108 protein-coding genes are annotated in these 106,453 nt (G+C 69.3%); 64 read left to right on the top strand and 44 right to left on the bottom strand.

Annotated elements, in window-relative coordinates:
• From AruCF_RS29930 to AruCF_RS14665, 3 genes are all read right to left on the bottom strand, one after another.
• Nucleotides 1-450: phospholipase D-like domain-containing protein (locus tag AruCF_RS29930; protein WP_254431131.1), on the bottom strand; the 450-nt coding region annotated here is incomplete at its 3' end.
• Nucleotides 447-1,202 (bottom strand): endonuclease/exonuclease/phosphatase family protein, encoded by a 756-nt coding sequence (locus tag AruCF_RS14670; protein ID WP_049073797.1) that lies wholly within the window; start codon nt 1,200-1,202, stop codon nt 447-449. The genes AruCF_RS14670 and AruCF_RS29930, both read right to left, overlap by 4 nt.
• A 61-nt stretch (nt 1,203-1,263) precedes the next feature.
• Entirely contained in the window at nt 1,264-2,349 is a 1,086-nt protein-coding gene (locus tag AruCF_RS14665; protein ID WP_049073794.1) for a calcium:cation antiporter, read from the bottom strand.
• Between the two features lie 116 nt (nt 2,350-2,465).
• Between AruCF_RS14665 and AruCF_RS14660 the strand changes: the two genes are divergently transcribed.
• The 7 genes from AruCF_RS14660 to AruCF_RS14635 all read left to right on the top strand — a co-directional run bounded on the left by AruCF_RS14660 (nt 2,466) and on the right by AruCF_RS14635 (nt 7,078).
• Nucleotides 2,466-2,936: a low affinity iron permease family protein gene (locus AruCF_RS14660; RefSeq protein WP_080977426.1), complete on the top strand. Its 471-nt coding sequence runs from the start codon at nt 2,466-2,468 to the stop codon at nt 2,934-2,936.
• A complete protein-coding gene (locus AruCF_RS29195) occupies nt 2,933-3,235 on the top strand; it encodes a hypothetical protein (protein WP_144419134.1) in 303 nt (100 codons plus the stop codon). The genes AruCF_RS14660 and AruCF_RS29195 overlap by 4 nt, the downstream gene beginning before the upstream one ends.
• Nucleotides 3,236-3,304: 69 nt before the next feature.
• Nucleotides 3,305-3,805 carry a DUF421 domain-containing protein gene (locus tag AruCF_RS14655; RefSeq protein WP_049073792.1) on the top strand — a complete coding sequence of 167 codons (501 nt, stop codon included), beginning with the start codon at nt 3,305-3,307 and terminating at the stop codon, nt 3,803-3,805.
• Between the two features lie 135 nt (nt 3,806-3,940).
• Nucleotides 3,941-4,447: a YciE/YciF ferroxidase family protein gene (locus AruCF_RS14650; protein ID WP_049073791.1), complete on the top strand. Its 507-nt coding sequence runs from the start codon at nt 3,941-3,943 to the stop codon at nt 4,445-4,447.
• Between the two features lie 27 nt (nt 4,448-4,474).
• A complete protein-coding gene (locus tag AruCF_RS14645; protein WP_049073790.1) occupies nt 4,475-4,729 on the top strand; it encodes a hypothetical protein in 255 nt (84 codons plus the stop codon).
• A 117-nt stretch (nt 4,730-4,846) separates the two neighbouring features.
• Nucleotides 4,847-6,550, top strand: a complete 1,704-nt coding sequence (locus tag AruCF_RS14640; RefSeq protein WP_158324578.1) for a phosphoglucose isomerase-related protein — start codon at nt 4,847-4,849, stop codon at nt 6,548-6,550.
• A gap of 120 nt (nt 6,551-6,670) precedes the next feature.
• Nucleotides 6,671-7,078: a hypothetical protein gene (locus AruCF_RS14635; RefSeq protein ID WP_049073789.1), complete on the top strand. Its 408-nt coding sequence runs from the start codon at nt 6,671-6,673 to the stop codon at nt 7,076-7,078.
• A 26-nt stretch (nt 7,079-7,104) separates the two neighbouring features.
• Here AruCF_RS14635 and AruCF_RS14630 read toward each other — a convergent pair whose 3' ends face one another.
• Nucleotides 7,105-8,184, bottom strand: a complete 1,080-nt coding sequence (locus tag AruCF_RS14630; RefSeq protein ID WP_049073788.1) for a mechanosensitive ion channel family protein — start codon at nt 8,182-8,184, stop codon at nt 7,105-7,107.
• A 124-nt stretch (nt 8,185-8,308) separates the two neighbouring features.
• On the opposite strand from AruCF_RS14630, the gene AruCF_RS14625 reads away from it, so the two are divergent.
• The 16 genes from AruCF_RS14625 (at nt 8,309) to AruCF_RS14555 (ending at nt 25,187) form a co-directional block, all read left to right on the top strand.
• Entirely contained in the window at nt 8,309-9,019 is a 711-nt protein-coding gene (locus tag AruCF_RS14625) for a PIG-L family deacetylase (RefSeq protein ID WP_049073786.1), read from the top strand.
• Between the two features lie 6 nt (nt 9,020-9,025).
• Nucleotides 9,026-9,904: a glycosyltransferase family 2 protein gene (locus AruCF_RS14620; protein ID WP_049073784.1), complete on the top strand. Its 879-nt coding sequence runs from the start codon at nt 9,026-9,028 to the stop codon at nt 9,902-9,904.
• Between the two features lie 30 nt (nt 9,905-9,934).
• On the top strand, nt 9,935-10,414 hold the full coding sequence (locus AruCF_RS14615) for a hypothetical protein (RefSeq protein WP_049073782.1): 480 nt from the start codon (nt 9,935-9,937) through the stop codon (nt 10,412-10,414).
• 78 nt (nt 10,415-10,492) lie between these two features.
• Nucleotides 10,493-13,207 (top strand): ATP-binding cassette domain-containing protein, encoded by a 2,715-nt coding sequence (locus AruCF_RS14610; RefSeq protein ID WP_049073780.1) that lies wholly within the window; start codon nt 10,493-10,495, stop codon nt 13,205-13,207.
• 210 nt (nt 13,208-13,417) lie between these two features.
• A complete protein-coding gene (locus AruCF_RS14605) occupies nt 13,418-14,125 on the top strand; it encodes a BON domain-containing protein (RefSeq protein WP_053086007.1) in 708 nt (235 codons plus the stop codon).
• Nucleotides 14,126-14,174: 49 nt separating this feature from the next.
• Nucleotides 14,175-15,446 carry a glycosyltransferase family 4 protein gene (locus AruCF_RS29190; protein ID WP_049073778.1) on the top strand — a complete coding sequence of 424 codons (1,272 nt, stop codon included), beginning with the start codon at nt 14,175-14,177 and terminating at the stop codon, nt 15,444-15,446.
• A 15-nt stretch (nt 15,447-15,461) separates the two neighbouring features.
• Nucleotides 15,462-16,190 (top strand): SDR family oxidoreductase, encoded by a 729-nt coding sequence (locus tag AruCF_RS29185; RefSeq protein WP_049073776.1) that lies wholly within the window; start codon nt 15,462-15,464, stop codon nt 16,188-16,190.
• On the top strand, nt 16,181-16,762 hold the full coding sequence (locus AruCF_RS14595; RefSeq protein ID WP_049073774.1) for a D-glycero-alpha-D-manno-heptose-1,7-bisphosphate 7-phosphatase: 582 nt from the start codon (nt 16,181-16,183) through the stop codon (nt 16,760-16,762). Before AruCF_RS29185 ends, AruCF_RS14595 begins: the two co-directional genes overlap by 10 nt.
• A complete protein-coding gene (locus AruCF_RS14590) occupies nt 16,762-17,877 on the top strand; it encodes a glycosyltransferase family 9 protein (protein WP_053086006.1) in 1,116 nt (371 codons plus the stop codon). Before AruCF_RS14595 ends, AruCF_RS14590 begins: the two co-directional genes overlap by 1 nt.
• Nucleotides 17,865-19,604: a carbamoyltransferase family protein gene (locus tag AruCF_RS14585; protein ID WP_049073772.1), complete on the top strand. Its 1,740-nt coding sequence runs from the start codon at nt 17,865-17,867 to the stop codon at nt 19,602-19,604. Before AruCF_RS14590 ends, AruCF_RS14585 begins: the two co-directional genes overlap by 13 nt.
• Nucleotides 19,601-20,596, top strand: coding sequence for a glycosyltransferase family 2 protein (locus tag AruCF_RS14580; protein WP_049073771.1), 996 nt, complete (start codon nt 19,601-19,603; stop codon nt 20,594-20,596). Before AruCF_RS14585 ends, AruCF_RS14580 begins: the two co-directional genes overlap by 4 nt.
• Nucleotides 20,593-21,651 carry a glycosyltransferase family 9 protein gene (locus tag AruCF_RS14575; protein ID WP_049073770.1) on the top strand — a complete coding sequence of 353 codons (1,059 nt, stop codon included), beginning with the start codon at nt 20,593-20,595 and terminating at the stop codon, nt 21,649-21,651. The genes AruCF_RS14580 and AruCF_RS14575 overlap by 4 nt, the downstream gene beginning before the upstream one ends.
• Entirely contained in the window at nt 21,651-22,616 is a 966-nt protein-coding gene (locus AruCF_RS14570) for a glycosyltransferase (protein ID WP_049073769.1), read from the top strand. The genes AruCF_RS14575 and AruCF_RS14570 overlap by 1 nt, the downstream gene beginning before the upstream one ends.
• The gene (locus tag AruCF_RS14565; protein ID WP_080977423.1) at nt 22,613-23,653 is read left to right on the top strand and encodes a UDP-glucuronic acid decarboxylase family protein; all 1,041 of its coding nucleotides are present in this window, start codon (nt 22,613-22,615) and stop codon (nt 23,651-23,653) included. Before AruCF_RS14570 ends, AruCF_RS14565 begins: the two co-directional genes overlap by 4 nt.
• 52 nt (nt 23,654-23,705) lie before the next feature.
• Nucleotides 23,706-24,911 (top strand): zinc-dependent alcohol dehydrogenase, encoded by a 1,206-nt coding sequence (locus tag AruCF_RS14560; RefSeq protein WP_049073768.1) that lies wholly within the window; start codon nt 23,706-23,708, stop codon nt 24,909-24,911.
• Between the two features lie 96 nt (nt 24,912-25,007).
• On the top strand, nt 25,008-25,187 hold the full coding sequence (locus AruCF_RS14555) for a hypothetical protein (RefSeq protein WP_049073767.1): 180 nt from the start codon (nt 25,008-25,010) through the stop codon (nt 25,185-25,187).
• A gap of 465 nt (nt 25,188-25,652) precedes the next feature.
• Here AruCF_RS14555 and AruCF_RS14550 read toward each other — a convergent pair whose 3' ends face one another.
• From AruCF_RS14550 to AruCF_RS29925, 7 genes are all read right to left on the bottom strand, one after another.
• A complete protein-coding gene (locus AruCF_RS14550; protein ID WP_049073764.1) occupies nt 25,653-25,913 on the bottom strand; it encodes a hypothetical protein in 261 nt (86 codons plus the stop codon).
• Between the two features lie 28 nt (nt 25,914-25,941).
• The gene (locus tag AruCF_RS14545; protein WP_235432657.1) at nt 25,942-26,145 is read right to left on the bottom strand and encodes a DNA-3-methyladenine glycosylase; all 204 of its coding nucleotides are present in this window, start codon (nt 26,143-26,145) and stop codon (nt 25,942-25,944) included.
• Between the two features lie 90 nt (nt 26,146-26,235).
• Nucleotides 26,236-26,781 (bottom strand): DUF4142 domain-containing protein, encoded by a 546-nt coding sequence (locus AruCF_RS14540; protein ID WP_053086005.1) that lies wholly within the window; start codon nt 26,779-26,781, stop codon nt 26,236-26,238.
• A 174-nt stretch (nt 26,782-26,955) separates the two neighbouring features.
• Nucleotides 26,956-27,801: a UTP--glucose-1-phosphate uridylyltransferase GalU gene (galU, locus tag AruCF_RS14535; RefSeq protein ID WP_049073762.1), complete on the bottom strand. Its 846-nt coding sequence runs from the start codon at nt 27,799-27,801 to the stop codon at nt 26,956-26,958.
• Between the two features lie 144 nt (nt 27,802-27,945).
• Nucleotides 27,946-28,134, bottom strand: a complete 189-nt coding sequence (locus AruCF_RS14530) for a CrpP-related protein (protein WP_049073760.1) — start codon at nt 28,132-28,134, stop codon at nt 27,946-27,948.
• Between the two features lie 105 nt (nt 28,135-28,239).
• Nucleotides 28,240-28,806 carry a hypothetical protein gene (locus AruCF_RS14525; protein WP_049073759.1) on the bottom strand — a complete coding sequence of 189 codons (567 nt, stop codon included), beginning with the start codon at nt 28,804-28,806 and terminating at the stop codon, nt 28,240-28,242.
• Nucleotides 28,803-29,210 (bottom strand): hypothetical protein, encoded by a 408-nt coding sequence (locus tag AruCF_RS29925; protein ID WP_235432656.1) that lies wholly within the window; start codon nt 29,208-29,210, stop codon nt 28,803-28,805. Before AruCF_RS29925 ends, AruCF_RS14525 begins: the two co-directional genes overlap by 4 nt.
• A 220-nt stretch (nt 29,211-29,430) precedes the next feature.
• Here AruCF_RS29925 and AruCF_RS14515 point away from each other — a divergent pair, with 220 nt between their 5' ends.
• Nucleotides 29,431-31,812 carry a catalase gene (locus AruCF_RS14515; protein ID WP_049073758.1) on the top strand — a complete coding sequence of 794 codons (2,382 nt, stop codon included), beginning with the start codon at nt 29,431-29,433 and terminating at the stop codon, nt 31,810-31,812.
• Nucleotides 31,813-31,962: 150 nt separating this feature from the next.
• Here AruCF_RS14515 and AruCF_RS14510 read toward each other — a convergent pair whose 3' ends face one another.
• Nucleotides 31,963-32,421 carry a universal stress protein gene (locus AruCF_RS14510; RefSeq protein ID WP_049073756.1) on the bottom strand — a complete coding sequence of 153 codons (459 nt, stop codon included), beginning with the start codon at nt 32,419-32,421 and terminating at the stop codon, nt 31,963-31,965.
• 27 nt (nt 32,422-32,448) lie between these two features.
• Entirely contained in the window at nt 32,449-33,282 is an 834-nt protein-coding gene (locus AruCF_RS14505) for a universal stress protein (protein WP_049073755.1), read from the bottom strand.
• A 259-nt stretch (nt 33,283-33,541) separates the two neighbouring features.
• Here AruCF_RS14505 and AruCF_RS29515 point away from each other — a divergent pair, with 259 nt between their 5' ends.
• From AruCF_RS29515 to AruCF_RS14490, 3 genes are all read left to right on the top strand, one after another.
• Complete coding sequence (locus AruCF_RS29515; RefSeq protein ID WP_049073753.1) at nt 33,542-33,967, top strand: universal stress protein; 426 nt, start codon at nt 33,542-33,544, stop codon at nt 33,965-33,967.
• A gap of 103 nt (nt 33,968-34,070) precedes the next feature.
• A complete protein-coding gene (locus tag AruCF_RS14495; protein ID WP_049073751.1) occupies nt 34,071-34,871 on the top strand; it encodes a L,D-transpeptidase in 801 nt (266 codons plus the stop codon).
• Entirely contained in the window at nt 34,868-37,249 is a 2,382-nt protein-coding gene (locus AruCF_RS14490) for a phosphoketolase family protein (RefSeq protein ID WP_049073749.1), read from the top strand. Before AruCF_RS14495 ends, AruCF_RS14490 begins: the two co-directional genes overlap by 4 nt.
• 6 nt (nt 37,250-37,255) lie before the next feature.
• Here the strand turns inward: AruCF_RS14490 and AruCF_RS14485 are convergent, their stop codons facing one another.
• On the bottom strand, nt 37,256-38,629 hold the full coding sequence (locus tag AruCF_RS14485) for an MBL fold metallo-hydrolase RNA specificity domain-containing protein (RefSeq protein ID WP_049073746.1): 1,374 nt from the start codon (nt 38,627-38,629) through the stop codon (nt 37,256-37,258).
• 167 nt (nt 38,630-38,796) lie between these two features.
• Between AruCF_RS14485 and AruCF_RS14480 the strand changes: the two genes are divergently transcribed.
• The 6 genes from AruCF_RS14480 (at nt 38,797) to AruCF_RS14455 (ending at nt 43,147) form a co-directional block, all read left to right on the top strand.
• A complete protein-coding gene (locus AruCF_RS14480) occupies nt 38,797-39,282 on the top strand; it encodes a CBS domain-containing protein (RefSeq protein ID WP_049073744.1) in 486 nt (161 codons plus the stop codon).
• Entirely contained in the window at nt 39,279-39,800 is a 522-nt protein-coding gene (locus tag AruCF_RS14475) for a flavodoxin family protein (protein ID WP_049073743.1), read from the top strand. The genes AruCF_RS14480 and AruCF_RS14475 overlap by 4 nt, the downstream gene beginning before the upstream one ends.
• A gap of 142 nt (nt 39,801-39,942) precedes the next feature.
• Entirely contained in the window at nt 39,943-41,031 is a 1,089-nt protein-coding gene (locus AruCF_RS14470; protein WP_049073741.1) for a PAS domain-containing sensor histidine kinase, read from the top strand.
• Nucleotides 41,028-41,681: a response regulator gene (locus tag AruCF_RS14465; RefSeq protein WP_049073740.1), complete on the top strand. Its 654-nt coding sequence runs from the start codon at nt 41,028-41,030 to the stop codon at nt 41,679-41,681. Before AruCF_RS14470 ends, AruCF_RS14465 begins: the two co-directional genes overlap by 4 nt.
• A gap of 180 nt (nt 41,682-41,861) precedes the next feature.
• Nucleotides 41,862-42,590, top strand: coding sequence for a helix-turn-helix domain-containing protein (locus AruCF_RS14460; RefSeq protein ID WP_063568918.1), 729 nt, complete (start codon nt 41,862-41,864; stop codon nt 42,588-42,590).
• Between the two features lie 110 nt (nt 42,591-42,700).
• Nucleotides 42,701-43,147, top strand: a complete 447-nt coding sequence (locus tag AruCF_RS14455) for a hypothetical protein (RefSeq protein ID WP_049073738.1) — start codon at nt 42,701-42,703, stop codon at nt 43,145-43,147.
• Here the strand turns inward: AruCF_RS14455 and AruCF_RS14450 are convergent.
• Nucleotides 43,132-44,364 carry an MgtC/SapB family protein gene (locus tag AruCF_RS14450; protein WP_049073736.1) on the bottom strand — a complete coding sequence of 411 codons (1,233 nt, stop codon included), beginning with the start codon at nt 44,362-44,364 and terminating at the stop codon, nt 43,132-43,134. The genes AruCF_RS14455 and AruCF_RS14450 overlap by 16 nt on opposite strands.
• A 205-nt stretch (nt 44,365-44,569) precedes the next feature.
• Here AruCF_RS14450 and AruCF_RS14445 point away from each other — a divergent pair, with 205 nt between their 5' ends.
• Both AruCF_RS14445 and AruCF_RS14440 read left to right on the top strand, forming a co-directional pair.
• The gene (locus AruCF_RS14445) at nt 44,570-45,028 is read left to right on the top strand and encodes a universal stress protein (RefSeq protein ID WP_049073734.1); all 459 of its coding nucleotides are present in this window, start codon (nt 44,570-44,572) and stop codon (nt 45,026-45,028) included.
• A gap of 32 nt (nt 45,029-45,060) precedes the next feature.
• The gene (locus AruCF_RS14440; RefSeq protein ID WP_080977421.1) at nt 45,061-46,362 is read left to right on the top strand and encodes an NRAMP family divalent metal transporter; all 1,302 of its coding nucleotides are present in this window, start codon (nt 45,061-45,063) and stop codon (nt 46,360-46,362) included.
• On the opposite strand, the gene AruCF_RS14435 is transcribed toward AruCF_RS14440, so the two are convergent.
• Nucleotides 46,359-46,985, bottom strand: a complete 627-nt coding sequence (locus AruCF_RS14435; RefSeq protein ID WP_049073731.1) for a lipid-binding SYLF domain-containing protein — start codon at nt 46,983-46,985, stop codon at nt 46,359-46,361. The two genes, AruCF_RS14440 and AruCF_RS14435, sit on opposite strands and share 4 nt — an antisense overlap.
• 189 nt (nt 46,986-47,174) lie before the next feature.
• Between AruCF_RS14435 and AruCF_RS14430 the strand changes: the two genes are divergently transcribed.
• Nucleotides 47,175-48,953 (top strand): adenosylcobalamin-dependent ribonucleoside-diphosphate reductase, encoded by a 1,779-nt coding sequence (locus AruCF_RS14430; protein WP_049073730.1) that lies wholly within the window; start codon nt 47,175-47,177, stop codon nt 48,951-48,953.
• 10 nt (nt 48,954-48,963) lie between these two features.
• Here AruCF_RS14430 and AruCF_RS14425 read toward each other — a convergent pair whose 3' ends face one another.
• Nucleotides 48,964-50,013: a CHAD domain-containing protein gene (locus AruCF_RS14425; protein WP_049073729.1), complete on the bottom strand. Its 1,050-nt coding sequence runs from the start codon at nt 50,011-50,013 to the stop codon at nt 48,964-48,966.
• A gap of 238 nt (nt 50,014-50,251) precedes the next feature.
• On the opposite strand from AruCF_RS14425, the gene AruCF_RS14420 reads away from it, so the two are divergent.
• The gene (locus tag AruCF_RS14420; RefSeq protein ID WP_049073728.1) at nt 50,252-50,899 is read left to right on the top strand and encodes a BON domain-containing protein; all 648 of its coding nucleotides are present in this window, start codon (nt 50,252-50,254) and stop codon (nt 50,897-50,899) included.
• Between the two features lie 79 nt (nt 50,900-50,978).
• Here the strand turns inward: AruCF_RS14420 and AruCF_RS14415 are convergent, their stop codons facing one another.
• The 7 genes from AruCF_RS14415 to AruCF_RS14385 all read right to left on the bottom strand — a co-directional run bounded on the left by AruCF_RS14415 (nt 50,979) and on the right by AruCF_RS14385 (nt 57,001).
• On the bottom strand, nt 50,979-51,962 hold the full coding sequence (locus AruCF_RS14415) for a zinc-binding alcohol dehydrogenase family protein (protein WP_049073726.1): 984 nt from the start codon (nt 51,960-51,962) through the stop codon (nt 50,979-50,981).
• Nucleotides 51,963-51,984: 22 nt separating this feature from the next.
• Nucleotides 51,985-52,632, bottom strand: a complete 648-nt coding sequence (locus AruCF_RS14410) for a BON domain-containing protein (RefSeq protein WP_049073724.1) — start codon at nt 52,630-52,632, stop codon at nt 51,985-51,987.
• Nucleotides 52,633-52,718: 86 nt separating this feature from the next.
• Nucleotides 52,719-53,144, bottom strand: a complete 426-nt coding sequence (locus AruCF_RS14405; RefSeq protein WP_049073722.1) for an Hsp20/alpha crystallin family protein — start codon at nt 53,142-53,144, stop codon at nt 52,719-52,721.
• A 115-nt stretch (nt 53,145-53,259) separates the two neighbouring features.
• The gene (locus tag AruCF_RS14400; RefSeq protein ID WP_144419133.1) at nt 53,260-54,402 is read right to left on the bottom strand and encodes a hypothetical protein; all 1,143 of its coding nucleotides are present in this window, start codon (nt 54,400-54,402) and stop codon (nt 53,260-53,262) included.
• Between the two features lie 225 nt (nt 54,403-54,627).
• On the bottom strand, nt 54,628-54,933 hold the full coding sequence (locus tag AruCF_RS14395) for a membrane protein (protein ID WP_049073719.1): 306 nt from the start codon (nt 54,931-54,933) through the stop codon (nt 54,628-54,630).
• Between the two features lie 70 nt (nt 54,934-55,003).
• The gene (locus AruCF_RS14390; protein ID WP_049073717.1) at nt 55,004-56,230 is read right to left on the bottom strand and encodes a hypothetical protein; all 1,227 of its coding nucleotides are present in this window, start codon (nt 56,228-56,230) and stop codon (nt 55,004-55,006) included.
• A 141-nt stretch (nt 56,231-56,371) separates the two neighbouring features.
• Nucleotides 56,372-57,001, bottom strand: a complete 630-nt coding sequence (locus tag AruCF_RS14385) for a glutathione S-transferase family protein (RefSeq protein WP_049073715.1) — start codon at nt 56,999-57,001, stop codon at nt 56,372-56,374.
• Nucleotides 57,002-57,195: 194 nt separating this feature from the next.
• Between AruCF_RS14385 and AruCF_RS14380 the strand changes: the two genes are divergently transcribed.
• Nucleotides 57,196-57,819, top strand: a complete 624-nt coding sequence (locus tag AruCF_RS14380) for a LysE family translocator (RefSeq protein WP_049073714.1) — start codon at nt 57,196-57,198, stop codon at nt 57,817-57,819.
• A 1-nt stretch (nt 57,820) separates the two neighbouring features.
• Here AruCF_RS14380 and AruCF_RS14375 read toward each other — a convergent pair whose 3' ends face one another.
• Nucleotides 57,821-58,438, bottom strand: coding sequence for a TetR/AcrR family transcriptional regulator (locus AruCF_RS14375; protein WP_049073713.1), 618 nt, complete (start codon nt 58,436-58,438; stop codon nt 57,821-57,823).
• A 149-nt stretch (nt 58,439-58,587) separates the two neighbouring features.
• Between AruCF_RS14375 and AruCF_RS14370 the strand changes: the two genes are divergently transcribed.
• The 7 genes from AruCF_RS14370 to AruCF_RS14340 all read left to right on the top strand — a co-directional run bounded on the left by AruCF_RS14370 (nt 58,588) and on the right by AruCF_RS14340 (nt 67,292).
• Nucleotides 58,588-59,661: an MBL fold metallo-hydrolase gene (locus AruCF_RS14370; RefSeq protein WP_049073711.1), complete on the top strand. Its 1,074-nt coding sequence runs from the start codon at nt 58,588-58,590 to the stop codon at nt 59,659-59,661.
• A 398-nt stretch (nt 59,662-60,059) separates the two neighbouring features.
• A complete protein-coding gene (gene mqo, locus AruCF_RS14365) occupies nt 60,060-61,769 on the top strand; it encodes a malate dehydrogenase (quinone) (protein ID WP_049073710.1) in 1,710 nt (569 codons plus the stop codon).
• Between the two features lie 169 nt (nt 61,770-61,938).
• On the top strand, nt 61,939-62,904 hold the full coding sequence (locus AruCF_RS14360) for a hypothetical protein (protein ID WP_049073707.1): 966 nt from the start codon (nt 61,939-61,941) through the stop codon (nt 62,902-62,904).
• 239 nt (nt 62,905-63,143) lie between these two features.
• Nucleotides 63,144-64,469 (top strand): MFS transporter, encoded by a 1,326-nt coding sequence (locus AruCF_RS14355; RefSeq protein ID WP_049073705.1) that lies wholly within the window; start codon nt 63,144-63,146, stop codon nt 64,467-64,469.
• Complete coding sequence (locus AruCF_RS14350) at nt 64,466-65,485, top strand: histone deacetylase family protein (RefSeq protein WP_049073703.1); 1,020 nt, start codon at nt 64,466-64,468, stop codon at nt 65,483-65,485. Before AruCF_RS14355 ends, AruCF_RS14350 begins: the two co-directional genes overlap by 4 nt.
• A 64-nt stretch (nt 65,486-65,549) precedes the next feature.
• A complete protein-coding gene (locus tag AruCF_RS14345; protein WP_049073701.1) occupies nt 65,550-66,521 on the top strand; it encodes a LysR family transcriptional regulator in 972 nt (323 codons plus the stop codon).
• A gap of 144 nt (nt 66,522-66,665) precedes the next feature.
• On the top strand, nt 66,666-67,292 hold the full coding sequence (locus AruCF_RS14340; RefSeq protein WP_049073700.1) for a glutathione S-transferase family protein: 627 nt from the start codon (nt 66,666-66,668) through the stop codon (nt 67,290-67,292).
• 126 nt (nt 67,293-67,418) lie between these two features.
• On the opposite strand, the gene AruCF_RS14335 is transcribed toward AruCF_RS14340, so the two are convergent.
• A complete protein-coding gene (locus tag AruCF_RS14335; protein ID WP_049073698.1) occupies nt 67,419-67,886 on the bottom strand; it encodes a DUF6389 family protein in 468 nt (155 codons plus the stop codon).
• Nucleotides 67,887-67,964: 78 nt separating this feature from the next.
• Between AruCF_RS14335 and AruCF_RS14330 the strand changes: the two genes are divergently transcribed.
• The 3 genes from AruCF_RS14330 (at nt 67,965) to AruCF_RS14320 (ending at nt 70,333) form a co-directional block, all read left to right on the top strand.
• A complete protein-coding gene (locus tag AruCF_RS14330) occupies nt 67,965-68,495 on the top strand; it encodes a GbsR/MarR family transcriptional regulator (protein WP_049073696.1) in 531 nt (176 codons plus the stop codon).
• A gap of 111 nt (nt 68,496-68,606) precedes the next feature.
• Nucleotides 68,607-69,863 (top strand): SDR family oxidoreductase, encoded by a 1,257-nt coding sequence (locus tag AruCF_RS14325; RefSeq protein WP_049077810.1) that lies wholly within the window; start codon nt 68,607-68,609, stop codon nt 69,861-69,863.
• Nucleotides 69,860-70,333: a DUF2269 family protein gene (locus tag AruCF_RS14320; protein ID WP_049073694.1), complete on the top strand. Its 474-nt coding sequence runs from the start codon at nt 69,860-69,862 to the stop codon at nt 70,331-70,333. Before AruCF_RS14325 ends, AruCF_RS14320 begins: the two co-directional genes overlap by 4 nt.
• Before the next feature lie 90 nt (nt 70,334-70,423).
• On the opposite strand, the gene AruCF_RS14315 is transcribed toward AruCF_RS14320, so the two are convergent.
• The 10 genes from AruCF_RS14315 to AruCF_RS14270 form a co-directional block, all read right to left on the bottom strand.
• Nucleotides 70,424-71,404: a Bug family tripartite tricarboxylate transporter substrate binding protein gene (locus tag AruCF_RS14315; protein ID WP_049073692.1), complete on the bottom strand. Its 981-nt coding sequence runs from the start codon at nt 71,402-71,404 to the stop codon at nt 70,424-70,426.
• Between the two features lie 101 nt (nt 71,405-71,505).
• Nucleotides 71,506-72,306, bottom strand: a complete 801-nt coding sequence (hpaH, locus tag AruCF_RS14310; protein WP_049073691.1) for a 2-oxo-hept-4-ene-1,7-dioate hydratase — start codon at nt 72,304-72,306, stop codon at nt 71,506-71,508.
• A gap of 49 nt (nt 72,307-72,355) precedes the next feature.
• Entirely contained in the window at nt 72,356-72,763 is a 408-nt protein-coding gene (locus AruCF_RS14305) for a nuclear transport factor 2 family protein (RefSeq protein WP_235432655.1), read from the bottom strand.
• A 22-nt stretch (nt 72,764-72,785) separates the two neighbouring features.
• Complete coding sequence (locus AruCF_RS14300; protein ID WP_049073689.1) at nt 72,786-74,012, bottom strand: NAD(P)/FAD-dependent oxidoreductase; 1,227 nt, start codon at nt 74,010-74,012, stop codon at nt 72,786-72,788.
• Nucleotides 74,009-74,329: a non-heme iron oxygenase ferredoxin subunit gene (locus tag AruCF_RS14295; RefSeq protein WP_049073688.1), complete on the bottom strand. Its 321-nt coding sequence runs from the start codon at nt 74,327-74,329 to the stop codon at nt 74,009-74,011. The genes AruCF_RS14300 and AruCF_RS14295 overlap by 4 nt, the downstream gene beginning before the upstream one ends.
• A 2-nt stretch (nt 74,330-74,331) precedes the next feature.
• Nucleotides 74,332-75,600 carry an aromatic ring-hydroxylating dioxygenase subunit alpha gene (locus AruCF_RS14290; RefSeq protein WP_049073685.1) on the bottom strand — a complete coding sequence of 423 codons (1,269 nt, stop codon included), beginning with the start codon at nt 75,598-75,600 and terminating at the stop codon, nt 74,332-74,334.
• Nucleotides 75,601-75,622: 22 nt separating this feature from the next.
• Nucleotides 75,623-76,114: an aromatic-ring-hydroxylating dioxygenase subunit beta gene (locus AruCF_RS14285; protein ID WP_049073684.1), complete on the bottom strand. Its 492-nt coding sequence runs from the start codon at nt 76,112-76,114 to the stop codon at nt 75,623-75,625.
• Nucleotides 76,115-76,142: 28 nt separating this feature from the next.
• Nucleotides 76,143-77,243, bottom strand: coding sequence for a cupin domain-containing protein (locus AruCF_RS14280; protein WP_049073682.1), 1,101 nt, complete (start codon nt 77,241-77,243; stop codon nt 76,143-76,145).
• 67 nt (nt 77,244-77,310) lie between these two features.
• The gene (locus AruCF_RS14275) at nt 77,311-78,309 is read right to left on the bottom strand and encodes an ornithine cyclodeaminase family protein (RefSeq protein WP_049073680.1); all 999 of its coding nucleotides are present in this window, start codon (nt 78,307-78,309) and stop codon (nt 77,311-77,313) included.
• A gap of 16 nt (nt 78,310-78,325) precedes the next feature.
• Nucleotides 78,326-79,177, bottom strand: a complete 852-nt coding sequence (locus AruCF_RS14270; protein WP_049073678.1) for a fumarylacetoacetate hydrolase family protein — start codon at nt 79,175-79,177, stop codon at nt 78,326-78,328.
• A 218-nt stretch (nt 79,178-79,395) separates the two neighbouring features.
• Between AruCF_RS14270 and AruCF_RS14265 the strand changes: the two genes are divergently transcribed.
• Nucleotides 79,396-80,130 carry a GntR family transcriptional regulator gene (locus tag AruCF_RS14265; RefSeq protein WP_049073677.1) on the top strand — a complete coding sequence of 245 codons (735 nt, stop codon included), beginning with the start codon at nt 79,396-79,398 and terminating at the stop codon, nt 80,128-80,130.
• 113 nt (nt 80,131-80,243) lie between these two features.
• Here AruCF_RS14265 and AruCF_RS14260 read toward each other — a convergent pair whose 3' ends face one another.
• Entirely contained in the window at nt 80,244-80,591 is a 348-nt protein-coding gene (locus AruCF_RS14260; protein ID WP_049073675.1) for a hypothetical protein, read from the bottom strand.
• A gap of 10 nt (nt 80,592-80,601) precedes the next feature.
• Nucleotides 80,602-81,135 (bottom strand): hypothetical protein, encoded by a 534-nt coding sequence (locus AruCF_RS14255; RefSeq protein ID WP_144419132.1) that lies wholly within the window; start codon nt 81,133-81,135, stop codon nt 80,602-80,604.
• 284 nt (nt 81,136-81,419) lie between these two features.
• Here AruCF_RS14255 and AruCF_RS14250 point away from each other — a divergent pair, with 284 nt between their 5' ends.
• The 12 genes from AruCF_RS14250 to AruCF_RS14195 all read left to right on the top strand — a co-directional run bounded on the left by AruCF_RS14250 (nt 81,420) and on the right by AruCF_RS14195 (nt 94,879).
• The gene (locus AruCF_RS14250; protein WP_049073671.1) at nt 81,420-82,565 is read left to right on the top strand and encodes an NAD(P)/FAD-dependent oxidoreductase; all 1,146 of its coding nucleotides are present in this window, start codon (nt 81,420-81,422) and stop codon (nt 82,563-82,565) included.
• Between the two features lie 11 nt (nt 82,566-82,576).
• Complete coding sequence (locus AruCF_RS14245; RefSeq protein WP_049073670.1) at nt 82,577-82,969, top strand: RidA family protein; 393 nt, start codon at nt 82,577-82,579, stop codon at nt 82,967-82,969.
• 50 nt (nt 82,970-83,019) lie between these two features.
• Nucleotides 83,020-84,465 carry a M81 family metallopeptidase gene (locus AruCF_RS14240; protein WP_049073668.1) on the top strand — a complete coding sequence of 482 codons (1,446 nt, stop codon included), beginning with the start codon at nt 83,020-83,022 and terminating at the stop codon, nt 84,463-84,465.
• Nucleotides 84,466-84,514: 49 nt separating this feature from the next.
• Entirely contained in the window at nt 84,515-86,092 is a 1,578-nt protein-coding gene (locus AruCF_RS14235) for an ABC transporter substrate-binding protein (protein ID WP_167385878.1), read from the top strand.
• A gap of 106 nt (nt 86,093-86,198) precedes the next feature.
• Nucleotides 86,199-87,134, top strand: coding sequence for an ABC transporter permease (locus AruCF_RS14230; protein WP_049073665.1), 936 nt, complete (start codon nt 86,199-86,201; stop codon nt 87,132-87,134).
• Between the two features lie 13 nt (nt 87,135-87,147).
• On the top strand, nt 87,148-88,023 hold the full coding sequence (locus AruCF_RS14225; protein ID WP_049073663.1) for an ABC transporter permease: 876 nt from the start codon (nt 87,148-87,150) through the stop codon (nt 88,021-88,023).
• Nucleotides 88,024-88,031: 8 nt separating this feature from the next.
• Nucleotides 88,032-89,045 carry an ABC transporter ATP-binding protein gene (locus AruCF_RS14220; protein WP_049073661.1) on the top strand — a complete coding sequence of 338 codons (1,014 nt, stop codon included), beginning with the start codon at nt 88,032-88,034 and terminating at the stop codon, nt 89,043-89,045.
• Nucleotides 89,042-90,034: an ABC transporter ATP-binding protein gene (locus tag AruCF_RS14215; RefSeq protein WP_049073659.1), complete on the top strand. Its 993-nt coding sequence runs from the start codon at nt 89,042-89,044 to the stop codon at nt 90,032-90,034. The genes AruCF_RS14220 and AruCF_RS14215 overlap by 4 nt, the downstream gene beginning before the upstream one ends.
• A gap of 12 nt (nt 90,035-90,046) precedes the next feature.
• Entirely contained in the window at nt 90,047-91,501 is a 1,455-nt protein-coding gene (locus AruCF_RS14210; protein WP_049073656.1) for an N-acyl-D-amino-acid deacylase family protein, read from the top strand.
• 77 nt (nt 91,502-91,578) lie between these two features.
• Nucleotides 91,579-92,229, top strand: coding sequence for a helix-turn-helix domain-containing protein (locus AruCF_RS14205; protein WP_049073654.1), 651 nt, complete (start codon nt 91,579-91,581; stop codon nt 92,227-92,229).
• Between the two features lie 439 nt (nt 92,230-92,668).
• A complete protein-coding gene (locus tag AruCF_RS14200; RefSeq protein WP_049077801.1) occupies nt 92,669-93,970 on the top strand; it encodes an APC family permease in 1,302 nt (433 codons plus the stop codon).
• 42 nt (nt 93,971-94,012) lie between these two features.
• A complete protein-coding gene (locus AruCF_RS14195) occupies nt 94,013-94,879 on the top strand; it encodes an SAM-dependent methyltransferase (RefSeq protein WP_049073652.1) in 867 nt (288 codons plus the stop codon).
• Here AruCF_RS14195 and AruCF_RS14190 read toward each other — a convergent pair.
• The 5 genes from AruCF_RS14190 to AruCF_RS14170 all read right to left on the bottom strand — a co-directional run bounded on the left by AruCF_RS14190 (nt 94,876) and on the right by AruCF_RS14170 (nt 100,526).
• Nucleotides 94,876-96,024 (bottom strand): zinc-binding metallopeptidase family protein, encoded by a 1,149-nt coding sequence (locus AruCF_RS14190; protein ID WP_049073650.1) that lies wholly within the window; start codon nt 96,022-96,024, stop codon nt 94,876-94,878. The two genes, AruCF_RS14195 and AruCF_RS14190, sit on opposite strands and share 4 nt — an antisense overlap.
• 35 nt (nt 96,025-96,059) lie before the next feature.
• Nucleotides 96,060-97,187 (bottom strand): S66 peptidase family protein, encoded by a 1,128-nt coding sequence (locus AruCF_RS14185; protein WP_235432654.1) that lies wholly within the window; start codon nt 97,185-97,187, stop codon nt 96,060-96,062.
• Between the two features lie 181 nt (nt 97,188-97,368).
• Nucleotides 97,369-98,094: an RNA pseudouridine synthase gene (locus AruCF_RS14180; RefSeq protein WP_049073648.1), complete on the bottom strand. Its 726-nt coding sequence runs from the start codon at nt 98,092-98,094 to the stop codon at nt 97,369-97,371.
• A gap of 201 nt (nt 98,095-98,295) precedes the next feature.
• On the bottom strand, nt 98,296-99,402 hold the full coding sequence (ydiK, locus tag AruCF_RS14175) for an AI-2E family transporter YdiK (RefSeq protein ID WP_049073647.1): 1,107 nt from the start codon (nt 99,400-99,402) through the stop codon (nt 98,296-98,298).
• Nucleotides 99,403-99,476: 74 nt separating this feature from the next.
• Complete coding sequence (locus tag AruCF_RS14170; RefSeq protein ID WP_049073645.1) at nt 99,477-100,526, bottom strand: DNA-binding protein; 1,050 nt, start codon at nt 100,524-100,526, stop codon at nt 99,477-99,479.
• Between the two features lie 228 nt (nt 100,527-100,754).
• On the opposite strand from AruCF_RS14170, the gene AruCF_RS14165 reads away from it, so the two are divergent.
• The 3 genes from AruCF_RS14165 to AruCF_RS14155 all read left to right on the top strand — a co-directional run bounded on the left by AruCF_RS14165 (nt 100,755) and on the right by AruCF_RS14155 (nt 103,420).
• Nucleotides 100,755-101,114 (top strand): Rap1a/Tai family immunity protein, encoded by a 360-nt coding sequence (locus AruCF_RS14165; protein ID WP_049073643.1) that lies wholly within the window; start codon nt 100,755-100,757, stop codon nt 101,112-101,114.
• Between the two features lie 109 nt (nt 101,115-101,223).
• A complete protein-coding gene (locus tag AruCF_RS14160; RefSeq protein WP_049073641.1) occupies nt 101,224-101,850 on the top strand; it encodes a DUF6985 domain-containing protein in 627 nt (208 codons plus the stop codon).
• Nucleotides 101,822-103,420, top strand: coding sequence for an SEL1-like repeat protein (locus AruCF_RS14155; protein WP_080977418.1), 1,599 nt, complete (start codon nt 101,822-101,824; stop codon nt 103,418-103,420). The genes AruCF_RS14160 and AruCF_RS14155 overlap by 29 nt, the downstream gene beginning before the upstream one ends.
• A 119-nt stretch (nt 103,421-103,539) precedes the next feature.
• On the opposite strand, the gene AruCF_RS14150 is transcribed toward AruCF_RS14155, so the two are convergent.
• On the bottom strand, nt 103,540-106,266 hold the full coding sequence (locus AruCF_RS14150; RefSeq protein ID WP_157130043.1) for an autotransporter family protein: 2,727 nt from the start codon (nt 106,264-106,266) through the stop codon (nt 103,540-103,542).
• Between the last annotated feature and the right edge of the window lie 187 nt (nt 106,267-106,453).

Genomic DNA, 106,453 nt, shown 5'->3' with positions numbered 1-106,453 from the left:
ATAGTCCTGCTTGGCCTCCGGCCCATAGTCCCGCAGGTGGTCGGCCGAGAAATTCATGCCGCCGATGAAGGCGCAGGCGCCGTCCACCGCCACGGTCTTGCGGTGCATGCGCCGGAACAGGTTGGTGCGCACGCCCAGCAGGCGCGGGCGCGGATCGAACAGATGCACGCGCACGCCGGCGTCGGTCAGCGGCGCCAGGAACGCATCGGACAGCGCGTCCGACCCATAGCCGTCGACCAGTACATCCACGCTGACGCCGCGCCGCGCGGCGGCGATCAGGCCGCGTTGCAGATCGCGCCCGACCGGGTCGTCGAACAGGATGAAGGTCTCGACCAGGATTTCACGGCCGGCGGCGTCCACGGCGGCGCGCACCGCCGGAAAATAGGCCTCGCCGTTTTCCAGCAAGGTGTAGCGGTTGCCGTCGCGCCAGCCCAGCGGCGGGGGCGTCATAGCGCGATCTCCGCCGCGATCGGCACGTGGTCGGACAGGCGCGACCAGACCCGCGAGGCCAGCGGCACCGGCCGCCAATCCCGCACGTCGCGCACGTAGATGCGGTCCAGCCGCAGCAGCGGCCAGCGCGCGGGAAAGGTGCGGGCCGGCCGGCCCAGGCGCGAGGTGAAGACCTCGCGCACCCGGCAATCCCGCAGCAGGCCATCGGCATTCAGGCGCCAGTCGTTGAAATCGCCGGCGATCAGCAGCGCCTCGCCGGCGGGCACGTCGCGCGCCACCAGGCGGCACAGACTGGCGATCTGGCGCCGGCGATGGCCCTCGCGCAAGCCCAGGTGGACGCAGATCGCGTGCAGCGCGCGGGCGCTGCCAGGTATTTCCAGCACGCAATGCAGCAGGCCGCGGCTTTCATGGCGGCCGATGCTGACGTCATGGTTCTCGAAGCGCGTGATCGGATAGCGCGACAGCACCGCGTTGCCATGGTGGCCGGCCGGATAGACGGCGTTGCGGCCGTAGGCGAAATCGCGCCATAGCGTGTCGGCCAGGAATTCGTACTGCGAGGCGGCCGGCCAGCCCTGCGGACGGCGCGCCGCCATGCCCTGGTGTTCCCCCACCACCTCCTGCAGGAACACCAGGTCAGGCGCCGCCGACCGCAGCGCGTCGCGCAGGTCGGGCAGCATGAATCGGCGGTTGAAGCTGGTGTAGCCCTTGTGGGTATTGACGGTCAGCACCGTCAAGGTGGCGGGGGCAGGCATGGCGTCTCCAGGCGCGGTAATCCTCGCCCGGTAGCAAGTGCCGTGCCTGGCGCCAGTAGCGCTACAGTCCCAGCGCCAACAGCATCAGGAAGGCGCCGAACAGCACGAAATGGGTCATGCCCTCGATCGCGTTGGTCTGGCCGTCATTCAGGTTGATGGCGGCCACCAGCAGGGTCACGAGCATCATCAGGGTCTGCAGCGGCGTCATTGCGATGTCGATGCGCTGCCCGGAGAACAACGCCAGCGCCTCCATGGCGGGCACGGTCAGGATCACCGTGGACAGCGAAGCCCCCAGCGCGATATTGACGACCGACTGCATGCGATTGGCCAGGGCGGCGCGCAGGGCGGTCAGCATCTCCGGCGCGGCCGAGATGCCGGCCACGATCAGCGCCACCAGGCCGGCGGGCACCGCCATGCCCGCCAGGCCGCGATTGAGGGAATGCGACATCAGCTCGGCCAGCGCGCCCACCGCGGCAATGCCAACCGCCATGACGACGATCGACTGGCGCCGGCTCGGGTAGCCGGAGGGCGGCGACGGCTGGCGCGTCTTCTTGTCCGGATAGCTGTAGCTGAAGAAGTAGCTGTGCGGGCCGGTCTGCATGCGCAGGAACACGCCGTACAGCAACAGCATCGCCACGATGGTGAAGCCGCTGTAGGCGCGCCAGCCTGCCTGGGGCACGAATTCGGGGATGATCATCGACACCGTCACGGCGGTCAGGATCATGACGCTGTAGGTGCGCGCGGAATCGTCGTTGTAGGCCTGCTCGCCGTGCTTGAAGCCGCCGATCAGCGCGGCCACGCCCAGGATGCCATTGATGTCCAGCATGACGGCCGAATAGATGCTGTCGCGCACCAGCGTCGGCGAGCCCGCCTGGGACGAGACGATGGCCAGCACGATCACCTCGACCAGTACCGCCGACAGCGTCAGGATCATGCTGCCATAGGGGTCGCCCAGCTTGCGGGCGATGCGCTCGGCGTGGCGCGCCACGCTCAGCGACGCGGCCAGGATGGCGCCGATCAGCACCGCGCTTTCCAGCAGGCTGGACAGGCGGCCGTAACCGCCCAGGCGGGAATCGAGCGCGAATCCGGCGATCGCGACGGCGCAGGCCAGGAGCAGGAACTTCTCTGACTGCAGAATGGATTTCATCGGGACTGGGGCAGGCCGCAATAGTGCGAGCCTAGCACGGCCGGGCCGCCGGCGGCGCGCGCGGCGGGCACGCGGCTTGCTGGATCAACGGTTTCGTCGGACCGGAAACAGACCCCATGCCCATCACCCGCGTACCCAGGCGGCCATCATCGTCGAAGCGAACGTCCCCCGAGCAGGGGGGCGGCCGTGGCAATCCCGTCTCCCGTTTCTTCGACCATTTCGCCGCGCATGTGACCCGAGGGGCGGGTTCGCCCGTCGCCTTCGGGCTGGCGTTGATCGCGGTCGTGGTGTGGGGACTTTCCGGTCCGGCGTTCGATTATTCCGAAACCTGGCAGTTGGTCATCAATACCGGCACGACCATCGTCACCTTCCTGATGGTGTTCGTGATCCAGCAGAGCCAGAACAAGGACAGCGAGGCCGTGCACCTGAAGCTGGACGAGTTGCTGATCGCGCTCCAGGGCGCCGACGAGCGGCTGGTCGACGCCGAGCGCCTGGACGAAGACAAGTTGCTGGCGCTGGCGGCGGCCTGCACGGCGCGCGCCCGCACGCAGCGGCGCAAGCGTGCCCGGACCCGGAGGCGGCAATGAGCCATGCCACGCCGACCGTCCGCAAGGGTCAGTACGGCGGCCCGCCGGATCGCGACACCGTTCGCGATCGCTTCATGCGGCGTTTCCAGGATCCGGCATTCGCGGCGGAGCGCGGGGCTGGAGCGCGATACCGGTCACTACCGGCCTACGCCACCCGCCATGAGGAGCTGGACTGCGATGCCGCGGTTTGGCAGGGGGCACGCAACGTGTCGCGGGTGCTGGCCAATTTGCTGCCACGCCCGCGGCATGGCGATCTGGTGGAAAGGGATCACGGTATCCACGATCCCCGGCCGAAATGAGCGCGCGCCGTCGCCGCCGGCCCGCTGGGTCCGGCGCGACCGCCGCCGCTCCAATCTGGGAGGCAGGTCATGAGTCCTGACTGGTCGGAGATGTTCTCCTTCTCGATCGCCCCGGTCGAGATCATCATCCGCGGCAGCATCGTCTACTGGTTCATCTTCGTTCTGCTGCGGCTGGCGGGCCGGCGTGACATCGGCTCCTTCGGGGTGGCTGACATGCTGGTGCTGGTACTGATCGCCGACGCGGCCCAGAACGCCATGGCGGGCGAATACAAGTCCATCGTCGACGGCCTGGTGCTGGTGTCCACCATCGTCGGCTGGACGGTCGTGGTGGACCGCGCGGGTTATTTCTTCAAACCGGTCGGTCGGTTGCTGGCCGCCGATCGTGTATGCCTGATCCATGACGGCGTCATCGCTCGGCGCAACCTGCGGCGCGAGTACATCACCGAAGACGAACTGATGAGCGAGCTGCGGCTGAAAGGCGTGAGCGACTTGAGCGAGGTGCGCCGCGCCTACATGGAGGCGGACGGCAATATCAGCGTGCTCAGGAAAAAGGGCGGCAAGGATACGTAAAGCGGACGCGTGACGCGCGAACGGCGCGGTCCGCGGCGCCTTCGGCACGGCGGTTGCTGGAGAGAGCCGGCGGCATCAGCCGCGACCCACCGATCACGCCGCGGCAACCCCGCCGGAAACACACAGGAGTCAACCATGACGCAAAAGACTTTGCAGGATCTCTTCATCCACGAACTGTCGGACATCTACAGCGCCGAGAAGCAACTTACCCGCGCCTTGCCCAAGATGGCGCGCGCGGCCAGCGAGGCCAAGCTCGCCGAGGCCTTCACCGCGCACCTGGAGGAAACCCGGGGCCAGGTGGAACGGATCGACAAGATCGTCGAGGCAACGGGCCTGCGGCTCAAGCGCGTCAAGTGCGCGGCGATGGAGGGCTTGGTGGAAGAGGGCCGCGACGTCATCGAGGAAGTCGAAAAAGGCCCCGTGCTGGATGCCGCGCTGATCGCGTCGGCGCAGAAGGTCGAGCACTACGAGATCGCCAGCTACGGCACGCTGTGCACCTTTGCCAAGCAGCTGGGACATGGCGATGCGCTGGCGCTGCTCAAGGAAACGTTGGCCGAGGAAAAAGCCGCCGATGAAAAGCTGACCACGCTGGCGCTGGAGCAGGCCAATGCCAAGGCGGCGCGGGCCGGCAAGGCCGCGTGATATCGACACGACGATCAGGAGACCGCCATGGGCAATGCCATCACGCATCCGGAGGCGCCAGACCCGGGCCGCAAGGCGCCGGCCCGGCCCGATCAATCGCCCGCCGAGTCGCCCGACCCGCCCGCGCGCGATGAAAAGGCGGACCGGCGCGGCCGCTGGCCGCCCGACAGCCTGCCCAATCCGATGCCGGAAGTCGATCCGCAACAGACGCCGGGCATCGATCGACTCGGCGATACCGGCCCCGAACAGCAAGTATGGGCGCGCAGTGGACGCGCACTCTAGGAAACCGCCATGGACATGTACGCACCGCCGACAGCCATACCCACCCCTTCCGCGCGCCGCGCGCCGCCCTCCGCGATGGCGGCCGGACGCCCGCCCGCGCGGCGGGCGACCCCGCGCGTGCCGTTGAACGGCTTCTCGCATGTCTTGCCCGCCACCCTGGCGGCCAACCTGGAGCGGCGTCTGGCAACGGCCACGCAAGAGGCGTGGGCGCAACGCCTGTGGGCCGGGGACGCCACCCTCTGGAGCGGTGGCGACGAAAGCGAATGGCTGGGCTGGCTGCGGCCTGGCACCGCCCCGACGGACCTTGGCCGCCTCGCGGCCGCTTGCCGCCGGCTGTGCGTGGCGGGCTTTACCGATACGGTATGGCTGGGCATGGGCGGCGCCACGCTGGGCGCCGAGGCGCTGGCGCACATCCTGGGCGTGGCCGGCGGCGGCTTGCGCCTGCACGTGCTCGATTCCACCGACGTGGCGCAGATCCTGGCGCTGCAGGCGCGGCTGGACTTGACCCGCACGCTCTTCGTGGTCGCCAGCAAATCGGGCACTACGTTGGAGTCCGGCATGCTGGCCGCCTACTTCCAGCAGTGCGTGGCGCGGCGGCTGGGCCGGCAGGAAGCCGCCCGCCGCTTCGTCGCCATCACCGATCCCGGCACGCCGCTGCATGCGCGCGCGCTCCAGGAGGGCTACGCGGCGATCTTCCTGGGCAATCCCGCCGTGGGCGGCCGCTATTCGGTGCTGTCCGCGTTCGGCCTGGCGGCGGCGGCGCTGATGGGACATGATCCGGCCCGCCTGTTGCGCGCCACCCAGCCCATGCGCCGCGCCTGTTCCGCGCGCCGCGACCCGAGGCGCAATCCCGGCCTGGTGCTGGGCGCCCTGCTGGGCGAGGCGGCGCTCGCCGGCCACGACAAGGTCACCTTGCTGGCCGACCCGGGCCTGGAAGCGCTGGCCTGCTGGCTGGAGCAACTGCTGGCCGAATCCACCGGCAAGGACGGCAAGGGCCTGATTCCGATCGCCCAGGAACCCCTGGCCGAGCCGGCGGACTATGGCCGCGACCGGCTCTTCGTCCACCTGTCCAACGGGCAATCCGCCGGGCTGGAGGCCAGGGTGCGGCAATTGGCCGCCGCAGGCCATCCCGTGGTGACCTGCCACAGCGGCGCGGCGTTATCGGTGGGGCAGGAATTCTTCCGCTGGCAGGCGGCCACCGCCATCGCCGCCGCCGTGCTGGGCGTCAATCCCTTTGACCAGCCCGACGTCGAGGCCAGCAAGGCGCGCGCGCGCAGCCTGGCGGCGGCGCCGGATGGCACGGCCGGCGCGCAGACGTGCGCATTGCTGCGGGTGCAAGGGCCGCTGGCCTTCCACGGTGCGCCCACGGCGGCGCCGGCGTCGTTCGCGCGGCTGGCGGCGCACCTGGACGCGGGCGGCTACGTGGCGCTGCTGGCGTATTTGCCGCGCGACGCAGACTGCGAACGCTGGTTGGCATCGGCGCGCGACTGCGTGCGTGGCGGCACCGGCGCGGCCACGGTGGGCGGCTTTGGTCCGCGTTACCTGCATTCCTGCGGGCAACTACACAAGGGGGGAACCGCGGGCGGCGTGTTCCTGTTCATCACCGCCGATGCGCCGCAAGCGCTGGCCGCGCCGGGCCATGGCGCAAGCTTTGGCGCCACGCAGGTCGCCCAGGCGCGCGCCGACATGGAAGAACTGATGGCGCGAGGCCGGCAATGCCTGCGCATCCACATTTCGGGGGATCTCGACGCCGGCCTGGCGCGGCTTGCCGCGCTGCTGCGCCAGGACCTGGCTCACGGCGCGGGCGTCCGCGCCGCCTGAGGCAATTTGCCCGAGGCGCTTTACCCGATGTTCTTCACACCCGATGCTCCCCCACCTCAGGCCGTGCAACGCCCGGCCGCGTCCGGCCCGGACCGGGCCGTACCTTATTGGAGATATCCCATGAAGCTTTCCCGACTCATCATCAGCGCCGCCGCGCTCGGCGCCCTGGCCACCGCCTCCGCGTGGGCCCAGGGCAGACAGCCGGACGGCAATGCGACGCCGCCCGCGACCACCGCGCCGGCCCCCAAGCCGATGCCCAAGGCGCAGCCCGGGCAGGCGAGCCCGCAGCCGCAACCCAAGGCGCAACCGGGACAAGGCGATTCGCGCGCCGTGCCCAAGTCGCAGTCGCCGCAAGGCGAGCCGCGTCCGGCCAAGGATGACCGTCCGGCCCGGCGCCTGGAAGGCGAAGGCGGCACCGATAGCCGCGGCCCGGCGCGTGGCCAGGGCGGCACGGGCTCCACGGGGCAGGGCGGCATGCCGGGCTCCGGCGCGTCGGCCGGTTCCGGCGGCACCACCGACACGCGCTGACGCAGCGCCGGGCGGCGGCGCGGAACTCACGCCGCCGCTTCCTCCCCGCGCGCCGCGCGCCGTGCCAGGTGCAGGATGCTTTCGGGCAGCGCCAGCGCGATATCGGCGGCCTGCAGGTCGCGCATCACGCCCAGGTAGATGGCCTGTTGCAGATCCATGTAGCGGTTGTAGTCGGCGCTCATGACGTAATACACCGCCTCGAATTCCAGCGCGCTCTCGCCCAGCCGCGCCAGGTGGGCGCGGTCGTAGCGGGTGTCCGGCTGTTCCTCGATGCGCGCGCGGATGATGGCGGGGATGGCGGCCACCTGGTCGACCGGGGTGCGATACGCCACCCGGATCGAGAACACAATGCGCCGTTGCTGCATGCGCTTGTAGTTCTGGATTGTCTGCTTGAGCAGCTCGGTGTTCGAGCACACGATCTGTTCGCCGCCCAGGCTGCGGATGCGGGTGGTCTTGAGGCCGACGTGCTCGATGCTGCCGGCCACGGCGCCGAAGACGATGAAATCGCCGGCCTCGAATGGCTTGTCCAACCCGATCGAGATCGACGCGAACAGATCGCTCAGGATGGTCTGCACCGCCAACGCCACCGCCACGCCGCCGATGCCCAGGCTGGCGACCAGCGCGGTGATGTTCACGCCCACGTTGTCCAGCATGGCCAGCAGCACGATCACCCAGACCAGCGCCCGCAGCAGGAACGACAGCAGCGTGGCGGTGATGGAGCCGGTGCGCCCGCGCGCCGCCACGGCGTGGGCCAGGCCCACGTCGATGCCGCGATCCAGCCACAGCGCCAGTTGCAGCGCGATCAGGACGAACCACAGGTGGCCCGGGCCCGCGCGTCCTGGCAGCGGCGCGCCCACCAGGTCCGCCGCCAGCAGCAGCGAGGCCAGCGCCAGGATCACCCAGTTGGTGCGCAGCAGGATGCGCGACGCCGCGCCGGCGATCCCCTGGCCGGGGGATCGCGCCAGGCGATCCAGGCGTGCCCGCGCCAGGCGCAGGACCAGCATCAGCAGGCCGCACAGCGCGGCGCCCGTCGCCAGCGCCGCGAGCCACAGCGCGACGGGATGATCGGCGAGCAGGGTGGAGAAGGAAAACCAGGGGGAGGGCATGTCGTCTCCGGGGGAAGGGGATGCCGCCACGCAGCAACTGCCGTGCCGCCGGCCGGCCTCTGGCGGTGCGGTGGCACGGCAGTTGCTGGATGCGTTTCATCCCTACCAGACAGGATCGCCTCCCATGCCGGCCAATCCCGCCTCCCGGCCACTGTCCCTGGACGACGCCGCCGCATTGCCCCGCCTCGTCATCCTCTCGCCCCATCTGGACGACGCGGCGCTCAGCTGCGCGGGCCTGCTGCGCGCGCGGCCCGGCAGTGTCGTCGCGACGGTGTACAGCGGCCTGCCGCCGGACGCAGGCATGCTGACCGACTGGGATCGCCGCTGCGGCTTCGCCAGTGCCGGCCAGGCCATGCGGACCCGCGCCGGCGAGGATGATCGCGCCCTGGAAGAGGTCCGGGCCGAGCGCATGACGCTCGATTTCATCGACAGCCAGTACCTGCCTTGCGCGGACGCCGACATGCCGGCGCTGACGGAACGATTGCTGCGGCTCGTGGCGGACCTGCGGCCCGACGGCGTGCTGATCCCGATGGGCCTGCTGCACCACGACCATGTGCGCGTCAGCGACGCCGCCTTGCTGGTCCGCGAGGCGCGCCGCGAAGCCGTGTGGTTCGCCTATGAAGATGTGCCTTACCGGGACCTGCCGGGCCAATTGCAGGAACGCTTGGGGCGCCTGCATGCGCGCGGCGTGCGCATGGCGCCGCTGGACTGGCGTCCGGATGTGGCGGGCAAGGCGCGAGTGCTCGCGGCTTATGCGTCCCAGCTCAAGGGCCTCGGACGGCAGGCAGACCAGTTGGGCCGCGACGAGCGCTATTGGCGCCTGCTCGACGGGTGAACCGCTGTGGCGACCGCCGATTCCCGCATCTCCATCGTGGTGCTGACGCGCAATCGCCGCGACGAGGTCTGCCGCACGCTGCGCAACCTGCTGGCGCTGCCGCTGCGCGCTGCCATTATCGTGGTCGACAATGGCAGCGAGGATGACAGCGCCGCCACCATCATGCGCGACTTCCCGCAGGTCACGTTGTTGCGGGCCGGCGCCAACCTGGGGGCCGCCGGCCGCAACCTGGGCGTTGCGCGGGTGACGACGCCGTATGTGGCGTTTTGCGATGACGACACCTGGTGGGCGCCCGACGCGCTGGCCCGCGCCGCCGACATCCTCGACCTGAATCCGGCGATCGCGGTGCTGAACGCGCGGGTGCTGGTGGGCCCGGAGGGCCGGACCGACCCGGCTTGCGCGGCGATGGCGCGCAGCCCGCTGCCCGGGGTTGCCGGAGTCGGGCCGGGGCTGGTCGGCTTCATGGCCGGCGCCTGCGTGCTGCGGACTGCCGCCTTTCGGCGGGCCGGCGGCTACTGGCCGCTGTTCTTCATCGGCGGCGAAGAGGCGTTGCTGGCGCTGGATATCCGCGCCGCTGGCGGCCGCATCGTCTATGCGGCGCACGTGTGCACACATCATTGGCCGTCGTCCCGGCGCAATGCGCCGCTGCGCCGCCGGCTGCTGGCCCGCAATGCCCTGTGGACGGCCTGGCTGCGGTTGCCGGCCCGTCTGGCGTGGCGGCGTAGCCGCGCCGTGCTGCAAAGCCTGCCCGGCTGGCGCGAGCGCGGCCGCGCCTGCCTGGACGCCGCGGCGCAGTGGCGCCTGATCCAGCGCCATCGGCGCGTTGTGCCGCCCGCGCTGTGCGCGGAACTGCGGCAGGTCTGGCGCGCCGACGCGGGCCCCTGATTGCCCATCCCTGAAACAGGAGAACCAACCATGAAGTCCCTGCCTTTGGCCGCCTATTGGGAGCGCGACGCGGCCGCGCGCGCCGTGAAGCTGGCCTTGCCGATGCTGGAAGCGGCGCGCGTCGACACCCTGGTCGGCGAAAGCGGCTTCCTGCACGTCGTGGTGATGAACCCCTTGGCCCGGCACGGTGAATGCGACTTCGCCAGCGCCATTCTGTACGAGGAAAGCGTCGGCGACCCCCGCCGCTGGGATGCCGATTACGGCGCCTTCGCGCGCGGCAAGGCACGGTTGAGCTGGCGCACCGGCCTGTCCAGCCACGAAGTGCTGATGTCGCGCCCGCATCTGTTGCAGGCCAAGGACGCGCCGGTGTGGGGGAGCGTATGCATCGATGGCATCGTGGTGGCCGCGAGCGGCGCCAACCCCTGGTTCGACGAGGCCTTTGCGGCGGCGGTGGCCCATCTTTTCAAGGCGGTGGTGCGGGGCCGGCGCGAGGCGGCTGTCGCATCGTAGCCTGACGGGGAAGGGGCTGGGCCGTCGTGGAACGCGGGTTGCTGGCCGCAGTGCGCAAATCGGCCAGGAGGCAAGACCATGAACGGAACCGGTACCCAGGAGGCGCGCGCCGCGCGCAGGGAAGTGACCCGCACCATCATCCAGGCATTGTGGAAATATCGCCGCCGCACCGGCGCCGCGCTGGCCCTGCTGGTCGCCGCCAAACTGCTGATGGTGCTGGTGCCCGTCCTGCTCAAGCAGATCGTCGATACCTTGAGCGCGCCGGGGCTGCTCACCTTGCCGGCCTTCCTGCTGCTGGGCTATGCCGTGGTGCGCTTTGGCGGCAGTGTCTTCACGGAGCTGCGAGATGTGGTGTTTTCGCGAGTCGTGCAGCGCACCGTGGCTGAATTCACCGTCGCGGTGTTTTCCAGGCTGCAGCGGCTGGGCGCGCGCTTTCACGGCGCGCGCCAGACGGGCGCGCTGGCCCGCGATGTCGAACGCGGCACCAACGGGGTCGGATTCCTGCTGGGCACCGGGCTGTTCACGTTGCTGCCGACGCTGGTGGAGATCGTATCGGTGGTCCTGATCCTGGTGATGGGCTACAGCGCCTGGTTCGCCGTCATTGTGGTGCTGACTTTCATCGCCTATTCGGCCTACACCAGCGTGCTGGTGCGCAAGCGCATGGCCTATCAGCGGCGCTTGAACGACCTGGACTCCAAGGCCAGCGGTCGCCTGGTCGACAGCCTGCTCAATTACGAAGCGGTCAAGCTCAACGCCAACGAGGGACTGGAGTCGGAGCGGTTGACGCGGGTGCTGCACGATTGGGCCGATGTGGGCGTGCGCAACCAGCGCTCGTTGTCGCGCCTGCATGTCGGGCAGAGCGGCATCATCGCGTGCGGCGTGGCGGCGGTGATGGTATTGGCCGGCCAACAGGTTGTGGGCGGCGCAATGACGGTGGGCGATCTGGTGCTGGTCAATGCCTACATCATCCAGATCTGCCTGCCGCTGAACACCCTCGGTCTGATCTTCCGCCAGGCCAAGGAGGCATTCGTCAATGCCGAGCGCGTGTGCGAACTACTGCGCCATCCGATCGAGACGGGGGACGATCCCGGCCTGCCATCGCTGGAGCCGGGCGCCGGCGAGATCCGTTTCGAGGATGTCGGCTTTGGCTATGAGCCGGGCCGGCGGATCCTGTGGAACATCGATTTCACGGTGCCAGCGGGCACCACGCTGGCGGTGGTCGGCGGCAGCGGCTCGGGAAAGTCGACGCTGGCGCGCCTGCTGTTCCGGTTCTACGACGTCGACAGCGGGCGCGTGTCGATCAACGGCCAGGACCTGCGCGCCGTCAATGTGCGCAGCATCCGCCGCGCGCTGGGCATCGTGCCGCAGGACACGCTGCTGTTCAATGAGACCATCGCCTACAACATCGGCTACAGCAGGCCGCAGGCCACCCATGACCAGATCGTGCAGGCCGCGCGCGGCGCGCGCGTACACGACTTCATCGAGAGCCTGCCCGCGGGCTATGAGACGCCGGTGGGCGAGCGCGGCGTAAAGCTGTCAGGCGGTGAACGCCAGCGCATCGCCATTGCCCGCGCGATCCTGAAGAATCCGGCGATCATGGTGTTCGATGAAGCCACCTCGGCGCTCGACACGCGCACGGAACGCGCGATCCAGGCCGAGCTGCAGCGCCTGTCCACTGGCCGGACCACGCTGATCATCGCGCACCGCCTGTCCACCATCGTGCACGCTCACAACATCCTGGTGCTGGATCACGGCCGCATCGTTGAACAAGGCCGGCACGAAGAATTGCTGGCGCGTCAGGGGATGTATGCGCAGATGTGGGCCTTGCAGCGGCAGCAGTCCGCGCTGGAGGCGGCGCAGGGCCGTTCGACGCGCCAGCCGGTCAACCTGGTCGCGGTGGTGGCGGGCGTGCTGGATGCCTCGCGCGAAGCCGCGCAGCAGAAGGGCGTCAACCTGTTCACCCAGATCGGGAGCGAGGCCGCGCGCATCACGGGAGATCCGAGCGACCTGCAGGAACTGGTGTGGAACCTGATCCTGCATGCCATCGCCGTGACGCCGCCCGGCGGGCGTGTCGGCATCCGGCTGCAGCGCGAGGGCCCGATGACGCGGCTGACAGTGACGGACGGTCGTGGGGAATCTGGCCAGGAAAGCGGGGGGGCTGTAACTGACTTGGCGCTGAATCCGACGGATGCCCTGCGCGCCGCGGTTGCCCTCGACCCGGCGCAATTGGCGGCACAGGCGCAACGGCAGGGCGGCACGTTCCATAGCATGCCGTCGGCGGCGGGCGGGCAGGGCTGTTCCGTGGACTTCCCGGTGCGTGCGGTGGAGGCGGCCGCATTGCGCACCGATATGAATCTGCCCGACCTGCACGGGGTCAATGTGGTGCTGGTCGATGATCAGGCCGAGGCGCGCGAGATGGTGGCGGAGATCCTTAAAACGCAAGGCGCGAACGTGTCTCAGTATCCCGATGGGCGGCAGGTATTGGCCGCACTGGAGGCGGCCGCCGCGGCGCAATGGCCACAAGTATTGATCTGCGACCTGTCGCTGGGAGACATCGACGGCTACGAGGTCATAGACCGCATCCGCACGCTGGAAGCGGAGCGCGGCGCGGCCCTGGCGCATCGGCTGCCGGCCATCGCGCTGTCGGGCCATGCCAGTCCGGACTACCGCTTGCGCAGCCTGCTGGCGGGTTTTCAGGTTCATCTGGCCAAGCCAGTGGATCCCAACGAGCTGTTGGCGACGGTGGGAACCCTGTTGCCAGGCGCGGCTTCGCGCGCGGGACCGGTGGCCTGAGGCGATTCCCGCACTTGATTCCCGCACTTCTTACATGCCGGAAGTAAGAAGTACCGCATACCCGTTTGCTTCAGCAGCGCCGGGAACCGCTCGAATCGTTGACGCTTGCTCGTGCGCCACGACGCGTCGGCATAGCACTTGCGACATGGAGACATCCGCGCGGGACTTCGCTCCCCGCGATGTTTCGAGAACCGCGACAGGAGCACCGACATGCCCAATCCGCCCAGATACAACCCCCATCGCTCGGACCAGGATAGCGACCGCGAGCCATGGCGGGATCCCGCGCCTTCGTACGGCTACCAGAACGAAGCGATCCGCCGTGGTCCCGGCACGCGCGACACCCGCGCCGGCCTGCGCAGTCGCAGCGCCGATCCGGGCCAGAGCAGCTATGGGGGCTTCAGCAACGAAGACCCCGCGTACCAGCGCCAGCACACTTATGGCCGCGAGTCGTCCCGCCCGTCATCGCCGCCATCCGGGTCGGGCCCCGATTCCTATGGCGCGGAGGATGGCGGTTTCTATGGCAACCGGCCGCCCTGGCGCGACGATGCCGAAATGATGTCGTTCGCCACCGCTGAACGCGGCGAGCCGCTGGGCGGCATGACGTCGTGGCGCGACCGCGTCGCCGGACGCACCGACCCTAAAGGGTATGTCCGCTCGGACGAACGCGTGCGCGAAATCGTCTGCGAATACCTGGCGCACAGCGGCCTGGACGTGAGCGATGTATCCGTGGACGTGGCCGATGGCTGCGTGACCTTGACGGGCACGGTGGCGGACCGGCGCGCCAAGCACCGCATCGAGGATTGCGCCGACAGTTGCGCCGGCGTGCGGGACGTGGACAACCGCATCCGCATTGCCGGCACGCGACAGGGCGGCGGCGATGCGCCCGCCGACACCGCTATCGGCGGCGGCAAGGAATGATGGCGCGCCGGCGCCGCCGGCCGCAGGCCTCCCTTATTGGAGCTGGAACATGAAAAAGATCGCCATCATCAGTGAACATGCGTCGCCGCTGGCCGTGGCCGGCGGCGTCGACAGCGGCGGACAGAATGTCTATGTCGCGCAGGTGGCGCGCGAATTGGCGCGCGCCGGCCTGCAGGTCGACGTCTTCACCCGCAAGGACAATCCGGCGCTCGAGGCCGAGCACGCCTGGCTGCCGGGAATCAAGGTGGTGCACGTGCCGGCCGGACCGGAGGTCTATCTGCCCAAGGAGCGGATGCTGCCGTACATGGATGACTTCGCGCGTTACCTGTTGCGCTACGTCGGCGCTCAGGCGCGCGCCTACGACGTCATCCACGCCAATTTCTTCATGTCCGCCTGGGCCGCCTTGCCGGTGGCGCAGCGCTACGGCATTCCACTGGCCGTGACCTTCCACGCCTTGGGCAAGGTGCGGCGCCAGCACCAGCGGGAGGCAGACCTGTTTCCTGACAGCCGTTTCGATATCGAGACCGAAATCGCCCGACGCGCCGACCGCGTCATTGCCGAGTGCCCGCAGGACCGCCATGACCTGATGGCCCTTTACGGCGCCGACCCCGGACGCATCGAGGTCGTGCCCTGCGGCTACGACGCGGCCGAGATGGCGCCGCGGCCGATGGCGCAGGCGCGGGCGGCGCTGGGCTGGGACCACCAGGATTTCACCTTGCTGCAATTGGGGCGCATGGTGCCGCGCAAGGGCGTCGACAACGTCATCCGTGGCCTGGCGCGCCTGCGCCAACGCCATGGGGTGGCGGCGCGCTTGTGCGTGGTCGGGGGCAATTCCGACGATGCCGACGTGGCCGCCACCCCGGAGATCGGCCGGCTGCGCCAGGTCGCGGTGGACGAGGGCGTGGCCCCGTGGGTGCATTTCACCGGCCGCCGCCATCGCGACCAGCTCGCCGCCTACTACAGCGCCTGCGACGTGTTCGTGACCACGCCCTGGTATGAGCCCTTTGGCATCACGCCTGTCGAGGCCATGGCATGCGGCCGGCCGGTGGTCGGCGCGGACACCGGCGGCATCCGCAGCACGGTGCTGCACGGCAGAACCGGCTTCCTGGTGCCGCCACGCGATCCCGACTGCCTCGGCGAGCGCTTGGCGCTGCTGGCCGCCGACCCGGTCCTGTGCGCCCGGATGGGCGAGGCCGGCCGGCTGCGCGCCCGCCGCCTGTACACCTGGAAGCGGGTCGGACAGGACCTGTTGTCGGTCTATCGGCGGATGGCGGCGCAGGCCGCGCGCCAGGATCGCCACGCCGCGCGGATGGCGGCCTGAGATAAGGAGCACGACATGCTGGAATGTGAAAGCTTGAAAGGGCGGGTGGTGCTGGTCACGGGCGGCGGCAGCGGCTTGGGCCAGGCGCTCTGCGCCATGCTGGCCGCGCAGGGCGCGCGCGTGGCGCTGGCCGACATCGAGGAGCGGCGCGCGCAGCAAGTGGTGGACAGGCTGCGGGCCGAGGGCGCCGACGTGATGGGCTGTGTCATGGACGTGGGCGTGGCGCGCGACGTGCAGGACGGGCTGGACGCGGTGGTGCGCCATTTCGGCCGGCTTGACGCCGTCGTCAACAGCGCGGGCATCGACATGACCGCGCCCATCGACACGCTCGACACCGACGTCTGGGAGCGGGTCTTGCGCACCAACCTGACCGGGCCGTTCCTGATGGCCAAGCTGGCCAAGGGCCGTCTCAGCGCGGGCGGGCACATCGTTAATGTGGCCTCGACCGCCGCGCGCCGCGCCTGGCCCAATGCCAGCGCCTACCATGCCAGCAAGTGGGGCCTCATGGGCTTGTCGCATGCCTTGCATGCCGAACTGCGGCCGGCAGGATTGAAGGTGAGCGCGGTCATCGCCGGCGGCATGCGCACGCCGTTCCTGCTGGACCGCTTTCCCGATATCGATGTGGACACGCTGCAGGACCCCGCCAACGTGGCGCGAGCGGTCTGCTTCGTCCTCACCCAGCCGGCCGAGACCGTGGTGCCCGAAGTCATGGTGCTGCCGATGAAGGAAACGTCATGGCCCTGAGGCCCGCCGTGTTCCTCGACAAGGACGGCACCGTGCTCGCCGACGTGCCGTACAACGTCGACCCTGCGCGCATGGTGTACGCGCCCATGGCGTTTGCCGCGCTGAACCGCCTGGGCGCGGCGGGCGTGGCGCTGGTAGTGGTCAGCAACCAGTCGGGCGTCGCCCGGGGACTGTTTCCGGTGGCCGCCCTGGAGGCGGTGCGCGTCAAGCTGGCCGCCATGTTCATGGCGGCGGGCGCCTGGTTGGAAGGGTTCTACTGGTGTCCCCATCATCCCTCGGGGCGGGTGGCCGGCTACGCCATCGAATGCGATTGCCGCAAGCCGCGCCCGGGCCTGTTGCTACGGGCCGCCGGCGAGCTCGGGCTGGACCTGTCCCGTTCGTGGTTCATCGGCGACATTCTCGATGATGTCGAGGCCGCCAACCGCGCCGGATGCCGCAGCCTGCTGCTGGACGTCGGCCACGAGACCGAATGGCGCACCGGGCCGGATCGCACGCCCGATGCGCGCGCCCCGGACCTGGACGCCGCGGCGCGGCGCGTGCTCGCGGACTGGCCGGCGCAGAGGGGCGGCTGATGGAACGGCCCTGGCACGATTGCGCGCACGTGCTGTGCATCCGCCTGGACAACATGGGCGATGTGCTGATGTGCACGCCGGCCTTTCGCGCGCTGCGCCAATCCGGCGCCGCGCGCCTGTCGCTGCTGACCTCGACCTCGGGCGCGCGGCTGGCGCCATTCCTGCCGGACGTGGATACCGTGCTGGCCTACGACGCCGCCTGGGTCAAGAACGACACTGTCGGCAACGGCCGCGATCGCGACGCCATTGCCCGCCTGCGTGCCTTGCGTCCCGACGCGGCCGTGATCTTCACCGCCTACAGCCAGAGTGCGCTGCCGGCGGCGTTGTTGTGCCACCTGTCCGGGATACCGCGCGTGCTGGCCTACAGCCGCGAAAACCCCTATCGCCTGATCAGCGACTGGGTGCGCGAGACCGAACCGGCCGGCGGTATCCGCCACGAAGTGCGCCGGCAACTGGATCTGGTGGGCACTGTCGGTGCGCGCGCCGACCGCGCGGGACTGTCGTTCCGGGTGCGTGATGCGGATCGCGAGTCGCTGGCCTGGAAGCTGCACCGGCATGGGGTGACCGAGACGGGCGGCTGGATCTGCGCGCACGCCGGCGCCACGGCTCCGTCGCGCCGCTATCCGGCGGGCCTGATGATGGGCGCGTTGACCGGACTGCGAGGCGAAGGCCGCCGCGTGCTGCTGCTGGGCGGCCATGAGGACCCGGCGCTGGCCGCCGCGCTCGCGGCGGCGCGTCCCTTGTTGCCGGGCCTGGTGGACCTGTCGGGCGAGCTGGGCCTGGGGGAGCTGGGCGCGGCGCTGGAGTCCGCCGCCGTGCTCATCTGCAACAACAGCGGGCCGGCGCACCTGGCCGCCGCGCTCGGCGTGCCGGTGGTCGATCTGTATGCCTTGACCAATCCGCAGCACACACCCTGGATGACGGCGGCGCGCGTGCTCAATCAGGACGTGCCCTGCAAATACTGTTATCGCAGCGTTTGTCCCCAAGGACATCACGCCTGCCTGGCCGGGGTCGACCCGGAACGCGTCGCGGCCGCGGCGCGGGACCTGCTGCGCGCCACGGGCGCCGGGGTCGATCATCGTCCCGCCAAGGAGGAATTCCCATGTATACCCTAGGAATCAATGCCGCTTACCACGACTGTTCCGCCACCCTGGTACGCGACGGCGTCGTGCTGGCGGCGGCCGAGGAAGAACGCTTCACCCGCGTCAAGCATGGCAAGCGGCCGGTGCCTTTCACCACCTGGCAGCTGCCATACCATGCCATCGATTATTGCCTCTCGGTGGCGGACCTGCGGCTGCGCGACGTGGACCACATTGTGTATTCGTATGATCCGGCGCTGCTTGCCGGCTGCCGGCAGCGCGCGACAGACATCACCTTGCCGCTGGAGCCTTCGCGCGCCGGCGTCGGCAGCGAAGGCGAGTCGCCGTGGGAGCCGCTGTTCCTGTCCTATCTGGTCAACGCGCCGCGCCAGCTGCTGGACGGCGCCCCGCACCATCTGAAGTCGCCGCGCTGGGACGATCTGACGCTGGCGCACATCATGGAGCGCTGGGTGTTCCTGGATCATCATCTCTGCCACGAGGCCAGCGCCTATCTGGCCGCGCCGTGCGACGAATGCGCCGTGCTGACCATGGACGGGCGGGGCGAACGCACCACCACCAGTTACGGCCATTTCACCGAGGGCGAGTACGGCCGTCTCAAGCAGATCGACCTGCCGCATTCGCTGGGCCTGCTGTACGAGGAAGTGACACGTTATCTGGGGTTCCTGCATTCCTCGGACGAATACAAGGTGATGGCGCTGGCGTCCTTCGGCGAGCCAAGGTTCCGCAAGGAGTTCCGCGACATCCTGCGTCTGGAGGAGGAGGGCGGCTATTCCCTGCGGCCGGCGCGGCTGGTCGAACGCTTCGGCCCGGCGCGCCATCGCGGCGCGCCGTTCGAGGACCGGCACAAGCACATCGCCAGTTCGCTGCAATACGTGCTGGAGGAGACCGCACTGCACATGGCGCAATGGCTGCACCAGAAGACGGGCGCCCGCCATCTCAGCATGGCGGGCGGGGTGGCGCTGAACTGCGTGATGAATGCGCGTATCGCCCGCGATGGACCTTTCGACAGCGTGTGGGTGCAACCGGCCGCCGGCGACGCCGGCACATCGCTTGGGGCGGCGCTCTACGTCGACTATCACCGGCGCGGCGGTCAGCGCGCATGGACGATGGACCACGCGTATCTCGGGCCTTCCTACGGCGACGAGGAGATCGAGCGTTTCCTGTATGCGAGCCGGCAGGATTTCCGCCGGCTTGACGATGTGGCCGGAGAAACCGCCGCGCTGCTGGCGCAGGAGAAGATCATCGGCTGGTTCCAGGGGCGCATGGAGTTCGGGCCGCGCGCGCTGGGCGCCCGTTCGATCCTGGCTTCGCCGCTGGACAGCGCCATGCAGGCGCGCCTGAACGGCCTGAAAGACCGCGAGGATTTCCGGCCGGTGGCGCCGGTGGTGATGGAGGAGCGCGCCACGCAATGGTTCGACAGCCACGGCGCGGACGTGATCTGCGCGCCATTCATGCTGTTCGTCTACGACATCCTGCCGCATTGCGCCGGCCGCATTCCGGCGGTGCGCCACATCGACGGCACGGCGCGGGTGCAGACCGTGCGCCGCGACCAGAATCCGCGCTATTACGACCTGCTGGCCGCGTTCGAGCAGCGCACCGGCGTTCCGGTGCTGGTCAATACCTCGTTCAACACACGCGGCGAACCGGTGGTGTGCTCGCCGCGCGACGCGCTGGAGTGCTTCTGGACTTCGCCGCTGGATGCGCTGGTCATCGGCGCCTACCTGGTGGAGAAGCCGCGATGAATCGGGTTCCCGTGCCCTGCGTGTCGGTGGTGGTGCCGACCTTCAAGCGGCCGCTGCTGCTGGCACGTTGCCTGGCGGCGCTGGCGCGCCAGGATATCCCACGCGACCGCTACGAGGTGCTGGTGTGCGACGATGCGGCCAGCGCGGCCACCCGCCGCCAGGTGGAGGCCCTGCGGCGCGAATGGCAGGGGTTGCCATCCTTGCGCTATCTGGAGGTATCAGGCACGCGGGGGCCGGCAGGCGCCCGCAACCTGGGGTGGCGCAGCGCCAAGGCCGAACTCATCGCTTTCACCGATGACGACACCATCGTCCACCGCGACTGGCTGCGCCGTGGCCTGCACGCGCTGGGCACCGCGGGTGCGGATACCGCCGCGGTGAGCGGGGCCACCGACATGCCGCTGCCGGACCCGCCCAACGACTACGAACGCGACGCCGCCGGGCTGACCCGGTCGGAGTTCATCACCGCCAATTGCTTCCTGCGCCGATCCGCGCTGGTCGCGGTCGGCGGCTTCGATCCGCGCTACACCATGGCCTGGCGCGAAGACTCCGATCTGCATTTCGCCTTGTTGGATCAGGGCCTGGCGGTACGGCGCGCCGAAGAGGCGCGGGTGACCCATCCGCTGCGGCCGGTGCGCTTCGCCGCCGGGCTGGGCATGCAGAAGAAGGTGATGTTCGACATGCTGCTGCGCAGGAAGTACCCCTTGCTCTATCGCAGCCGGATCCGGCCGCATGCGCCGCGCTTCTATCTGGCGGTGAGCGCCAGCCTCCTCGCGGCCGCCGCGCTGGCGGCGCTGGGGCACTGGACGGGCGCGGCCATGGCGGCCGCCTTGTGGCTGGCGCTCAGCATTGTCTTCTTCCTGCGCCGGCTGCGCGGCACCCGGCGCACGCCGCGCGATGTGGCCGACCTGGCCGTCACATCGGCCTGCATTCCGGTTCTGTCCATCGCCTGGCGCACGGTCGGCCTGCTGCGTTTCGCGCGGGTGCGGCCATGAACGCGCCCACGCTGGGCGCTGGCACGCCGCGGCGCATCGTCGTGTTTCGCGCGCTGCAGCTGGGCGACATGTTGTGCGCGGTGCCGGCACTGCGGGCCCTGCGGCAAGCGTTTCCGCGGGCCGGGATCACGCTGCTCGGCCTGGCCGGGGCGCGCGAGTTCGTCGACCGCTTCCAGGCCTATGTCGACGACCTGATCGAGTTTCCGGGCATTGCGGCGTTTCCGGAACAGCCCAGCCGCCCGGCGGAACTGCCCGGCTTCCTGCGCCGGGTGCGCGCCTTGCGGCCCGACGTGGCCCTGCAGATGCACGGCAGCGGCACGCACTCGAACCGCATCGTCGATGCGCTGGGCGCGGCCTGGCGGGGCGGATTCGTCGCGCGCCGCCAGGCGCAGGAAGCCGGCCGCTACTTGCTCTGGCCCGACACGCTGCCCGAGCCGCAGCGCTACCTGGCGTTGCTGCGCTTCCTGGGCCTGCCTGTCGGCGACGACCGGCTGGAGTTTCCTGACCGCCCGGCCGACGCCATCCAGGCCCAGGCCCTGCTGCGGCGCCATGCCCTGGATCCCGCGCGGCTGGTATTGATGCACCCCGGCGCGCGGTTGGCTTCCCGGCGCTGGCCGCTGGCGCGCTATGCGCAGGTGGCGCGAGAATTGCATGGGGCCGGCTGGCAGGTCGCCCTGACCGGCACCGGCGCCGAGCGTCCCATGATCGATGAGCTGCGCCAGCGCGCGAACCTGCCGCTGCCGGACTTGTGCGGCGCCACTACGCTGGGCGGGCTGGCGTCCTTGCTGCGCGCCTGCCGCCTGCTGGTCTGCAATGACACCGGCGTGTCGCACCTGGCCGCGGCCGTTGGCGCGCCAAGTGTGGTGATTGCCTGTGGCAGTGACGCGCGGCGCTGGGCGCCGCGCGACCGGCGGCGGCATATCGTGCTGGCCGCCGCGGTGCCGTGCCGGCCGTGCGCCTACGAAATCTGCCCGATCGGCCATCCCTGCGCGCTGGGGGTGGGCGTGGCCGATGTGCTGGACCGGGCGCGGCGGCAACTGGCGGAGACGGCGTGATGAATCCGACCGAATTGCCGGCCCGGCGCCTGCGCATCCTGACCTGGCATGTCCACGGCAATTATCTCTATGCGCTCGGCCATGTGCCGCATGATTTCGTGGTGCCCCGGTTGCCCGGAGATCGGCCTGGCTATGGCGCGCTCGGCAACCGGATTCCGTGGGGGGCCAACATGGCGCAGGTGCCGGCCACCGAGCTGCAGCGGCAGCATTTCGACTGCGTGCTGTATCAATCGCGCCAGAACCTGGACGATGCGCGCCTGTTGTTGAGCGACGCCCAGCGCGCGCTGCCTTGCGCGTATCTGGAGCACAACCCGCCCGAACCCCATCCCACCGACACGCCGCATCCTTTCCGCCACGACCGCGGCCTGCTGGTGCATGTGACGCCCTTTAACGCGGAAATGTGGGACAACGGCGCCATGCCGGTGCGGGTGGTCGAACATGGCGTGCCGCCACCGGATGTGGTCTATGACGGCAGCCTGGCGCGCGGCATCGTGGTGGTCAACCATCTGGCGCGCCGTGGCCGGCGCATCGGACGCGATGTGTTCGAACGGATGCGCGCCCGGACGCCGCTGGATCTGATCGGCATGGGGTCGGCGTCGCTGGGCGGATTGGGCGAAGTGCCCAACATGGAGGTCGCGGCCTGCCTGGCGCGCTACCGTTATTTCTTCAGCCCGGTGCGCTACGCCAGCCTGGGCCTGTCGCTGGTGGAAGCAATGCTGTGCGGCGTGCCGGTGGTGGGTTTTGCCACGACCGAACTGCCCACGGTCATTACCAATGGTCGCGACGGCTACGTGGACACGCGCCTGGATGGATTGGTCGAGGTGGCGCGGCAATTGCTGGATGAACCCGCGCTGGCCCGCGCCTGGGGCGCGGCCGGCCGCCAGACCGCCTTGCGGCGTTTCGGCATGGCGCGTTTCGTGGCCGACTGGCTCAACGTATTCGACACCTTGATGGAGGCGGCATGAACATCACTACTGCGGGCAAGGGCCGCGCCCTGGTCGCGGGCGGCGCGGGATTCCTCGGATCCAATCTATGCGGGTATCTGCTGGCCGCCGGCTGGGAGGTGGTGTGCCTGGATAATTTCCAGACCGGACGGGCACGCAATGTGGCGCCGCTGGCCGCGCATCCCCGCTTTACCGTCCTGCGCCATGACATCGTCGAGCCGTTGGACGGGATGCGTGTTGATCGCATCTACAACCTGGCATGCCCCGCCTCTCCGGTGCACTACCAGGCCGATCCGCTGAAGACCCTGCGCACCTGCGTGCTCGGGGCCATGCAACTGCTGGAGCTGGCGCGGCGCTGCGGCGCCCGGGTGCTGCAGGCATCCACCAGCGAAGTCTATGGCGACCCGCTCGAGCATCCGCAGCGCGAAGCCTATTGGGGCCATGTCAATCCGGTGGGGCCGCGCTCCTGTTACGACGAGGGCAAGCGATGCGCCGAAACCATCTTCATGGAGTACGCGGCGCGCGAAGACGTCGATGTCCGCATCGCCCGCATTTTCAATACCTACGGCCCGCGCATGGCGCCCGACGACGGCCGCGTGGTATCGAATTTCATCGTCCAGGCGCTGGCCGGGCAGCCGTTGACGGTCTATGGCGATGGCACCCAGACCCGCTCGTTCTGCTATGTGGATGACCTCATCGACGGCCTGGTACGGCTGATGGAGTACCCGGGGCGCGATGTGCGGCCCGTTAACCTGGGCAACCCCGCCGAACTGACCATGCTGGAGATCGCCGACATGGTCCTCGCGCTGACCGGCGCCAGTGTGCCGCTGGTGCATCGCGCGCTGCCGGTGGATGACCCGACCCATCGTTGCCCGGATATTTCGCTGGCGCGCGACCGCCTGGGCTGGGCGCCCCGTATCGATCCCTATGAGGGCATGGCGCGCACGGTGGCCTATTTCTCGACGGAATCAGGGTGCGGCGCCGATGACGCGCGACGTCCGCGCGGGTTGCGCCAGGCGCGGGGGAATGTGACTTGCTGGGATCAGGCTTCCCGCTGATCCGAGGCGTGGCCCCGCCGCGCCACGGGTGGGCCTCACGAAGGAGTCAATCATGAAAGCTGTCGTATTCCATGGCATCGGCGATATTCGCCTGGACACGGTGCCGGATCCTGAACTGTTGGAGGACACCGACGCCATCGTGCGCCTGACCGCCAGCGCCATCTGCGGCACTGACCTGCATTTCGTGCGCGGCACGATGGAGGCGGTCAAGCCGGGCACGATCCTGGGCCACGAAGGGGTGGGAGTGGTCGAGCGCCTCGGGCCCGCCGTGCGCAATCTCAACCTGGGTGATCGCGTGGTGATTCCTTCCACTATCGCCTGTGGTTACTGCGCCTATTGCCGTGCCGGCTATTACGCGCAGTGCGACAACGCCAACCCCAACGGCCGCGACGCCGGCACGGCATTCTATGGCGGGCCCCAGGCCACGGGGCCGTTCGACGGGCTGCAGGCCGAACTGGCTCGGATTCCCTTCGCCAACGTGAACCTCGTCAAGATCCCGGACGGCGTCAGTGACGAACAGGCCTTGATGTTGTCGGATATTTTTCCCACCGGCTATTTCGGCGCCGACCTGGCAGGCATCAAGCCGGGCCATACGGTGGCGGTGTTCGGCTGCGGCCCGGTTGGCCAGTTCGCGATCGCCTCGGCGCGATTGATGGGCGCGGGGCGGATTTTCGCGGTCGACGCGGTTCCAGACCGGCTGGCGATGGCACGTGCACAGGGCGCCGAGGCCGTGGACTTCAATGCGGAAGACCCGGTGGCCTGCATCCGTGGCCTGACCGGCGGCATCGGCACCGATTGCGCCATCGACGCCGTCGGGGTGGACGCCGTGCATGCGCATGACGGACCCGCCGCCGTCGACTCCGCCGCGATGGAGCACGAGGCGCGCCAGACCGCCCCGAACGCCCGGCCCGACCAGGAGGGCAATTGGGTGCCGGGCGACGCGCCTTCGCAAGCGTTGCAATGGGCGGTGCAGGCGTTGGCCAAGGCCGGGACCCTGGCGATCATCGGCGTCTATCCGCCCAACGATCGCACCTTTCCGATCGGCGAGGCGATGAATAAGAACCTTACCGTGCGCATGGGCAATTGCAACCATCGCAAGTATGTGCCGCCGCTGATGGAACTGGTGCGCACCGGCGCCATCGACCCGGCGGCGATCCTTACGCGGCAGGAACCCCTGACCGGCGCGGTGGACGCCTACAAGGCCTTCGACCGGCGCCAGCCAGGCTGGATCAAGGTTGAACTGGCGCCCGCCCGCTGATGCGGATAGCGCAGGGGCCGCAAGTGGCATCCGACCGGGCACGGGGATTGCTGCCGGGAGGGTGTCGACCCCCCCAATCCCCCAACGAGGCCCGCCATGAAATCGAAAGACGCCCATACCCGTTCCTCCCTGGACGATACGCCCCGCACCAGCCAGGCCAGTCATCGCGACACGCAGAATCGGACCAAGAAGGAAGGTCACGCCACGCAGATCGGCACCGGGCAGGATCAGCAAAGTCAGCGCAATCGCGGCGCCGGCGCTCGCAGCAAGTCGTGACGCGAGAGCCGGTTCGACGGCACGCCGGTGCGTGCCGGCACGTTCGCGGGAGAAGATCACCATGAAACTTGCTCAAATGCGTCACTGCCGGCTCGTCATGGCCTGCGCCGCCATGGCGTTGGCTCTGGGCGCGGCCGTATCCGCCACCGGGGCCGAGCCGGGCCCCAAGGGCGCGACTGGCCAGGGCCGGGAAGGCCCGGCCAGTCCGCCGGCCGCGCCAGACAAAGGGCCGGCGGCACCCGCCAAGAGAGACCCGACCGCGCCGCCGCCGACCATTCCCCGGACCGCGCCATCGGACGACAGCGCCCAACCCACGCGAGGGCAGGGCACCGTAAATGGGTCGCGCGCCAATCCGGCGTCCGACGGCCACATACCGGGCGGCCGGGCGGGATCGGGCGGCGGCAAAAGCAACGCGTTCGGTCGTTGACGCGCCCCATACCATTCCCGGTGCGCGTCATGGACGCTTCAGGCCAGCCGCCCCGACGCCAGGTTCAGTAGCACCAGCAGCACGGTGCCGAGGGACCAAAGCAGCAATGTCAGCCACAAGCCGATCCTGAGCAGCGGGCGCGACCGTGCCCGGGCGGGCGTCGACGCGGGGGTGTCGGCCTGCGCGCGGTCGGCGTTGGCCGCGCACAGCCGGACAGAGGCCGGCGGGGCGGGCGCGGTCAGTGAAACCGCCGCGTTGCCGATCAGGGTGGTGGAGGCAGTCGGCTCGGGAGTGATCATGGCTTATCCTGTCATCAGGGCCCTGCGCTCAAGGTGGCGTGTTCCAGACTGACGCCTGCCGATACTGTTCCGCCCGCGCCAGCGTGCGATAGAAATCGGCGCCGGCGCAGACAAGGGCCTCCATTTCCCGCGGCGTCAGCTTGTGCTGCAACTGCGCCAGGCACTGGGCATAGTCGGCCAGTACCTCCGGCCAGTCGTTCACTTGCCGGTCGGAGACGGAGGTGGCCAGCATGCGGGCGAGTAGCTCGTCATGGTCCATTACGGGCCTGTGGCGAATGGGCCTGCCATCACGGAGAGCCAAGCGCGCTCGTATCCGACATTTTCATTGCTTGTCCGTGCCCTGCTTGAGCGCCTTGGCCATCTGCAGATGCTGCTGCAGCGTGGGCAGCGTCTGAATCGCGAATTGTTTGATGTCGGCGTCCTTGACCTCGTTCGACGCTTTCTCGAACAGCGTCACGGCGTCTTCATGCGCTCCCACGCCGATCTCATCGGCGTACGCCTTGTCAAAGCCCTCGTCGCGCAGGCCCAGCGCCTTCAGCCGCGCCTTCTGCATCAGCGAAGGTTCCGTTGGCACTTCATAGCCCTTGCCCTTGGCAAGCGCCGCCAACTGTTGCCCCGCCTTGCCGTGGTCATCGATCATCTTCTGCGCGAACGTCTTCACATCGGCGCCATGGGCCTTTTCCAAAGCCAGTTGGCTGCCCTGGACTTCCAGGTGGCCAGCCTGGGCGGCATTCTCCAGGAATTCGCGATCAGCGCTATCCAGCTTGGTGGCGGCGGGCGCGGTCGGCGCGGCTTGCGTCATGCCTGCCTGCGGGCCGGCCAGCGCGACCAGCAGCAGGGAGAGTGTGGTGAGACGGCGGATAGACATGGCTAGCTCCCGAAGTGGGGTAAGGGTGGGTGCGGATGCACTGGTTGCGGCGGATCGGATGCGGTCCGGCGGCCATCCAGCAATCCATGTTCCTGGCATCGAAGCCGGCCGGAACCCGGTGGCGTGGGCGGGTGCCCCAGCGGTCGCGCCGCTGCCGGCCGCGCTGTGCGGATATCAGGCCGGCCCGGCGCCAAGCTGGTGGTACTTTTTACCGATCTCCATCGTGGCCTGGTAAAAGCCCGCCTTGCTGCCGCAGTCGTACCGGATGCCCTCGTATTCGTGGCCGTACACCCGCCGTTCCCGCAGCAGGGCCGCGATACCGTCGGTCAATTGGATCTCGCCACCCACGCCGGCGGCCGTGCGACGCAAGCAGGAAAAAATCTCGGGCTCCAGCACATAGCGCCCGACCACTCCCAGATCGGACGGCGCGTCGGCGGGGTCCGGCTTTTCGACCATTCCGCGCAGGCGCATCACACCGTCCGAGACCGGCTCGCCGGAGACCATGCCATATTGGCGACAGTGCTCGCGCGGAATGCGCTGCAGCGCCAGGGTGCTGCCTTCGAACTCCCGCGCCACCTTGATCATCTCGCCGATGACGGGGAAGGGCGCATCGATCAGGTCGTCGGCCAGCAGCACGGCGAAGGGTTCGTTGCCCACGATCGGCTCCGCGCACAGTACCGCGTGGCCCAGGCCCAGCGGCGCGGACTGACGCGTGTAGACGCAGTTGACGTTGGGGGGCAGCACGTTGCGGATCGTCTCCAGCAACGCGACCTTGTTTTTGGCTTCCAGATCCAGCTCCAATTCCGGCACCCGGTCGAAATGGTCTTCGATGGCGCGCTTGTTGCGGCCGGTGACGAACACCAGCTCGGTGATGCCGGCCGCGATGGCTTCCTCGACCGCATACTGGATCAGGGGCTTGTCCACCACGGGAAGCATTTCCTTGGGCATCGCCTTGGTGGCGGGGAGGAAGCGGGTGCCGAGTCCGGCGACCGGGAAAACCGCGATTCGGATGGGTTGCATGGCAGGTCTCGTTGGGAAGGAGATTGCCATGAAGCAAGGCGCGTGCCCGGCCGCAACCGCAATGAGGCCTGGCAGGCGAGTCACGAGGCTGGCAGCGAGCGGGGCGCGCGCATGCCGGGCGGAATTTTCATTACATGCGGGTCATTACATGCGGGCGCGCGTGCGCTGCTCGTCACGCCAGCCGCTTTCCCAGGCACGCACCTTCTGCAGCCATTGGGTCAGGGGCTCGTGCGTCCTGGAGGGCAATAAATCCAGCCTGAAGTAGGGGCAGTCCAGCAGCCACGCGCCTCCGACCGCGGCCGTCGCCCCTTGCTTTCGGATATCTTCATACATGAGTCTCTCCAAAAGGATGGGTGAACCTCCAGCTTGCGCGCGCGCGACTGCGGCGTCGATGCTTCTTACCTCGCGACACACTGTTGCTGTTGCGTGGGCCCAGCGTTACTTCGTGTTTCCTGGCGCGCCGGTCGGGCGCGCGCGCAGGCCCTGGCGCAATTCCAGCGCGTACGGCAGCAGCGCCAGGCATGCGGACGCGCCCAGCAGCGTCGAGACATACGCAATCGGCACGGTTGGCCAGCGCGGACGCGGGGTCCAGTCGGCCGGGAGATCGCCCAAGCCGAAAAGGGACAGAAAGGCCTGCCAATGGCGCGCAGCCAGCATCAGTCCCGCGGCCAAAGGCAGGATTTCCAGGAAACTGTGCACATGCTGTTCCAGCGGCGAGACGTGCCGCCGCTTCACCGCGTACGACACGTCCCACAACGCGGTGGCTTCATGCAGGAAGAAAAGGCCGATCATCAATGCGAACACCAAGGCATTGATTTCGAGGAACAGGCATGCCAGCAGCGCGATCCCGATTTCGCCGAACATCAGCAGGTGCAACACCGACTCCCTCGGGCCCGCGGTTTCGGCGATATGACTGGCGCGGTGGCACAGCCAATCCGCGAAACCGGCCAGCAGCCACAGGGGCAGAATGAGGTACCAGAGAATGATGGAAAGCGGATCGCTCATGGTTGCCAGCGCCGCAGCGCCCGCGCGATTCGGGCAATGCCGCCGGTGCCGCTGGCGGCGCGCCCGACCAGCGTGGAGCCCGCCAGCGTCAGCAGCACGCGGCCCAGCGGCGTGCGCCCCCGCATGCCGCGCAGCAGAAGCCAGCCGCCCAGTCCCAATGCCAACAGATGCTCGCCGGGCAGGCCGGGCCGGCCGGCGTCGATCTCGCGCAGCCGGCGCCACAGCGGAGCGCGGGTCACGGGTCCGTCGTCTGGCCGTGGGTCGAGCGCGGTGCTGTCCGCGGGTTCGATGTCCTCGTCCGGGACCGCGCCAGCATCGGGCCGGGCGATCGCGGCGGGCGCGTTGGCGGACGAGGAGGGCGCGCGCGGCGGGCGGGGGGACGGGGCAGTGGGGTTATCGGACATGGGGGGCTCCTGGTGACGGGCTGGCGCGGATGGCCAATGTCCGCCCGCAGCAAGTGCCGCGCCTGGAACCCGTCGCGGGCCGCCTTTCAATGCAGGGCGGGCAGGCGGCTGGCTGGGACGCGCCGGCGGCGCGGGTACGGGACTTGCTTGCCGGATCCCACTCAGCGAATCCCGTCGCTGCCGGCCGACTCCGGCCGGCCCGACGCACCAGGAGATATCCATGGCAAGCAAGAAACCCAGCAAGGCCAAGGCCCAGGGCCCTGTCGATACCGCTTTCAACAATACGGACAGCGGCCCCGGCGCGCCGCCCGCCGGCGCCGCCACGCCGGCCATGCGGCGCGCCGCCGCGGTGGCCGAGACCGTGCAGGCCTTGCCGCACCACGCCGACAAGGCCAACGAGTATGGGGAAGAGGGCGCGCGCTGCCCGTACCTGGGCGCCCAGGTCGAGCCGCCCGATGCCGTCGTGGGCGCCAGCACCCTGTCCGAGCGCGAGGGAAACGCCAAGACGGGAGAGGGCGCCGCGCCGGGCGTGAACGCGGTCGATGGCCAGCTCGCGCGGGTGCGCGCCGATGCCCAGGGGCAGGCGTTGACCACGAACCAGGGCGTGCCCGTGAGCGACAACCAGCATTCGCTCAAGGCGGGCCTGCGCGGCCCCGCGCTGCTGAAGGATTTCATCCTGCGCGAAAAAATTACGCACTTCGACCATGAACGCATTCCGGAACGCATCGTGCACGCGCGCGGTTCGGCCGCGCATGGTTATTTCGAATGCTACGAGCCGCTGACGGACCTGACGCGCGCCTCGTTGTTCGCGGAAAAGGGCAAGCGCACGCCGGTCTTCGTGCGGTTTTCGACGGTGGCCGGCGAACGGGGCTCGAAGGACACCGCGCGCGACGTGCGCGGGTTTGCCGTCAAGTTCTATACCGACGAGGGCAATTGGGACCTGGTTGGCAACAATATGCCCGTCTTTTTCATCCAGGACGCCATGAAGTTTCCCGACCTGGTGCATGCCGTCAAGCCCGAGCCGCATCACGGCATGCCGCAGGCGGCCTCGGCGCACGACACCTTCTGGGACTTCGTGTCGCTGATGCCGGAATCGACCCACATGCTGATGTGGCTGATGTCGGACCGCGCCATTCCGCGCAGCTACCGCATGATGCAGGGCTTTGGCGTGCACACCTTCCGTTTCGTCAACGAGCGCGGCGAGTCGCGGTTGGTGAAATTCCACTGGAATCCCGTGGCCGGCACGCACTCGCAGGTCTGGGACGAGGCCGTGAAAGTGTCGGGCGCCGATCCGGACTTTCACCGCCGCGACCTGTGGGAAGCCATCGATTCGGGCCATGGCCCGGAATGGGAGCTGGGCGTGCAGGTCTTCACCGAGGAAGAGGCGGAGCGCTTCAGTTTCGATGTGCTCGACGCCACCAAGATCGTGCCCGAGGAACTGGTGCCGGTGCGGCCCATCGGCCGCATGGTGCTGGACCGCAACCCGGACAATTTCTTCGCTGAAACCGAGCAGGTCGCGTTCTGCGCGGCCCACGTGGTGCCGGGCGTCGATTTCACCAACGATCCGTTGCTGGCGGGGCGCATCCATTCCTACGTGGATACGCAGATTTCGCGGCTCGGGGGACCGAACTTCCACGAAATCCCGATCAACGCGCCGCTGGCGCCGGTGCACAACAATCAACGCGACGGCATGCATCGGCAGGCGGTGCATCGCGGGCGCGTGGCCTACGAGCCCAATTCGCTGGCGGGCGGCTGTCCTTTCCAGGCCGGGATGACCGGCTACGTGTCGTTCCCCGAGCCGGTGGCCGGCGATGAATTGCGCGGCCATCCGGAAAAATTCGCGGAGCACTACAACCAGGCGACCCTGTTCTACAACAGCCAGGCGGATTGGGAACAGCGGCACCTGGCGGATGCCTTCGCGTTCGAGCTGAGCAAGGTCACGGTCGCCGCCATCCGCCAGCGCATGGTGGCGTCACTGCGCAACGTGTCGGATGACCTGGCGCGGACGGTGGCGGACAAGCTGGGCATGACGCTGCCCGAGCCCATGCCACGGGCCTTGCGTCAGCCGCCCAGCCCGGAAGTCGAACAGTCGCCGTCCTTGTCGCTGACGGCGCGGCCGAGCGAACAAGGCGTCGCCACCCGCAAGGTCGCCATCCTGGTGGCCGAAGGCGTGGATGGCGCCGCCGTGACGACGGTGGCCCAAGCCTTGATCAAGGCCGGCGTCGTGGTGCGCCTGGTCGGCCAGCGCATCGGCCCCGTGGACACCGCCGATGGCGGTTCGCTGGATGCCGACGCATCGCTGGACAACCAGCCGTCCGGGCTGTTCGACGGCGCGGTGGTGCCGTCCGGTGGCGCGGCCAGCGAGCGCTGGCTCGGCGACGGCCGGGCATTGGAGTTCGTGCGCGACAGCTACCGCCATGGCAAGACCTTGCTAGCGCTGGGCGAAGGCGCCGACGTGCTGGGAGCGGCCGGCATCGCGCCGGCGGAAGACGACGGCGGGTTGATCATCGGCGAGGCATCGCAGAAGGTCGCGGCGGGATTTCTCGAGGCGTTGGCACGGCATCGCCATCCTGAACGGGAGCGCACCCCGCCGCTCGTTTGAAAATACGCATAATGTATATTATGTAAAGTAAGAAATGGGCCGGTTTCGAGGACCGGCCTGCTTCTTCCCGGATGTTCCGTCGACGCCAGCAACCCTTTCGACGCCTTTATCCCTTAGCCCCCTGGTAATCCTCCCCTCGGACCGCCGCGTTCAGGCCGCACGAACCAGCAACACCGGCACCGAGGCGGCGCGCACCACGCCTTCCGCGCAACTGCCCAGCAAGGCGCGGTCGACACCGCGACGCCCGTGCGTGCCCATCACGATCAGGTCGGCCGGCCAGCTCCGGGCGATTTCCAGGATGCGCTCCCGCACCGGCAGGCCCAGATCGTCGTACAGCGCGGTCTGGACCACGGCGCCCGCGGCGCTGGCGCGCGAGGCTGCCCGCGCCAGCAACTGGGCGCCGTCCTGGCGCAGCTGGCTGATCAGTTCGCCGGTGTAATAGCCCGCATAGGGATTGAACGCCATTGAAATGGACAGATCGTCCAGGACGTGGATGATGCGCAATTCGGCATGTGAAAGCCTGGCGAGGCCGATGGCCTCGTCCAGCGCGCGATCCGACGCGTGGCTGCCGTCGATGGCCACGAGAATGCGCCGATGTTCGGTTGGCATGGCCGTCTCCCGGATCCTGGCGCCCGGCTAGTGCGAAAACAGCACCGGCACGGTCATCGCCGATAGCAACGAACGCGTGGCGCCGCCCAATATCCATTGGCGGGCGCGGCTATGTCCGTACGCGCCCATGACGATGAGATCGGCGCCGAAGTCGGCGGCGGCGTCCAGGATGGCGTCGCCGATGCCCGCTTCGCGCGCGTCGCGCGTCTCGGATTCCAAGGGCGGAAAGCCGTGGCTGGCGCAGTACGCCGCCAGATCCTCGTAAGCGGCCTGCCGCTCGGGATCTTCCTCGGCGCCTTGCAGCGTCAGGACGCGCAGCGCGACGGCGCTGCGCAGCATGGGCGCGGCGTCGGCCAGCGCCCGCGCCGCCTCGCGGCCCCGGTTCCAGCAATACAGCGCCCGAATGCCGATGGTCTCGAACGTGCCCGCCGTCGGCAGGACGATGACGGGACGTCCGGCGGCAAGCAGGGTCTGCGGCACGAAATCGTCACCGGTGGCCGCTTCGATGTCATAGCCGTTTTCCTGGCTGACGATGACGACATCGGAATAGCGCGCATGGCGCGCCAGGCAGTCGGCCGGCGTGTCGTCGCCCTGCCGCCAGGAGATCGCCACGCCGGCCTGCGCGGCGGCCTGACTGAACGCCTGCTGCGTGGCCGCGCGCCCTTTCGTATTGATTTCCTTGATGATTTCCATTGAGCGGGCCCACAGGCCGCCCTCGTCGTAGAAATAGCCAGGCTGCATGTGGCTGGCGAAGATGCCGGTGAGATGGGCGTCATGCGCCTTGGCCATCCGCAAGGCGATATCGATACGGCGTCTGCAATCGACGCCATTGTCCAGGTGCACGGCGATACGGCGGAACATGGCGGAGCCTCCAGGAGGATGCGGCGTTGTCCGGCCGGCGGGCGGCGAGCCCGCGGCGCCGGCCGGGATGTTCCGCCATCTTGCGCCGCCGACGGCGTGGGACGTTGACCTTTGTCAACCCCCGCCAGCCGGCGAACCCGATCGGTTGCCGCCGCCGCAAGACCGGAAAGAATCGTGCCGGCTTGACCCGCGTCAATGGCCGGCGGACGCGCGGCGCGATGATGACAGCTGCCGCTCCCCTTCCCCGCCAGGAGGTTCCATGAAAAACGTGCTTATCCCGGTCGACGGATCCGCCAATTCGCTGCGCGCCGTGCGCTACATGATCGACCATGTCCGCGAACACGGCGCGTGCAACCTGCATCTGCTGAACGTACAGCCGCCTATCGTCTCCGGCGCGGTGCTGGCATTCGTGTCCCATGACATGATCCAGCAATACTACGAGGACGAAGCCAGGACGGCGCTCGCCGATGCCAAGGCGGCGCTGGACAAGGCGGGCATCATGTATCAATCGAACCTGCGCGTGGGCAATGTCGCCGAGTCCATCCAGGCATACGCGGCCGAACACCAGTGCGACCACATCGTGATGGGCTCGCGCGGGCTGGGCGCCGCCGGCAGCCTGATGCTGGGCTCGGTGGCCCTGAAACTGCTGCATGCCGTGCACGTGCCGGTGGTCATGGTGAACTAGCGGCGAGCCCATCATGACAAGCGCGCAGCCCGCACCGCGCCAGGCAGGCGCCTTGCCCGCGCCCGGCCGTCCGGCAAGACGGCGCCCGTCGCCGCGCGCCGTCATGGCCTGGCGCCTCGCGCTGGCCGCCCTGCTGCCGGCGGCCGGCGCGGCGGCGCAGCCTCTCCCGCCGGCCCCCGCCGCGCAAGTGGCCCGCGCCTTCGGCGAGCAGGTCACGCCGACGCTGACGCCGCCCGCCGACGAACAGGCGCGCTACGGAGAATTGGCGGCGCAGGCCCTGCGGGCGGCCGGCATCACGCCGCTCGGTCCGCAGTTCGTCATCGTGGTGGATCGGGATATCCGGGTGCAGGCGGCGTTGCTGTACTGGCTGGCGCAGCCGCCGCTGTTCCTGGGGGCTACGCCTGTGTCCACCGGCCGGGTCGGCCAGTTCGACCATTTCGAGACGCCCACGGGCGTTTTCAGCCACACGCTCGCCAACCCCGATTTCCGCGCCGAAGGCACCCGCAACGCCAACGGCATCCTCGGCTATGGGGCCAAGGGCATGCGGGTCTACGACTTCGGCTGGCAGACCGCCAACAAGGGATGGGGCGACCGCGCGCCCGCGACCATGCGCCTGCAGATGCACGCGACCGACCCGTATGTATTGGAACAGCGCCTGGGCACGGCCCAATCGAAAGGCTGCATCCGCATCCCGGCGACATTCAATCGCCTGATCGACCGTCTCGGGCTGCTGGATGCCGACTACGAGCTGGCCGCCGCGCTGGTGACGCCTCCCTGGGTGCTGCTGCGTGACCGCGCGCCGGTGACCGGCGCCGGCCGCTACCTGATCATCGTCGACAGCGGCCGTTCGACGCGTCCGGCATGGGCGGTACCCGCCGCGCCCGCCAAAGGAAAACCGCCATGACCTCCCTGCCCTCCCATGCCGAGGTGCAGCGCCTGCACGCCTACTGGCAGGCCAGCAATTACCTGTGCGCCGGGATGCTGTACCTGCGCGACAACGCCCTGCTGCGCCAGCCGCTGGCGCCGGCGCACATCAAGCGGCGAATCCTGGGGCACTGGGGCACCTGCCCCGGCCAGACCTTCACACTCACCCACCTGAATCGCCTGATCCGCGAGCACGACCTGGACCTGATGTATGTATGCGGTCCCGGCCACGGCGCCGCCGCGGTGCTGGCGCACGCCTATCTGGACGGCCATTATTCGGAACGCTACCCCGAATGCTCGCGGGACGAAGCCGGCATGACGCGCCTGTTCCAGCGGTTTTCGGCCCCGGGCGGCATCGGGTCGCACTGCTCGCCGCATGTGCCGGGCTCGATCCACGAGGGCGGCGAACTCGGTTACAGCCTCGCGCATGCCTTCGGCGCCGCGTTCGACAATCCCGCGTTGATCGTGGCCGCCATGGTCGGCGACGGCGAGGCCGAAACCGGACCGCTGGCCGCGTCGTGGCAGTCGGCCCGCTTCCTGAACCCGGCGCGCGATGGCGCGGTGCTGCCCATCCTGCACCTGAACGGCTACAAGATCGCCAATCCGTCCCTGCTGGCCCGCATTTCCCACGCCGAACTGCGCGCGCTGTTCGAGGGCCATGGTTATCGCCCTTGTTTCGTCGAAGGCGACGACCCGCCCGCGATGCACCGGAAGATGGCGCGGGCGCTGGAGCAATGCCTGGCCGAGATCCGCGCGATCCAGGCGCGCGCGCGCGGCGGTGAACGGACCCCTATCCGCTGGCCCATGATCGTGCTGCGCACCCCGAAAGGCTGGACCGGGCCGCGCCAGATCGATGGTCACGCGGTGGAGAACTCGTGGCGTTCCCATCAGATCCCGCTGCCCGATCCCGCCGGCCGGCCGCAGGATCTGCGCGCGCTGGAGGCCTGGATGCGAGGCTATCGGCCAGAAGCGTGGTTCGATGCGGATGGCGCGCTGGCGGCCGAACTGCGCGCGCTCGCCCCGGTCGGGGACCGGCGCATCAGCGCCAACCCCCACGCCAATGGCGGCTTGCTGCGGCGCGCGCTGGACCTGCCAAGCCCCGAGGCCTATAGCCAGCCGGTGCGCGCGCCCGCCGCCGCCGATGCCTCGCCCACCCAACTGCTGGGCAATTACCTGCGCGACGTCATGCGGGCCAATGCCGACCGGTTCCGCCTGTTCGGGCCGGACGAGACCGCCAGCAACCGCCTGGCGGCGGTTTTCGAAGCCAGCGGCAAGACCTGGATGGCCCGTCTGCTCGATAGCGATGCCGATGGCGGGCACCTGGCGGCCGACGGACGGGTCATGGAGGTCCTGAGCGAACACCTGCTGCAGGGATGGCTTGAGGGATATACGCTGACCGGCAGGCACGGCCTGTTGGCCACCTACGAGGCGTTCGCCCATGTGATCGATTCAATGTTCAACCAGCACGCCAAATGGCTGGACAAGGCGCGCCGGCAAGGCGCCTGGCGCGCGCCGGTGCCGTCGCTGAACCTGCTGCTGACCTCCGTGGTCTGGCGCCAGGACCACAACGGCTTCAGCCACCAGGACCCGGGATTCGTGGATGTCGCGGCCAACAAGCGTCCCGAGGTGGTTCGCATCTACCTGCCGCCGGATGCCAATTGTCTGTTGAGCGTGGCCGCGCACTGCCTGCGCTCGGTCGGCTACGCCAACGTGATCGTGGCGGACAAGCAGCGCCACCCCGTCTACCTGGATGCCAGCGAGGCCGCGCGGCATTGCCAGGCCGGCGCCAGCGCCTGGGACTGGGCCGGCACCCATGTGTCGCACGAGCCGGACGTGGTGCTCGCCTGCGCCGGCGATGTTCCCACGGGGGAAGCGCTGGCGGCGGTGGCGCTGTTGTCGTCGCGGTTCGGCGGCCTGAAGATCCGCTTTGTCAACGTGGTCGACCTGTTCGCCCTGGCGCCGCCGACGGTTCATGCGCACGGCCTGACCGACGAGGCGTTCGACGCCCTCTTCACGCGCGACAAGCCGGTGATCTTCAATTTCCATGGCTATCCGGCCCTGATCCACCGGCTGTGTTACCAGCGCCGCAACCATGTCAATTTCCATGTGCATGGCTACCGCGAACAGGGCGATGTCAATACACCCTTCGAACTGGCCGTGCTCAATGGCATCGATCGCTACAGCCTGGCGATCGACGTGCTGGCACGCGTGCCGCGCCTGCGCCACTGCGGCGCCGCCGTCCGCGAGCAGTGGCTGGCAAGGCGCGAGCAGCAGGTGGCGCAGGCACGCGCCGAAGGCATCGACAGCGACGACATCCGCGACGGCAGATGGCCGACTTACGAGGCGCGGCGCGATTGATGCCGGTCAGGCCAGTTCAACCCTGTCGTTCTGTTCCATGACCCGGCAGCGCCAGCCCAGTTCGTCCTTGATCCGCAGACGCAGCGCATCGGCGGCGTCGGGTTCGCCGTGCACGATGAAGGTCTCGCGGGGCGGCTGCGTAAAGCCGCCCAGCCAGCGCAGGATCTCGTCGGCGTCGGCGTGCGCCGACAGCATCGACAGGTTGTCGATTTCCGCGCGCACGGGAATGTAGCTGCCGTGGATCTTGACTGTCGCCGCGCCATCCAGCATGGCGGCGCCCCGGGTGCCCATGGCCTGGAAACCGGCGAACAGGACCGTGTTGCGCGGATCGGGCAGATAGTGCTTGAGATGGTGGATCACGCGGCCGCCGGTGGCCATGCCGCTTGCCGACACGATGATCTTCGGCATGGGCGAGGCGTCGAGCGCCTTGGACTGCTCCACGTCGGTGACGCAGGTGGCCATGCCGAAGGCCGCGCGCGCGTCGGCCAGCGTCAGCCGCTGGTCGGCCAGGTGCCGCAGGTACACGTCCACCGCGCCGCTGGCCATCGGGCTGTCCAGGAATACCGGCAGGTCGCGCGGCAGGCGCCCCGCCTGCCTGAGCTGCCACAGGTAATACAGCAACGCTTGCGCCCGGCCCACGGCGAACGACGGAATCACCACCGTGCCACCGCGCCTGACCGTGCGCAGGATGATGGCCTCCAGGGCGACCAGCACGCTTTCCTTGCTGTGGGCGCGGTTGCCGTAGGTGGATTCGAGCACCAGATAGTCGGCCTGCGGGATCGGCAGCGGCGCCGGCATGAGCGGATCGCCATGGCGTCCGAGGTCGCCGCTGAAGACCAGGCGGCCGCCCGGGTACTCGAGTTCGACAATGGAGGCCCCCAGGATATGGCCGGCCCGGTGCAGCCGGGCCCGACAGCCGCCGGGCAGTTCGACCGAGGTTTCGAAATCCTGGGGCCGCAACGCCGCGATCGCGCGTTGCGCGTCCGCCACCGTATAGAGTGGCAGCGCGGGCTTGTGGCTGGATAGATTGTGCCGGTTCAGGTAATCGGCATCGGCTTCCTGAAGGTGGGCGCTGTCGAGCAGCAGCAGGCGGCACAGGTCGAGCGTGGCGTGGGAACAGTGGACCGGCCCCTGAAAACCGTCTCGCACCAGGCGCGGCAGGTAGCCCGAATGGTCCAGGTGCGCATGCGACAGGACCACGGCGTCGATGTCGGCGGGCGGCACCTGGAACGGCGCCCAATTGCGCAGCCGCAAGGTCTTCACGCCCTGGAACAGGCCGCAATCGAGCAGGATCCGCCGGCCGTCGATCTCCAGCAGGTGGCGCGAGCCGGTGACGGTGCCGGCGGCGCCCAGGAAACACAGCATCGGATGGTTCGACATGGTTCCTCCTTGCGGATGCGCTGCCAGCATCGCACGGCGCGCGCCCATGGGAAATGGCGCGCGGCGCGCGGCTTGACCTAGATCAAGACCGCGCCCGGCGGGCGGATCAAGATGAAGACAAGGCGCCCCGCCAGCCAGGGTACGCCCCTTTTCCCCTGGAGAACAGCATGCTCGCGAGCGAACTCATGACCCCGAATCCCTATTGCGTCAATGCCAGAACGCCCGTCTCCCAGATCATGCGCGCGATGGTCGAGCGGGAAATCAGCGCCGTCATGGTCGTCGGCGACGACGGCACCTTGATCGGCCTGATCAGCGAAGGCGACCTGGTGCGCCGGCAGGACAGCGCCCACCAGAAAAAACTCGACCACTGGCTGGCGCAACTGGCCGAAGGCGAACCCTTGAACCTGGAATTCCTGCACAGCCTGCAACTGGGCGAGCGCGCCGCCGCCAGCGTCATGAGCAGCCCGGTGATCACCGTCGATGAATCGGCGCCCCTGTCGCGGATCGCCGACCTGTTGCTCAAGCACGCCATCAAGCGCGTGCCGGTCACGCGCGACGGCAAGCTGGTGGGCGTGGTCAGCCGCCGCGATATCCTGCGCGCCCTGCTGGCCCAGGATGAGCGCGATTCTCCCGCCCGCAAGGAGGCATCATGACCCGCATCGGCATCGTGTTCTATTCGCGCAGCGGCACCGCGCGCTCGGTGGCCGAACGCCTGGCCGCCATGACCCACTGGCCGGTCCATGAGATCCGCGACCCACAGCCCCGGCTCGGCTTGCGCGGGGACCTGCGCTGCATCGTCGACGTGCTCTTCAAGCGCAGCCCGGCGTACCGCTACGATGGGCCGGCGCTCGACGCCTATGACCACGTGGTGCTGATCGCGCCGGTGTGGCTGCGATCGCTGGCCGCGCCCATGCGCGCATTCCTGCGCAGTGCGCGCCAGGGAATCCGGGCCTATTCGGTGATCTGCGTGATGTCCGGATATGGCGGCTTTCGCGCGGTCGACGACATGGCCAGCGCGATCGGCGCCAAGCCGCGCTCGATCCTGCTGCTCAAGCAGTTCGACGTGCTGGCCGGCGAGAGCGACGCGGCGCTGTGCCGTTTCAAGGCGCAGTTGCAGGCCTTCGGCGGCGCGGGTGATTGGGACGACCCGGTGCTGCCCGCCGTCGACTGACCGTCGGGGGGAACAAAAAGGGGACGGCTCGTGCCCGGCCCTTCAGGCCCCGTGCATCGCGACTATGGCGCACGGCGGGGAACTGTGCTGCAATCAATCCAGACCCCCGTTCGGTCCTGGAACGCGCACATCCCACCCGCCCATGGAGCCCTCGGCCAACGCGCCACCGCTTCTCGATATCATCCAGTCCGCCACGGAACCCATCATCACGGTCGACGCGCAACAGCGCATCGTGATGTTCAACCCGGCGGCGGAGCGCGTTTTCCTGCGCCAGGCCGACCAGGCCATCGGCGCCAGTCTCGACATCCTGATACCCGTCCGTTTTCGCGCCGTGCATGCCCGGCATGTCGAGCGCTTTCGCCATACCGGCATTTCCGAACGCAAGATGGGGCTGGGCGCGCCGCTGTGGGGCCTGCGCGCCAATGGCGAGGAATTTCCCATGGAAGCCTCGATTTCGCAGACACAGGGCGAAGCCGGCGTGTTCCTGTCGATTTTCCTGCGCGACATCACCGAGCGGCAGCGGGTCGACCAGGCCCTGCTGGCCTCGCGCGACGAACTGACGCGGCTGTCCAATGCCCTGTTGCACGTACGCGAGCAGGAAAAAAAGCACATTGCGCGGGAATTGCACGATGACCTCGGCCAGAGCCTGACAGCGCTGACCATGGAACTGTCGCAGCTGGCCGCGCGCCTGTCGCCGCACGACCAGGACCTGCATGATCGGGTCGAGGCCATGCGCCGCCTCATCAAACTGACTTTCACCTCGTTGCGGCGCATCGCCGCCGACCTGCGGCCGGTCATGCTCGATGACCTCGGGCTGGCCGCGGCGATCGAATGGCTGGTGTCGAATTTCGTGTCGCGCTATGGCATCGCCACCGACGCGCATATCGACATCGGCGCCGGCGAACCCGCCAAGCAGGTGGCGACGACACTGTATCGCGTGGTCCAGGAGGCCCTGACCAATATCGCCCGGCACGCGCAGGCCAGCCAGGTGCAGGTGCGGTTGTCCTGCAGCGCCACCGAGTGCTGCCTGGTGGTGCAGGACAACGGCGTGGGCGCGACACCGGAAAGCCTGACGCGCAAGCTGTCCTTTTCGCTGGGCCTGCAGGGCATTCGCGAGCGGGTGCGCCTGCTCAATGGCGACGTCAGCATCACGACGCGCCGGCAAGGCGGTTTCCGCCTGAAAGCCACCCTGCCGGCCCAGCCGCCGCAGCCGCCATGGGAGACGCCATGATCGCCGTCATGCTTGCGGATGACCATACCCTGGTGCGCGAGGGCCTGCGCCGCCTGCTGGAACCGACAGGCGACATCTCGGTGCAGGGCGAGGCCGGCAACGGCGCCGAAGCGCTGCGCTTGCTGGCCGAGCGGCCATGGGACCTGCTGGTGCTGGACCTGTCCATGCCGGGCCACGACGGCGTCGACCTGATCCGCCTGATCCGCCGCGACTACCCCGCCGTGCCGATCCTGGTATTGACGATGCATGGCGAGCCGCAATACGCGGTCCAGGCCATCAAGGCCGGCGCGGCGGGTTATCTCACCAAGGACAGCGCCGCCACGGAGTTGGTGCAGGCCGTGCGCCGGGTTGCCGCCGGCGGCCGCTACCTGAGTCCGTCGGTGGCCGAGAGCGTTGCCTTCGAGCGCCATGCCGACGGCGCCCTGCAACCGCATCTGTCGCTGTCCGATCGGGAGTCGGCGGTGTTCCACCACCTCGCCCGGGGCCTGAACAACGCCGACATCGGGCGGCTGCTTTTCCTGAGCGTCAAGACGGTCAGTACCTATAAGAGCCGGATCCTGGTGAAGATGCGCCTGCGCAACCAGGCCGACCTGGTCCGCTACGCGCTCAAGCACCGGTTGATCGATGACCAGGAAGGCCCCGCCGGCTGACCAGGTCGCGCGGCGGTGTAGGAATATTCCTACACCCGATCGGGGGCGATTCGTATGGGAACTGGCGGGTTGCGCCGATAGCGCCGTCGCCGGCCGCCGCGCATACTGCCTGCATGCGCGTGCCGGTCGCGCGCCCGCCTCGATTTCTGCCTGGATACCCCTACCCGATGAGGTGCAACCATGGACACGACCTCGCTCGCGCTGTCGACTCCCCCGCCGGTCAATCAGGGGCTACCGCGCGAATGCGCTTCCTGCGAGGTGGCGCGCCTGTGCCATCCACAGGACTGGGCGTCCCTGGCGCCGGCCGCGCGCGGGCGGCGCAGCGTGCGCCGGGGCGAAGCGCTGTATCGCGCCGGTGACGCATTGCACAACCTGTATCTGCTGCGCGCCGGGTCGATGAAGATCCGCGTCACCAATACGTCGGGTCTGGAGCAGATCACCGCGTTCCCGGGAGCGGGTTCGCTGCTGGGCCTGGATGCCATCGAAACCGGCATCCATACCTGCGATGCCATTGCGCTGGAGGACTCGGTGGCCTGCGCCCTGCCCTACCGCGAACTGGAGGCCAATTGCGAGCAGGATGCCGAGGCGGGACGCCAGTTCCATCGCCTGATCGCGCACGACATGAACCATTGCCAGCGCCTGCTGCTGACCCTGGGTCGCATGACGACGGACGAACGCATCGCCAGCTTCCTGGTCGAGACCTCCGAGCAGATGGCCGCGCATGGTTACTCGTCGCGCCAGTTCGTGCTGAAAATGACGCGCGAGGACATTGCCAACCACCTGGGCATGAAAATCGAAACCGTGTGCCGCGTTTTCGCGCGCCTGCAGGCGGCGTCGCTGCTCCTGGTAAGCAAGCGCCACCTGGAGATCCTCGACGTCGACGCCCTGCGCCGCTTGAGCTGCGGCTGACCCGGCCGCGTAGTTGAGTTTGGTCAATGTCGGCGGGGACGGCGGGCCTATGCTGGGTCTTCCAGGCGGCGCGGGCGCATGCATGCGCCGTCCCCGTGGAGAGACCCGCCATGCAACTCGACTACGAACCCCATGCCGCGCTGTACAAGTACGGCTTCAACAGCCTGCTGGCCTCGGCCTCGGGCTATTTCGACACTTTGCGGCAGTTGCGCACGTTGCAGCTCAGGACCGACAAGGAAATGCTGGCGTTCGTCCAGCATGCCCGCGACCAGGTCGACGCCGCCGACACCGCTGGCGCCTTGCTCGCGGTGCAGCAGAGCTTCATGCTGGAGCTGTTCGGGCGAGAGCTGGCCTACCTGCGGGAGCTGGAAAAGATCGCGCGCGAAGCCACCGCCTTGACTGCCGCCGCCATCCGCAGCAGCCAGAGTCCCTGGCAGGAACGCATGGCGCAGATCGCCGAAGGCGCGGCGCAGTTTCTGTCGCAGGGCAACGGGGCCGGCGGCGATCGCCAGGGCGATGCGGCCGCCGCCGACCGCCACGCTCAACCGACCGCGTAGCCGGCCCAGGCGGCCACGATCATCAGCAGCAGCCCGGGCACCACCTGGGCCGCGAAACGGCGTCCGCCGCTCGCGGCCGCGAACACCGCTTTGCTCAAGGCATTGGCCGACAACGCGGCCAGCACCGGCACCACGGTCTGCGCCGGCAGGACGCGGTCGGCGGCGGCCAGCGTCGCCACCGAGGCCGCCGCCGCATGGGTGTCGACGAAGCCGCCAAGCAATGCCGCCAGCGCGATGCCCCTTTGCCCCAGCCAGGCATTCAACGCGGCCGCCCCGACCAGCACGGCGGCCGCGATCAGCGCCAGCATCAGGGCCGCCTGCGGCTTGAAAGGCCGTCCGGGCTCCACTGGCGTGGCCGGCGGCTGGCGCATCGCGCGCAACAGAAACATCGCGCCATAGGCCAGCGCGGCCGCGCCGCTGCACGCCAGCGGCAGCAACAGGGCCTGCAGCGTGGCCGGACTGATCGCCAGCAGCACCGCCGCCATCAACACCAGGGTCGAGATCGAGGACAACACCGCGCCCGCCACGGCGGGCCCCATTAGCGATGGCTCGGCGGCCACCCGCTGGCCCATGGCGCCGATGGTCACCGTGCTGGAAATGAAGCCCGATGCGAAGCCGGCCAGCGGCAGCCCGATGCGCGGTCCGAACAGCCTCAAGGCGACGTGGCCGGCCGCGCTGACCGCCATCACCAGCACGGTGAACTTCCAGACGGTGCGCAGGTTCAAGGCCTGGAACGGCCCGAGGTAAGCATCTGGCAGCATGGGCAGCACCACCAGCGCGGCAGCCGCCAGGATCAGCCCGTCGACCATTTCCTCGCGGCTGAGGACCTTGCGCACGAACCGATGCAGACGCGTACGCGCCGCCAGCAGGATGGCGGCTGTCACGGCCAGGCCCGACGCCAGCACCGGGTCGCGCAGGCACAGGCCGCCCAGCAGCAGGTTCAACAGCAAGGCCGCCTGGGTGGCCATGCCCTGCCCCGTCCCGGCGGCCCGCGCGTGCGCCAGCAACAGCAGTCCCAACGCCGCCGCCGCCAGGCCCACCAGCAGCGCGCCGCCCAGGTACATGGCGACGGCGCCGAGCAATGACGTCAGGGCAAACGTGCGCACGCCGGCGGTTGGCCGGGCCAATGCGCCGCGTTTGCGCCGCTCGCGCTCCACGCCCATCAGCAAGCCGATGCCGAGCGCGATCGCGAACGGGAGTGGAGTCTGCGTGTCCATGATGTCACGTCAATGCGCCGAAGACGGCGCGGCCGCCCGAAGCCTCATTGTTGCGCCAAAACGGGCCCGGCGGGAATCGGCAATCCGGCCGATCCACGCCCGCCGGCCGATTTTCACGCCGGTTGACTCCCGTCAACATCGACGCGATCGCGCGCTCCTAACGTAAACCCACGGTAAGCCTATTCCCCCATTTCGGAGAACTCGCATGTATCAACGCATCCTAGTACCCGTCGACGGCAGCCCGACGTCGGAACGCGGCTTGCAGGAAGCCATCCGCCTGGCCCTGCTGACGCACGCCAGCCTGCGCCTGATCCACGTGATCGACGAAATGTCCTTCATGCTGGGCATCGACGCCTACGGCTACGCCGCCGGCGAACTGCTGGACCTGCTGCGCAAGGACGGCACCGAAATTCTGCAGCAGGCCAGCGCCACCGTGCGCGCGCAAGGCGTGCCGGTCGACAGCGTGTTGTATGAGAATCTGGACAAGACCGTGCAGCAGCGCATCATCGCCGAAGCCGAAATGTGGAAGGCGGACCTCATCGTGATCGGCACGCACGGCCGTCGCGGCGTGCGCCGGCTGGTGCTGGGCAGCAGCGCCGAAGGCGTCCTGCGCACCTCGCCCGTGCCGGTGTTGCTGGTGCGCGCGCCAGAGGAATCCGCGTGATTCCAGGGCGGCTCCGGGCGGGGTGATGCGGCATGCGCGCGCCGAGCCACCGGCCCGTGGCGGGCCGGCGCCGGGCGCGGGCCCGCCGGTCCGCTGCCTCGCCCTACAGTCCGCGGCAGTTGGGCGCCGGCCTGATCACCGGCGCGGCCGACGATGATCCCAGCGGCATCGCCACCTATTCCCAGGCCGGCGCCCAGTTCGGCTACGCGATGCTGTGGACGATGCCGCTGACGCTGCCGCTGATGGTGGCGATCCAGCTGGTGAGCGCGCGGATCGGTTACGTGACGCGGCGCGGCCTGGCGGCCAACATCAAGCGCGCCTTCGCGCCGCCGGTCTTGTGGCTGGTGGTCGGCCTGCTGGTGATGGCCAACACGCTCAACCTGGCGGCGGACATCGCCGCCATGGCACAGGCGCTGCACCTGGCGGTGGGCGGCCCGCGCGGCGGCTATGCCGTCGGCATCGGCGCGCTGTGCCTGGCGTTGCAGGTGTTCATGCGCTACCAGGCCTATGTGCGCTGGCTGAAATGGCTGACGCTGGCCCTGCTGGCCTACGTCGCGGTGGCCTTTACCATTGAACTGGACTGGGGCGAGCTGGCGCGCCAGCTCGCCCTGCCCCGTCTGGCGCTCGGCCGTGATGCGCTGCTGATGATCGTGGCGGTGTTTGGCACCACCATCAGCCCCTATCTGTTCTTCTGGCAGGCCGCGCTCGAGATGGAATCGGGTCGGGACGGGCTGACGCGCTCGGCCGGCGAAGTGCGGCGGCAACTGCGGCGCATCCGCGCCGACACGCTGGTCGGCATGACGTTCTCGAACCTGATCGGCTTTTTCATCATACTGGCCACCGCCGCCACGCTGCATGTTGGCGGCGGCGTCCGCATCGAAACCTCGGCGCAGGCGGCCGAGGCGTTGCGGCCCGTGGCCGGCGACCTCTGCTTCCTGCTGTTCTGCCTGGGGATCGTCGGCACCGGCCTGCTGGCGGTGCCGGTGCTGGCGGGATCGGCCGCGTATGCCGTGGCCGAGGCCGCCGGCCTGTCCGCCACCCTGGATGCCCGGCTGGGGCGAGGCGAGGGACGCGCGTTCTACGCTGTCATCGCCGCCGCGACGGCGGGCGGCGTGGCGCTGTGCTTCGCGCCGGTCGACCCGGTCGAGGAATTGTTCTGGGCCGCGGTGCTCAACGGCGTGGTGGCCCTGCCCATCATGGCCGTGATGATGGTGTTGGCGTCCCGGCGCGCGGTGATGGGGGCGCACGTGATCGGGCCGCGCCTGCGGCTGGCGGGATGGTGCGCCACGGTGGCGATGGGAGGTGTCGTCGCCGCCATGCTGGCCACGCTCTAGCGGCTCGCCCGATCGCCCGCGCAGGCCGTGGCGGCGTCCCCGCACATGACCAGCGGGACCTTGATGAACTGGCTGCCTGACAGGGACAGGCCGCGCAACAGGCGATCCGTCGACAGGATGAAGCCGGCGATCGGCGCGACCGTGGGCGCGCGCGGCCCCGCCATGGCGCTTTCGTCCAGGAGCTGGATGGTGCCGTTCTCACCCTCGATCCAACCGGGGCCGGCCAGGAACGCACGCAACGCGTCGTGGGCGGAAAAGAACAGCACGACGGCCTTGCCGTCGAGGCCGAGAATGGCGCCGGCCGGGCCGGCGATGACGTTGTAATAGGTGCGCTCGCCGCTGGCTTCGATCAGGACGCCGCGCCCGTAGGCCACGCCCAGGATGCCGCCGTCGGCGCGCAGGCCGGGCACCACCAGCACGCCGAAGGCGCGCGCCACCAGGGCCTGCGCGGCAGGCGAGAGCCGGTACAGCCGCGCCAGGGTGGCCTCGGCTTCGCGGTCGATCCGGTCCAGCATCGCGGGCGGCACCGCCAGCGGGCCCGGGGCCGGCTGGGCCCGCGCGACGCTGGTCACCAGCAAGGCCAGCAGGAGAAAGAGCAGCAACAGGAGGATGGGCTTTTTCATGAGGCGCTCCCGTGGTGGGCGGCATGGCGGACGCGGCGGCGCCGCCTGGCCAGGATTCACCTTGATTGACGCACGGGCGCGCCGACCCGCTGTTGACAAGTGTCAACCAGCCGGCGGCGTGGCGATGCTACACCGGGTTGTCGGCGCGGACATCCCGGACGCGCCGCCGGCCTTGCGAGGACGCGCGTCATGCCGCCATCCGCGGATATCTCCGATCTGGTCTTCGCCGACCGCTACGCCCGGCCCGGCGAGGCGACGCGGCTCGACACCTACCGCCGGGTGGCGACGGCGCTGGCGCGCTGCGAGCCCGCGCCCGACCGCGCCCGCCACGCCGCGCGCTTCTTCGACAACTTCCTGGCGGGCGCAATCGGCGCCGGCCGCATCATGGCCAACGCCGGCACCGGCGGTGACGCCACCATGGTGAATTGCTTCGTGCAGCCGGCCATCGACGCGGCGCCAGGGCGGCCGGCCAGTGTCGATGCCGCGCTGGCCCGCGCCGTGCGTACCCTGCGCATGGGCGGTGGCGTGGGCTACGACTTCACCCCGGTGCCGCCTGCGGGAACCGGCACGGGCGGCGTCTGTGCCGCCATCGACCGCTACGACCAGGCCTGCCAGGCGCTCGCCGCCAGCGGGCGCCGGCGCGGCGCGCAGATGGCGGTGCTGGCGTGCGACCACCCCGACCTGCCCGCGTTCCTGCGGGCCAAGGCGGGCCGTCGTCGCTGGCCGACGTTCAACCTTTCCGTGGCGCTGAGCGACCGCTTCCTGCGGGCGGTGGAACACGACGCATCCTGGGATCTGCGCCACGCCTGCCCGCCGGCGCCTGGCGCGCTATCGCCGCTGGCGGCTCGCGACAGCGACGGCTGCTGGCGCTACACCCGCCTGCCGGCGAGACAACTGTGGGAGTGGATCACCAGCGCGGCCTGGCGTGACGCCGAGCCGGGCGTGCTTTTCATCGATACGATCAACGCCCTGAATCCGCTGCGCGGCAGCGAATGGCTGGCCGCCACCAACCCCTGCGGTGAACAACCCTTGCCCGCCTATGGCAGCTGCGTGCTCGGCCCGATCCACGTCTCGCGCTTTGTGCGCCATCCGTTCGGCGTGGGCGGGCCCGCCGGTTTCGACTTCAGCGCGCTGGCGCGGCGCGTGCGCATTCAGGTGCGGCTGCTGGACAACGTGCTGGAACTGACCCACTGGCCCTTGCCCGAACAGGCCGCCGAAGCGCGGGCCAAGCGTCGCATCGGCGTCGGCCTGTCGGGCCTGGCCGATGCCCTGCTGATGCTGGGGTTGGACTATGGCGAGGCGCCCGCGCGGGCCTGCGCGGCGCGCATCGCGCGCTGTATCCGCGACAACGCCTATCTGGCGTCGGCCGAATTGGCGGGCGAACGCGGCGCCTTCCCGGCGTTCCAGCCGGCCGCCTACCTGGACGCGGGCGCTTGCGGCCTGTCGCGCCTGCCGCCGGCCGTCCGCGCAGCCATCGCGCGGCATGGCCTGCGCAACAGTCATCTGGTGTCGTTCGCGCCCACCGGCAGCGTCAGTATCGCCTTCTTCGACAATTGTTCGTCGGGGATCGAGGCAGTCCATGCCTGGCAATACTCACGCCGGCTGCGCCTGGGCGGCGGCGAGCCGGTCTCCGTGCGGGCGACCAATCCGGCCTGGCGCTTGTGGCATCGCCTGCACGGTGACGCCGCCGCCCTGCCCGCCTGTTTCCGCCGCGCGGCCGAGTTGCCCGCGGCGGCGCATCTGGCCATGCAGGCGGCCTTGCAACCCTGGGTCGATGCGGCGATTTCCAAAACCGTGCCGTTGGGGCCGGCCAGCACAGCGGCCGATGTCGGCACCCTGTTCCTGCAGGCCTGGCGCCAGGGCGTGAAAGGCCTGACCGTGTTCCGGCCGGATCCGGCCATGACGGCGGTGCTGGAACCGGCCCCGGACCCGGCCGGCGCGTGCGCGGCCGCCCGCGCGGCGGGTTGAAGGCTGCGCGCTACGCCGCTGCCGGCAGTCTTGCGGGCGCGCCCTCCGCCAGGCGCCGCGCCACGCGCCCCTGTTTGCGCGCCGCCCAGAACGACGGCGCTCGCAGGAAGCGCCTGCCGGCCTTGCGCGCCTCGGCCTGGGCTTGGCGCCGCAGGCGTCGGCAGGCGTCATCCAGGCCTTGGCGCGCCAGTTTGCCGGTGGCCAGGCTGACGCAGGTATCCGGCGCCAGCCGCGCTGCGGTGCGCAAATCCTGTGTGCCGCCCAGCGCCGCCTGCAGGTCGGCCAGGCCCTTGGCATAGCGTTCCAGCCGGCGCGAGGGACACAGTTGCAACAGCGCTTCGCTGGCGTAGCGCAGGCGCTTGATCTCGATGCGGGTCTGGTGCTCGCGCCGGGCGCCCTGCCCCTCGGCCTCCAGGCGGCCGCGCAGCGCCGCGTCCCAGCGCTCGAGCCGACGGCGCATGGCGCGGTACAGCGCCTTGGGCTGGCGCTCGGCCAGGGCCGCGTGCATTTCATCGCTGCGCTCGCGCAGCAGGCGCACCATGCCGTCGAAGCGCTCGTTGCGCAGACTGGCGTACATTTCGGCATGCGCCACGTCCGAGCGCGCGCCCGCCCGCCGCAGCGAGACCTCGCGGTCGATATCCGGCTCGGCCTCGCACAGCCGCGGCAGGACGTCGGCCATGAACACATCCCAATCTCGCGCCCGCGACAGGGGCTGCATGGCCCAGGCGACCTCCCGGCGCAGCGCGCGCCGCAACGGCTGCCGGTCGGCCGGACGCGGCAACAGGTCCGACAAGGCGCACAACCGGCGCACGTAGATCCGCAGGTCGTGGATGAGGTCGGGCGCGGCCTGTCCTACCGCGGCATCGCCCTCCCTCAAGCGCCGCACGCGTCCGTGGATCTCGCCGAACCAGATCGCGGCGACGGCGTGCAGCCCGTCCCGCAAGGGAGATGGCGCGGCGGCGCCATTGCCCTCGGGCCTGGCCCGCGGCGCAGGCGTGGCGCCGGCGGGTTCCCGCGCGCCGCCGCCGTTGGCGGCGGTGGGCTTGGTTGATCGCGTCATGACCGCGCTCCTGGTGATTGGGTCAATCCCACGGTACTCGCGCCCGCCCGGGGCTTATTGACGCTGGTCAAGCTTGGCGGCCGCAAGCAACGGCACGGCCCCAATTCTTGAGTTGACCAGACTCAATACGCGCCGTGCCCTGGGCGCGAGACTGGACCTGCGGAGCGCCCAGTTCCCTGTGGGCCGTGCCCGCACATCCGCCGCTCTCTTCTTCCTCAGTTGCCATTGGAGATTCAACATGAAAGACGAAGAACTACGCCGCAATGTCCTGGACGCCCTGGAATTCGATCCGCGCATCGACGCCTCCGGCATCGGCGTCGCCGCGTCCGGCGGCGTCGTCACGCTGACCGGCCACGTTGGGACCTACAGCGAAAAGTACGACGCCGAACGGATCGTTTCGCATCTCAAAGGCGTCAAAGGCATTGCCCAGGACCTTGAAGTGCGCACCGCCCTGCAGCAGCAAAACTCGGATGACGAACTGGCCCGGCGCGCGATCAGCAGCATTGGCTGGAACGGCTCGGTGCCGGACGGCAAAGTCCAGGTGAAAGTCCAGCAGGGCTGGGTCACCCTGACTGGCCAGGTCGGCTCGCACTATCAGCGCGCGGCCGCCGAAAGCGCGGTCCGGCGGCTGTCCGGGGTCAAGGGCGTTTCGAATCTGATCACCCTGGAAGCGGGAGTGCCCGTGGGCGATATCAAGGAGCGTATCCAGAATGCGCTCAAGCGCAGCGCGGAGCTGGAGGCCAATGACATCCAGGTATTGGTGCACGACCGCAAGGTGACGCTGACCGGCAAGGTCAGGAGTTGGGCGGACCGGCACACCGCCGAACTGGCCGCCTGGAGCACCCCCAGCGTAGCGGGCGTGGATGACCGCCTGGAGATCCGCTGACCGTCGCCGGCACGGCCTTGCCGCGCGCTCCATGCGGCGCGGCACGGTCGCCGGGACGCCACGATGGCCGTGGCGGACGTCAGGGAATCAGCACCGCGGTGGCTTGCAACCGCCCTTGACGCAAGTCTTCCAGGGCCGCATTGGCATGTTCGAGCGGATAAGTGTGGATGTCGCAATGTACGCCCGCCGCCGAAGCTAGTGCCAGGAACTCCCGGCCATCCGCGCGCGTCAGGTTCGCCACCGACACCAGCTTGCGCTCGCCCCACATCAGCCGGTAGGGGAATGCGGGAATATCCGTCATGTGGATCCCGCCGCAGACCACGCAACCGCCTTTGCGCACCGCTTGCAAGGCCATCGGCACCAATTCGCCAAGGGGCGCGAAGATGATGGCCGCGTCCAGCGGCTCGGGCGGCGCCTGCCCACTCTCACCGGCCCACACCGCGCCTAGCGCCCGTGCATGCTGCTGGGCCGCCGTATCACCGGGTCGGGTGAAAGCATGGACGCGGCGGCGCTGCCACGCGCAGACCCGGGCCAGCACCTGGCCCGCCGAGCCAAAGCCGTACACGCCCAGACGCGTCGCTTCGCCGGCCGCGCGCAGGGCACGCCAGCCGATCAGGCCGGCGCACATCCACGGCGCCATCGACTCTGCCGCGCCATCCTGCGGCAGCGGGTAAAGATAGGCGGCCTCGGCCAGCATGTGCGAGGCAAAGCCGCCGTCCCGTGTGTAACCGGTAAAAGCGGCCGCGTCGCACAGGTTTTCGCGGCCGGAAAGGCAGAATGCGCAGCGTCCGCAGGTCCACGCCAGCCAGGCGGCGCCCATCCGCCTGCCCAATAGGCGGGGATCGACGCCCGCGCCGGTCTCCTCGACCACCCCGACCACTTCGTGGCCGGGCGTGACGGGATAGCGCAAGCCTGGCAGGTCGCCGTCCACGACATGCAGGTCCGTGCGGCAGACGGCGCACGCCTCAACCTTGAGCCGTACCTGGCCCGCGGCCGGCCGTGGCGTGGGCCGCCGCTCCAATGCCAGCGACGCACCCCGCGTCGGTTGCGACATGGCTCGCATGGCCGGTCGCGCCGCGACGGGATCAGCCCACCACCAGCCTGTCGGCCACCTCGACCACGCCCGGGGCCGACCAGGCGGCGCGTTCGGCCGCGCCCCGCTCGCTCCAGCTGTTGACGCAGCCGTTCAGGGTTACCTTGTTGTCCTGCACGCTGACCTGGACGCGGTTGGCTTCCAGCTGGGCGCTGCGCAGCAAGGCGTCTTCGATGCGCCGCTTGATGTCGCCGGCGCGCACGCTGGGCACGACTTCGATGGTGTTCGAAATGCCGATCACGCCGGAGAGCTTGCGCACCGCGCGTTCGGCGGCGTCTCGCTGGTAGAACCACTCCACATTGCCGCTCAGCGTGACCCAGCCTTTTTGCACGGTGACCTGCACCTTGCCATCGGGCACGGTGGCGTCCCAGGCAATGATGCTGAGCGCGCGCGCGGCGATCTGGTCGTCCGCCAGCTGTTTGGCCGCCGCGGTGCGCACCTGGATTTCCTGGGCGATGCCGCGCACGCCTTTCACATGCTGCACCGTATGCTCGGCGGCCAGTTTCTGCGCATAACTGCCGACGTGGCCGCTGAGCGTCACCACGCCGTTCTCCACCGCCACGCCGATGTGCAGGTCGTCGATGCTGGGCTCGAATGCCAGCGCCTGCAGCACCCGCTCCCGCAGTTGTTCGTCACTCATGATGTTCTCCTGGTGCCGGGACCGGGACACCCGGTCCGCGTACATCGCCCGGGCGCGTCGCGCCCCTGGCATCCTGGGGCGTGGCGCTATTCGATCCGCAGCGTCTTGCCCTGGCTGCCCGCCATTTTCGGCAGCGTCAGCACGAGCACGCCGTTTTCGCAGGCCGCCTTGGCGGCGGACGCATCGATCGGGCTTGCCAGGGTGACCGAGCGCTCGATCTGGCCCCAGTAGCGCTCCCTGCGCAGGACCTTGCCTTCTTCCTTGACTTCGCTGCGCTGTTCCTTGTTGGCGGAAATCATGACGGTGGCGCCGTCGATCTGCACCGAGATGTCCTTCTTGTCGACGCCGGGCAATTCGGCCTTCAGGACATACTTGTCGCCGTCCTCGGTGACGTCGAGGTCCATGCGTGGCGATTCGCCGTCGGCGCGCTGCCGCAGCGGCCGCAGGAAAGCTTGGAAGACGTCCGCGAACGGATCGGCGGAGACGGCGCTGTAGGGGGTGAGGCGAGACATGATGGCTCCTTCAATAGCGGTGTGGACACACCTGTCCCGCCATCTTGAGCCGTCGTCTCCGGCGCTTGTTGACCTTTATCAAGCAGAAATCGCGCCCCTATTTCGACCGAGGCGATCACCGGCCCTGCAGCCGGACCAGCGCGGCCGCCAGGTCATCGCGCGCCTGGCCAGGCGCGGCGTGGTCGAGCGCCTGCCGCAGCGGTGCGACGGCGGCCTGGCCCGTCCGAAGCAGCATTGCCTGCACGGATGACCGCAGCAACGGATCGTCACTGCGCAGCCGCGCGTCGATCGCCGCCTCGATCACCGCCGATGCAATTTCAGCCGGCAACGGCCAAGATTCACCCGCCACCGCCGCCATCATCGCCGCCTTGTCCACGAGCCGTGTGGCGTCGGCCTCCCCTTTGATCGAGCCCGCAAGATACAGCAGCCCGGCCGGGCCGCTCTGCGCGAGCGTGCGCCACGTGACCCTGGAGGACGTGTTGGAGCGCGATACGGCATCGATCATCGCCTGTGCGATGGCGTCATCGGGCTTGGGAAAGCCGCCGAGCGTGACGATGAGGCGTTCACGCGCTTCATCGGAGGGAGCCTTTTCCAGTGCCAAGATCAGCTCGCGCACGATATCGCGATAGCCTGTAGACCCTGGCCCCAGCGTCTGGGCGATCTGGATGCGGACAGCGGGCGATGTTGATGCCGCGCTGGTGGCATCGAGTTTCAGGCGCACGTCGTCCGGCAAGGCCAGGCCTGCGGCGATCTGCGCCAGATCTCCCAGCGTTCTTTCATCCCGCGTGTCGCGGATGGCCTGAAAAATGGTCTCGGACGCGCCTCGAGTCGCGGTCCAGAGCGCCGTCCGCGTTGAAGCGCGATCCGGCTCCGCCTGCGCCTGCCGCAAATGCGCGAGCAAGGGGCCTGCCATGGCGGCGCGTCCAGGCGCGTCGGCCACGGCGAGAATCCTGGCCACCGCGTTCATGCGCGGCTGCGGGACATTGCCGGCCATGTCCCGCGCCATGGCCTGTAGCAACGCGTCGGACAGGCCGACGCCGCCTTGACGGCGTTGCGAGAGAAACGGCGCTGTCCAGAGTTGTTCGGCCAATGCCTGCGCGGCCTGGGTTTTCTCGCCTTCGTCCTGCGCAGCCACATAGCGGCGCGCGATCTCGGCAAACCCGCGCTGGTGCTCCGCCGACAGTTCCTCGCGCGGAGGGGACTGCCGGGGCGGATCCGCAAGACCGGCCGCGGCGGCTCCCGCGGCTGTCAATCCCAAGATGGCTGCCAGCCCGAATGGCCGCAATGCCGGGCCGCATGCCCGCCACGCCGGTCGCCGCACGGCGAGCCTGCGCAGGTTGTGTGCCCATTGCCAAAACGTGTCGATAGGTCAGGCTCCGTGTTCAGGTCAGGACGCTGGTCACGCTTCCGGGTGGATACCCTGTGCGGCGTGAGTCCGTATATTAGCCGGCGCTCCTGTCGGTCGCCGGTCGCGCTACGGCGCTCAGCCCGGATGGAACTTGTACAGCGCGCATGCCAGAAAACCCGCTGCCAGCGCGAGATGGATGGCAATCCCCTGCCGGCCTTGCAGGATCGACGCGGGCCGTCTTGCGCGGATCGCCCAGGCGAGCAAGCCGGAATGCGCCAGCAGCAGTCCGACCGGCCACAGCGCCAGGTAAAGCAGCACCCCGAGAGGGTCGGGGCCATAGCCGTCGCCGTGGCGCGGCGGTTCGTAGACGGCGGCAGTGATTGTCCAAGCCGCGAGCGTCAGCAGGCTCACGATAAAACTTATCCGGTAGTACAGAAACAAGGGATCCCCTTTGTTTTTGTGGAGGCGTCATCGCTCCGGTCATGGCGCTCCTCATGCAAGCGTTCTCGACTCAATTCCCCAACAGCCGCACCGTCTGCGGGTTGTAGCCGGCATAGGCGCCGGCGCCGCAGGCGACGACCGTTCGCGCTTGCGGCGGCACACCCGTGGCGCGCACGGCCAGCTCGCCGCCACGCAGCCGGAATTCCCGGAACCGCTCCGCGGCCACCGAGCCATCCGGCAGGAAATACAGCCGCACCCGTGGCAGCCCCTTGTCGGGATCCGCCTGGCTCGCGGCGCTGAAAGTGGGCACCACCGCCCTCGCCTCGTGCCAGCGCGAGGGATCTTCCAGCGTCTGCCAGCGCACGCGCAGCGGCTGTTCCAGGTCCAGCATGGCCGGGCTCCCGCCCCGTCCCGGGTCGCAGGGTTCGCCGGCCTGGCTGCGCGCCGCCTGGCCGCCCAGGTCCAGCGTCTGGCCATTGATTTCCAGGCGGGCGATTGCCTGCGTCGTGTAGTTGTCGAGGCTGAAGATCGCCAGCCCGGGAGGGCGCGCGGCTGTCATGGCGTCCTCGGTGGTGCCGGCAAAGCGCTGGATGGTCGGCGCGACCTCGACGTGGTCGGCGTAATGGAAGTACTGATAGATCAGCAGCGCCGCCTCGCCGTAGGCGAATGCCGGCAGCAACTTGTCCAGATCGGGCGCGGGCAGGCGCCGCAGCGGCAGGGAATCGCCGGCATTGCCATCCTGCGAGGAATACGCATAGCGCTCGATGTCTGGCTTCAGGTGCGCGCCGGCGTAGGGAAACGTGCCAGCCGCCACCAGGTTCGCACCGGGATAGCGGCGAAAGCGCGAGAACCGGTCGTTTTGCGCCGAAGCGGGTTCCATATATGGCGAGCCGCCGCCATCGTTGGAAGATGCGGCGCGATAGTCCAGCCAGAGCGTGCGGCCGCTGAAGTTGACGTGATTTTCAGTGATGGCCGGGTTGGCATCGCGGAAACGGTCGGCGCCCGCCCGGCGCAGGGTGTCGTCCACCGGCACGATCAGCAGCGCCAGCAGCGAGGGCAGGAACAGCAGCGCGTGGACCCGGCCGGGCACCTTGCCGCGATCGCGCACCAGGTACACAACCCAGGTCAGCGCCAATACGATCGCCAGCGGCCCGCCGTACAAAACCCCGTACGACAGCAGCGCCGCCATGCCCCAGCCCAGGTTGTCGCTGAAGACGGCGAGCAGGCCAAGCGAGGCCAGCAGCGTCGCCAGCGCGAACGACGCGATGATGCCAAACAGATAGTTTGTGGTCTTCACTCGATCAGGCCTCGTCGGACTGCCCTGGCATGGGCGGCGGGGTCTTGTGGATGCGGCATGGGGATCCGGCCCCGGCAACGATAACAGAGGCCCGGATCTTGCCAGGACGATGCCCTCGAAGGCGTGCCGCGGTTGGCCAGGTCAGGCTGGGTCGGCGCGTCCGTCGGGCCAGGGATCGGCCCATGCCGGCAGGCGCGCCAGGCCATCGAGCCATTGCACGATGTTCGGGAACGGCGCCATCGGCATGGTGGATGTTCGCCAGTACGCCGCCATCGACGCGAGTTGGAAGTCGGCGATCGTCAGCCGGCCGCACGCGACGTGATCGCGCCGCTGCAGATGCGTGTCCAGCACCGCCGCGTACCGGTTGAAATCCTTGCCCTTGCCCGCCAGCTGGCTCTCGTCCGGCGGCCCGATGCCGAAGGTGGGTTTGACGATGTGCTCGAAGTAGTACGGCGACACCGCCTGTGCCCAGTGGCAATCGTTCCAGGACAGCCAGCGCAGCACCTCGATCTGTTCCCGCGCATCGGTTGGCCACATGTCCGAGCCGGCCTTGACGCACAGGTAGGCCATGATCGCCGATGATTCCCACAGCCGGTAATCGCCGTCCACCAGGGCCGGCGCCTTCATGTTGGGATTGATGGCGGCGTAGTCGGGCCGCCGCAGCGCGCCCGCCATCAGGTCCATTTCGATGAGTTCGGCCTCGATGCCCAGGTGCTTGACCAGGGCCAGGACGCGCCGTGGCGCCTGCGCCTGGATCCAATAGATCTGCATGGGTTGCTCCTCCGGGGTGTCGATAGGGTCACGACTTGCGCAACACCATACTCACGCGGCCGGCCTGGCGTCAAAGGACGTTGCATTGGGAAACGGCCAGCAGCGACGGGCGCCGCTTGCCGCGGCGCGCGGGCGCGCGGAGAATGCGTGGGCGGGTCCCCTTCTTCCCCTTGCCCCGGGGAGCTCCTTCGAACATGGCAGACACCCTACTCGTTTTCGCCGTGGTGGCGTTCATCGGCATCGCGACGCCCGGCCCGACGGTGCTGCTGGCGCTCAACAACGGCGCCAGGCTGGGCCTGCGCGCGTCCCTGCCCGGCATGGCGGGCGCGGTGCTGTCGGATGTCGTCCTGATCGGCGCGGTGGCGCTGGGGCTGGGGGCGTTGCTGGCCGCTTCCGAATTCTGGTTCTCGGTCGTCAAATGGATTGGCGTGGCGTACCTGGCCTACCTGGGCCTGCGCCTGTGCCGCTCGTCCGGCGCCCTGACGTTGCCGGACGAAGCCGCCGCGCGCACGCAGTCCGGCCGGGCGGTGTTCCTGCGCAGCTTCCTGGTCGCGCTGACGAACCCGAAGGGATACCTGTTTTTCTCGGCCTTCCTGCCGCAGTTCATCTCCACGCAGGCGCCACAGTTTCCCCAGTATGCGGCGCTGGCGGCGGTGTTCGCCGCCATCGACCTGCTGGTCATGTTCGCCTATGCCTGCGCCGGCGCCAGGGCCATCCGCCTGTTCAAGCGGCGCGGCGCCCGCTGGCTGGACCGGGCGTGTGGGGGCGCGCTCCTGGCGCTGGCCGGCTCGCTGGCGTTCTATCGGCGCGGCGCGTGACTCATTCGCCGCGCCCGTAGCATCCCAGGAACATCGCCACCGCCGAATCCACCACCCGCTCGCGCTCGGCCGCGCCCAGCGGCGGCTGCCCCAGCGTGACCTGCGGCCAGAAGGCGAAGCTTTTGATCAGCCCCTGCAATTGCTGACCGGCGAATTCCGCGTCGCCGGCGGTCAGGCGGCCATCAGCGATGGCGGCGCGGATCCAGGCGGTTTCGCTGCCCTCCTTCGCGCCCATGCGGCACACGATGGCCTGCGCCCGTTCCGGTGTGTGGATGATCTCGGCCATGGCCACGCGCGCCAGGTCGATGAAGTTCGGATCGCCCAGCAGTTCCAGTTTCCGCAGCAGCAATTGGCGCAGTTGCGCCGCCAGGGGCTGGTCGGCACGGTAGACAACCGTGGCGTTGGCGATGCTGCGGCTCCACAGCTGTTCCAGCATCAGCCCGAACAGTTCTTCCTTGCTGGGGAAATGGTTGTAGACCGTGCGTTTGGACACGCCGGCGGCGGCGGCGATGCGATCCATGCTGGTGGCTTCGTAGCCCGCCGTGCGGAATTCCTCCACGGCGGCGCGGAGGATGGCTTCGCGCTTTTTGTCGGTGAGGCGCTGCGGTGCTTCTGCCATGAGGATTTCCTGATTGGAGCGATAGCAAAAATTCTACACTCGACGGTGTACTTTCAAGAAAAACGAAATTACACTGCTCAGTATACTTTTGGCCTCCGCGGCCATTCCCCCTCCCTTCTGCCGCCAGGAATCTCGCCGTGACCGCTTCGATGCCCGCCTCCCCCGCTTTGCCGGTTGCTCCCGGCGCTCGCCCGACGCATCATGGCGACGGCCGTTTCCGCAATGCCCGTCCCCGCCCGTCCCTGGGGTTCTGGCAGGGGCTCAAGTTGACCTGGGCCTTCCTGTTCGGCAAGCCGGCCGGCACCGTGCCCGGCCAGCCGATCCCGGTGCGGCCGCTGAGCCGCGCCGAACTGGGCGCCGCGCCCGACCGCAGCCTGTTCCGGCTGGGGCACTCAACCATCCTGATGAAATTGCGCGGCCGCTACTGGCTGACCGATCCGGTGTTCTCCGAGCGCGCCTCGCCGGTGCAATGGGCCGGACCGGCGCGCTTTCATGCGCCGCCCATCGCCATCGACGATCTGCCGCCGATCGCCGGCGTGATCCTGTCGCACAACCACTATGACCATCTCGACCGCGCCGCCGTGACCCGCCTGGCGGCGCGCACCGGCCGCTTCATCGCGCCGCTGGGCGTGGGCGACCAGTTGATCGCGTGGGGCATCGATCCGGCCAAGGTGGAACAGCTGGACTGGTGGCAGTCCACCGAGGTCGAAGGCCTGCGCCTGACCGCCACCCCGGCGCAGCATTTCTCCGGTCGCGGCCTGGCCGACAGCGATCGCACCCTGTGGGCCTCGTGGGTCATCGACGATGCCGGCATGCGCGTATTCTTCAGCGGCGACAGCGGCTATTTCGACGGGTTCAAGGCCATCGGCGACGCCTTCGGGCCGTTCGACCTGACGCTGATGGAAACCGGCGCCTACGATAAGCGCTGGGCCTTCGTGCACATGCAGCCCGAGGAAACCTTGCAGGCCCACCTGGATCTGGGCGGCCGCTGGCTGCTGCCGATCCACAACGGCACCTTCGACCTCGCCATGCATGCCTGGCAGGAGCCGTTCGAGCGCATCGCCGCGCTGGCGGCCGAACGCGGGGTCCCATTGGCCACGCCCGAAATGGGCGAGCGGCTGGACCTGGACACCCCGCATCCGGGATCGCCCTGGTGGCGGGCGGTTGCCGCGCGCCAGCCGGCGTCCGGCGCGTGCCGCCTGGCGCCTTGCCGGGCCCGGTGAAGCGGCAGGACGGCCCCCCAGGGCCGTCCGGGTATCGGTGGGAACGCCCGAGGGCCTCGCAACCGCAATCTGTTTACAATCGCAACGCAATGCGTATTGCGCCCAAGCCAATGCCCGCGACCCGGGTATTGCGGCTTGATCAGCCAGCTTCGGCTAGGCTGTGGCCTGCGCGCATGACCTGACCGCGCACCCATCGACAGATGGGTCGCTCCGGCCGCCTGCCGGACCGGTCGGGTTCCCATTCCATGATGTTCCCGCAACCGCCCCGTCCCGCCCTGGCGCCCTGGATGGCCGGGAAGCCGTTTGCGTATTTTTCGTCCGGAGGTGCCTGCGCCCCTTTTCCCGTAGTGCCTACAACGACAACAACATAATCCTTTGAACCGTAAGGTCTAATACCCATGAGAAAGTTTCTCAAAATCGTGGGCAGCCTGGTGGTGACGGTGGTGGTCGCGGCCGCCCTGTTCCTGTACTGGCCCCTGCACCAACGTTCGGTCCCGGCAGCCGACAACGACAAGCCCCTGGACGCCGTGCTCGTCGGCGGCGGCATCATGAGCGTGACGCTCGCCACCTACCTGCAGGAATTGCAGCCGGACTGGCGCGTCGAACTGTTCGAACGGCTGGACGGCGTGGCGCTGGAAAGCTCCAACGGCTGGAACAATGCGGGCACCGGCCACTCGGGTTTCGCCGAGCTGAACTACACCCCCGAGATGCCCGACGGTTCCGTCGATATCAAGCGGGCCATCAACATCGCCGAGCAGTTCGAGATCTCGCGCCAGTTCTGGGCCCATCAGGTCAAGGTCGGCCGCCTGGGCCAGCCGTCGGACTTCATCAACCCGACCGGCCACATGAGCTTCGTCTGGGGCGATGACCGCATCGAATACCTGCGCAAGCGCCGCGATGCCCTGGTCAAGAGCCCGCTGTTCTATGGCATGGAGTATTCCACCGACCCGGCGCGGATCCGCCAGTGGGCGCCGCTGCTGATGGAAGGCCGCGACGCCAGCCAGAAGGTCGCCGCCACCTACATGCCGCTGGGCACCGACGTGAACTTCGGCGTCATCACCAACCAGCTGACCCAGGGCCTGCAACGCAATCCCAACTTCACGCTGCAACTGCGGCATGAGGTCACTGCGCTGCGCCAGAACGGCGACAAGACCTGGAACGTCACGGTCAAGGACCTGAAGACCAACCAGGAGCGCACCGTGAAGTCGCGCTTCGTTTTCATCGGCGCGGGCGGCGCCTCGCTCAAGGTGCTGCAGCTGTCCGGCATTCCCGAATCGAAGAACTACGCCGGCTTCCCGGTGGGCGGCCAGTTCCTGGCCTTCGACGCGCCGGCCATCGCCGGCCGCCACGAGGTCAAGGCCTACGGCATGGCCGATACCGATTCGCCGCCGATGTCGGTGCCGCACCTGGACGCGCGCAAGCTGGACGGCAAGCCGGTGGTGCTGTTCGGCCCGTTCGCGCTGGCCACGACCAAGTTCCTCAAGCAGGGCTCGGCCTTCGACCTGTTCTCGTCGGTCAACCACAACAACGTCGCCAGCATGGTGGACGTGGGGCTGGAGAACCTGGACCTGGTCAAGTACCTGGTGGACCAGGCGCAACTGACCGACGCCGACCGCCACGCCCAGCTGCTCAAGTACTTCCCGCAGGCCAAGCCCGAAGACTGGCGCCTGGTGACGGCCGGTGAACGCGTGCAGGTCATCAAGCGCGATCCGGAGAAAGGCGCGATCCTGCAGTTCGGCACCGAAGTGGTGACCGACAAGGACAACACCATTGCCGCGCTGCTGGGCGCCTCGCCGGGCGCCTCGACCTCGCCGCCCATCATGCTGAACCTGCTGGCCAAGGCCTTCCCGCAGCAGATGGAGGCGGGTTGGAAGGCGCGGCTGAAGGAGATCATTCCGTCGTACGGCCAGAAGCTCAACGACAGTCCGGCGCTGACCAATCAGATCCGCGCCATGACGAGCCAGGTGCTGCACCTGCCGTACGTGGAGGTGCCGGTGCCGGAAGCCGCGCCCGCCGCGCCGGCCGTGGCGCCGGTGGCGCCCGCCGCCCGGGAGCCGGGCGCGCCGGCGCCAGGCCGCAATGCCAACACGGAAATGCAGGCGCTGTAAGGCCCGCCCCGCCCTCCCTCGCCGGAGGGCTTTTTTTTGCTCGCGAGGCGGCTCGCGGGCACCCGCGCAAACGGCCTCGCGGCCGCGTTTTTCCGCTACGCCGTCGCGGCGGATCGCCGGCGTCATTGTGCTAAGGTGCCCCATCGGCAACCCGATAATGACAAGCACAATGCGCCATCTCCTGATCTGCCCGCGCACGCCCTGCGCGGTCGTCCTGTTGTCGCTGTCCCTGGCCGCCATGGCCGGTCCGTCGCAGGCCCGCACGATCTATAACGACAAGGGCTTGCGGGTCGAGGAAACCGACATCGGCTTCCAGGACTACCTGGAAGGCAGGCGGCGCAACGCCAGCCAATACACCCTGGCCTACCAGCGCCAGCCGCTCTGCGGCAAGGGCGTCAAGCTGGGCGAGCGTTTCCTGCCGGCGGGCGACCCGCGCCGCGCGCGCGACTATTTCTGCGGTCCGGCCAAGGCCATCAACGCCCACGGGGTGCTGGCCTTCGTCACCCGCACCTCCGGCCACGGCAACCTGCTGTACCTGGATGTCGGCGGCGGCGATCTGCGCATCACCGACATCCCGGTGCAGAAGGAAGGCGACGGCGACAGCATCGGCGGCCAGGTGTTCCTGGACGCTGGCGAGCCGGGATGGACGCGCTACGAAAACGGCTGGTACGAGACCACGCTGATCCGCCACGAACCATTCCAGGCCGTGAGGCTGGGACGCGGCCGCCTGCTGGATATCGACAATGGCGTGGCCTTCCTGCTGGTGCCGCGCGACCAGGAGGTGCAGACCGTCAAGCCGGCCAGCCTGGGCCAGACCGCCAACGGCACGCCGGTGGTGATCCCGGCCGAGCTGCGCCAGCGGCCGACGCCATTGCGCTTTCGCGCGGTTGAACTGGAGACCGGCCGCGAGCTGGCCAGCGTGGCCGCGCGCGATGCCTGCCTGGATGCGCCGAGCATGGACTTCTGGGGCACCGGCGGCGCGTCGTCGGCGCAGGTGCCGTATGCCGAACTGGCCGTGTGGCGCTCGCGCAATCTGGTCTATGCGGCGGGCGCCAGGCCGTCCCTGCGCCTGGCGGCGGCCAACGAGCTGCGCCCGGCGGCCAACTGCCGGACCGACTGGCAGCCGGCGCGCTAAGGCGCGCTGGCGCGTCCCGCGCTCTCCGGTGCACACGCGCCCGGTCCCGCCGAACCGCCGCCGTGGCAGTCCGGGCCATTCCTGTCCCGGGGTTCTGCGTGCATCGTCGGTCATTATTAGGGTTTCCACTCATAAATACGCTGAATTTCGCGGATAAGAATTCAGAATTTTTCTTATGCCGGGGGCGCGCGTATAACGGTTGGCGCAGCAATCTGAACCAACCTGCAAGAGAGAAAATCATGAGGGGAAATACCAAGACGGGCCACCAGCCGGTGCGCGCGTCCACCGCCGCATTCATCGGCACGATGATCGAGTGGTACGACTTTTATATCTACGCCACCGCCGCCGCGCTGGTGTTCGGCAAACTGTTCTTTCCGTCCGCCACGGGCTTCTACGGCACGCTGGCCGCCTTCGGCACTTTTGCCGTGGGCTTTTTCGCGCGGCCGCTGGGCGGCGCCCTGTTCGGCCACATCGGCGACCGCATCGGCCGCAAGAAATCGCTGGTCATCACACTATTGATGATGGGCACCGTGACGGTGCTGATCGGCCTGCTGCCGACCTATGCCTCGATCGGCTTCTGGGCGCCGGTGCTGCTGGTGCTGCTGCGCATCGTCCAGGGCGTGGCGGTGGGCGGCGAATGGGGCGGCGCCGTGCTGATGGCGGGCGAACACTCGCCCGACAAGAGCAAGCGCACTTTCTTCGCCTCGTTCGCGCAGCTTGGCAGCCCGGCCGGCCTGATCCTGTCGATGCTGATGTTCAAGCTGGTGACCGGGCTGGACGATGCCGCCTTCCTCAGCTGGGGCTGGCGCGTGCCGTTCCTGTTCTCGGCGGTGCTGCTGGTGGTGGGCTTCGTGATCCGCCTGAGCGTCAACGAGTCGCCCGACTTCCTGGAGGAAAAACAGGCCCAGGCCAAGCGCGCCAAGCCGGCCCGGGCGCCGCTGGCGCAGGTGCTGACCGGCGCGCCGCGCCTGCTGGCGCTGGCCGTGGGCGCCAATGTGCTGGGCATCGCCGGGTTCTACTTCACCAGCACCTTCATGATCGCCTACACCACCCAGTACGTCGGCCTGAACCGCGCGGTGATCCTGGACTGCCTGCTGGTGGTGTCGATCATGCAGTTCTTCATCACGCCGCTGGCGGCCTATATCGCCAGCCGCGTCGGCAACCTGCGCTTCCTGGCGACGATGGCGCTGGTGTCGGTCTTCACGCCCTACGCCATGTTCAACCTGGTGGACCTGGGTTCGCTGGGCGCGATCACCCTGGGCATCGGCGTGGCGGTGCTGTTCATGGGGGCCTACTATGCGGTGATCGCCGGCTTCGTCAGCGACAGCTTTCCCACGGCGATCCGCTACACCGGGATTTCCATGGCCTACCAGCTGTCGGGCGCCATCTTCGGCGGCCTGACGCCGATGCTGGGCACCGTGCTGGCCGAGAACTTCAAGGGCCAGTGGTGGCCGCTGGCCGTGCTGTTCTCGGTGATTTCGCTGCTTTCGCTGGTATCCGTGCTATTGCTGGGCGCCTGCCGCCAGCGCCATGTCCAACTGCAACCCGAGGCTCAACAAGCATGAAGGCGTACTTCCACGACGATCAGAAACTGCATCATCCGCAGACCTATTTCTCGCGCGGCAAGATGCGCACGCCGCAGGAAGTGCCGTCGCGCCTGGACGCGCTGGCGCAGGCGGCGCGCAACCTGGGTTTTGACGTGCAGGCGCCGCCCGACCACGGCAACGCCCCGCTCGAAGCGGTGCATACGCCGGCCTACCTGCGCTTCTTGCGCGAAGCGCACACCGAATGGAAGAAGCTGCCCGACGACTGGGGCGACGAGGTGGTTTCCAACGTCTTCGTGCGCGAACCCAACGCGCTGCGCGGTGTGCTGGCGCAGGCCGCGCGCTACCTGGCCGACGGCAGCTGCCCGGTGGGGCCGAACACCTGGCAATCGGCCTATTGGTCGGCGCAGTGCGCCATTGCCGGCGCCGACCGCATCGCCGCCGGCGACCGCCACGCCTACGCCCTGTGCCGCCCGCCCGGCCACCATGCGCGCCGCGACGCGGCCGGCGGCTTCTGTTACCTGAACAACGCCGCCATTGCCGCCCAGCGCCTGCGCGACACCTATGGGCGCGTCGCCATCCTGGACACCGATATGCATCATGGCCAGGGTATCCAGGACATCTTCTACGAACGCAGCGACGTGCTGTACGTGTCGATCCACGGCGACCCGGAGAATTTCTATCCGGTGGTCGCGGGTTTCGAGGACGAGCGCGGCGCGGGCGAAGGCGAAGGCTACAACCTCAACCTGCCGATGCCGCACGGCTCGCCCGAGTCGGTGTTCTTCGACCGCCTGCGCCAGGCGCGCGCCGCGATCGAGCAATTCCAGCCCGATGCGCTGGTGCTGTCGCTGGGCTTCGACATCTTCGAGAAGGACCCGCAGGCCATGGTGGCGGTCACGGAAGACGGCTTCGAGCGGCTCGGCCGCGAGGTCGCCGGCCTGAAGCTACCGACCTTGATCGTGCAGGAAGGCGGCTACTATATCGAGGGCCTGGAGTCGAACGCCGCGCGCTTCTTCGCGGGGCTGGCCGGAACCTGAACATGGGACCGGCGTGGCGGACGGAAACCGGCCCTGTCCTTTTGCCGGAATCCGCCACGCCGCCATGTGCCCTGCCCCTGCCCGCCCCGCCCACACCCTGTCGCTCGCGCCCGAGCGCATGGACTGGAACCTGCTGCGCACCTTCATGTTCGTGGTGCAGGCGCGCGGCGTGGGCCGCGCGGCGCAGGCGCTGCACCTGAGCCAGCCGGCCGTCAGCCAGGCCTTGAAGCGGCTGGAGGACGCGGTCGGGGGCATGCTGCTGCACCGGCGCAATGGCGAATTCCGCCTGACGGGGCTGGGCGAGGAGATCTACGCCATCGCCCGCGACATGTACGGCGCCATGGCGCGCATCGAGACCGCCGCCCCGCAGGACCGGCATGAGGTCGCCGGCACCTTGCGGCTGCTGGTCATGAGCCGCATCCAGAGCGCGGCCTACGACGATTTCCTGGCCGATTTCCACCAGCGCCATCCGCGCATCGAGTTCCACATCGAGGTGCTGCCCAGCGCCGACATCCTCGACGCCCTGTCCAAGCGCGTGCCGGCGCTGGGCCTGTGCCTGTGCCGCAAGCCGGTCGAGGCGCTGGAGCGCCGGCTGTTCCTGCGCCACCATTACGCGGTGGTCTGCGGCCGGCGCCATCCGCTGTTTTCACGGCCGAGGGTGGGCATCGAAGACCTGATGGACCAGAACTTCGTCTGTTTCGCCAGCGACCAGATCGGCGACACGCTGTCGCCGCTGACCATCTTCCGCGACCAGCAGGGCTTCACCGGCCGCATCGTCGGCACCTCGCCGCATATCGAGGAGGTGCGGCGCATGGTGGTGGCCGGCATCGGCCTGAGCTTTCTGCCCGAGCACCTGATCGTGCCGGACGTGGTCAACGGCGAATTGCGGCGCCTGCCGCCCAACGAGAGCGTGGCCGAGATCGACGTGTTCCTGACCTGGCACCGTCAGCGCAAGCTGAGCGCGGCCGAGACGGCCTACCTGGAGGCGTTCGAGCGCTTCCTGGCGCGCACGCCGCTGGCGGCCCGCGCCCGCTGAGCGGGCGTTGACGCGGGCCGGGCGCTGCGCGACCTGTGCGGTGTCGCCGTGCGCGCGCGGCGCTCCCCATAGGCGGCGCAGGCGGTTATGGCGATAATGACCCCTTGCGCTTTGCCACCCGTCACCACCGCTCAAGAGGACGCCATGTCTCGTTGGACCTTCTACACCGCGCCGGGCACCTGTGCCCTGGCCACCCACATCGCCTTGCAGGAAGCCGGCGCCGAATTCGACGTCGTCAAGCTGGATTTCGGCGCGGGGCAGCAGCAAAGCCCGGAATTCCTGCGCGTCAATCCCAAGGGGCGGGTGCCGGCGCTGGCCACCGAGCATGGCGTGCTGACCGAAACGCCGGCCCTGCTTGCCTACGTGGCGCAGCGCTTCCCGGCGGCGGGGCTGGCGCCGCTGGACGACCCGTTTGCGTTCGCCCGCCTGCAGGAGCTGAACAGCTACCTGGCGTCCACCGCCCATGTGGCGCACGCGCACAAGCGGCGCGGCGCGCGCTGGGCCGACGACCCGGCGGCGCACGAAGCCATGCGCGCCAAGGTGCCGGAAACCATGACGGCCGTGGCCGCGTACCTGGAATCGCAGATCGCCGGTCCCTGGGCGCTGGGCGACCGCTTCAGCGTGGCCGACGCCTATCTCTACACCATCGGCAGCTGGCTGGAGGGCGACGGCGTGGACTTGGCGCGCTTTCCGGCGCTGACCGCCTACCTGGCGCGGGTCGCGGCGCGGCCGGCGGTGCAGCGCGCCCTGGCGCAGGCCAAGGCGGAATAAGGCGCGCCCGAATAAGGCGCGCCCGAACAAGTCGGGTTCGAACAAGCCGGGTTCGAACAAGCCGCTTCTGAACCAGGGCGTTTGAACAAAGCGCGTCCCGACAAGACTCGCGGCGCGCGGGCCGGCTCAGCGCTGGGCCGGCGCCGCGGCCGCCGACAGGCTGCGCGGCGTGGTCGTGCCGTAGTCCTCGTCCGCATAGATGCAGGCCGGCAGCGGTGAAACCGCCCGGCCGCCCCGCTCCCACAAGGCCTCGATCCAGTCGGCCGCGGTGTCGGCGATGACGTCCTGCACGCAGAAGCCGGGATCGCGCCCGAACATCGGCACCGGCGGCGTCAGGCCGGTTTCGCCGTGCACCACGTCAAACAGGTTGCGGTGGCCTTCGATGGCCTTGTTCAGCACGTACAGGTCCGGCCCATCCAGGCCGATGACCACGGAGAACGTGCCCTCGCCGTCCTGGTCGGGGAAGATGCCGAACTGGATCTCGCGCGCCTTTTCCGGCAGGCGCGGGAACACGCCGGCCAGCACGCGCAGCGCGGCGTCGGTGTGGGCGTCGAGTTCACGCCGCAGGGCGGTTTGGTAGTCGTGTTGGTTCATGCCGGGAGCTTAGCGGATCGCGGTGATTTCTGTTGTTTCTGTCTTGACAGAAATAACAGAAATACCTACATTGGCCTCATGAAACTGACTCCGATCGCCGAACGCTTCATCCTTCATTGGGGCGAAATGGGCTCGCGCTGGGGCGTGAACCGCACCGTGGCGCAGATCCATGCCCTGCTCTACCTGCTGGGCCGGCCCGTGCCCGCCGAGGAAATCGCCGAGACGCTGGGCGTGGCGCGCTCGAACGTCAGCAACAGCCTCAAGGAACTGCAGGCCTGGCGCCTGGCCAAGGTGGTGCACGTCATGGACGACCGCCGCGACCATTTCGAAACCTCCACCGACATCTGGGAATTGTTCAAGCTGATCGTCGAGGGCCGGCGCCAGCGCGAGATCGATCCCACCCTGTCGATGCTGCGCGACACCCTGGCCAGTCCCGAGATGGCCGACGAAACCCCGCTCACCGCGCAGCGCGTGCGCGAGACGCTGTCGTTCCTGGAAATCCTCACCACCTGGTCCGATGAAATGCTGCGCATGAAACCCGAGACGCTGATGAAGACGCTCGGCATGGGCGCCAAGATCAGCAAGACAATGCGCCGCACCAAGGCGTGATGGCGTGGGCGGGCCGCGTGTCCCGCCCTTTTTTTGGTCTGTTATTTCTGTCTATACAGAAATAACAGAAATTGAAGAATCAATCGGCCAATGCGGCTGGAGGCGGATCACATGAACATCCTGGTATGCGGTGCCAATGGCTTCATCGGCCGCGCGTTGTGCCAGGCGCTGGCGCGCGACGGACACCGGGTGCTCAAGGGGGTGCGGCAGCCGCGGCATCCCGATGAGATCGCCGTGGATTACCGCGTCGATACCACGCCGGCTGCCTGGGTCGACCGTCTGCGCGGCATCCATGTCGTGATCAACGCGGTCGGCATCCTGCGCGAAGCCGACCGCGGCGATTTCGACCGGCTGCATCACCTTGCCCCGGCGGCCCTGTTCGACGCGGCGGCGCAAGCCGGCGTCAGGCGCGTGTTGCAACTGTCCGCGCTCGGCACGCAGCAAGGCGCCACCGCCTATTTCCGCAGCAAGCGCGCGGCCGATGACCATCTGCAAGCGCTGCCGGTGGCGCATCATATTTTGCGGCCGGCGCTGGTGTATGGCGCCCAGGGCGCGTCGGCGCGGTTTTTCCGCGCGCTGGCGTCGCTGCCGCTGCACGCCCTGCCCGCCGGCGGACGCCAGCCGCTGCGGCCGATCCACGTCGATGAGCTGGCCGAGATCGTGGTCCGCCTGGTCGGCGGGACGGTCGATGCGCCGGCGGTGCTCGATCTGGTGGGCGGCGCCGAGGTTACCTTCAAGCGCATGCTGGGGGTCTATCGCGCATCCATGGGCTTTGCGCCGGCCTGGACGCTGGCCGTGCCGGGCGCGCTGGTCGCCGCGGGCGCGGCACTGTGCGACCGCCTGCCCGGCTCGATCCTGACGCGCGACACCTGGCGCATGCTGCGCGCCGGCAATAGCGGCGACGCGGCGCTCACCACGCGCGTGCTGGGGCGTCCGCCGGCTGCCATCGACGCCTTTATTACCCCGGACCAGGCCCCCGCCCTGCGCCAGCAGGCCCTGGCGGCCTGGCGCCCCGCCCTGCTGCGCGCTGCGCTGGCGCTGATCTGGCTGTGGACCGCGCTGTGCAGCGCCTTCATCTACCCGACCGGCGACAGCCTGGCGCTGCTGGCGCGGGTCGGCCTGCACGGCCCGGTGGCCGTGGCGGCGCTGTACTTGGCCGCCGCGCTGGACGCCGTGTTTGGCGTCGCCACGCTCTGGCGCCCCGGCCGGCGGCTGTGGGCAGCGCAGCTTGCCCTGGTGCTGGGCTATTCCGCGGTGATCGCGTTGGCTTTGCCGGAATTCCTGTGGCATCCGTTCGGCCCGCTCCTGAAGAACGTCGCCGTCGTCGCGCTCCTATTCATCCTGTTCAGCGAGGAAACCCAATCATGAACGCCTATCTCACGATCAAGACCCTGCACATCCTGTCGTCCGTCCTGCTGGTGGGAACCGGTTTCGGCACCGCGTTCTACCTGTTCTTCGCCAACCGCACCGGCTCGGTGCCGGCCATCGCGGCGGTCTCGAAGCTGGTGGTGCGGGCCGACCTGTGGTTCACCACGCCCGCCGTGGTGGCGCAGCCGCTGACCGGATTGTGGCTGGCGCACACCGCCGGCTGGAACTGGACCACGCCGTGGATCGCCGTGTCGATCGGGCTGTACCTGCTGGCCGGCGCCTGCTGGCTGCCGGTGGTGTGGCTGCAGTACGAAATGGCGAAGATGGCGGACGGCGCCCACACGGCCGGCGCCATGGCGCTGCCGGCGCGCTACTGGCGCTTCGCGCGTTATTGGGAATGGCTGGGGTACCCGGCGTTCCTGGCGATGGTGGCGGTGTATTTCCTGATGGTGCTCAAGCCAGCGCTGTAGGCGTCCGGCTTTCCCGCCCCAAGGGTCTGGCCTGCCCTGCCCGCCGTGGCGAGACCCGCGCCCGGGCGGCGCGGATCCCGCGCGGCGGTTTCAGTCGATGGCGGCGCCGGCCGTCTTCACGACCTTGCCGAGCCGCGTGTATTCCTCGGCGCCGAACTCGGCCAGCGACTGGCGCGAGGTCGGCGACGGGATCGCGCCGCGCGATTCCAGCGCCTGTTTCACCTCGGGCCGCTGCAGCGCCCGGTTCACGGCGGCGTTGAGCTTGTCGAGGATGGCGACGGGTGTGCCCTTGGGCGCGTACAGGCCGTCCCAGGCGAAGAACTCGTAGCCTTTGACGCCGGCCTCGCTCAAGGTCGGGATGTCCGGATTCGACGCAACACGCTGCGGCGTGGTCACGCCCAGCGCGCGCAGCTTGCCCGCAGCGATCTGGCCGGACACGTTCGGCATGACGTCGATCAGCAGCGAGATGCGCCCGCCCAGCAGGTCGGTCATGGCGGCGCTGCCGCCCTTGTACGGGATGTGCATGATCTTGACCCCCGCCATCTGGTTCAGCAGCTCACAGGCCAGGTGCGACGAGGTGCCGTTGCCGGCCGAGCCACAGGTCAGTTCGCCCGGATGCGACTTGGCGTAGGCCAGCAGCTGCGCCAGGGACTTGAAGCGCTCGTCACTGGCGTTGACCACCAGCGCCGCCGCGATCACGGTAAAGCGCGAGACCGGCTCGAAGTCGCCCGGCGCGTAGCCCGGCGACTTGTACAGCCAGTGGTTGGTGGCCTGGGTGCCGTTGGTGCCATACGACAGCGTGTAGCCGTCGGGATTGGCGCGCGCCACGATGGCGGTGCCGATGTTGCCGCCAGCGCCGGGCCGGTTCTCGATGATGATGGACTGCCCGAGTTCGCGCGACAGCGGCTCGGCCACCAGCCGTGCCAGGGTGTCGCCGCCGCCGCCGGCGGCGAACGGCACCACCAGGGTGATGGCATGGGTGGGCCAGTCGGCGGCCTGCGCCGGCGCGGGGCCGGCCGCCAGCGCCATACAGGCGGCGGCGATGCCGAACGAGATTTTGAGGGGGATCATGGTTTGTCTCCTTGGGGGTGCGGGGCGCGCGGCCGCTGGTTTTGATGTATCGGACGCGCGTGGAACGAAAAATGGAATGGTGCGACGGGCTCCCGGCGGCGTCACACGAAGCGGCAACTGACCGCGCCGAGCACGCCGTAGTCCACGTGGAAGGTGTCGCCGCGCTGGGCAAACACCGGCCTGGTGAACGAGCCGCTCAGGATGATCTGGCCGGGTTCCAGCGCGACGTCGTAGCCGGCCAGCTTGTTGGCCAGCCACACCACGCCGTTGGCGGGATGGTTGAGCACGCCCGCCGCCAGGCCGGTTTCCTCGATCACCGCGTTGCGCGACATCATGGCGCCGACCCAGCGCAGGTCGACGGCATCGACCCGCACCGGCCGCCCGCCCATCACCACGCCGGCGTTGGCGGCGTTGTCGGCGATGGTGTCGAAGACCTTGCGCGGCCGCTTGCTGTCGGGGTCGATCTGGTGCGAGCGCGCGTCGATGATCTCCAGCGCGGGGATCACATAGCGGACCGCGTCCAGCACATCGAACAGCGTCACGCCCGGCCCCTTGAGCCGCCGGTCCAGGATGAAGGCCAGCTCGACCTCGACCCGGGGCACGATGAAGCGGTCGTGGGGGATCTCGGCGCCGTCGTCGAACAGCATGTCGTCCAGCAAGGCGCCGTAGTCGGGCTCGTCGATCTGCGAGGACAGCTGCATGGCGCGCGAGGTCAGGCCGATCTTGTGGCCGACCAGCCGGCGGCCGCCGGCGATCTTGGCCGCCACCCATTCGCGCTGGATGGCGTAGGCGTCGGCGATGGTGATGTCGGGATGTTCCAGCGACAGCTGGCGTACCTGGGTACGGCTGCGTTCGGCCTGGTCCAGTCGCTGGGCCAGCGCCTTGATGGTCGCGGCGTCCATGGAGGTTCCTTGGGGTGTCATGGGATTTTCCGGCAGGGTTTGGGGAATGTCATTCGGGCGGCAGATGGCGCCGGCTGCGCTTTTCCGCCAGCAGCCAGTCCTGGCCGCTGGCGACCAGCCGGTCCTGGCAGTCGCGGATGGCGACCAGGCGCGGCGCCCCGCCCTGCACTTGCGGATCGCTGTCGTAGGCGGTGAGGAAATAGCCGACCATGGCCTGCGATCCGCTGTGTTCCAGCAGGCGCAGGTTGGTGATGACGTGGCAGGTGGTGCGCTGCGGCGCGCGCGCCTCCAGGGCCGCCAGCACCTCGCGCGGCCCGGTCAGCAGCTGGCCCTGGCGCAGCCAGGTGCCATCTGGCGCCATCAGCGCGGCGGCGGCCTCGTGGCGCCGGGTATCCAGCGCGTGGAAAAAGGCCAGGACGACCGCCTCGCAGGCGGCCTTGATGTGTTCGGTCTGCATTCGGTTCTCCATCATCAGGGGGTCAGTCGATCCGGGCGCTGGACAGCGGCGCGTCGGCGCGCGCCAGTTGCGCGGAGTCCACCTGGGTGCCTTGCGCGATCCACTGGCGCAGCTGGCGCAGTTCGCGCGCCGCGTTCACCGCCACGGCGCCGATGACGCGGCCGCCATCGTCCAGCGCCACCGACAGCAGCGCCCGGGCGTCCGCCTGGGGCCGCAGCACTTCGCGGGCGGCCCGCGCCGGAAAGCCGGCGATCTGCACCATGGCGTCGTACTGTTCCGACCACACCGCGCCGCTGGGCTGGTAGGGTTGGCCGGCATCCAGCGCCGACAGCGCCGCCGCCGCGCCCTGGTCCTGGGCGTTCTGCCAGGATTCCAGGCGGATGGGGCCGCCGCCGGCGGGCGCGGCCACCGCCACGTCGCCCGCGGCCAGCACATCGGGCGCCGACGTGCGGCAGTATTCGTCGACCAGCACGCCGCGCTCGCAGGCGATGCCGGCCTCGCGTGCCAGGGCGTCGTTGGCCTGCATGCCCACGCCCAGCACCACGGCGTCCGCTTCCAGTCGGCTGCCGTCCGCCAGTTCGACGACGCAGCCGCCTTCGGGGCGCGCATGCACCGCGCGCAGGCTGGCGTTCAAGCGCAGCGCCACCCCCTGCCCGGCATGCAGCGCCGCCAAATGGGCCGAGACGCCGGGCGGCACGCTGCGGGCGCACAGGCGCGGGGCCTGCTCCAGCACCGTGGTGGCGCAGCCCGCCTGGCGCGCGGTGGCGGCCACTTCCAGGCCGATCCAGCCGCCGCCGGCAATGACGATGCGGCGGCCCGGGCCCAGGCGGGCCCGCAGGCGCAAGGCATCGTCGCGGGTGCGCAGCACATGCACGACCGCGGCGTCGGCGCCGGGCAAGGCCGGCACGATGGGACGGCCGCCGGTGCACAGGATCAGCTTGTCGTAGTCGAGCACGGCGCCGGTGGAGGTTTCCACCTGATGGCGCTCGGGCCATAGCCGTGTCGCCGCGACGCCGGGCCGGAACGTGATATCCAGTTCGGCCAGCCGTTCCAGGGAAAACAGCTCGGTGCTTTCAGGCGCCGCCTGGCCGCCCAGCACCGCCTTGCTCAAGGGGGGCCGCTCGTAGGGCGCGTGCGGTTCATCGCCCAGCAGCACGATGCGGCCGGCGTAGCCGCGGCCGCGCAGCGTGGCCGCCGCCCAGCCACCCGCCTGTCCCGCGCCGACGATGACGATGGCGCCCGCTTTCACGGGGCCTCCGCGCTCAGATAGATGGTGCCGGCCTCGACCCGCACCGCGTAGCGGCGCAGGTCGGTGGTGACGGGCGGGCATTGGGGCTTGCCGCTACGGATGTCGAACACGCCCTGGTGCAAGGGGCATTCGATGGTGCCGTCTTCCATATAGCCGTCGGCCAGGCTGGCGTTGCCGTGCGGACAGCGGTCCTGGGTGGCGCAGATATCGCCCTGCAGGTCGTACAGGCACACGGCCTCGCCATCCAGCGCGACGCGCAGCGTGCCAGTGTCGGGAGAGATGTCGCCCACCTGGGCGACCGGGGTCCAGGTCGTCATGGTCACAGCCCCATCGCGTTGCGGTAGTAGTCGTAGAACGAGCGGATCAGCACTTCGGTCACCATGTAGTCGGCCGGCTCGGTGTCGCGGCCGCCCATCTCGACGATGCCGCGCGCCTCGGGGTAGCCGGTGACGCCGATCTGCACCTGGTTCAGCATCTCGCTGTCGTCCATCGAGACGAAGCCGGCCGGGCCCAGCAGGTTGGCGTGCTTCAGGCGCAGGCGGGTCATTTCCTCGTCATCGTCCTCGTAGCCGTAGTAGGTGAAGACGAGTTCATGCTCGGTCGGGCTGCGCGGGATCACGTGGCGCGTCTTGAGCGAATTGGCCTGGATGCCGAATTGCGCGGCGGGAAAGACCCAGGCGCCGCCGACCCGGCCGCGGTTGAATTCGGCGCGCGGGGTGACGGTTTCCAGGTCGAGCAGCTCCAGGTCGTCGCGGAAGCGGCTCATCTCGCTGGTGGCCTCGGTCTTCTTCTTGCCCTCGTTGTGCGACACCATCACGCTGTGGGCGCCGCCGCCGGTGGGAATGCACTCGGACTTGGAATCCGCGCGCCACAGGCCGAAGGTGATGTAGAAGGTGTGCAGCAAGGTGGCGTGGTACGGGTCCTTCAGGTTCTCCAGGTACATCTTCCAGTTGCTGGGAATCAGCTGGCGGCTGTAGCCCAGCAGCTTGAGCTTCTTGCCCGGCAGCATGTGGTCGATCTCGGCCAGCACCTCGGGGCCGCAGTAGTCCTCGAAACTGGGCGCATCGTCGGCGAACGTCGCCCAGATCGAGCCGCCGCGGTTGACGCTGCGCAGCTTGCGGATGCCGTTCTGCCTGGGGTCGAAGTCGCGCGGCATGCCGCCCTTGCCCATGGCGCCGCGGCGAAACGGCACGCCCTGCAGGTTGCCGTCCAGGTCGTAGTTCCACTGGTGGTACGGGCAGGTGAAGTCGCTCACCTTGCCGGTGTTCTGCCAGCAGATCTGGGCGCCGCGGTGGGCGCAGCGGTTCTCCAGCACGTTGATCTCGCCGCTTTCGGTGCGCACCATGATGACCGGGCGGTTGCCGATCCAGTTGCGCTTGTAGCAGCCGGTTTCGGGCACCTCGCACTCCAGGCCGACGTAGTTCCAGGTGCGGCCGCCAAAGAACACGTCCATCTCCTTCTGGAAGATGGCCGGGTCGGTGTAGACCCAGTTGGGAATGCGCGTGTAGCCCTCCTTGGGCCAGCGGCGCTCGATATGGATGGGGGCCGCGGCGGGAGTTTCCAGCACGGCGGAATCGGAACAGGTCATGGCGGGTTTCCTGGCAGCGGGATCAGAGGGGAACGATGAGCGAGGTGCGCACGCGGTAGTTGTCGTAGACGCAGTCGCGGCGGGCCAGCAGCGGGCCTTGCGGCGTCAGGCGCAGCTCGTCCAGGTAGCGGCCCACCATGTTCAGCGTGGGCTCGCGGTCGGACAGCGACTCCATCACCGCGAAGTTGGCCTGGGCCACGATGCGCTCGCCCTGCGCCTCGATGACGCGCACGCCGCTGATGAAGTGGCGCAGCGAACGCGGTTCGAACATGGTGGTTTCGCGCAGCGCGGTGACGCGGTCGCGCAGCATGTTCTTGTTCATGCAATAGATCAGGCCGAGCGGCAGGCCGGCGTCGTGGTTCTCGCGCGACAGCACGCGGTAGTGGCAGTCCTCGGTGAAGAAGTCCGGCCATTCCTCCAGCCGGTCTTCGTCCAGGCAGTAGGCGTAGTCGTCGTAGAAGTCGCGCAGGCGGGCGCGCAGCGAGGTGTCGGCGGGCAGTTGGATCTGGGTCATGGGAATTTCCGGAATGCGAGCGGCGCGCTCAGGACGCGGCGGCCAGTTGCGCCAGGTTGCTTTCGAAGCCGCCCTGGCTGCCGAGCGCCAGGATCGGTTCCTGCATGCGCTCCTGCCAGATCAGCGATTCCATGGCGATCTGCAGGGGGTGGTCCTGCACCGTCAGGGCCGAGGTGGTCTCGGTGCCCGAGTGGTGCGAATGCATGGCCCAGCCGGGCGCCGACAGGATCAGGTCGCCGGCCTTCCAGTCCAGCCGCACGCCGTTGACCTTGCTGTAGCCGTTGCCGCGCAGGTAGTAGTTGATGGCCGACGAGCTGTGGCGGTGCGGCACGTGGTGGTTGTCCGGCGGCGACGATGAAATCGTGGCGAAGAAGCTGTGGGTGGTGCCGATGCGGCGTTCGGTGGCCGGGTTGTACAGCACGAACAGGCGGCGGCCGTTATAGCCGCGCGCCATGTCCTCGACGCTGGGCAGGTGGCGCGAGACCGCCGCCCAGGGCCAGTGCAGCGCCTTCGATTCCAGCACGTCGATGTCGATCAGCCACTCGTAGCCCATCAGCCAGGCGCCTTCCGGCGTGATCTGCTCGCGCATCGCCAGGTCGCGGGCGCGCACCGCCTCGGGCGAGCGGGCCGGCGCCGGGCGGGTGTTGGCGTCGGCCGGCGGCACGTCGCCCTCGAACTCCTCGACGTAGTGGATCTCGAGCTTTTCCAGCAGCGGCGCGTTGGAGTACGACAGCCGCACCCAGGGCGTCGGGCCGTCATTGCGGTACGAATGCACCTGCATCGCCGGCGTGTTCCACACGTCCCAGCGGCCCACCGGGATATCGCGGCCGGCTACCGTGGCCACGCCCTCGCCGCTGATACAGATCTCCAGCATGTTGGAGTTCTTGCGCAGGTTGAAGGTGCGTTCGCCGGGGTTGACGACGTTGATGGTGACGTCCGTGCCGGGGGCCAGCCCCAGGCCCGGCGCGGTCGCCAGCGGATGGGCGATGAGCGAGGCGCGGCGGCCGTTGGCGGGGCGCGGCGCGTCGATCAGGCGGGCGATCTCCAGGTCGATCTCCTCCTTGGGGATCACGATCGATGGCCATTTGTTCTGCTCGCGGGGCGCGGCCCCGCTGACGTCGATGAACATGTCTGTCTCCTGTGGCCGGCGGGCGGTGCGCGCCGGCGTCATGGTGCTTTGAAGGGGGTAATCGAAATCAGGGCTGCGCCAGCAGCAGGTTCTCGCGGGTCTGCGGCGGCAGGGCGACGCCCAGCCCGTGATCGCGGGCGTGCTCGTACGCCACCTGCGCCATCGCCAGGTCCGACAGGCCCATGCCCATGCCCTTGAACAGCGTCAGCCGCGCATCCGGCGCACGGGTCTCGCCGCGCGCCAGCAGGTCGCCCAGCACCGCCACGCCGTCCCACGGCGCGCCGTCCACGCCATAGCGTTCGCGCAGTTCGCGCGAGCCGCGCCGGGCGTTTTCCAGGTCGTCCACCACCACGCGGTCGGCGCGCTCGAACACGTCCTGGCTGAACTCGGCCTTGGCCGGCAGGATCGCGCCCACCGCGTTCAGGTGACGGCAGTCGGCCAGCCGGGCCGCGTCGACGAAGGGCTCGACGGCGCGAGTGATCAGCGTCACGATCTCGGCGCCGTCCAGGGCGTGTTCCAGCGTGGGCGATTCCTCGATGGCGAAGGCGTACTTGCCGGCCACCGCCTCGACAAAAGCGCGGCGTTTTTCCGGGGTCGGGCTGTGGATCCGCACGCGTTGCAGCGGGCGCACCGCGGCCAGCGCCGCCAGTTGCGTCACGGCCTGCGGCCCGGTGCCGATCAGCGCGGCCCGCGTCGCGCCCTCGGGCGCCAGGGCGCGGGTCGCCACGCCGCTGATGGCGGCGGTGCGCAACATGCCCAGCGCGCGCGCTTCGATCACCGCCCGCAGCAGGCCGGTGTCGGCGTCGAACAGGCTGAACAGCGACCCGCCGCCCGCCTTGGTGTGGACCCAGGTCTTGAAACCGGCATAGCCGCCGGGGCCGGGCCGCACCGAGCCCAATGCATGCATCGAGCTGCCGTCGCCCCAGGTGGCCAGCGCCTTGGGCACGTTGCGCGCGCCCTCCTTCGCCTGCGCCACCAGCATGCGCTGCAGCGCGTCGATGGCGCGCGGGATGGTCAGCGCCGCCACCACGTCTTTTTCGGTGAGATACCGCAATGCCTCGGTCATGCCTGTGTCCTTCGTGTCAGTGGGGGTGGACGGGTTCTTCCGCCACCGTGTTGCGCAGCGTGCCGACGCCCGGCACCTCGATCTCCAGCGTGTCGCCGGCCGCCAGGAAGCGCGGTGGCTGGCGGCTGGAACCGACGCCTTCCGGCGTGCCGGTGGCGATCACGTCGCCGGGCGCCAGCGGCGTGAAGGCGGTGATGTAGGCGATCAGTTCGGGAATCGGGAAGATCAGGTCGGCCAGTTCGCCCTGCTGCACGGTCTCGCCGTTCAGGCGCGTCTGGATGCGCAGGCCCGCCGGGTCGCCGATCTCGTCGGCGGTGACCAGCCAGGGCCCGATCGCGCCGCTGCGCTCGAAGTTCTTGCCGGGCGTGACCTGGGCGTTGTGCTTCTGGAAGTCGCGCACCGAGTTTTCGGCCATGCAGGTGTAGCCGGCCACGTGTTCCAGCGCGTCGCGCGCCGCGATGTGGCGCCCTGCCCGGCCGATCACCACCGCCAGTTCGCCCTCGTAGTCGAAGCGGTCGGAGGCGCGCGGCTTCCAGACCGGCGCGCCGTGGCCGACGAAACTGTCGGGATAGCGGGCGAACAACGAAGGATGGCGCGGCAGCTCGCGGCCGGCCTCGGCCACGTGGCGGCCGTAGTTCAGGCCGACGCAGAGGATCTTGCGCGGCGCCGGCACCGGCGGCAGCCATTGCAGGCCGGCCAGCGCAATGCCGGGGCCGTCCTGGCCGGCCGCCGCTTGCGCGATGGCCTCGATGCCCGCCGCCAGGGCCGTGGCCAGGTCGGGCCAGTACCGCGTCAACGGCACGACCTCGGCGTCGCGCAGCACGCCCCAGGCCGGCTGGCCCGCATGCTCGAAGCTGATCAGCTTCATCTTGTCTCCTGTCCTGTGGGCGGTCCTTCTGGCATGCAATTGAGTGACGCATTGCATGCATTCGGTGGCGTTTAAGTGCCGTGACCGCTGTTTTTCCGAATTATTGCATGCAATTTTGATAAATCGCAAGGTCGGATTGTTTTTTTGATGCGCGATTGCATGCAATTTTGTAGGTACACTGGAGGCCCCTTCAGATACGTTTCAGCCGACGATCCGCTATGGCCGCTCAGATCGACAAAGTGATTTCCGAACTCCGGGACATGGTGCTTTCCGGCGCCCTGCAACCCGGCGAACGCGTGGTGGAACTGCAGTTCTCGGCGCGCCTGGGCGTGTCGCGCACGCCGCTGCGCATCGCGCTGACCGAACTGGAAAAGGAAGGCCTGCTGGAACGCCTGCCTTCGCGCGGCTTTCGCGTGCGGGCCTTCACTGTCGACGAGATCGGCGACGCGGTCGAAGTGCGTGGGGTGCTGGAAGGCATGGCGGCGCGGCTGCTGGCCGAGCGCGGCGCCAGCGCCGAGGTGCTGGAACAGCTGTCGCAGGCGGTGGAGGAAGGCCGCGCCCTGCTGGCGCCGGCGCGGCGCGACCCCAAGGCCACGGTGGACGCGCGCGCCTGGGGGCAGATCAACCGCCGCTTCCACGAGATCCTGTGCGAAGCGGCCGGCAACCGCGCCCTGCTGTCGGCGCTGGAACACAACAACAAGACGCCGCTGGCCGGCCCGGCCGCGCTGACGCTGCCGTCCACCCCTTCCCTGCTGGAGACGCCCTTCGTGCTGCGGGCGCAATCGGATCACGAGGACCTGCTGCGGGCGATCACGCGGCGCGAGGCCGCGCGCGCCGAGAACCTGATGCGCGAGCACGCCTACCGCAGCCGCGAGAACAAGCGCGTGCTGCTGGAATCCCTGCGGGGGGGCGTGGCGGGGCTGGCGCAGCCGGTCGACAGCGCGGCGGCCTAGGACCGGGCCACCGATTTGAAAACGCGAGGCCTAGAGTCTGCCCGCCTGCCTGATGTGGGCCGGGGCTGCGCATCCGAACGGCAGCCCGATGCGGCCGCCAGGGAAGGCTGCGTTCAGAACAGCCGGCGCACGCGCTCGCGGATGGCGCCGGCATAGGCCCAGCACCACACCGCCAGCGCCAGCATCGCCACCGTGAAATAGGCGCGCGCTTCAAGCGGCACGGGATTCAGGCGCGACAACGTCGGAAACGGCTCATAGCCGATGAAGTCGCTGGCGGCCAGCGCGCTGAACAGCAGCGCCAGCGCCGGGCCGGTGAAATGCGGGCGTTCGCCGCGGGTCCGCGGATCGGCCCGGAAATACCAGTGGCACCAGCGCAGCAGCTGGATCACGACGGCGGCCAGCGGAATGACCAGGGCAAGCTGCAGCACGAGCAGCGCAACGATGACTTGAGTGGGAAGCATGGCCGCGATTTTACGGCGTGCCGGACACCAGCGCGTCCAAACGCCTGAAGAACGCCTCGTAACGCTCGGGATCGGTCACCTGGCGAGTCCGGGCGTCGCCATTGCTGTCCCAGACGGTCTCGTTCAGGCTGGCCCAGACGCGGGTGATGCCGCCCTCCTCGCGCAGCACCAGTTGGGCATAGGTGCTCTTGTGATCGGGCTTGGCGCCATACGCCAGGCCTTGTGACTTGAGCAGGCCGCGCAGCATTTCGCGGCGCTTGCTGACCAGGGCTTCGTGCCGTTCGCCGCTGACGATTTCGGTCGCGGCATCGGCCGCCACCTGCGTGTAGCCGGCGGCAGTCAAGGCCTCGATGCAGGCCCGCAGGGCCCGCGCCGGCGCCACGGCGGGATAGGCCCGCACGCGGATGCGGTCCAGGGCGGCGCGCTCGTCCGTCGTCAGATCGATCACGGTCTGCTTCGAACTGTAGCGCACCATGCTGCCGCCATTGCCCGTGACGCGCTCGGGCGCCTTGGGCGCTTTCGGCTGGGTCGAACAGGCGGCCAACAGCGGGAGGGCCAGGACAGCCGCCCTCTGCAGGCGGCGGGAACGCGACGGAAGCATCATGGCGGGGAAACGACGCAGCGGGCAAGGGGTGGACGCGCGGCGGAGCAAGCGCATGCCCCGGGCTGGCAGATCATAGCGGATCCCCCGCCCGGCGCGATGACAGCGGCAAGACCCGCCCGCGCCGCGGATGCCGAGCCATCGGGACAACCCCTATTACCCGCCGCTTGCCAAACAACTATCGTATTCGAGAATTATCAAATAAGAGAATTCTCGCTTCCGACAAAATGGCCGCAGACCTTACCTACGATTACGCCGTCATCGGCGCCGGCATCGCCGGCGCCTCCGTGGCCTACCGCCTGAGCGCGGCCGCCTCCGTGGTGGTGCTGGAGCGCGAGGCACAGCCCGGCTACCACTCCACCGGCCGTTCGGCCGCCATGTTCATGGAGACCTACGGCACTGCCCAGATCAAGGCGCTGACCCGCGCCAGCCGCGACTTCTACGAGCATCCGCCGCAGGGTTTCTGCGAGCATCCCCTGCTGAGCCCGCGCGGCGTGCTGTACATCGCCGCGCCCGACCAGCAGGACCTGCTGCGCGAGGTCTATGACGAATTCCGCAGCCAGTCGCCCAACGTCACGCTGATCGACGCCGAACAGGCGTTGGCGCGCGTGCCCTGCCTGCGGCCTGACCAGTTGTGCGGCGCCATCGAGGAGCCGGACGCTCGCGATATCGACGTGCATGCCTTGCACCAGGGCTTCCTGCGCGGCATGACGCGCCAGGGCGCGGCGCTGCGCAACCACGCCGAACTGGTTGCCGCCACGTACGAGGACGGCGCCTGGAGCCTGACGCTGGCCGGCGGCGAGCCGCTGCGGGCGCGGGTGCTGGTGAACGCGGCCGGCGCCTGGGCCGACCAGGCCGCCGCGCTGTGCGGCGTGCGGCCGGTCGGCCTGCAGCCCTGCCGCCGCACCGCCTTTACTTTCACCGGGCCGGACGACGTCGACTTCGCGCACTGGCCGGCCGTGGTCGGGGTCGACGAGAGCTTCTATTTCAAGCCCGACGCCGGCCAGTTGCTGGGCTCGCCCGCCAATGCCGATCCGGTGCCGGCGCACGACGTGATGCCCGAGGAACTGGACGTGGCCACCGGCATCTACCGCATCGAAGCGGCCACCTCCCTGACCATCCGCCGCCCGCGCCACACCTGGGCCGGCCTGCGCTCGTTCGTGGCCGACGGCGATTTCGTGATCGGATGGGATCCGGCCACGCCCGCCTTCTTCTGGCTGGCGGCTCAGGGCGGCTACGGGATCCAGTCCGCCGCCGGCGTCTCGCGCCTGGCCGCCGACCTGCTGCTCGACCTGCCGTTGAACGACAGCCTGACCGCGCAGGGGGTCGACCCCGCGCGCCTGTCGCCGGCCCGTTTCTCCCCTTCCCGATAGGAGCCCGTTCCATGCGCCAAGCCATCCAGCGCCTGCCCAGCAGCCTGCCCTTCCCCTTCTCGCGGGCCGTGAAGGCCGGCGGCTTCCTGTTCCTGTCGGGGCAGGTGCCGATGAGCGCCGCCGGCGAGGTGGTGCGCGGCGAAATCCAGACCCAGACCCGCGCGGCCTGCGAGCGCATCGTCGAAAGCCTGGCGGCCGGCGGCGCGCGGCTGGACCAGGTGGTCAAGGCCACCGTGTGGCTGTCGGACATGAGCCATTTCGCCGGTTTCAACGAGGTCTACAAGGAATTCTTCGGCGCGGCGCTGCCGGTGCGCTCGACGGTGGCGTCGGCGCTGGCGCTGAACGTCGATGTGGAAATCGAAGTGCAGGCGTATATCGGGGATGACCCAAGCGGGCAGGACTGAAGTTCGACACGGCGGCAAGAACGGACAACCCTAAAGCACGGAGCGATCGCATGAAGATTTTTTCCGGGTCCCTGGCGACCGAGACCAATACCTTCTCCCCCATTCCGACCGGCCTGTCGGCCTATCGGTCGCGCGGCTACTACCCGGCCGGCCAGCACCCGGACCGCATGCAGATGTTCTCCGGCCCCCTGTGGGCCGCGCGCCAGCGCGCCCAGGGCAAGGACTGGACGCTGATCGAGGGCATGACGGCGGGCGCGACGCCGGCCGGCCTGACCACCCGCCACGCCTACGAGACCCTGCGCGACGAACTGCTGGAGGACCTGCGCCGCGCCGGCAAGGTCGACATCGCGCTGTTCGGCCTGCACGGCGCCATGGTGGCCGATGGCTATGACGATTGCGAAGGCGACCTGCTGCGGCGGGCGCGCGAGATCGTCGGCCCGGACACGGTGATCGGCGCCGAGCTGGATCCGCACTGCCACCTGACCGACGCCATGGTGAACAGCGCCGATTTCCTGGTGTGCTTCAAGGAATACCCGCACACCGACATCCTGGACCGCGCCTACGATCTGGTCGACCTGTGCGTGGCGCGCGCCGAGGGCCGCATCAAGCCGACGCGCGCGGTCTTCGACTGCGAAATGATCTCCATCATGCACACCAGCCGCGAGCCGATGCGCGGTTTCGTCGACCGCCTGCTGGCGATGGAAGGCAAGGAAGGCGTGCTGTCGGTGTCGATCGCTCACGGTTTCCCGTGGGGCGATACGCCCGACATGGGCTCCAAGGTGCTGGTCTACACCGATGGCGACGCCGGCCAGGCCGAGCGGCTGGCGCGCGCGCTGGGCGAAGAGATCATCGCTTTCCGCGACCAGCTGGCGCCGCCCTACCCCGGCGCCGACGAGGCGCTGGACCAGGCGCTGGCGCTGGCCGATTTCCCCGTGGTGCTGGCCGACTCGGCCGACAACGCCGGCGGCGGCGCGCCCAGCGACGCCACCTTCATCCTGGAACGCGTGCTGGCGCGCGGCATCCAGGACGTGGCGACCGGCCCGTTCTGGGACCCGGTGGCCGTGCAGCTCTGTTTCGAGGCCGGCCAGGGCGCGCAGATCAAGCTGCGCATCGGCGGCAAGGTGGCGCCGGTGTCGGGCCAGCCGCTGGACCTGGCCTGTGAGATCGTCGCGCTCAAGCGCGACGCCATCATGACCGGGCTGGCCGGCACGCCCGCGTTGCTCGGCGACGTGGCCGTGGTGCGCAGCCAGGGCGTGACCATCGTCATGACCACCAACCGCACCCAGGCCATGGACACCGACCTGTTCACGCAGTTCGGCGTCGATCTGGGCGCAATGAAGCTGGTCATCCCGAAATCGTCGCAGCACTTCTACGCCTCGTACTCCAAGCTCGGCCGCCACGTCATCTACGTCGAGACGCCCGGCGCCATCACGCAGGACTACAACGCGCTGCCGTTCACCAAGCGCAAGTTGCCGAAATGGCCCTTCAAGGGCTGATATCCAACCATTGCCCACGCAGGCAACCGGACAAAACAAGGGGATGACCATGATGAAACGATTCAGCCTGCTGGGCGCCGCCGCCCTGCTGGCCTGCGGGCTGGCCGCGGGCCAGCCGGCCCAGGCCCAGGCCAAGACGCTGCGGATGGTGCCGCACGCGGACCTGAAGACGCTGGACCCGCTGTTCAACACCGCCTATATCACCCGCAACCACGGCTACATGGTGTTCGACACGCTGTTCGCGCAGGACAGCCAGGGCCAGCCCAAGCCGCAGATGGTGGAAAGCTGGACCGCCTCGCCCGACGGCAAGGCCTGGACCTTCAAGCTGCGCCCGGGGCTGAAGTTCAACGACGGCACCCCGGTGACCGCCGAGGACTGCATCTCCTCGCTGCAGCGCTGGGCCAAGAAGGACACGATGGGCCAGGCGCTGATGGCCGCCGGCGCCGAACTGGCCGCCACCGGCCCCGACAGCTTCTCGCTGACGCTCAAGCAGCCGTTCGGCCTGGTGCTGGACGCGCTCGCCAAGCCGTCGGGCATGCCGCCGTTCATCATGCCCAAGCGCCTGGCGCAGACCGACGCCAACACCCCCGTCACGGAAATGGTCGGCTCCGGCCCGTTCCTGTTCAAGCGCGATGAGTGGGTGCCGGGCAACAAGGTGGTGTACGTCAAGAACCCGGCCTACGTGCCGCGCAACGAACCGGCCGACGGCCTGGCCGGCGGCAAGGTCGCCAAGGTCGACCGGGTCGAATGGATCTACATTCCCGACGGCAATACCGCCACGGCCGCACTGATGAACGGCGAGGTCGACATGATCGAGCAGACCACGCCGGACTTCCTGCCGGTGCTGGAAAGCAACCCGGACATCAAGCTGAACACCTCGGTCGCCACCCAGGGCATGGCCATCGTCAACGCGCTGCATCCGCCGTTCGACAAGCCGCAGGCGCGCCAGGCGCTGTACTACCTGTTCAGCCAGAAGGAAATGCTGGCGGCCATCGGCTATCCGGAGAAGTACCGCGTCGACTACTGCGCCACGCTGTACATCTGCGGCTCGCCGCTGGCCACCGACGCCGGCGCGGCGCCCTACGCCAAGCCCGACCTGGCGCGCGCCAAGCAGCTGCTGCAGGAGGCCGGCTACCAGGGCGAGAAGATCGTGGTGCTGTACCCCACCGACCACATCAGCGCGCCCGCCGTCATGGTGCTGACGCAGAACATGAAGAAGGCCGGCTTCAAGGTCGACCTGCAATCCATGGACTGGGCCTCGCTGGCGGCGCGCCGCCTGAAGAAGGATCCGCCCGAGCAAGGCGGCTGGAGCCTGTTCGTGACCTGGGGCGGCTACTACGACGCCAGCACGCCGCTGACCAACCCGTGGCTGTCGGCCGCCTGCGGCAACAGCCTGCCGGGCTGGCCCTGCGACAAGGAGCTGGACGCGCTGCGCACCCAGTGGATCCAGGAACCCGACGCCGCCAGGCGCAAGGACATCGCGGCGCAGTTGCAGGCCCGCGCCTACCAGACGGTGCCGTACGTCATGTGGGGCGAATTCAAGCCGGTGTCGGCGATCCGCGGGCTGTCGCACACGGAGCTGATGAAGACCGGCATACCCGTGATGTGGAACGTGGAAAAACCATAACGCGGCGCGGGACCGCGCGTGATCGCCACGCGCGCCCCGCCCCTGCACAATCAGGCCGCCGCCCAGCGCCCCGTGCGCGCCGCGCCAGGCTAGGGGGAAACCCAGCGTGAAATACATCCTGCGCCGCATCGCGGCCGTCATTCCCGTCATGGCCGTGGTGGCGGTCGTGGTGTTCATGTTGATCCACCTGTCGCCGGGCGACCCGGCGGCGGTGATCGCGGGCGACAACGCCACCACCGAGGACGTCGAGAAGATTCGCCAGAACCTGGGCCTGGACAAGCCGCTGCTGACGCAGTTCGGCATCTGGGTCGGGCATCTGGCCACCGGCGACCTGGGCACCTCGATCGCGACCCAGATGCCGGTGGCGCAACTGATCGGCCAGCGCATGGGGCCGACCCTGTCGATCGCCATCTTCACCATGCTATTCGCGGTGCTGGTCGCCGTGCCGCTGGGCGTGCTGGCGGCCTGGAACGCCGGCCGCTTGCTGGACCGGCTGGTGATGATCGGCGCGGTCTGTGCCTTCTCGGTGCCGGTGTTCCTGATCGGCTACAGCCTGGTGTACGGCTTTTCCATCAAGCTGGGCTGGCTGCCGGTACAAGGCTACAAGCCGCTGGCCGACGGCCTGGCGCCCTACCTGCGGCACCTGGTGTTGCCCTGTCTGTCGCTGGGACTGGTGTACATGGCCCTGCTGACCCGCATGACCCGCGCCACCATGCTGGAGGCGCTGTCGGAAGACTACATCCGCACCGCGCGCGCCAAGGGCCTGGCGGCCGGCCCGATCGTCTGGCACGCGCTCAAGAACGCCGCCAACCCCATCGTCACCACCATCGGCGTCGGCGTGGCGCTGCTGATCGGCGGCGTGGTGGTCACGGAAACCGTGTTCGCCATTCCCGGCCTGGGCCGCCTGACCATCGACGCCGTGCTGCGCCACGACTACCCCGTGATCCAGGGCGTGCTGCTGGTGGCCTCGGGCATCTACGTGCTGATCAACCTGCTGGTCGACCTGAGCTACCGCCTGTTCGACCCGCGCATCCGCTATTGAAGAGGGGCGATCCATGACCACCACCACCCTGCCCCTGGCCGCGGCGCGTCCGCGCTGGCGCCGCGCCGCCCGCTCGCTGCGCCGCCACCCAATGCTGTACGTCGGCTGCGCCATCCTGCTGGCGCTCGCGCTGATCGCGCTGGCCGCGCCCTGGCTGACCGCGGTCGATCCGCTGGACATCAACCCGATGGCGCGCATGAAGCCGCCGTCGGCCGAACACTTTTTCGGCACCGACGCGCTGGGCCGCGATGTCTATGCCCGCACCCTGTGGGGCGCGCGCGTCTCGCTGCTGGTCGGCGTCGTTGTCGCGCTGGTGTCGACCGCGGGCGGCGTGCTGCTGGGCATGCTGGCCGGCTACTTCCGCCGCCTGGACGCCGTGATCATGCGCATCATGGACGGCCTGATGGCGATTCCGGGCGTGCTGCTGGCGATCGCGCTGATGGCAACGCTCAAGGGCGGCCTGGGCACCGTGATCGTGGCCATCGTGGTGCCCGAGGTGCCGCGCGTGGTGCGGCTGGTGCGCGCCCTGGTGCTGACCATCCGCGAGCAGCCCTATATCGAGGCGGCGGTGGCCGCCGGCACCCGCGTGCCGGCCATCCTGCTGCGCCACATCCTGCCCAATCTGTTCGCGCCGCTGATGGTGCAGGCCACCTTCATCGCGGCCTCGGCCATCCTGACCGAGGCGGTGCTGAGCTTCCTGGGCGTGGGCATCCCGCCGCAGATCCCGAGCTGGGGCAACATCATGGCCGAGGGCCGCAACTTCGTCGCGGTGGCGTTCCACATCATCCTGTATCCGGGCCTGTTCCTGGGCGTGGCCGTGCTGGCCGTCAATCTGGTAGGCGACGGGCTGCGCGACATGCTCGATCCGCGCCTGGCGAAAAAGCTGTAGGAGCGCGCATGCCATCCCAACCTGTCCTGCAAGTGAATGACCTGACCACCTGTTTCGACGGCGACGAGACCACGGTGCTGGCCGTGGACGGCCTGTCGTTCGACCTGATGCCGGGCGAGACCCTCGGCCTGGTGGGCGAATCCGGCTGCGGCAAGAGCGTCACGTCGCTGTCCATCATGCGGCTGCTGCGCACGCCCGGGCGCGTGGCGCGCGGCAGCGTCGAATTCGACGGCCGCGACCTGCTGGCCCTGCCCGAGAAAGCGATGCGGGCGGTGCGCGGCAACCAGCTGTCGATGATCTTCCAGGAGCCGATGACCTCGCTCAATCCGGTCTTCACGATCGGCCGCCAGATCAGCGAGCCGCTGATGCTGCACCAAAGCCTGTCGCGGCGCGAGGCGATGAAGCAGGCCGAGGCGCTGCTGGAGCTGGTGCAGATCTCCGATCCGGCGCGGCGCGTGCACGAATACCCCTATCAACTGTCCGGCGGCATGCGCCAGCGCGCCATGATCGCCATGGCGCTGGCCTGCCAGCCCAAGGTGCTGATCGCCGACGAGCCGACCACCGCGCTGGACGTCACCATCCAGGCGCAGATCCTGCACCTGCTGCGCGACATCCAGGCGCGGCTGGGCACGGCCATCGTGCTGATCACCCACGATCTGGGCGTGGTGGCGCAGATGTGCCAGCGCGTCATCGTCATGTACGCCGGCCGCAAGGTCGAGGAAGGCAGCGTCGAGGACGTGCTGGACCGCGCCGCCCATCCCTATACCCAGGCGCTGATCCGTTCGCTGCCCGACTTCGTCGACGGCCAGGACCACAGCGCCCGCCTGGCCGAGCTGCCCGGCATCGTGCCGGTGGTGACGCCCGAATCGCGCGGCTGCGCCTTTGCCGCGCGCTGTCCCCAGGCCCTGCCGCGCTGCGCAGACGAGACGCCGCCCGAGGTCGCCGCCGGCGACCGCCACCGCGTCTGGTGCTGGGCGCGCCAGGCCGCGCCGGCCGTCATGATGGAGCAAGACCCGCGATGAACCTGCACGACGCCCCCTTTCCCGCCGCCGTCGCCACGGCGCCCGCCACCCCCATGCTGCAAGTGACCGACCTGAAGAAGCACTTCCCGCTGGAGGGCGGCAAGGTGCTGCGCGCCGTGGACGGCGTGTCGCTGTCGGTGGCGCGCGGCCAGACCCTGAGCCTGGTGGGCGAGTCCGGCTGCGGCAAGTCGACCACCGGCAAGTGCCTGATCCGCCTGACCGATCCCACCGCGGGCCGCATTCTGCTCGAAGGCGCCGACCTGGCCGCGATGAACAGCGGCCAGCTGCGCGCCATGCGGCGGCGCATGCAGTTCATCTTCCAGGACCCGTTTTCGTCGATGAACCCGCGCATGCGGGTGCGCGACATCATCGGCGAGCCGCTGCGCAACTTCGGCTACGGCCGCGAGGCCATCCGCGAACGGGTGGCGCAGTTGCTGGCCCGCGTCAGCCTGCGTCCGGACGCCGCCGACCGCTACCCGCACGAGTTCTCCGGCGGCCAGCGCCAGCGCATCGTCATCGCCCGCGCCTTGGCGCCGGAACCGGGCCTGATCGTCTGCGACGAACCGGTCTCGGCGCTGGACGTGTCGGTGCAGGCGCAGGTCATCAACCTGCTGATGGACCTGCAGCGCGATCTCGGCCTGACCTATGTGTTCATCTCGCACGACCTGAGCGTGGTGCGGCACATCAGCCACCAGGTGGCGGTGATGTACCTGGGCCGGATCGTCGAAGCCGGCTCGCGCGATGCGGTGTTCAACCGGCCGGCCCACCCCTACACCCGCGCCCTGCTGGCCGCGGTGCCCTCGGCCCGGCGTGGCGAGCGCGCGCCCGTGGCGGTGCTCAAGGGCGAGATTCCCAGCCCGCTGGCGCCGCCGTCCGGTTGCGCCTTCCGCACCCGTTGTCCGCTGGCCCAGGCGCGCTGCGTCCAGGAAACCCCCATTGCGCGTCCCATCGGCGACGGCCAGACGGTCGCCTGTCATTTCGCCTCGTAGCCGGAGCTTGCCATGTCTCAAACCGATTCCCAGCCTTTCGACCTGCTGCTCGCCGGCGGCCTCGTCATCGACGGCAGCAACGCCCCCGGCCGGCGCGCCGACGTCGGCGTGCGCGGCGATCGCATCGCCGCCATCGGCGACCTGTCCGGCGCCGCTGCCCGCGACCGTATCGATGTGTCCGGCCTGGTGGTGGCGCCCGGATTCATCGACTCGCATACCCACGACGACAACTACCTGCTGCGGCGCCGCGACATGACGCCCAAGATCTCGCAGGGCGTGACCACCGTGGTCACGGGCAACTGCGGCATCAGCCTGGCGCCGCTGGCGCACGCCAACCCGCCGGCGCCGCTGGACCTGCTGGACGAAGGCGGGTCATACCATTTCAAGCGCTTCGCCGACTACCTGGACGCCCTGCGCGCCACGCCGGCGGCGGTCAACGCCGCCTGCATGGTGGGCCATTCGACGCTGCGCGCCGCGGTCATGCCCGACCTGCAGCGCGAAGCCACCGACGACGAAATCGCCGCCATGCGCGCGCTGGCCGAGGAAGCCATGGCCAGCGGCGCCATCGGCATTTCGACCGGCGCCTTCTACCCGCCCGCGGCGCGCGCCACCACCGAAGAGATCATCGAGGTCTGCCGCCCCCTGAGCACGCACGGCGGCATCTACGCCACCCACATGCGCGACGAAGGCGAGCACATCGTGGCGGCGCTGGAGGAAACCTTCCGCATCGGCCGCGAGCTGGACGTGCCGGTGGTGATCTCGCACCACAAGGTTATGGGCCAGCCCAATTTCGGCCGCTCGCGCGAGACGCTGCCGCTGATCGAGGCGGCCATGGCGCGCCAGGACGTGTCGCTGGATGCCTATCCCTACGTGGCCGGCTCCACCATGCTCAAGCAGGACCGCGTGCTGCTGGCCGGGCGCACCATCATCACCTGGTGCAAGCCCTTCCCCGAACTGAGCGGGCGCGACCTGGACGAGGTCGCGGCCGAGCGCGGCAAGTCCAAGTACGACGTGGTGCCCGAACTGCAGCCGGCGGGCGCCATCTACTTCATGATGGACGAGCCAGACGTGCAGCGCATCCTGGCGTTCGGCCCCACCATGATCGGCTCGGACGGCCTGCCGCACGACGAGCGTCCGCATCCGCGCCTGTGGGGCACCTTCCCGCGGGTGCTGGGCCACTATGCGCGCGACCTGGGCCTGTTCCCGCTGGAGACGGCGGTGTGGAAGATGACGGGCCTGACCGCCGCGCGGTTCGGCCTGGCCGGACGCGGGCAGGTGCAGGCGGGCTACTTCGCCGACCTGGTGGTGTTCGACCCGGCCACGGTGGCCGATACCGCCACCTTCGAACGTCCCACCGAGCGCGCCGCCGGCATCCATTCGGTGTACGTCAACGGCGCGCCGGTCTGGCGCGAACAGGCCTTCACCGGCCGGCACGCCGGCCGGGTGCTGGCGCGCACGGCCGCCTGAGCCGCGCCAACCCTTACAATCCGGCGTGAATGGGCGGGTTCCGCCCTACTTCGCCAACCCTGGACGCAGACCGCTACATGGCCCCTCCACCCGCTCGCAGCACCGCCCCACCCGACATCGTGGGCAAGGAAGTCATGGGCGCCCGCCTGCGCGCCGAGCGCAAGGCGCGCAAGATGACGCTGCAGGCGCTGTCGCAGGCCAGCGGCATCGCGGTATCGACGCTGTCCAAGGCCGAGCTGGGCCAGATCGCACTGAGCTACGAGAAATTCGCCGCGCTGGCGCGCGCGCTGGGCATCGACATGACGCGCATGTTCATGCTGGGCGACGCGGCCCAGGCCGAGGTGGCGCCCACCTACGTCAAGAACAAGCTCAGCGACGCGCGCGACTACGCCACCGACAACTACCACTACCGCCTGCTGATGGGCGAGTATCCGGGCAAGAAGATGATGCCCATGCTGGCGCTGATCGATTCGCGCAAGGTGGTCGAGTTCGAGGACTACATCCGCCATCCGGGCCAGGAATTCGCGCTGGTGCTGTCGGGCAAGGTGCGCATCCAGTTCGAGAACGGCGACAGCGTGGTGCTGAACCGCCTGGAATCGGCCTATTTCGACAGCGGCATCGGCCATGTCTACCTGTCGCTGAGCAAGAAGCCGGCCGAAGTGCTGGCGGTCTGCAGCGACCTGGACGAAGTGCCGTCGCGCCTCAAGCCGGCGCGGCGCAAGCCCTGAGGACGGCGCCCGCCGCCCTGCCTCGCGCACGTTGTACTGCCGCCGATCCGGCGCGGCCCCGCCCTGGCCGCGCGCCGCGATTCCCGGCTACGGGAAATCCCGTAGAAACTTTCCCTCCCCGCGCCGGGTCACTCATTATTCAGCTTATTGTCAGATAGTGATGGCCGGCACCGGGCATCGCTATCCGCTGCGGATCCGGCGAGCCGCGGGCCTGGAAACCGGCCGCGCGGGTTGACGCGGCCCCGGCGCGCCGGGGCGTCTCGACAGCCCTCGCGCCGGGCGCCATCGCGGCTGGGCGCCGTACGTCCGTGCGGCGCCGACCTATCGGGAGAATTCCATGTCGTCTCTGCCCCGCCGTCCCCTGCGTGCCAGCCCCAGCAGCGCCGGCGCGCCGGGCGGCGTGGGCACCGGGGCCCTGGGCCCGCCGGGCCTGTCGGTGATGGATGCCACGGTGGTGCTGGTGGGAGTGGTGATCGGCATCGGTATCTTCGGCTTTCCGCCGCTGGTGGCGCAGCATGCCGCGTCGGAGGCCATGTATCTGGCGTACTGGTGCGCCGGCGGGCTGGTGATGCTGGTGGGCGCGCTGTGCTACGCCGAGCTGGGCGCGGCCTACCCTGGCGCCGGCGGGGAATATCTGTACCTGTCGCGCGCCTGGGGGCCACGCGTGGGCCTGCTGTTCGCCTGGGCCCGCTGCACCGTGATCCAGACCGGCGCGATCGCGGTGGTGGCCTTCATCTATGGCGATTATGCGCAGCAGTTGCTGCCGCTGGGCGAGTACGGCGCCACCGCGCACGCGGCGCTGTCGGTGGCCGGCCTGACGGCCCTGAACGTGGCCGGCACCCGCCACTCCAAGCGCCTGCAATGGCTGTTCACGATCCTGACCCTGGCGGCGCTGGCGGCGGTGCTGACCGCCGCCCTGTTCACCTCGACCCCGCTGGCGCCGGCGCCCGCGCCGCTGGATGGCAACGCCGCCGGCCTGATGGGCATGGGCATGGTGTTCGTGCTGCTGACCTACGGCGGCTGGAACGAAGCCGCCTACCTGAGCGGCGAACTGCGCCATCCCGGCCGCAACATGGCGCGGGTGCTGCTGATCGGCACGGCGGTGGTCACCGGCGCCTACCTGCTGACCAACCTGGCGCTGCTGGAACTGTTCGGCCTGCAGGGCCTGCGCGACACGCCGGCCCTGGGCGCGGCGGTGATGCAACTGGCCGCCGGTCCCTATGCCGCCGCGCTGCTCAGCCTGGTGATCTGCGCCACGGCGCTGAGCACCATCAACGGCACCATCATCACCGGCGCGCGCGTCTACTACGCACTGGGTCGCGACCTGCCGCGGCTGCGGGCGCTGGCTGGCTGGAGCGCGCGCAACGAGACCCCGGTCAGCGCCCTGCTGGCGCAAGGCGCGATCACGCTGGCGCTGCTGGCGGTGGGCGCCTTCAGCCATAACAGCGTGCAGGCCATGGTGGCCTACACCGCGCCGGTGTTCTGGCTGTTCATGCTGCTGGTGGCGGCCTCGGTGTGGCGCCTGCGCCGCCTCGATCCGGCGCGGCCGCGGCCGTTCCGGGTGCCGCTGTATCCCCTGACCCCGGCGCTGTTGGCGCTGGCCTGCGCCGGCCTGGTGTATTCGAGCGCGGTGTATGCCGGGGCCGGCGCCCTGATCGGCCTGGCGGTGCTGGCGGTCGGCGTGCCGATGCTGCGCCTGCTCAAGCCGGCCGGGGCGTCGCCGGCCACGCCGCCGGGCTGAACGCCGCGCCCTCTTTTTCGTCCGCCCCAAGGAGTCTTCCTCATGCAACGTGTCCTACCGTCCGTTTCGTTCGCCCGCCGCCGGGCCGCCCTGGGATCGGCGCTGGCGCTGGCCCTGTCCCTGTCGCTGCTGGCCGAGGCGCGCGCCGCCGGCGCCACTCCCGAGGCCGCCGCCAAGACCGGCGCCAAGACCGACGCATACGTGCCCGATGTCGGCCAGGATGGCAAGGACGTCATCTGGGTGCCGACCCCGCAGGCCCTGGTCGACAAGATGCTCGACATGGCCAAGGTCACGCCGCGTGACCGGCTGATGGACCTGGGTTCGGGCGACGGCCGCACCGTCATCACCGCCGCCCAGCGCGGCCTGCAAGCCAAGGGCATCGAATACAACCCTGACCTGGTGGCCCTGTCGCGCGGCAACGCGGCCAAGGCGGGCGTGGCCAGCCGCGCCACGTTCGAGGTGGCGGACCTGTTCGAGACCGACCTGTCGCAGGCGGACGTGATCACCATGTTCCTGCTGTCGACCATCAACGAAAAACTGCGGCCCCGGCTCCTGGAGCTGGAGCCAGGCACCCGCATCGTCTCCAACACTTTCCGCATGGGCGACTGGGAGCCGGACGCCTCCGAGACCGTGACCGAGGCCTGCCAGACCTATTGCAACGCCCTGTTATGGATCGTGCCGGCCAAGGTCGGCGGGCGGTGGGACCTGGACGGCCGCACCCTGCGGCTGGAGCAGCACTACCAGATGCTGACCGGCAAGCTGGGCGGCAGCGAGATCTCGCAGGCGCGCATGGACGGCCGCACCATTTCGTTCATGGTCGACGGCGTGCGCTACACCGGCGAAGTCAATGGCGCCACCATCCGCGGCAGCGCCGCCGGCAAGGGGGAATGGTCGGCGCGGCGACTCTAGCGCGCCGCGTCCCGGATGACCCGGTGCACGAATTGCAGCTTGCCGACCACCGCGCCCGGCAACACGAATGGGTAGAAATCCTGCTGGCCCATGCTGCGCGACAGCTCGTTGAGCACGCCCGTCAGCGCCACCCAGGCGTTGACCAGGTCGAGAAAGCCCTGCCCTTCGGGATCGTCCGGGTCGTACAGCGATGCGCGGGTGAAGGGCTCATAGGCCTGTTCCACGGCCACGCGGCTGACGCCGAAGCTGATGGCGGTGTCGAGCGTGTCCATCATGTGCAGGTAGTGGGCCCAGGTCTCGGCCCAGTCCTCCCAGGGATGGCAGGAGGCATAGGTGCTGATGAAGCGCTGCGCCCAGTCGGCCGGCGGCCCCGCTTCGTAGTTGCGCCGCAGCGCTTGCGCGTAGTCGGCGCGCTCATCGCCGAACACGGCGCGGAACGGCGCCAGCCAGGGGCCGCCCGCCACCAGCTGGTCCCAGTAGAAATGGCCGATCTCGTGGCGGAAATGCCCCAGCAGTGTGCGATAGGGTTCATGCATCGCTTCGCGCACCTGCACCCGATAGGCATCGTCGGCCTCGCGGATGTTCAGGGTGATCAGGCCGTGGTTGTGCCCGGTCAGCGGCGGCGTGCCGTCGGCCGCCGGCGCCAGCAGGTCGAACGCAAGGCCGCCGTCGCCGGGCGCCTGCGAACGCCGGATCGGCAGGCCCAGGGTCAGCAACTGGGCGATCATCTGGCGCTTGGCGGCTTCGACCTTGAACCACAGCCTGCCGTTCTCGGCCACCGACAGGTCCGGAATGGTGCGGTTAAGGCCGCAGGCCAGGCACAGCGAGTTGACGGCCGCGGCCGGCAGCAGCCAGTTGCAGGCCGCCGGGCTGGCGAAGTTGGCGCAGCGCTTGAACGTCCGGCCGCGCGCGCGGCCGGCTTCGAGCCAGGTGTCCGCGGCCTTGCCCGGATCCAGCGCCAGGACGTGGCCACGCCTGGGATCGAAGCCCAGTTGGCGGCGGCAGTTCAGGCATTCAGTGTTGTTGAAGAAGATGCGCTGGCCGCAGACGCACTGGAACGCCTTGGCGCGCGCATGGCGTTGGCCGGCGCGCGCGCGCTGCGGGGATTTGAGCTGGCGGCCCAGGGCCTGGAAGAAATCGTTCATGGGTCGGGTTCCCGGATGGCGGCGGCGCGCGGGGCCTAGACCGCCACCGCCTGCTCCAGCCGCAGGCCGCGCCGCTGCGTGTCCAGCGTCACCGTCGCGCCCAGCGGCAGCGTCAGGTTGGGATCGCCGTGGCCGCTGGGCCAGGCCGCCAGCACGGGGATGCCGCGTCCGCCGAACTGCTCCTGCAGCAGCGCAAACAGCTGGCTCTGTCCCAGCGCATCGCCCATCGGCAGGCCCAGCCGGGTGAAATTTCCCGCCAGCACGCCCCTGATACGGTCGAATTTGCCCGCCGCGCGCAGTTGCCACAGCAGGCGGTCGATGCGCGGCAGCGCCTCATTGACGTCCTCGATGAACAGGATCGCGTCGCGCGTGGCGATTTCGTGGCGCGAACCGATCATGGCGGCGATCAGCGCCAGGTTGCCGCCCACCAGCCGGCCGCTGGCGCTGCCCGGGGCCAACACCACCGGGTTGGAGTCGGGCGGCGCGTCGATCCACGCGCCCTGCCCGATCTGGCCGCCCACCATGGCCAGCACATGGCTGGCGGTGGGCTCCTGTTTGCCGGCCAGCAGGTCCTGCGCCAGCATCGGTCCGTGGAACGTGACGAAGCCCGCGTGGCGCTGGATCGCCAGGTGCAGCGCGGTGATGTCGCTGTAGCCGATGAACGGCTTGGGATGCTGGCGCAGCAGGTTGAAATCGAGCCGGTCGGCCAGCCGCCAGGAGCCGAAACCACCCTGGAGGCACCAGACCGCGTCGATCGCGGGATCGCTGAAGGCTGCGTGCAGATCGTTCAGGCGCGCGCTGTCGTCGCCGGCCAAGTAGTCGAATGGCGCATCGGCGCGCGTCAATGCGGCGGGCATGATGCGCGGGTCGTAGCCGCGCGCCTGCAGCCATTCGGCCGCGTCGAAGGCGGCGCCGTCGGCGGCCGAGGCCGGCGCGACGATGGCGACGCGGCCGCCCGGGCGCAAGGCGGGAACGGCCGTGTCGCGGCGCGGCGCCACGGCGGCATTGCCGCCAGGGGCCTCCTGGCTATCGCGAGGCGCGGCCACCCGGCCCGCGCAGCCCACCAGCGCCAGGCTGGACAGCCCCAATGCGCCCGCCGCCCGCAGCAGCCCGCGCCGCGTGGGATCGATCGGTGCAACAGACTCGCGAGGCGGCATTGCCATTCCCTATTCCTGATTATTGCTATTTATCAATTACTTATGGCTAATTAATGAGAATTCACTTTAGAAAGGATTTCGGGTTTGGAGCGCTCAGCGTTCCCTTATCCTTTCCTAGAATTCACTTTAAGTACGCCCGGCCATTCCCGAATTCACTTTAAGTTATTCCAGAATTCACTTTAAGTCTTCAGAAGCGCTCGTAGTCGAGCCGGTAGCGCCACTGCCCCGCCGCCAGGCCGGCCATGGGCAGCCGGCCGATGCGGATGCGGCGCAACGCCAGCAATTGCAGGCCAGCCGCATCGCAGGCGTATTCGATGAAACCCAGGGCAGGCGTCTTGAGCGCAAAGCGCAGGTGGGTTTCGTTCTGCCAGCTGACCTTCATGGGCGTGGCCGGCCGGCCTTCGTAGGCCAGGCCGCGTTGCAGCCGCGCCAGGCCGGCAGCATCCAGCGTGCCGCGCACCTGCGCGATGTATTCCTGTTCGACGTGCGTGCCCTCTTGCACCAGCTTGCGCGTGACCGCGTATTCCTGCGTGTAGACCACCAGTCCGCTGGCCGCGCGCTCCAGCGGCGTGGCCAGCTTCAGACCGTTGAACATGCGCTTGAGGTAGCGCTGGCCGGAACGGTCGCCCGGCATCAGGTTCTCGGGCACCACCAGCGCCAGGGCCGAGTGCGCCGGATCCGAGGCCGACAGGCCCGCCGGCTTGTGCACCAGCACGGTCACGGGCCGCATTTCCTCCAGACGCGCGCCTGGCAGCAGGGTCACCGCCTGGTCGGGCCCGACGCGAAAGCCCGGTTCTTCGACGACCTTGCCATCCACGGCGACCCAGCCCCCCTCGATGTAGCGTTCGGCGTCGCCGCGGGAGCAGGATTGTTCGGCGGCCAACCGCTTGGCCAGGCGCACGCTGTCGCTCATGGCCGCACCGCCAGCGCGTGCAGGACGGGGAAATGGCGGGGCTGGGCAATCGGGGGGAACATCGTCATCTCGGATACGGCGTGAAAGGCGGAAAAAGACCGGCCCCGCGCGGCGCCCGGGGCGCAGGCATGGGGCCTGGAGCGAGATGTTACGCCGTTTCCGACGGCCTTGCGGCGGCCCGCGACCGATCGCGTGGGCGCTTCACGGATCGGTGGATTGCGTGGCGGCGGCCGGCGCGTCGATTGCGGGCGGCGGGACTTCGTCGACCCAGGCCTTGAGCAGCGTGGACGTCACCGCCAGGATCACCGGGCCGATGAACAGGCCGACGATGCCGAAGGCGAGCATGCCCCCCAGCACCCCGGCCAGGATCAGCAGCATGGACAGGTTCACGCCGCGCTTGATCAGCATCGGCCGCAGCAGGTTATCCAGCATGGTGACCAGCACCGCCCACACCAGCAGCAGGATCGCCGTCACCTTCATGTCGTTCTGGAACAGCCAGATCACCCCGCCGAGCAGCGGCAGGAACGGCCCCAGCTGCGCCAGGCACAGCATCAGCATCAGGGCGGTGATGACCCCGGCCGCCGGCACGCCGGCGATCCACAGGCCCAGGCCGCCCAGCGCCGACTGCACCACCGCCGTGACCACGATGCCCAGCGCCACCGCGCGGATCGACAGGCCCGCCAGGCGGATCGCCGCCACGCCGCGGTGCCCGGCCAGCCGATTGGCAAAGCGCTGCACGAAATCGGCGGCCACGTCGCCCTGGCTGTAGAGGATGCCGGCGATCACGATCGTGATCAGCATGTGCATCACGAACACCCCGACAATGGCGGCATTGCTCAGCAGCCATTTGGCGGCCATGGTGACGTACGGCTCGAGCCGCGCCAAGAGGCCGCCGGCCCCGGCATCGGCCAGCGCCTGCCATTCCCGCGCGATGCGCTCGCCGCCCAGCGGAATGCCGCGCACCCAGCCCGGCGGCGCCATCAGGGCATAGTCCGGCAGGCCCTTGATGGCGGCCATGATGGCGCCGCCATGCAGCGCCAGCGTCGAGATCGCCTGATACAGCGGCAGCACGATCACCACCAGCAGCACGATCAGCATGGCCCCCGTGGCCAGCCAGCGGCGGCCGCCGCAGCGACGCTGTACCGCCCGCATCACGGGCCAGGTCGCCACCACGATGGTGGTGGCCCAGATCAGGCCGAACAGGAATGGTTTGAGGACGTACAGGCTGCCGATCATCAGCGCCGACAGGATGACGATGACGAGCAGATTGCGGGCGAGGTCCGCGGGCGGGCGTGGGATCGGATTCAAGCGAGGCTCCAGGCGGCGGATTGGCCGTGTACGAATTTATCCGAACTTCGCCGGCCGTGGCGCGCCGCCGCGCCTCAGGCGCCGTTGCCGGGCGTGTCCTCGCCCGCGGCGGCGCGCGGGTCGACGCGCGCCGCGATCAGGTGGCGGGTCAGTTCCAGTAACTGTGCATCGCGGGCTTGCTGCTGCGCCAGCAATTCGGCCTGCCGCGTTTCGGCGGCCGCCAGGCGCTGGGCCAGATCCTGCTCGCGGCGGCGTGAAGCCTGCAGCGCTTCTTGCGCCGTGGCCAGTTCGGCCTGGCGTCGCCCCTGCTCCGCCTGGGCCTCGGCCTGCATCGCGCGCGCCTGCGCGGCGGCCTCGGTTTCGGCGGCGCGCAGGCGCTCGGCGGCTTGCGCCAGGGCCTGGCGCGACTGTTCGGCCTGCTGTTGCTGGGCGGCCTGCAATTCGTCCAGGCGCGCCTGCAGGCGCTTGGCGCTGCCGCGTTCGGCGTCCAGCTCGTTGAGCCAGCGGCGTTCGTGGGCGGCATGGCGCGCGTGCGCCGCGGCCAGGGCCTCGGCCTGTTCCTGGCGGGCGCGCTCGGCATCGGCCACCTGGGCCAGCAAGGCGGCGCGGGCATCGGCCAGTTGCTGCTGGCCCAAGGCCACGGCGTCGTCGCGCTGGCGCAACTGGCCTTCGGCCGCCCGTAGCCGGGCCTCGGTGGCCGCCAATTGCCCGGTCACGACCTTAAGGCCTTCTTCCAGGTCGCGTTCGCGGCTGGCAAGCACGGCCTCGCGCTGCCGCAGCTGCTCGGCCTGCGCGGCCAGGCGATCGCCCTCCCGGCGCAGTTCGTCCCAGCGTTCGCGGAGGGCGTCGGCCTGGTCGGCCCGGGCGACGGCCAGGGCGGTTTCCCAGAAATGGGCGGCGGCCTGGGCGATGGGCTCGGGCACCGCCGCGGGCGCGGCGAACGCGCCGGGATCCTGGATGCGGGCGCCAAGGGCGCGGAACCAGGTTTCCAGGTGGGGGCTGACGGTATTGGGCGAGCCCCGTCCGATCTTCTGGCGCACCCGCTCGATGGTGGGCCGGGCGCCCTCCAGCAGCAAGGCATCGGCGGCGTGCCATACATCCTGTTCGTTGATTCCCGCGGCCATGGCTGGATTTCCCGGTTCGATAGTGTTGAATTACTCACGATAATGGAATCTTATCGTGATTAAATTGCAGTAAACGTTTTATATCATACATCATATGTAGGATTTCATATCTTTCAAGGCGAGGCTCGTCTTTCCTGGCTCGAAACAGGCAGGTGCTAACATCGACGGCAGTCATGGGCCACCACGCCCGACCACGCTCACCGGTTCGTATGAAGGGGAAAACCGCCAATGAAGCGCCTCGTGTTGGTCATCATGCTGTCAGCGTCCGCCATCGCACAGGCCCAGGAACCCAGGACGTGGCACTTCACTGGCGCCGAACTGGCCACGGCGCTTGCCGGGCGGATGCCTTCTGAAGTGCGCGATGCCTCCCTCGGCCGACAGTTCTCGGCCTCGTATGCGCAGGCCTACATCCTGGGGGTCGCCGACCAGACCCAGGGCACGCTCTGGTGTACCCGCAGCGGCGTCCTGCCCCATGAACTGAAGGACCGCGTCTACGCCTACCTGTCCGAGTTGCCCGCCAGCCGTCTCGACGGGAATGCCGCGCCGCTGGTGAGCGAGGCGCTGCGCCGGTCGTTTGCCTGCCGCTAGCGGCTCCCCTCACCGCGCGCCCGCCGTTGAATCGATCCGGGGTGCGCATTCCGCACACCACGGTGCCTGAATCCATGCCGGTCGCCCTGGCGGCCAAAGGAGTGTCGCGATGAATACCGAGCAGCTTCCCGCGGACTATGCGCCGCATGCCGTAGCCGGGCTGCCGTTGCTGTACGGGCCGCGCCAGGGCTGGTGCGTGTGGATGACGGCATTGCCCTTGCCGGAAACAGCGCGTTTTCGCGACGCCAGCGCTCTCCCCCCGTCGAAAGGCTATGCGCGCGACGACCGGTTGGCGGCGCCGGGCGAGGTGCTGGCGTGCTTCGAGAACGACGATGGTTCCTGCGACGCGCCGGCAACGCCGATGATCGAGGCGGCCCTTTGGCTGCTGGCCCACGACGCGGCGTTCTATCGCACCGTGCGGGACACCCTGCTGGCCGACTTGCCGCGCCTGCGGGCCGAACAGGAAGGCATCGCACTGCCCGATGACGCCTTCCTGCTGCCGCGGCAATGGGACGAAGGAAGCATGCACAAGTTGCTGCGGCTCAATACCGTCACGTTCCACCCCGTCGCTGGCGCGGCCTACATCGGACTGGATTTCGGCTGCGCCTGGGACGCCGAACATGGTTATGGAATGATGATGGCCGGCACCGAAGTCGTCGAAACGGGAGGCGCGGATGTGGGCGGGTTGTCGTGGATCGCCGCGCGCCATGCCGCCGCCCGTCAGACAGGGCAATGAGGTCCCGGCCAGGCGCTTCTCTCTCTTGGGCTCCCGGCGCCCGTCCCGCACACGGCGCCACCATCACGGATTGCCAATGCGAATTCACGTTGCACTGCTAGTACTGGCACTGACCCTTCCGCCTGCCCTGGCCGGCGCGCAGGACCCGCGCGACGACCCGTTCGCGCAAGGATACGCGCAATACCAGGCCGGCAATTACGCCGGCGCGCTCGAACATTGGCGCGCGCTGGCCGAAGCCGGCCACGCCAAGGCCCAGTATGGGCTGGGGCTGATGTATGCGCACGGGCAAGGCGTCAAGCAGGACGATGCGCTCGCGGTGAAGTGGCTGCGACAAGCCGCCGAGCAGGCGGTGGCCGGGGCCCAGTTCAATCTGGCGGTGATGTATGCCAATGGTCGCGGCGTGCCGCAGGATTACGCGCTGGCCGCGCAATGGTGCGGCCAGGCCGCCGCGCAGGGCGACGCCCAGGCGCAGGCCATGCTTGGCCAGCTCTACCATCGCGGCCAGGGTGTGGTCCGCAACGACGCGCAGGCGCTGCAATGGTGGCGCAAGGCGGCCGACCAGGGCCTGGCCGAAGCCCGGTTCCTGCTGGGCGACTACTATTTCGATGACCGCGCCGGCGCGCGCGACGACGCCCAGGCCGAGCACTGGTTCGCCCTGGCCGCCGCGCAGGGCCATGCCGAGGCGCAGAACAATCTGGGCACGCTGTATGCGGACGGGCGCGCAGCCAAGGGACGGGATGTCGGCGAGGCGGTCCAGTGGTTTCGCCGGGCCGCCGACCAAGGATTGGCGAAGGCGCAGAACAATCTCGGGGCGATGTACGCCACCGCCAGCGGCGTGCCCCGCGACGATGCGCTTGCCGCGCAGTGGTGGCGCAAGGCCGCCGACCAGGGCAATGCCTCGGCGCAGGATCGGCTGGGCGGGGCCTATCTCGCCGGACGAGGCGTGCCGGAAGACGCGGCCGAGGCCGCGCGATGGCTGCGCAAGGCCGCCGATCAGGGGTACCCGCCGGCGCAGGACTCATTGGGCCTGCTCTATTTCCAGGGGCGCGGCGTGGCGCGCGATCAGGCGCAGGCCCTGCATTGGTTCCGCCAGGCCGCCGAGCAAGGCCTGGCCTCCGCGCAGCTGCATCTCGGACAGCAATACGACGTCGGTCGCGGCGTGCCGCAGGATCTCGCGCTGGCCCGGCAGTGGTACGCCAAGGCGGCCGACCAGGGCCACGCATCGGCGCAGTTCAACCTGGCGGTGATGTATGCCAATGGCGACGGCACGGCCCGGGACGAAGCGCAGGCGATGCGCCTGATGCGCCAGGCCGCCGCGCAGGGGCATCGCGAGGCGCTGTTCAGCCTTGGGGTGATGTACGCCGAAGGACGTGGCACCGCCCGCAAACTGCCGGTCGCTTTCGCATTGGTCGACGCCGTTCCTTCGCCGGACGCGTCAACCGCTGAATACCGCGACACGCTGCTGGCGCACATGACGCCGGTCCAGCGCGACCAGGCGCGCCAGCTCGCGGGTGAGCTGCGCGCCAGCGGCGTCAATGAAGAGACGATCCTGCGCATCGCGGAACGTTGAGCGCGGCGGCGGAAAAATTGAAGGAACGGGCGCCCCGTCCATCAGGCAACGCATCAACGCCAGCCGTCGGCGTCGCGCGACCGCGACGCCGATCATCGGCGGCCCTCCTGGGGCGGCGGTCAGAAGCGCCAGGCGACATTCAGGCTGCCTGCGTTCTGGCGGTTGCCGCCGCCGAACTGGCCGTCATAGGCTACCCCGACGGTGGTCGAGGCCGTCACCCGCATGTCGATCCCCAGGCCGATGACGGCCGCGTCGCGCGCCAGGGGCGTGCCGGCCACCGTGAAGGGCGCGCTGCCGTTGAACGTCAACGTAGTGGTGGGATCGAGATCGCCGAAAGCGTGGCGCCAGCCCGCCATGGCGTGCACGCGCCCAGGCCTGCCGGCGGATTCGAAGCGCGCCTCGCCACGCAGGCCCAGCGTGGTCGTGGTGACGGCGTTGCGCTTGCTGTCGCCGTCCAGCGCCGCCGAACCGCCGGATTCCGAGAAGCCGCGCGTGCGCAGGTCGCTGAAATTGACGCCGGCGAACGGCTGCAGCGCGACGCGGTCGTTCAGGGCGAGCCGGTAGCCCAGCTCGGTGAAAACCTGCGCGGTGCCGGCGTGATAGCTGGCCTTCAAGGTCTGGTTCAGTCCGGCCGCGCCGGTGTCGCGGCGCGTATCGATGGCGTGCCAGGTATAGGCCAGGCCCGCGGTCCATTCGATCTGGCCCGCGCCCGCCTGGAAGGCCTTGCCGCCGTAGATCGTGGCGCTGTAGCTGTCGATGTCGGCGGTCGAGGCGCGGTCGCGCAGCGAGGCATGGCTGCCGGTATAGCCGAGGGCGCCGCCAAGGCGCCAGCCGCCGCGCAACGCACTGTCGCCACCAACGAACAGGCCGCCGTCGGAATTGCGTACCCGGGCGGCGTTGCCGTCGTCACGCAGGCTGCGCCAATTGCCGAATGCCTGGGCCCAGAGCAGTTGGGCCGCCGAGCGCGGCAAGGCGGCGCCGTCCATCGTGGCGCCGGCGCTGTCGCGCTGCGCGGTGGACGCGCCGGGCGTCTGGCCGGCATACAGATTGGCGCGCAGATGATCCACGGGAAGGCTGGCCACGGTGTCGGCGACGCCCCGCAGCACGGCGGTGGCGCTGGCATGCATTTCGCCCGACAAGGCGTCGAAGGCGGCCGGCGGCGCGCCCGAGGGCAGATTGAGCACGCGGGCGTAGACCGGGTTGTCTTGCGGCAGGGTTTGCACGGCGTTGGCCGCCGCGCGCTGGTTGCGGGTGAACGCGGCGTCGGCGAAGCGGATCGGGCGCGTGCCGCCGCCGTTGTTTCCGTTACCACCATTGCCGCCGTTCTCGCCGTTGCCCGAGCCGGGGTCGCCAGGCACCTGCTTGAGCGGCATCCGCAGCGTGACGGCATTGGCGTCGTAGCTCAATTGCGGATCGAGGAAGGCGTAGTTGCTGGCGACACTGCCGAAGCGGCCGGTCACGCCGCCGGCCGCGGTCACGATGACGTAGTCGCGCGCCGTGCTGAAATTTCCATCCGGCCCGATGTGGACGACCGATCCGCCCAGGGTGGCGGTGCCGCCGACGACGATGCGGTCGCTGGCCGTCGAGCCCGGATCGACCTCGACCTGATACACCGAACCGGGCGCAAGCGTGAGATTGCCCGACACGTTGAGGGTGCCGATGGAGTTGCCCGGCGCGATGACGCCGCCGGACGCGACGATGACGCCGCCAATCGTCCCCTGTCCGCCAAGGCTGGCGCCGTTGGCCACGGTGACGGCCGCCGGCAGGACCGCCGCCGCATGGGTCGCATCGCCCACCACCAGCTTGCCTGCCCGCAGATCAAGCGCGCCAGCGTAGGTACTGACGCCATTCAATGTCAACGTGGCCGCGCCCGTCTTGACGAGCGCGCCGTTGCCGCCCAGCGCGCCCTGCAGCGTCAATGGTTGCAGCGTTTCCAGCGTCCCGCCGCCGGCGCGCACCTGCAGCGGGCGCGTGGCAACGATCGGCGCGGTGTTGCGCAATGTGCCGCCGTCCAGGGCCAGGGAACCGGCCGGGTCGCCAAGCGCGTCATCCGACGCGATGGCCAGCGTGCCGCCAAGCAGCGTCCATGACATGAGGCCGGTGGCGGCGCCTGTCAGCGTCCAGAGGCTGGCGCCGGACTTCTCCAGGTTGGCGAAGCCTTGATACTGCGCGCCGCTGCCCACCGCGCCGAGCTGGCCGACATTGAAGGTTGTGCTGGCATCGGTCGTATCGCCGCCCAGCGCCAACACGTCGCCGTTGGCGCCGGCCCCGCTGGTCGTGACGACGTTGCCGACGATGGCGGACCCGGCCGTCAGCGTCAGGCGGTTGCCGCCGCCGCTGAGCTGCACGGCATTGGCCCGCGCGCTGAAGCTGCCTGAGCCGCCGACCAGCGTGCCGCTGTTGATGATCTGGACGCCGCCTTGCGCCACGACCGCCGCGCCGCCGCTCGCGGCAAGAAAGCTGGAGGACGATCCGGCGCTGCCGCCCTGGATCATGCCGGCGTTCACCAGCGACCCGCCGGTGTTGATGAAACGCACCCCCGCCCCGCCCTCGCCGCCCGCGGCCGAGGCGCCGAACGAGTTGCCGCCCGCGCCGCCCGAGATGAGCCCGCCCGCCGCGTTATCGATGGCGGTGCCGTTGGCGACGATGCCATCGCCGCCCATGCCGCCATTGGCGCCTGCGCCGGCCGATGCGCCCCTTATGGTCGCGGAATTCATGATCGTTCCGCGATTGGCGAGCACGCCGGCGCCGCCGTTGCCGCCGCGGTTGCCCGCGCCGTTGTTGGCGGTGCCGCCGGCGCCGCCCTGCACGGTGCCGGCATGGTTGGACAAGGTTCCGTCGTCCACCAGGAATAGTCCAGCTCCGCCCGAGCCGCCGCTCGCGCCGACCCCGACGTTAGTATTGCCGCCCGCTCCGCCCAGGATGTCGCCGCCGTTGTTTTGGATGGTGCCGCCCGAAAGCAGCACGAGGCCGGCGCCACCGCCGCCGCCGCCACCGCCCGCGAGGGTTCCGGCTGCGCCGTTGCCCCCGCGC

The organism is Achromobacter ruhlandii (genome assembly GCF_002082135.1).
GTDB classification, from domain to species: Bacteria; Pseudomonadota; Gammaproteobacteria; order Burkholderiales; family Burkholderiaceae_B; genus Achromobacter; species Achromobacter ruhlandii.
This window is presented reverse-complemented; position numbering and strand designations above follow the sequence as displayed.

Excerpts from the sequence above, each read along its gene's own strand:
- AruCF_RS14200 (WP_049077801.1), top strand. The coding sequence starts at position 92,669 with ATGGATGCCACGGTGGTGCTGGTGGGAGTGGTGATCGGCATCGGTATC.
- AruCF_RS14515 (WP_049073758.1), top strand. The coding sequence starts at position 29,431 with ATGGCAAGCAAGAAACCCAGCAAGGCCAAGGCCCAGGGCCCTGTCGAT.
- AruCF_RS29195 (WP_144419134.1), top strand. The coding sequence starts at position 2,933 with ATGAGCCATGCCACGCCGACCGTCCGCAAGGGTCAGTACGGCGGCCCG.
- AruCF_RS14505 (WP_049073755.1), bottom strand. The coding sequence starts at position 33,282 with ATGTTCCGCCGTATCGCCGTGCACCTGGACAATGGCGTCGATTGCAGA.
- mqo (WP_049073710.1), top strand. The coding sequence starts at position 60,060 with ATGAGAAAGTTTCTCAAAATCGTGGGCAGCCTGGTGGTGACGGTGGTG.
- AruCF_RS14590 (WP_053086006.1), top strand. The coding sequence starts at position 16,762 with ATGGAACGGCCCTGGCACGATTGCGCGCACGTGCTGTGCATCCGCCTG.
- AruCF_RS14245 (WP_049073670.1), top strand. The coding sequence starts at position 82,577 with ATGCGCCAAGCCATCCAGCGCCTGCCCAGCAGCCTGCCCTTCCCCTTC.
- AruCF_RS14595 (WP_049073774.1), top strand. The coding sequence starts at position 16,181 with ATGGCCCTGAGGCCCGCCGTGTTCCTCGACAAGGACGGCACCGTGCTC.
- AruCF_RS14295 (WP_049073688.1), bottom strand. The coding sequence starts at position 74,329 with ATGACGACCTGGACCCCGGTCGCCCAGGTGGGCGACATCTCTCCCGAC.
- AruCF_RS14220 (WP_049073661.1), top strand. The coding sequence starts at position 88,032 with ATGCCATCCCAACCTGTCCTGCAAGTGAATGACCTGACCACCTGTTTC.
- AruCF_RS14545 (WP_235432657.1), bottom strand. The coding sequence starts at position 26,145 with ATGCTGGCCACCTCCGTCTCCGACCGGCAAGTGAACGACTGGCCGGAG.
- AruCF_RS14650 (WP_049073791.1), top strand. The coding sequence starts at position 3,941 with ATGACGCAAAAGACTTTGCAGGATCTCTTCATCCACGAACTGTCGGAC.
- AruCF_RS14385 (WP_049073715.1), bottom strand. The coding sequence starts at position 57,001 with ATGCAGATCTATTGGATCCAGGCGCAGGCGCCACGGCGCGTCCTGGCC.
- AruCF_RS14285 (WP_049073684.1), bottom strand. The coding sequence starts at position 76,114 with ATGACCCAGATCCAACTGCCCGCCGACACCTCGCTGCGCGCCCGCCTG.
- AruCF_RS14240 (WP_049073668.1), top strand. The coding sequence starts at position 83,020 with ATGAAGATTTTTTCCGGGTCCCTGGCGACCGAGACCAATACCTTCTCC.
- AruCF_RS14430 (WP_049073730.1), top strand. The coding sequence starts at position 47,175 with ATGCCGCCATCCGCGGATATCTCCGATCTGGTCTTCGCCGACCGCTAC.
- AruCF_RS14670 (WP_049073797.1), bottom strand. The coding sequence starts at position 1,202 with ATGCCTGCCCCCGCCACCTTGACGGTGCTGACCGTCAATACCCACAAG.
- AruCF_RS14375 (WP_049073713.1), bottom strand. The coding sequence starts at position 58,438 with ATGGCAGAAGCACCGCAGCGCCTCACCGACAAAAAGCGCGAAGCCATC.
- AruCF_RS14235 (WP_167385878.1), top strand. The coding sequence starts at position 84,515 with ATGATGAAACGATTCAGCCTGCTGGGCGCCGCCGCCCTGCTGGCCTGC.
- AruCF_RS14335 (WP_049073698.1), bottom strand. The coding sequence starts at position 67,886 with ATGAACCAACACGACTACCAAACCGCCCTGCGGCGTGAACTCGACGCC.
- AruCF_RS14330 (WP_049073696.1), top strand. The coding sequence starts at position 67,965 with ATGAAACTGACTCCGATCGCCGAACGCTTCATCCTTCATTGGGGCGAA.
- AruCF_RS14435 (WP_049073731.1), bottom strand. The coding sequence starts at position 46,985 with ATGAAAAAGCCCATCCTCCTGTTGCTGCTCTTTCTCCTGCTGGCCTTG.
- AruCF_RS14525 (WP_049073759.1), bottom strand. The coding sequence starts at position 28,806 with ATGAGCGATCCGCTTTCCATCATTCTCTGGTACCTCATTCTGCCCCTG.
- AruCF_RS14490 (WP_049073749.1), top strand. The coding sequence starts at position 34,868 with ATGACCTCCCTGCCCTCCCATGCCGAGGTGCAGCGCCTGCACGCCTAC.
- AruCF_RS29185 (WP_049073776.1), top strand. The coding sequence starts at position 15,462 with ATGCTGGAATGTGAAAGCTTGAAAGGGCGGGTGGTGCTGGTCACGGGC.
- AruCF_RS14155 (WP_080977418.1), top strand. The coding sequence starts at position 101,822 with ATGCCGCCGCCCGTCAGACAGGGCAATGAGGTCCCGGCCAGGCGCTTC.
- AruCF_RS29515 (WP_049073753.1), top strand. The coding sequence starts at position 33,542 with ATGAAAAACGTGCTTATCCCGGTCGACGGATCCGCCAATTCGCTGCGC.
- AruCF_RS14340 (WP_049073700.1), top strand. The coding sequence starts at position 66,666 with ATGTCTCGTTGGACCTTCTACACCGCGCCGGGCACCTGTGCCCTGGCC.
- AruCF_RS14290 (WP_049073685.1), bottom strand. The coding sequence starts at position 75,600 with ATGACCTGTTCCGATTCCGCCGTGCTGGAAACTCCCGCCGCGGCCCCC.
- AruCF_RS14420 (WP_049073728.1), top strand. The coding sequence starts at position 50,252 with ATGAAAGACGAAGAACTACGCCGCAATGTCCTGGACGCCCTGGAATTC.
- AruCF_RS14425 (WP_049073729.1), bottom strand. The coding sequence starts at position 50,013 with ATGACGCGATCAACCAAGCCCACCGCCGCCAACGGCGGCGGCGCGCGG.
- AruCF_RS14655 (WP_049073792.1), top strand. The coding sequence starts at position 3,305 with ATGAGTCCTGACTGGTCGGAGATGTTCTCCTTCTCGATCGCCCCGGTC.
- AruCF_RS14345 (WP_049073701.1), top strand. The coding sequence starts at position 65,550 with ATGTGCCCTGCCCCTGCCCGCCCCGCCCACACCCTGTCGCTCGCGCCC.
- AruCF_RS14440 (WP_080977421.1), top strand. The coding sequence starts at position 45,061 with ATGCGCGCGCCGAGCCACCGGCCCGTGGCGGGCCGGCGCCGGGCGCGG.
- AruCF_RS14265 (WP_049073677.1), top strand. The coding sequence starts at position 79,396 with ATGGCCGCTCAGATCGACAAAGTGATTTCCGAACTCCGGGACATGGTG.
- AruCF_RS14350 (WP_049073703.1), top strand. The coding sequence starts at position 64,466 with ATGAAGGCGTACTTCCACGACGATCAGAAACTGCATCATCCGCAGACC.
- AruCF_RS14380 (WP_049073714.1), top strand. The coding sequence starts at position 57,196 with ATGGCAGACACCCTACTCGTTTTCGCCGTGGTGGCGTTCATCGGCATC.
- AruCF_RS14630 (WP_049073788.1), bottom strand. The coding sequence starts at position 8,184 with ATGCCCTCCCCCTGGTTTTCCTTCTCCACCCTGCTCGCCGATCATCCC.
- AruCF_RS14550 (WP_049073764.1), bottom strand. The coding sequence starts at position 25,913 with ATGATCACTCCCGAGCCGACTGCCTCCACCACCCTGATCGGCAACGCG.
- AruCF_RS14355 (WP_049073705.1), top strand. The coding sequence starts at position 63,144 with ATGAGGGGAAATACCAAGACGGGCCACCAGCCGGTGCGCGCGTCCACC.
- AruCF_RS14415 (WP_049073726.1), bottom strand. The coding sequence starts at position 51,962 with ATGCGAGCCATGTCGCAACCGACGCGGGGTGCGTCGCTGGCATTGGAG.
- AruCF_RS14180 (WP_049073648.1), bottom strand. The coding sequence starts at position 98,094 with ATGAGCGACAGCGTGCGCCTGGCCAAGCGGTTGGCCGCCGAACAATCC.
- AruCF_RS14575 (WP_049073770.1), top strand. The coding sequence starts at position 20,593 with ATGAACGCGCCCACGCTGGGCGCTGGCACGCCGCGGCGCATCGTCGTG.
- AruCF_RS14540 (WP_053086005.1), bottom strand. The coding sequence starts at position 26,781 with ATGTCTATCCGCCGTCTCACCACACTCTCCCTGCTGCTGGTCGCGCTG.
- AruCF_RS14215 (WP_049073659.1), top strand. The coding sequence starts at position 89,042 with ATGAACCTGCACGACGCCCCCTTTCCCGCCGCCGTCGCCACGGCGCCC.
- AruCF_RS14165 (WP_049073643.1), top strand. The coding sequence starts at position 100,755 with ATGAAGCGCCTCGTGTTGGTCATCATGCTGTCAGCGTCCGCCATCGCA.
- AruCF_RS14305 (WP_235432655.1), bottom strand. The coding sequence starts at position 72,763 with ATGCAGACCGAACACATCAAGGCCGCCTGCGAGGCGGTCGTCCTGGCC.
- AruCF_RS14470 (WP_049073741.1), top strand. The coding sequence starts at position 39,943 with ATGGAGCCCTCGGCCAACGCGCCACCGCTTCTCGATATCATCCAGTCC.
- AruCF_RS14325 (WP_049077810.1), top strand. The coding sequence starts at position 68,607 with ATGAACATCCTGGTATGCGGTGCCAATGGCTTCATCGGCCGCGCGTTG.
- AruCF_RS14495 (WP_049073751.1), top strand. The coding sequence starts at position 34,071 with ATGGCCTGGCGCCTCGCGCTGGCCGCCCTGCTGCCGGCGGCCGGCGCG.
- AruCF_RS14585 (WP_049073772.1), top strand. The coding sequence starts at position 17,865 with ATGTATACCCTAGGAATCAATGCCGCTTACCACGACTGTTCCGCCACC.
- AruCF_RS14405 (WP_049073722.1), bottom strand. The coding sequence starts at position 53,144 with ATGTCTCGCCTCACCCCCTACAGCGCCGTCTCCGCCGATCCGTTCGCG.
- AruCF_RS14645 (WP_049073790.1), top strand. The coding sequence starts at position 4,475 with ATGGGCAATGCCATCACGCATCCGGAGGCGCCAGACCCGGGCCGCAAG.
- AruCF_RS14270 (WP_049073678.1), bottom strand. The coding sequence starts at position 79,177 with ATGAAGCTGATCAGCTTCGAGCATGCGGGCCAGCCGGCCTGGGGCGTG.
- AruCF_RS14410 (WP_049073724.1), bottom strand. The coding sequence starts at position 52,632 with ATGAGTGACGAACAACTGCGGGAGCGGGTGCTGCAGGCGCTGGCATTC.
- AruCF_RS14170 (WP_049073645.1), bottom strand. The coding sequence starts at position 100,526 with ATGGCCGCGGGAATCAACGAACAGGATGTATGGCACGCCGCCGATGCC.
- AruCF_RS14275 (WP_049073680.1), bottom strand. The coding sequence starts at position 78,309 with ATGACCGAGGCATTGCGGTATCTCACCGAAAAAGACGTGGTGGCGGCG.
- AruCF_RS14510 (WP_049073756.1), bottom strand. The coding sequence starts at position 32,421 with ATGCCAACCGAACATCGGCGCATTCTCGTGGCCATCGACGGCAGCCAC.
- AruCF_RS14455 (WP_049073738.1), top strand. The coding sequence starts at position 42,701 with ATGCAACTCGACTACGAACCCCATGCCGCGCTGTACAAGTACGGCTTC.
- AruCF_RS14625 (WP_049073786.1), top strand. The coding sequence starts at position 8,309 with ATGCCGGCCAATCCCGCCTCCCGGCCACTGTCCCTGGACGACGCCGCC.
- AruCF_RS14185 (WP_235432654.1), bottom strand. The coding sequence starts at position 97,187 with ATGGCAATGCCGCCTCGCGAGTCTGTTGCACCGATCGATCCCACGCGG.
- AruCF_RS14480 (WP_049073744.1), top strand. The coding sequence starts at position 38,797 with ATGCTCGCGAGCGAACTCATGACCCCGAATCCCTATTGCGTCAATGCC.
- AruCF_RS14580 (WP_049073771.1), top strand. The coding sequence starts at position 19,601 with ATGAATCGGGTTCCCGTGCCCTGCGTGTCGGTGGTGGTGCCGACCTTC.
- AruCF_RS14555 (WP_049073767.1), top strand. The coding sequence starts at position 25,008 with ATGAAATCGAAAGACGCCCATACCCGTTCCTCCCTGGACGATACGCCC.
- AruCF_RS14605 (WP_053086007.1), top strand. The coding sequence starts at position 13,418 with ATGCCCAATCCGCCCAGATACAACCCCCATCGCTCGGACCAGGATAGC.
- AruCF_RS14465 (WP_049073740.1), top strand. The coding sequence starts at position 41,028 with ATGATCGCCGTCATGCTTGCGGATGACCATACCCTGGTGCGCGAGGGC.
- AruCF_RS14280 (WP_049073682.1), bottom strand. The coding sequence starts at position 77,243 with ATGTTCATCGACGTCAGCGGGGCCGCGCCCCGCGAGCAGAACAAATGG.
- AruCF_RS14250 (WP_049073671.1), top strand. The coding sequence starts at position 81,420 with ATGGCCGCAGACCTTACCTACGATTACGCCGTCATCGGCGCCGGCATC.
- AruCF_RS14225 (WP_049073663.1), top strand. The coding sequence starts at position 87,148 with ATGACCACCACCACCCTGCCCCTGGCCGCGGCGCGTCCGCGCTGGCGC.
- AruCF_RS14665 (WP_049073794.1), bottom strand. The coding sequence starts at position 2,349 with ATGAAATCCATTCTGCAGTCAGAGAAGTTCCTGCTCCTGGCCTGCGCC.
- AruCF_RS14210 (WP_049073656.1), top strand. The coding sequence starts at position 90,047 with ATGTCTCAAACCGATTCCCAGCCTTTCGACCTGCTGCTCGCCGGCGGC.
- AruCF_RS29925 (WP_235432656.1), bottom strand. The coding sequence starts at position 29,210 with ATGTCCGATAACCCCACTGCCCCGTCCCCCCGCCCGCCGCGCGCGCCC.
- AruCF_RS14370 (WP_049073711.1), top strand. The coding sequence starts at position 58,588 with ATGCCCGCCTCCCCCGCTTTGCCGGTTGCTCCCGGCGCTCGCCCGACG.
- AruCF_RS14450 (WP_049073736.1), bottom strand. The coding sequence starts at position 44,364 with ATGGACACGCAGACTCCACTCCCGTTCGCGATCGCGCTCGGCATCGGC.
- AruCF_RS14320 (WP_049073694.1), top strand. The coding sequence starts at position 69,860 with ATGAACGCCTATCTCACGATCAAGACCCTGCACATCCTGTCGTCCGTC.
- AruCF_RS14660 (WP_080977426.1), top strand. The coding sequence starts at position 2,466 with ATGCCCATCACCCGCGTACCCAGGCGGCCATCATCGTCGAAGCGAACG.
- AruCF_RS14160 (WP_049073641.1), top strand. The coding sequence starts at position 101,224 with ATGAATACCGAGCAGCTTCCCGCGGACTATGCGCCGCATGCCGTAGCC.
- AruCF_RS14635 (WP_049073789.1), top strand. The coding sequence starts at position 6,671 with ATGAAGCTTTCCCGACTCATCATCAGCGCCGCCGCGCTCGGCGCCCTG.
- AruCF_RS14195 (WP_049073652.1), top strand. The coding sequence starts at position 94,013 with ATGCAACGTGTCCTACCGTCCGTTTCGTTCGCCCGCCGCCGGGCCGCC.
- AruCF_RS29190 (WP_049073778.1), top strand. The coding sequence starts at position 14,175 with ATGAAAAAGATCGCCATCATCAGTGAACATGCGTCGCCGCTGGCCGTG.
- AruCF_RS14360 (WP_049073707.1), top strand. The coding sequence starts at position 61,939 with ATGCGCCATCTCCTGATCTGCCCGCGCACGCCCTGCGCGGTCGTCCTG.
- AruCF_RS14205 (WP_049073654.1), top strand. The coding sequence starts at position 91,579 with ATGGCCCCTCCACCCGCTCGCAGCACCGCCCCACCCGACATCGTGGGC.
- AruCF_RS14530 (WP_049073760.1), bottom strand. The coding sequence starts at position 28,134 with ATGTATGAAGATATCCGAAAGCAAGGGGCGACGGCCGCGGTCGGAGGC.
- AruCF_RS14190 (WP_049073650.1), bottom strand. The coding sequence starts at position 96,024 with ATGAACGATTTCTTCCAGGCCCTGGGCCGCCAGCTCAAATCCCCGCAG.
- AruCF_RS14570 (WP_049073769.1), top strand. The coding sequence starts at position 21,651 with ATGAATCCGACCGAATTGCCGGCCCGGCGCCTGCGCATCCTGACCTGG.
- AruCF_RS14460 (WP_063568918.1), top strand. The coding sequence starts at position 41,862 with ATGGACACGACCTCGCTCGCGCTGTCGACTCCCCCGCCGGTCAATCAG.
- AruCF_RS14560 (WP_049073768.1), top strand. The coding sequence starts at position 23,706 with ATGAAAGCTGTCGTATTCCATGGCATCGGCGATATTCGCCTGGACACG.
- galU (WP_049073762.1), bottom strand. The coding sequence starts at position 27,801 with ATGCAACCCATCCGAATCGCGGTTTTCCCGGTCGCCGGACTCGGCACC.
- AruCF_RS14315 (WP_049073692.1), bottom strand. The coding sequence starts at position 71,404 with ATGATCCCCCTCAAAATCTCGTTCGGCATCGCCGCCGCCTGTATGGCG.
- AruCF_RS14475 (WP_049073743.1), top strand. The coding sequence starts at position 39,279 with ATGACCCGCATCGGCATCGTGTTCTATTCGCGCAGCGGCACCGCGCGC.
- AruCF_RS14615 (WP_049073782.1), top strand. The coding sequence starts at position 9,935 with ATGAAGTCCCTGCCTTTGGCCGCCTATTGGGAGCGCGACGCGGCCGCG.
- AruCF_RS14445 (WP_049073734.1), top strand. The coding sequence starts at position 44,570 with ATGTATCAACGCATCCTAGTACCCGTCGACGGCAGCCCGACGTCGGAA.
- AruCF_RS14610 (WP_049073780.1), top strand. The coding sequence starts at position 10,493 with ATGAACGGAACCGGTACCCAGGAGGCGCGCGCCGCGCGCAGGGAAGTG.
- hpaH (WP_049073691.1), bottom strand. The coding sequence starts at position 72,306 with ATGGACGCCGCGACCATCAAGGCGCTGGCCCAGCGACTGGACCAGGCC.
- AruCF_RS14260 (WP_049073675.1), bottom strand. The coding sequence starts at position 80,591 with ATGCTTCCCACTCAAGTCATCGTTGCGCTGCTCGTGCTGCAGCTTGCC.
- AruCF_RS14485 (WP_049073746.1), bottom strand. The coding sequence starts at position 38,629 with ATGTCGAACCATCCGATGCTGTGTTTCCTGGGCGCCGCCGGCACCGTC.
- AruCF_RS14565 (WP_080977423.1), top strand. The coding sequence starts at position 22,613 with ATGAACATCACTACTGCGGGCAAGGGCCGCGCCCTGGTCGCGGGCGGC.